Origin of the sequence: Bradyrhizobium macuxiense, assembly GCF_007993935.1 — a bacterium.
Lineage (GTDB): Bacteria > Pseudomonadota > Alphaproteobacteria > Rhizobiales > Xanthobacteraceae > Bradyrhizobium > Bradyrhizobium macuxiense_A.
On sequence record NZ_VITY01000003.1, the window covers coordinates 501,322 to 613,955 of the forward strand.

The following is a 112,634-nucleotide window of genomic DNA, read 5'->3' on the forward strand; positions in this document are numbered from 1 at the left end:
GGGAAACGACGGCCGAGCGTTCCTCCTCCTGTGCCGGGGCGCGCGACAGTGCCAAAGTCGGCATATCACCGCGAGGTTCGCAAAGGAGCATTGCGCCGCTAGCCGTCGACGCATGCTTGCGACGAATCAAAATCCCGGACCCGTCGCGCGAGCAGACACCGGCCATTGTTGTCAGAAGCACAGGTGGTGCCGTTCATTGTGAAGCCACCGAGCTGGTCGAACGCGCGGCGAGCGGGGACGTCAAATTGGGCCGCGTTCACTACGATTCCTACCATGACCGCCTTTATCCCAATCTGAAGGCGCCCAAGGGAATACCGAACAACAATCGGCTCCTCGTGCTTCTCAGCGAGGTGCTGCAGCAGGATCTCAGCGACGCGGCTCTCATGAGGCACGCCGTCGAAACAACAAAGTAAGTCCTGCGACCGGTGCCGATGTTATCGTCCGGACGAGCTTTTGGGTCTCCTTGTGATGTAACGCCCTGCTGCATGCCCAACGCTGCCATGTTGTCGCCCCTCAAGACAGTCTGGAAGGTGCCGGCTATAACCGCCGCACCATAATCTGGGAGGATCGCCAATGATCTACGAGACCCGCGTTTATCGTTGCATGCCGGGCCGGCTGCCGGCGTTGCTCAAGCGCTTCGAGACCATCACGCTGAAGCTCTGGGACAAGCACGGCATCAGGCAGGCCGGCTTCTTCACGACGCTGGTCGGCGAATCCAACCAGGACCTGACCTATCTGCTGGCCTGGGAATCGCTCGCCGAGCGCGAGAAGAAATGGACCGCGTTCACGACCGATCCGGAATGGATCGCCGCGCGCGCCAAGACCGAGGAGGACGGCCAGATCGTTCTCACCATCGAAAACCAGCTTCTGGTGCCGACGTCGTTCTCAGCGGTCAAGTAGTGCCGGCCGCCGTCGTTGCAAGCCAACGGGTCGCGCGAATACGCGCCCGATGACAGGCTCCGCGAAGCAATCCATGGCGCCGCATGCGCGCGTTGGATTGCTTCGTCGCTTCAAGGCAGACGTGATCGCGTACGCCATATGCGACAGCATTGCGGGCGAGCGGGGCTTGCACGATTTCGGAATATTGGAAATATATCCCTGATTTGCCCGACGGGTCAAGCTGCCTTGTCGAACGCCGTTACCGCCGGCTCCTTTGCATGGGGTTGTTTTCGATATTTTTGGCCGCTGGGGGGGGGGAAATGCCGCAGCGCTGCTATTGCGGGCAGCCTGAGGTCTGATCGCCCTGGGTCACCATCGGCTTGCCGTTGATGAAGACGCCGTGGCTGCTCGAGGTCGTCTTGCCGCCGCAATGGGTGCGATCGCCCATGACCACTGCCGGCTTGCCGTTGATCAGGACATTGGGCACGCCTTCGACCAGCGGGCCGCCATTGCTGGTGGTGTCGCCGCTACGCGCCGCCGGCTTGCCATTGACAGTGACGCCGTTGGCGCCGCTGGTGACGACCCCGGGCTGGCTGCTGGCCTGGCCGTAGGCCAGACCAGACATCGCCGAGGCGGCCGCGGCTACGATCACAAGCAAAAGGCGCATGTCGTTCCTCATGGGAATCTGTTCCGCCTCACTCTATAGGGGCGGTTGGGGCAGGATTGTGATAGCACGGCGCACCCACGGCGTCAGCGCAACCCCCTCATCGTGCCGCATGGCTTGATCCCCCCGGCGCGGGATTGCATGGTCGTAGGCCAAAAGGATGCAGCATTTTGACCAATCAGGTTTCCGCGCAAGCCGCGCCGATCGTTGCCGTCGGATCGGCCAAATTCGGCAACGCCTTGCCCTTACAGATCATCGCCGGTCCCTGCCAGCTCGAGAGCCGCGCGCATGCGCTTGAAGTGGCCTCCGCGCTGAAGGAGATTTCGGCCCGGCTCAAGATCGGCCTGGTGTACAAGACCTCGTTCGACAAGGCGAACCGCACCAGCGCGTCGGCCGCGCGCGGCATCGGGCTGAAGCAGGCGCTGCCGATCTTCGCCGAGATCCGTTCCTCGCTCGAGCTGCCGGTGCTGACGGACGTGCATGAGCCCGACCAGTGCGCCGAGGCGGCGCAGGCGGTGGACGTACTGCAGATTCCGGCCTTCCTGTGCCGGCAGACGGATCTTTTGCTGGCCGCGGCTGCGACCGGCAAGGTCGTCAACGTCAAGAAGGGCCAGTTCCTGGCGCCGTGGGACATGGCCAATGTGGTCAACAAGATCACAGGCGCCGGCAATGCCAATGTGCTGGTCACCGAGCGCGGCGCGTCGTTCGGCTACAACACGCTGGTGTCCGACATGCGCGCGCTGCCGATCCTTGCGCGCACCACCGGTGCGCCCGTGATCTTCGACGCCACCCATTCGGTGCAGCAGCCCGGCGGCAAGGGCACGTCCTCGGGCGGCGAACGCGAATTCGTGCCGGTGCTGGCGCGCGCGGCGGTCGCGGTCGGCGTCGCTGGTGTCTTCATCGAGACCCATCCCGATCCGGATCACGCGCCGTCCGACGGCCCCAACATGGTGCCGCTGCGCGACTTCGAATCTCTCGTCAAGCGGCTGATGCAGTTCGACGCGCTGGCCAAGACCGCAGCCTGACGGGGTGACGACGACATGACCGCAACCAGCGGCATGCCGCCGGCCCTCAACGTCATCACGCTGGCGACCTTCGCGGCGAGCCTGTCGGTGCGTGCGCTCGATCCGGTGCTGCCGCATGTTGCGGAGGATTTCGGCGTCAGCATCGCGACCGCGGCGAGCTTTGCCGCGGTGTTTGCCTTCACCTTTGCCGCGGTGCAGCCGGCGATCGGTGCTGCCGCCGATTTGTTCGGCAAGGCGCGGCTGATGACGATCTGCCTCGGGCTGCTCGGCGTCGCCAATATCCTCGGCGCGCTCTCGACCTCGTTCCCGATGCTGTTCGTGACCCGCATCCTGGCCGGCGTCGGCTCGGGCGGGGTGTTTCCGGTGGCGCTGTCGCTGACCAGCGATCTGGTCGGGCCGGACAAGCGCCAGCTCGCGATCGGCCGTACGCTCGCGGGCTCGATGACCGGCAATCTGCTCGGCGCGACGGCCTCCGGCTTGATCGGCGATCTGCTCGGCTGGCGCGGCGTGCTCGCGGTGCTCGGCGGTCTCGTGATCATCGTCGCGCTGGCGGTTGCGGCCGGCTTCCGCGGCGCTGCGCTGAACCGTCCGCCGCGAACCAGCCTGAAGGCGTTGCGCCACGGCTATCGCACCATCTTCACCAACCCGAACGCGCGGATCTGCTATTCGGCGGTTTTCATCGAAGGCTGCTGCGTGCTTGGGCTGTTTCCCTTCATTGCCTCGTTCCTGTTCGAGCTCGGCGAGACTTCGCTGTCGATCGCCGGCATCGTGATCGCAGGCTTTGCGATCGGCGGGCTGCTCTACACGCTAACGGTGGCGCGCCTGCTGCCGTTGATCGGGGTGAGGGGGATGATGATCGTCGGCGCGACGCTGGTCGCGATTCAACTGGTCGGCGTCGCCTTCGGGCCGCACTGGAAATTGCAGATGGCGGGCCTCCTGGTGATGGGCCTCGGCTTCTACATGATCCACGGCTGCCTGCAGGTGTTCGCCAGCGAGCTATCGGTCGAAGCGCGCGCCACCGCGCTGTCGCTGCACTCGTTCTTCTTCTTCATGGGCCAGACCGTCGGCCCGATCGCCTACGGCTTCGGCCTGCAACATGCCGGCAAGACGACGACGCTGGTCTCGGCCGCCGCCGTGATGGTCGTGCTCGGTTTTATTTGCGCGAGATTTTTGAAGCAGACGCGGCCGGCGGATGCCGCGGCGCGATCGGATGTGGAGGCGTAGGCCGCTACTCTAACCCCGCCCGCGATACGTCGCGACGCCCTGGTCGGGGACCCAGATGCCCTTCGGCAGACGGCCGGTCTGGAAGAACACGTCGATCGGGATGCCGCCGCGCGGATACCAGTAGCCGCCGATGCGCAGCCATTTCGGCTTGATCTCGTCTGAGATCCGCTTGCCGATCATGACGGTGCAGTCCTCGTGGAATGCGCCATGGTTGCGGAAGCTCGCGGCGAACAGCTTTAGCGATTTGGATTCCAGCAGCCAGCGGCTGGGCACGTAGTCGATCACCAGATGCGCGAAATCCGGTTGGCCCGTTACCGGGCAGATCGAGGTGAATTCCGGCACCGTGAAGCGTACCAGATAATCGGTACCAGCCTGCGGGTTGGGCACGCGGTCGAGCTGCGCCTTTTCCGGCGCGTCGGGCCATTCCACCGCGCGGCCGAGTTGCAGGCCGGGGGAGATCGTTGATTTGCTGGATTTCTTTGCCATTCGGGTCTCCGTGGGGTCCTCTTAGCCAATGATCGGGCGCCCGTCACCCGGCCTTTTCCCCCTCGATGCATTGCGGTAGAAGCACCGCCATCCGACCCCCTCACTGCCACAAGAGGTACTTCATGACTGACATCGTCGACATCATCGGCCGCGAAATCCTGGACAGCCGCGGCAACCCCACGGTCGAGGTCGATGTGGTGCTGGAGGATGGGTCGATCGGTCGCGCGGCGGTGCCGTCGGGCGCCTCCACCGGCGCCCATGAGGCGGTGGAACTGCGCGACGGCGACAAGTCGCGTTATCTCGGCAAGGGCGTCGAGAAGGCGGTTGCTGCCATCAACGGCGAGATCTTCGAGGCGCTCAGCGACCAGGCCGTCGAGGAGCAGGTTGCGATCGACCAGATCATGATCGAGCTCGACGGCACGCCGAACAAGAGCCGGCTTGGCGCCAACGCAATCCTCGGCGTGTCGCTGGCCTGCGCCAAGGCCGCTGCCGAATCCTTCGACATGCCGCTGTATCGCTATGTCGGCGGCACCTCGGCGCGGACGCTGCCGGTGCCGATGATGAACATCATCAATGGCGGCGTGCATGCCGACAACCCGATCGACTTCCAGGAGTTCATGATCCTGCCGGTCGGTGCCACCTCGTTCGCCGAAGCGCTGCGTTGCGGTTCGGAAATCTTCCACACGCTGCGCGGCGAACTGAAGAAGGCCGGCCACAACACCAATGTCGGCGACGAGGGCGGCTTCGCGCCGAACCTGCCGTCGGCCGACGCCGCGCTCGAATTCGTCATGAACGCGATCGGCAAGGCCGGCTACAAGGCGGGCGACGACGTCGTGCTCGGCCTCGACTGCGCCTCCACCGAATTCTTCAAGGACGGCGCCTACGTCTATGGCGGCGAGAACAAGACCCGCTCGCGCTCGGAGCAGGTGAAGTATCTCGCCGACCTCGTCGGCCGCTATCCGATCGTGACGATCGAGGACGGCATGTCGGAGGACGACATGGACGGCTGGAAGGAGCTGACGGATGCGATCGGCAACAAGTGCCAGCTGGTCGGTGACGATTTGTTCGTCACCAACGTCACCCGGCTTGCCGACGGCATCAAGCACGGCCGCGCCAACTCGATCCTGGTCAAGGTCAACCAGATCGGCACGCTGACCGAGACGCTGGCGGCGATCGAGATGGCCTACAAGGCCGGCTACACCGCCGTGATGTCGCACCGTTCCGGCGAGACCGAGGACTCCACGATCGCCGACCTCGCGGTCGCCACCAATTGCGGGCAGATCAAGACCGGCTCGCTGGCGCGCTCCGACCGTACCGCCAAGTACAACCAGCTGCTGCGGATCGAGCAGCAGCTCGGCACCCAGGCGAAATACGCCGGCAGGGCGGCCTTGAAGGCGCTGGCCTAGCGCCCCAATTGATCGGGACTGAATAAAACGCAAAAAGGGAGGTCGGGATGAGTGACGGCAAGAGCGGTCTGCAACTGCGTTCGCTGCTCAAGAAGGATGGCGAACTGGAATTGTCGTTGGTCAATATCCCGACCCCCGAGCCCGGTCCCGACGAGGTCGTGGTCCGGGTCGAGGCGACCCCGATCAATCCGTCCGACCTCGGGCTCTTGATCGGCCCGGCCGACATGGCCGCCGCCAAGGTCTCCGGCAGCAAGGAATTGCCAGTGGTGACCGCGCGCGTGCCGGAAGGGGCATTGGCCGGCCTCGCCGCCCGGCTCGACGAGTCGATGCCGGTCGGCAATGAAGGCGCCGGCGTTGTGATCAGGACCGGCTCGTCGGACGCGGCAAAAGCGCTGATGGGCCGGACGGTCGCGATGATCGGCGGTGCGATGTATGCGCAATACCGCACGCTGCGCGTCACCGAATGCCTGCCGCTTCCCGAGGGCACTACGCCGGCGGAAGGCGCGTCCTGTTTCGTCAATCCGCTGACCGCGCTCGGCATGACCGAGACGATGCGGCGCGAGGGCCACAAGGCGCTGGTACACACGGCGGCGGCGTCGAACCTCGGCCAGATGCTGAACAGGATCTGTCTCAAGGACGGCATCGGCCTCGTCAACATCGTGCGCAACAAGGAGCAGGCCGACATCCTGCACAAGATCGGCGCCAAGCATATCGTCGATTCCAGCGCGCCCGATTTCATGGACAAACTCACCGGCGCGCTGGTCGAGACCGGCGCGACCATCGCCTTCGATGCGATCGGCGGCGGCAAGCTCGCAGGCCAGATCCTGGTCGCGATGGAGACCGCGATCAACAAGACCGCCAAGGCCTACAGCCGCTACGGCTCGAATGTGCACAAGCAGGTCTACGTCTACGGCAGCCTCGACAACCGTTCGATCGAGCTGCCGCGCGGCTTCGGCATGGCCTGGGGCGTCGGCGGCTGGCTCTTGTTCCCGTTCCTGATGAAGATCGGTCCGGAGGCGGGCAACAAGCTGCGTCAGCGCGTGGTCGCGGAGTTGAAGACCACCTTCGCCAGCCACTACACCAAGGTGGTGTCGTTGCAGGAAACCCTGCAGCTCGACAACATCGCCGTCTACGGCAAGCGCGCGACCGGCGAGAAATTCCTGATCAATCCGAACAAGGGCGCGTAACCGCGCGAAAGGTTACTCGCGCTCGAATGCCAGCGCCCTGGAGCGCTTGTGACGCTCCAGGGCATGGTCGATCAGGACGTCCATCAGCTCGGATTGCGGCAGGCCGCTGGCTTCCCACAGCCGCGGATACATGCTGATGTTGGTGAAGCCGGGCAGGGTATTCGCCTCGTTCACGAACGCCTGCTCGCCGTGCAGGAAGAAGTCGATGCGCGCCATGCCTTCGCAACCCAGCACTCCGAACGTTTTGATCGCGAGCTCCCTGATGCGATCGGCCACGGCAGGCGGGACGTCGGCGGGCACCTGCAGCAGGGCGCCGTCCGCATCGAGATACTTCGCGTCGTAGGAGTAGAAGCCGTGCTTGTCGGACGGCACGATCTCGCCGAGCTGCGAGGCACGCACGCGGCCCTCGGCATCCTCGAGCACGGAGCACTCGACCTCGCGGATCGGCGCGATGCAGCGCTCGATCAGGATCTTGGTGTCGAAGCGGAACGCCAACTTGCAGCCGGTCTCGAACTCCTCCGCGTTGCGCGCCTTCGACACGCCGACCGATGATCCCATGTTGGCCGGCTTGACGAACAGCTCCTGCGAGCCGAGGGCGCTGACCGCGTCGTGATAGCTGACGGGAGCTAGAGCCGACATCGCGACAAAGGGGACGATCGGCAATCCCGCCTCGCGCAGCAGGCGCTTGGCGATGTCCTTGTCCATTCCGGCCGCCGAGCCCATCACGCGCGAGCCGACATAGGCTACGTCAGATAGCTCCAGCGCGCCCTGCACGGTGCCATCCTCACCATTGGGGCCATGCAGGACCGGGAAGACGACATCGAATGCCGGCAATTCCGCCGGCACTGCCCCAGGTCCCGCAAGCACCACGACGCGACCCTGTCCGCCCGGCAGCAGCGCGAGTTGTGGCCCATGGTCCGGAATGGTCAGCGCGCCGCCACCCGCGCCGGCGCCGTTTCCGGCATCGGCAACGATCCAGCGGCCATCCCGGGTGATGCCGATCGCCGTGGCCTCATAGCGATCCGGGTCGAGCGAGCGAAGCACGTTCGCCGCCGACGCCCGCGACACGTCATGTTCGGCCGATCGTCCGCCGAACAGGATTGCAATCCGTATCTTGCGCTCTGCCATTGTCCGCTCTTCGGTCGGCTTGAATGTGCATGGAATCCAGCCACAGTATGGTTGGAAGAACGTGTCGATATTTGGCCCAGGAATACGGCCCGGTTCACTTCTGCAAAAGCAGGCGCACCAGTTCGGCCTGTCGTTTCGACCCGGTCTTGTCGAAGATGTTCGATAGATGCGTTCGTGCCGTTCCGACGGTGATGCCGAGCCTGTCGGCGGCGGCCTGACGGCCATCGCCCTTGGTGATTTCCAGCGCGAACGCGGCTTCCGCGGGCGTCAGGCCAAAACGCTGTTGCAGGCTGTCGAGGCTGGCCTGCATTTCCGTCTCGGGATCGATAACCAATACGATCGCGACCGGGCGCCGCGAAACGGTCCAGGGCAGCGCGGCCATCGCTGTTTCCAGCGACACCGGCGCCACGAGAACACCAAGCGGCGATCGGCCGGTTTTCCGCCGCAGCGAAAGTTCGCCGCCGGCTCCGATGCCGGCCAGTGCGAGGCAGGACGACACCAGTTTCCGTAACAGGCGTCCGCAGTCGGCGTCGGACGCGGACAGCATGCCGCCTTCGAGCCGTAGCCCATCATCGGCGTCGAGCAAGGCTTGCGCGATGCGGTTGGTGAACAGCGGCCTTGCCTCGGCATCGACGAGGAGAAAGCCTTGCTGCAATCGATCAAAACCCGCGAGCGCGCTCTCGCTGGCGAAGGTCAGATGATACACGCGGCGTTGCAACGCGACTGCGCGGACCAGATGCTGCGCGAGGATAGCAAACAGCCGCTTCTGATCGGTGCCGAATGGCGACCGGTTCAGCGATCCGTGGATGGTGAAGATTCCCGTCGCGCTATCGTCGACCAATAGATTGGTGGTCAGCGGCTCGGTGTCGTAGCCGGCCGGGCGCCACCACTCCTGATAAAAATCCGTGCTCGTGAACTGGTCCTGCGTGATGAAGTTGCCGACGGTGAAAACCTTGCCCGGGGCCTGACCGATGCCGAGCGGCAGCAGCGGATTGCGTGGCGCCCAGTCCAGCAGCCGGTTGACCAGCACGGGATCGATCCGCGGCGCGAGCAGGTTCGAGAGCCCGGTCGCCGGATCGTAGACGCCGAAGATCACTTCCGGTCCGCCGACGGCATCGCCGATCCGGTTCAGGACATCAGGCCAGCGCGCGGCGTCGAGGGCCGCGTCGTAGATGGCGGCGACGAGATCGTGCACGCCGTCTTCGCCGGTCAATGTGCCGCCAAGCATCGATCAGCCCCTGCCTGGTTGCAATCTGGCCCGGATGCCATTCGCACCGCAAGGCTGGATTGTGTGCAACTGTTTCGATGTTGCTGCAAAGTCTCACTCGCTGCCGTTCGGGTTGAAACCGCCGCTTTCCATCCGGGCCTCCGACGAACGTCAGATGCGAGCACCGGGCGACTTGGGGAAGGTGCCGGAACGGCAGGTCAATCGGCTGACTCGGTCCGTCCGTTTGAGGGGGCTCGCATGTACGGTGATCGGCGTCACAGAACCATCATCCCGGCAGTCGGGAGCAGGGCGGGCTTGTCAGCGAGCGGCATGCTTGCCCGCGGAGCCGTCTGTGTGCTCGGCGCCACTGCGATGCTCTGCCCGTCGGCCGCGCGCTCGGCGGACTATGCGGCCGGCGGCGGCGTCAACAATGCACCGTCGGGGTTTGCGACGGCGGTTGGCTCCGGCGCGAGCACGACCGGCATAGCTGCAACGGCCTACGGCTCAAACAGTGCAGCGACCGGCGCCGATGCGACCGCGATCGGCCACGAGAGCTTTGCCACCGGCGACGCTGCAAGCGCCTTCGGCACTTTTAGCACCGCCACCGGAGCCGCCGCGACGGCGATCGGCGGGGGCAGCTTCGCGAACGGCACGCAGGCAACCGCGACCGGCAACAACACCCTGGCCGTCGGCACCAATGCAAGCGCCTTCGGCACTCTCAGCACCGCCGTCGGTGATGCCGCGACGGCGATCGGAGCTGGCAGCTTCGCGAACGGCACGCAGGCGACCGCGACCGGCAAGGACAGTTTGGCGAACGGAGCCAACGCGACGGCGACGGGACAAGGCAGCAATGCAACTGGCACTTTCGCAACCGCGACAGGACAGAGCAGTGTCGCTAACGGCACCTTGGCGACAGCGACCGGCATGCTCAGCAATGCGACCGGTATCAATGCGACCGCGACCGGCGCAAGGAGCAGCGCCAACGGCATGGGAGCGACCGCGACCGGGGTCGCCAGCAGGGCCATCGGCGACTTTGCGACCGCGACCGGCCAATTCAGTCTGGCAAACGGCTTGACGGCGACGGCGACCGGCGAATTCAGCAGTGCCACCGGAGCCGCCGCGACGGCGACCGGTCAGCAAAGCATCGCCAATGGCGCAACCGCCAGCGCCTATGGCCAAAACAGCAACGCCACCGGCGAGGCGACGACCGCGATCGGCCAGGCCAGCACCGCCAGCGCCACCGGCGCGACGGCGGTCGGCGCCAACTCGCAGGCCACCGCGGCAGGCGCGGTCGCGGTCGGGCAAAACTCCGCCGCAACCGGCGTCAATGCGATCGCGATCGGCAATGGCGCGGTCGCGACCGGCTCGATCGCTGTCGGTGCCGGCGCATCGGCGTCCAATGGCGGTGCGGCCTATGGCGACGGCGCGGTGGCGACGGGGAGCAATTCGGCGGCCTTCGGCACCAATGCCACGGCGACTTTTGCAAACTCTACCGCGATCGGCACTGGCGCGACGACATCGGCGCCGAACGAGGTCTCGATCGGCACCAGCACGAACACCTACCGCATGTCCGGCATCACCTCGGCGGCAAGCCTCGCCGCGCAATCCGGCCCGACCCAGGTGGTGACGACGGATGCCGCCGGCCATCTCGCGTCGGCCAACTTCAGTCCGCAGGACATATCCGCGCTCCAAACCAACGTCTCGACGCTGCAGGGCAACGTCGCGACATTGCAGACGCAGATGCGACAGGCGTTCGAGGGAACCGCGATCGCCATTGCCATGGGCGGCGCGGCGCTGCCATCGGACAAGAGATTTGCGATCTCGACCAATTGGGGCACCTTCCGCGGGCAGAATGCGATGAGCCTCGGGGCCCAGATGCGGCTCAACCAATATGTCGTGCTCAATGGCGGCGTCGCCGCCGGCTTTGCGCAAGGTGGCGTCGGTGGACGCGCCGGGGTGACCGTTGCGTGGTGACCCGGAAAGCATCCTGGCTGCGGGCTCTGGTCGCTGCGGGCGCGTTGCTGGCGGCCGCCGCCTGTCGTGCGGAGACGCCGCCGCCGGCTGCCAAGCCGGCCCAGATCGATCGCAACGGCGTGCTCATGCTGGTGCGCTCCGCGCTGCTCGCGCTCGATCACGCCAACAAGACGGGTAACTACACGGTGCTGCGCGACATCGGCGCGCCGGGCTTTCAAGTCAACTCGGCGGCCCGCCTGGGGGAGATCTTTGCCAAGCTGCGCAACGACAATCTGGATCTTTCCGGCGTCGCGGTGATCGATCCCCAACTCAATCTGCTGCCGCAGATCGAGGCCAACGGATTGATGCATATGGCCGGCTTCTTTCCGTCGGTTCCGAACCAGGTGAATTTCGACCTGGCGTTCGTGCCGGTGAACGGGCAGTGGCGGCTGTTCGGGATCTCGGTATCGATTGGACAGAGCGGGCCCGCCGCGCCCGAGCCGCCGGCCGCGGCGCCCGCAAACGGCGCCAAACCGGCCGCAAAGCCGCTGCCTGGAAGCAAGCACGGGCCTGCGGATAAACCGGCCGATGCCCCCGCGCCGAAATAGCGCCTTGAAGCTGATGTTTGACAGCCGTGCTGCATGACGTCAGCGGGGCGGTTTCATAAACGTTGCGTTTCCAAAATTGCACGATCCATGCACTTGCATCTTTCTCGGCGCGCCGGTAGGTGAGATGCGCGAGCTTCACGCACAACCCGAAGGAATTTGCTATGGCCTATAACATCGTCACCATCGTCGGCAGCATCCGCAAACAGAGCTTTTCGCTCAAGATCGCCAATGCGCTGGCCAAGCTCGCACCGGCGTCGCTGAAGCTCGACGTGACGACGCTTGAGGGCATCTCCTTCTTCAACCAGGACCTCGAGGCCGCCCCGCCGGCGGACTGGCTGGCCTTCCGCGAGAAGCTGCAGAAGTCGAACGGCGTGCTGTTCGTGACCCCGGAGTACAACCGCTCGATCCCGGGCGTGCTGAAGAACGCGATCGACGTCGCCTCGCGGCCTTACGGCAAGAGCTCGTTTATCGGCAAGCCGATCGGCATCATCGGCAATTCGCCGGGACCGCTCGGCGGCGTCAGCGCGGTGAAGCATCTGCAGAACATCCTGCCGGGCATTTCCGGTCCGATCCTCGGGCAGCCGGAAGCCTATCTCAACGGTGTCGGCGATGCCTTCGACGACAACGGCGAGCTGACCAAGGAGTCGCTCAAGGGCGTGCTGCAGCAGTACCTCGGCGCCTTCGCGGCCTTCATCGAAAAGCAGAACGGCTGACCTTGTTTGACGCGTTTTCTTCACGCGAACCGGCATCCACTTCGCTCGAAAACGCTTTGGCTTAGCATTCCGTTAACCCCATGGCCGCATCTTCGCGGCCATGGTCTCCCGCACACGCCTCAAATCGATTCTGACCGGGCTCGCGCTCTACACGCTGGCGGCGCTGATGGTCGGCTATTTCGGCGTCAACGCCTATACCGGCAAATACGGGCTGAACGCGCGGCAGGAGCTCGACCAGGAAATCATCGCGTTGACCTCGGAGCTTGCGCGGTTGAAGAAGGAGCGGGCCGAGGGCGAGCAGCGGGTGTCGCTGCTGCGGTCGGATCGGGTCGATCCCGACATGCTGGACGAGCGCGCGCGCTTCCAGCTCGACTACGCCAACCCGCGTGATCTGGTTCGGATCAACAAGTCGAACTGACGCGTTCTCAAATTTCAAAAACAATCCCGCGCTATCACAAAAGTGTCGCGCCGCGCTGCAGTGCGGCATAGCAAAATTCCATCGGGCGAACGCAATCCTTCCAAGGTGATTTGAGTTGGGTTAGAGAGGGTTCTTCGACTTCTCTCACCCGGAATTGCCATGGCCGCACCCAAGAAAAGCGTCGCGAAGGAATCAGGTCAGGAGAAGGCTGGTTCTCCCCCCGAATTCTCCAAGGAGCAGGAGTTCAAGGCACTGCGGGACATGCTCCTGATCCGGCGCTTCGAGGAGAAGGCCGGTCAGCTCTACGGCATGGGTGCGATCGGCGGATTCTGCCATCTCTATATCGGCCAGGAAGCGGTCGTCGTCGGCATGCAGATGGCGCTGAAGCAGGGCGACGAGGTCATAACGGGCTACCGCGACCACGGCCACATGCTGGCCTGCGACATGGAAGCCAAGGGCGTGATGGCCGAACTGACCGGACGCCGCGGCGGCTATTCCCGCGGCAAGGGCGGCTCCATGCACATGTTCAGCAAGGAGAAGCATTTCTACGGCGGTCACGGAATCGTGGGCGCGCAGGTGTCGCTCGGCACCGGCCTTGCCTTCGCCAACCACTATCGCGGCAACGATAACGTCAGCGTGACTTATTTCGGTGACGGCGCGGCCAACCAGGGCCAGGTCTACGAAAGCTTCAACATGGCCGAGCTGTGGAAGCTGCCGGTGATCTACGTCATCGAGAACAATCGCTACGCGATGGGCACCTCGGTGTCGCGCGCTTCGGCGCAGCAGGATTTCTCCAAGCGCGGCGCCTCCTTCAACATTCCCGGCAGGCAGGTCGACGGCATGGACGTGCGCGCGGTCAAGGCCGCCGCCGACGAGGCCACAGCCTGGTGCCGCGGCGGCAATGGTCCGATGATCCTCGAGATGCAGACCTACCGGTATCGCGGCCACTCGATGTCCGATCCCGCGAAGTACCGTACCCGCGAGGAAGTCGAGAAGGTTCGTCACGACCAGGACCCGATCGAGCAAGTGCGCAACCGCTTGCTGGCGTCGGGCGTGAGCGAGCAGGACCTGAAGGCGATCGACGCCGAGGTGCGCGAGATCGTCAACGAAGCCGCCGACTTCGCGCAGCACGATCCGGAGCCGGATGCATCCGAGCTCTACACCGACATCTACCGCTGACCCCACCCGCGCAGAAGAATTTCAAGACCGATTTCGGGAGCCGATATGCCCATTCAAGTGCTGATGCCTGCGCTGTCGCCCACCATGGAGAAGGGCAACCTCGCCAAATGGCTGAAAAAGGAAGGCGAGACCATTAAGTCCGGTGACGTGATCGCCGAGATCGAGACCGACAAGGCGACGATGGAGGTCGAGGCAACCGACGAGGGCACGCTTGGCAAGATCCTGATTCCGGAAGGCACCGCCGATGTCGCGGTGAACACGCCGATCGCCACCATCCTGGCCGACGGCGAAAGCGCCGCCGACCTCGCCAAGGTGCCCGCGGCTCCTCCGCCGAAGGCCGCGGAAGCGCCTGCTGCCGAAGCCAAGGCGGAAGCGCCGCAGCCGGCGGCGAAGGCGCCGGCCGCGCCGGTCAGCGAGGCGCGGCCCGATCCGGAAATCCCCGCGGGCACCGAGATGGTCACGCAGACAATCCGCGAGGCGCTGCGCGATGCGATGGCCGAGGAGATGCGCCGCGACGGCGACGTCTTCATCATGGGCGAGGAGGTCGCCGAGTATCAGGGCGCCTACAAGGTGACGCAGGGCCTGTTGCAGGAATTCGGCGCGCGGCGCGTGATCGACACGCCGATCACCGAGCACGGTTTTGCCGGCGTCGGCGTCGGCGCGGCGATGGCCGGGCTGAAGCCGATCGTCGAGTTCATGACCTGGAATTTCGCCATGCAGGCGATCGACCAGATCATCAATTCGGCCGCCAAGACGCTCTATATGTCCGGCGGCCAGATGGGCTGCTCGATCGTGTTCCGCGGCCCGAACGGTGCCGCCGCGCGCGTCGCGGCCCAGCACAGCCAGGACTACGCCGCCTGGTACTCGCAGATACCGGGCCTCAAGGTGATCGCGCCGTACTCGGCCGCCGATTACAAGGGCCTTCTGAAGGCCGCGATCCGCGATCCCAATCCGGTGATCTTCCTCGAGAACGAGGTGCTGTACGGCCACACCGGCGAGGTGCCGAAGCTGCCCGATTTCATCGTGCCGATCGGCAAGGCGCGGATTGCGCGCGCCGGCAAGGACGTCACCCTCGTCTCCTGGGCGATGGGGATGTCGTATGCGCTGAAGGCCGCGGACGAGCTCGCCAAGGAAGGCATCGACGCCGAAGTGATCGATCTGCGCACCATCCGCCCGATGGACACCGAGACCATCATCAACTCGGTGAAGAAGACCGGCCGTGCGGTCACGGTGGAGGAGGGCTGGCAGCAGAGCGGCGTCGGCTCCGAAGTCGTCGCGCGCATCATGGAGCATGCGTTCGACTATCTCGATGCACCGGTCACGCGCGTCTCCGGCAAGGATGTGCCGATGCCCTATGCCGCCAATCTTGAAAAGCTTGCTCTGCCTTCCGTCGCCGAGGTGGTCGCGGCCGCCAAGGCCGTGTCCTACCGGTAACGCCGATGGCCGGTCCCAAGGAGCAGCCGCTGCCGCCTGACGTGATGGGCCGCGACGACGCCGTCGAGGTGTTGCGCGCCTTTGTGGTCGACGGCGGCCTGTCGATCGCGTTCCAGCGCGCCTTCGAGGAGCCGGACATGTGGGGGCTGATGCTCGTCGACATCGCCCGCCACGCCGCGCGCGCCTATTCCCGCGAGAGCGAATACACCGAGGACGAGGCGCTCGCGCGCATCGTCGAGATGTTCGAAGCCGAAATCGCCCGGCCGACCGACATGGGCCAAACCAAACCGCGGTCGCAACAAGGTCACTGACAATGCCGATCAATATTCTCATGCCCGCGCTGTCGCCGACGATGGAAAAGGGCAATCTCGCCAAGTGGCTCAAGAAAGAGGGCGACAAGGTCAAGTCCGGCGACGTGATCGCGGAGATCGAGACCGACAAGGCGACGATGGAAGTCGAGGCGGTCGACGAGGGCACGATCGCCAAGATCCTGGTGCCCGAGGGCACGCAGGATGTGCCGGTCAACGACGTCATCGCTGTCATGGCCGGCGACGGCGAGGATGTGAAGGCGGCAGCCAGCGCCGGCGCCGGTGCTGCTCCGGCTGCCAAACCCGCCGAAGCCCCGAAGCCCGCCGCCCAGGCCGCGCCTGCCGCTGCACCCGCGCCAGCGGCGGCACCTGCACCGACGCCGGCCGCAGCGCCGGCGCCGCAGCCTGCTGCGGCACCCGCCGCGCAAGCCAACGGCCACGCCCGCGTCTTCTCTTCGCCCCTGGCGCGCCGGCTCGCTAAGGAAGCCGGCATCGATCTTTCCCGCATCACCGGCACCGGGCCGCACGGCCGCGTCATCGCGCGCGACGTCGACGACGCCAAGTCCGGCAAGGGCCTGAAGGCGCCGGCGGCTGCGCCCGCCGCGGCGGGGCCGAGCATCGCGCCGTCGATGTCGGACAAGCAGATCCTGGCGCTGTTCGAGCCGGGCTCCTACGAGGTCGTGCCGCATGACGGCATGCGCCGCACCATCGCGCAGCGTCTCACCGCCTCGGTGCAGAACGTCCCGCACTTCTATCTCACCATCGACTGCGACATCGGCAAGCTGCTCGCCGCGCGCGAGGAGATCAACGCCGCCGCGCCGAAGGACAAGGAGAAGAAGCCGCTCTACAAGATCTCGGTCAACGACTTCGTCATCAAGGCGATGGCGGTCGCGCTGCAGAAGATTCCGAACTGCAACGTCAGCTGGACCGAGGGCGGCATGCTCAAGCACAAGCATTCCGACGTCGGCGTCGCGGTGGCGATGCCGGGCGGCCTGATCACGCCGATCATCCGCAAGGCCGAGACCAAGACGCTGTCGACCATCTCGAACGAGATGAAGGATTTTGCCGCGCGCGCCCGCGCCCGCAAGCTGAAGCCGGAAGAATACCAGGGCGGCACCACCGCGGTCTCCAACCTCGGCATGTACGGCATCAACCACTTCACCGCCGTGATCAACCCGCCGCACGCCTCGATTCTCGCGGTCGGCACCTCGGAGGAGCGCCCCGTCGTGCGCGGCGGCAAGATCGAGATCGCGAACATCATGAGCGTGACCTTGTCGTGCGATCACCGCGCGATCGACGGCGCGCTCGGCGCCGAGCTGATCGGCGCCTTCAAGCAGCTGATCGAAAATCCCGTGATGATGATGGTGTGACGGGCATCCGCCATGTACGCGATGTCAGGTCCGTACGTTCTGCTCGCCGCCATCGCCGTTGCGCTGCTCGTCGCGGTCAACCGCGACCTGATATCGACGTTCCAGTTCCGGTTGATGATGATCAGCACGGGCGTGCTGGCGCTGGTGTGGACCATATTTCTCGGTTCGGTATGGCAGGAGTACCGATGAATGGCCGGCTTGGCCCGCACGCGCTGGCCCTGGATCTCGCTGCTGCTGTCGGCCGTGCTGGTGCTCAACCCGGTCGGGTTGGATTTTCTGCACTCCGCGTTCTTCGCCGGCGAACAGCTGGCACGGAACATCGCCCAGCCGATCGTGCTGACGGCCCTGGCCATCATGGTCGTGCTGATCGGGCTCGAATGGCTGGTCAGGTCGTTGATCGCAAGAAGCCGCGCCCGCGGCGTCACACGTTGAGTTGAACGGGAGCCGCCATGGCCGACACATCCTTTGACGTCATCATAATCGGCTCCGGCCCCGGCGGCTACGTGACCGCGATCCGCGCCGCGCAGCTCGGCTTCAAGACCGCGATCGTCGAGAAGTCCTATCTCGGCGGCATCTGCCTGAACTGGGGCTGCATTCCGACCAAGGCGCTGCTGCGCTCGGCCGAGATCTACCACTACATGCAGCACGCCAAGGATTACGGGCTGTTGGCGGACAATGTCAGCTTCGATCCGAAGGCGGTGGTGCAGCGCTCGCGCGGCGTCTCGAAGCGCCTCAACGACGGCGTCGGCTTCCTGATGAAGAAGAACAAGGTCACGGTGATCTGGGGCGACGCCACGATCGACGCGCCCGGCAAGATCACGGTGAAGAAATCCGCGGTCGAGGCGCCGAAGGGCGCGAGCGGCGAGGGCAGCTATCAGGCCAAGCACATCATCGTCGCGACCGGCGCGCGGCCGCGCGTGCTGCCCGGGCTCGAGCCCGACAAGAAGCTGATCTGGACCTATTTCGAGGCGATGGTGCCGGAGCGCATGCCGAAATCGCTGCTGGTGGTCGGCTCCGGCGCGATCGGCATCGAGTTCGCTTCGTTCTTCCACACCATGGGCGCCGACGTCACCGTCGTCGAGGTGCTGCCGCAGATCCTACCCGTGGAAGACGCGGAGATCGCCGGCCTCGCGCGAAAACGGTTCGAGAAGATGGGCATCAAGATTATGTCCTCGACCAAGGTGACCAAGCTCGAGAAGAAGGCCGACAGCGTGGTCGCGACCATCGACGACGGCAAGGGTCAGCCGCAGACCAAGGAATTCGAGCGGGTGATCTCGGCGGTCGGCGTTGTCGGCAACATCGAGGGCCTCGGGCTGGAAAAGCTCGGCGTCAAAACCGACCGCGGCTGTATCGTGATCGACGGCCTCGGCAAGACCAACGTCCCCGGGATCTACGCGATCGGCGATGTCGCGGGTCCCCCGATGCTCGCGCACAAGGCCGAGCATGAGGGCGTGATCTGCATCGAGGCGATCAAGGGCCTGCATCCGCATCCGATGGACAAGCTGATGATCCCGGGCTGCACCTACTGCAACCCGCAGGTCGCTTCCGTCGGGCTCACCGAGGCCAAGGCCAAGGAAGGCGGCCGCGAGATCCGCGTCGGCCGCTTCCCGTTCGTCGGCAACGGCAAGGCGATCGCGCTCGGCGAGGACCAGGGCCTCGTCAAGGTGGTGTTCGACAAGAAGACCGGACAGCTGCTCGGTGCGCACATGATCGGCGCCGAGGTGACCGAACTGATCCAGGGCTATGTCGTGGCGATGAATCTGGAGACCACCGAAGAGGAGTTGATGCACACCGTGTTCCCGCATCCGACCCTGTCGGAAATGATGAAGGAAGCGGTGCTCGACGCCTACGGGCGCGTGCTGAATATTTGAGCCGCAGGACGGCGGCCACGGTCCCGTCATCCTGAGGAGCGCGTCTCGAAGGATGTACGGCCCGGATCGATCAGCGGGCCGTTCGCCCTTCGAGACGGCCGCTTCGCGGCCTCCTCAGGGTGACGGGTCTAACAGCAATAGAGCAGAACAAGAAAGGCGATGAAGCCAGTGAAAGACAACGACAACCTCACCATCGAACGCCCGACCTTCGTGACCCATCTCGAATGCGCGATGGAGGGCGATCATTATGCAGCCGACCAGGTGCACAACCTCTCCAAGGCCGGCAAGCCGCTCTTGGTGCGCTACGATCTCGCCGGGGTGAAGAAGGCGCTCACAAAGGATGCGCTGGCCGAACGTCCGGCCGACCTGTGGCGCTACCGCGAGCTGCTGCCGGTGCGCAAGTGCAAGGACATCGTCAGCCTCGGCGAAGTCGCGACGCCGCTGATCCGGTTGCCGCGGCTCGGCGCCAGGCTCGGCGGCGGCGAGATCATCGTCAAGGACGAGGGGCGGCTGCCGACCGGCTCGTTCAAGGCACGCGGCCTCGTGATGGCGGTGTCGATGGGCAAGGCGCTCGGCATCAAGCACATGGCGATGCCGACCAACGGCAATGCCGGCGCGGCGCTCGCCGCCTACGCAACCTCCTGCGGCATCAAGACCACGATCTTCTGCCCGGCGGATACGCCGGAGGTGAATGTCAGCGAGATCGGGCTGCAGGGCGCCACCGTCTATCGCGTCAACGGCTATATCGACGACTGCGGCAAGATTGTCGGCGAGGGCAAGGCAAAAGTTGGCTGGTTCGATACCTCGACCCTGAAGGAGCCGTACCGGATCGAGGGCAAGAAGACGATGGGCCTCGAGCTCGCCGAGCAGCTCGGCTGGGACGTGCCCGACGTGATCTTCTATCCGACCGGCGGCGGCACCGGCCTGATCGGGATGTGGAAGGCGTTCGACGAGCTCGAGAAGATCGGTTTCATCGGCTCGAAGCGTCCGCGGATGGTCGCGGTGCAGGCCGCCGGCTGCGCGCCGATGGTGCGCGCCTACGAGGCTGGCACCGAGCACGCGGCGCGCTGGGAGGACGCCCACACCATCGCCTCCGGCATCCGCGTGCCGCAGGCGATCGGCGACTTCCTCATCCTGCGCGCGGTGCGCGAGAGCAAGGGGTTTGCGATCGCGGTCGACGACGACAAGATCAGCGCCGCGCTCAACGAGGTCGCACGTGAGGAGGGGCTCTTGCTGTGCCCCGAGGGCGCTGCGACCTACGCTGCCTACAAGCAGAGCCTTGCCGACGGCCGCGTCAGCAAGACCGACCGCGTGATGCTGTTCAATTGCGCCAGCGGCCTGAAATACCCGCTGCCGCCGGTGACCTGCGCGCTCGACCGGCACAAGCCGATCGACTTCTCACAGTTCTGACCTGCTGTTGCAGTCGTCATTGCGAGCGCAGCGAAGCAATCCATCTCACCGCTTGCTGAACCATGGATTGCTTCGTCGCTTCGCTCCTCGCAATGACGGTGTCATTTGATGGAGTGAATGATGCGTAGAATCCTGTGGGCTGTTTTGGCCGCGTTTGTGACGCTCGTCGGCCCTGCACACGCGGAAACCTGGCCCGCGCACCCGATCACCATCGTCGTGCCGTTCGCCGCCGGCGGTCCGTCGGATGCCATGGCGCGCATCCTCGCCGAGCGGATGAAGCAGTCGCTCGGTGAGGTGATCCTGATCGAGAACGTGACCGGAGCGGGCGGTTCGATCGGCGTCGGCCGTGCGGTGCGCGCGGCGCCGGACGGCTACACCGTCTCGTTCGGCCATCTCGGCACCCACGTCGCAAACGGCGCGATCTACAAGCTCGGCTACGACCTCGTCGAGGATCTCGAGCCGGTGGTGCTGCTGCCGAGCAATCCGATGATCATCGTCAGCAAGAACGCGGTGCCGGCGAAATCGCTGAAGGAGCTGCTGGAGTGGCTGAAGTCGCGGCCGGCGCCGCCGACCGCAGGCACCGCCGGCGCCGGCAGCGGCAGCCATATCGCAGGGCTCTATTTCGAGAATGTCTCCGGCATCAAGCTGCAATACGTGCCGTATCGTGGCACCGGGCCGGCACTGAACGACCTCGTAGCCGGCCAGATCGACATCATCGTCGACCAGACCTCGAACTCGATCAACCAGGTCCGTGCCGGCAACATCCGCGCCTATGCCGTCACCGATTCCAAGCGGGTCGCGAATGCGCCCGAAGTCCCGACGGTCGATGAGGCCGGCCTGCCCGGCTTCCACATGACGCTGTGGTCCGGCCTCTGGGTGCCGAAGGGCACGCCACAGGAGATCGTGGCCAAGCTCAACACGGCTGCGATCCAGGCGCTGCGTGATCCCGCCGTGAAGAAGCAGCTCGAAAATCTCGGCTTGCAGATGCCGCCGCAGGACCAGCTGAAGCCGGAAGCACTCGGCGCCTGGCAGAAGGCGGAAATCGCGAAGTGGTGGCCGATGATCAAGGCCGCCAATGTGAAGGTCGAGTGAGGGCGGTCGATCTTCCGGAGCAGGAGGATTGCGCATGAAGAATCTTGCGCTTGCGTGGCTTGTGTCCAGCGCCGCCTTCGCGATCGCCTTTGGCGGATGGATGCTGCCTTGGTCTACGCCGGATGGTGTGCATGTTTTGCACTGGGCCGATCATCTTCGCATGTTCCTGATCGTCCTGGCCGCCGCGCTGACGTGCCAATTCGTTTACGGCGGCCTGGTCTATTTCGTTCTGACCCGAACTGGGCTCTGGAGCATTTGGACCGTCATGGCCGCGTATCTGATTCCGGTCCTTATCATCGACCATTACGGAATCGACATTCCGGGAGTGGCGCGCGCGATCATTGCCTGGATCGCATTCGCCTGCCTTGTCGCAGGTGTATCGTGGCTTTTTGCACGCAAGGAGGTTCGCGTATCGGCGGATATGCCTTAGACGGGCAGCGGAATAGACCTCACGCGCCGCAATCTCACTGTGCCGGCGCCGCGTTCGTCTCCTGCCTCACGACGCGCTCGCCGCTCTCTGCCGCTACCGCCGTGCCGGCGTCCTCGAACCGCGCCTGATAGACGGCGAAATTCTCCATCACGCGCTGCACGTAGTTGCGCGTCTCCGAGATCGGAATCCGCTCCACCCAGTCGACCGGATCGACCTTGGGATCGCGCGGGTCGCCATAGGCCTTGATCCAGTCGCGGACGCGGCCGCGGCCGGCGTTGTAGCCGGCAAACGTCATGATGTGGCAGCCGTGATATTCCGCCAGCAGCGCGCTGAGCTCGGCCGCGCCCATCTGGGTGTTGTAGACTGGGTCGGAAACCATCTTGTCCCAGTCATAGCTCACCTTGAAGCGCTTGGCGGTATCGCGGCCGGCTTCGGGCGTCACCTGCATCAGGCCGACGGCGTTGGCCGCCGACTTGTCGCGCTGATCGAATGCGCTCTCGGTGCGCGCGATCGAGTAGGTCATGCTGCGTCCGATGTCGGGCGCGATCGGGGTGTGCTTGGGGATGCCGATGACCGGGAAGGCGTAATGGTCGAAGGCAAAGCCCCGCGCGAGCGCGATCTTGCCGATCTGCAGCATGGCGCGGGCATCGTTGTGGCGGCCGGTGAGCTCGCCGAGCGCCTCGAGCATGCCGACGTCAGTGCTTTCCTCGGCAAGGTCGGCTGCGAAATAGAGCACGATGTCGGGCTCGCCGATCGCATAGAGCATGTCGGCGGCACGAACGCGTTCGTCGGCCGCCATGCTGCCGGCGCTCGCAGCAGGCGAGGGCGCGCGTAGCTCGACGCCGCCATCGCGGCCGAGCCTGGCCAGTGCCAGCTGACCGTAATAGGCGGTTGGATAGCGCGCGGCGGCCTGGTAGTCGGCGCGCATCGCCGCGGAATTGCCGAGCGCTTCGGCGGCGCGGCCGCGCCAATAGGCGGCGCGCGCCAGCACGGTCGGGTTGGTCTGGCCTTCGTCGATGTGGGCGAAATGCGCCGCCGCGGTCTTGGCATCATCGAGATAGCGCAGCGCGATCCAGCCGCGCATGAAGTGCATGTCGGAGCGGTAGTAGGGATTGTCCGGCGTCGCCGCTCCCCGGATCACGTCATAGGCCGCCTGGTACTCGCCCTGGTCCAGCAGCTTGCGCGAGAGGATGCGGCGCTCGCGCCACCATTGGTCGGTGTCCTGCTGCGCCATCGTCTCGGGCGCCGCCGCGATCGTCACGCGCGCCGCATCATCGATCCTGTTCTTCGCGAGCAGCCACTGGATGCGGCAAAGCGTGTAGCCGAGGTCGCTGCGGGCATCGGCCGGCACGTCGTTGAGCGTGTCCTCTGCCTTGCTGGATTGCCCACGGACCGCGCCGCAAGCCTTCACGATCGCGAGCTCATCGCTGCCGAGGTGCTGGGCCGCACGCCTGGCGCCGGCGAGATCCTTGGCGCCGATCCGCTTGTCCATGCGTGCGCGATGATCGTCTGATGTCAGCAGGTCCTTGAATGCGTCGTAGGCGTCGCTCTCGGTACGGTCGAGCAGTTCCTCCGAGCGCCAGGCCTCGCGCACCAGCCGCGTGGCGCCGTCGCGGTCGCCCTCAGTGAGCAGCGTACGGGCGAGGGCGAACTTGCCTTTGGCGCTGATCGGCTGATCGAGCGTGAAACCGTGCACCGTCGCCGGATCGCTGCGCTCCTGCCACATCCGCGCTTCGGCCCGTTTGCGCAGCAGTGTGACGCTCGGCCAATCCGGGTTGGCCGAGACGAATGCCGCATAGCGGCTGAACGGCGCATTCGACTCCGAATGGCGCAGCAGGTACCACTCGACGAGCTTGCGCCCGACCGGGTCGGTGATCTTGGCCTGGATATCGGTCGCGTCGCCGGTCTTGCCCCGGCGCGCCGCGAGGATGGCATCCCTGACATTGGCGAGATCGCCCGACAATTGCGGTCCGGCAGGCTTCTCCGGCTCCGTTGCCTTGGTGGTCTCGGCCGATTTGGACGGAGCTGATTTGGCCTTTGCGGATTTTCGTTTGTCGGTGCCGTGCCTGGCGTGCCGGCGCTTGCCGGAGCCGCCCTCGCGCGCGGCCTTGGTGCTATGCGCCTTCTTGTCGCCGTGGCCGCTCTTGGCGCCGCTCTTGGCCTGATGCTGGTGATGCGGCTTGGCGGTCGCCTGGACCGGAAGCAGCGCGAGCGCGGCGGCTGTGGCGAAACACGCCAGCGGACGTAGGCAACGGTTCATTCCCTGGTCCCCCCTGAGAAACCATGAGGCACAAACAGAACGCGTCATACGGCGGCACAACCGCCGCAGATTATCATTACCCTCGATTCTCGAGTGTTAATGCTGCCGCAACTCAACAGGGAAAACGCGGCGAAATCTGGAATGTGACGAGCGGAACCGGCGGGAACCGGGGTTTTTACGGGCAACCCCTGAGGAACGGTTCCAGGCCCGGTCTATCGATTAGGGCTTCGCGGGCGCAACTTTCGGCGTCACCACCTGTCGTGAGACAGCTTTAGGGTTTGGTGCCTGCGGCTTCTGTTCCTGGTCGACGGCCTTTGCCGTCTGCGCGGGGGTGGTCGAGATATTGATGTTGAGCAGCTTCCACTGCCGCGACGAGGACTCGTAGGCGAGATCGAATTTGACCTGCTGTGGACTGGTCGGCACGTAGCCGGAGATGCGCAGGCGCCCCTCGGCGTCGATCTCCGGCGCAGCGGCGAGCTGCGGAGACAGCAGCATCACGCTGAACAGGCTCAAATTGCTCCGCCGCATTTCGGCGAAGACCAGCGCCAGATCGGCGGAGCTGTTACGGGCCTGGAAATCCTGTGACGCGAGGTCACGCAGGACGCCGTAGTTGCCGGAGCGGTTGGCATCATTCAGCGTCAGCAGTGTCGCGCGCACCAGCAGCAGCGCCTGATCGAGCGGCACCCGGACCTTGGCCGGCGTGCGCTCAGCGGAAGCCTTGTCCGGCACTGGCTTGATCGGCGCCGCCTGTTGCGTGGGAGCCGGGGCAGGCGGATCTCCTTGGGCGATGGTACCGGTTGGCATCATCGCAGCCAGCACCAGCCCGGTGCCGAGCGCGGCGACGCCCGCGACCGGCCAGACCGTACCGAGCCTCACCATCCGACGCGCAGGCCGGCACGCGCACCCACAAGGCTTTGCTCGGTCGAATAGCCGACGCCGCCGGTGAGCTGGAAGTTGTCGTTGAGCCGTACCGCCCCGTTGATGGCGAGGCCGTTCTGGCCCTGGAAGTTGCCGTAGTTCATCGTGAAGGCAACACGCTCGGTCGGCAGCACGGTCGGGACGCCGGCCATCGCAAACGCCATCGCGACGCCGGCAGTAGCCTTGGTGGTGCGGCTCGCAATATCATCGAGCCGCGTATTGACGCCGCTCAGCGCCTGCTCGACCTGGCCGCCGAGCGAGGCGACGCTGGCATCGACATAGCTCTTGTTCGCTGCATCGCTTCCGCTGATCGGCGTCGCGACATTCTGGACCCTGTTGCCGCCCATGTTGACGGCGGCGCCACTGGCGACCTGCAGTGCGCTGGCCACGTTGGCCGTGCCGATGTTTGATGTGGTCGCGTTGACGGTCGATGCATTCACCGTCGTAGCGGCGACCGTCGTCGCCTTCACGTTGGTTGCGTTGACGTCGGTCGCATTGACGGTGGTCGCGGCTATCGTGGCCGCGTTAACCGTCGTCGCGTTCAACGTCGTCGCGTTCACGGTCGTCGCATTGACGATCGGTGCCGCAATCAGCGTGGTGGCCGTCAGCGTATCGGTTGCGACGTTGCCGTGATTGACGACACCATTGAAGGTCGCAAGTCCGGCTACGTTGAGAGTGCCGCCGATGCTGGCGTTGTTGGTTACGCTGAGCGAGTTGAGCGTGGCGAGCCCGCTCGTGCTCAGGGTATCGGTGGAGATGTTGCCTGTGTTGTTGATTCCCGACGTGCTCAGTGTGCTGGCCAGCTTCACTCCGCCGTTAAACACTGCGGCACCGTTGAAGGTGGCTGTCGTGCCGGCTGCGAACGTGCTGTTGCCGTTGATGTTGCTCGCGCCGCCCAGTGTGGTGGTGCCGTCGACCGTCACGTCTTTCACCGCGTGAACGGGATTTATGAGAGCCAGCGGTCCGCCAGAGAACGGATCGAATGGACTGGAACAGTCGTCGCCCTGGACGACGACGACGTCTTGCTCGCCTCCGTCCACGAAAGAGCAGACTGCGTGGATCGCATGGGCGGGACGCGACGCCACCATCGCACTGGCCGCACATAGCACTGTCGTGGCGGCTATCGCCGTCATCGTCTTTGATGATTCCCTGTTCGCCATTCCGCGGGCAATATTGTTCTGTCTTTTGAATGCCATTGTCCCATTCCGACCAAGCTTGTGAGCATTATGGTGGAGACGGACTGCAGATGACGCATCAACCGTTCGATTGAAATCGGATCGCATCTACGGAGTCGCCTGCCAGGTGTTGCCTGATTGCACTCATCGTCTACACGCAATGGTTGCGGGCTGTGCTGCGCCGAACAATGCAAGGGCTGCTGCGCAAATGGACTCGCAACCGTCTTCGTCGTCGCGCTATAAGCCCCTTGAAGGCGCGAATGCCCGCATGCTTGTTTTGAAAGTCATAAGAGCCACGCCGTGACGTCTGAAGCAGCAGTTCTTTCAGAGGTGATCGGCATCATTTACGACGCCGCATTGGATCCCGGCCTCTGGCCGCGTGCCCTTGAGAGGGCCTGCCTGTTCGTTGGCGGTTCCTCGGGAGCCCTGTTCTGGCATGATACCGCCACGGAGCGCACGGCGGTGCTCCATCTGTTCAACGAAGAGGCGCACTACACCAAGCTGTATCTAGAGACGTATTTGTCGCTCAATCCCTGTTTTCCAGCGGCGGCATTCTTCGATGTGGGCGAGGTGTACCGATCCAACGATATGGTCCCGTTCGACGAGATGGTTGAGACCCGCTTCTATGACGAATGGATGAAGCCGCAGGGGATGATCGACGCCCTCGGGGCGAACCTCGAAAAGGGAGCGACCAATTCTTCGATCGTCTCGGTCCGTCTGCATGATCAGGACGGCTTCGCCGATGCCGCAGTACAGCGCAAGTTCGCATTGGTGGTGCCACACTTCCAGCGGGCGGTTTCGATCGCCAGGTTGTTCGACACGGCGAAGGCGTCCAGCGCCGTCCTCACGGAAACGCTCGACACGATCGACTCCGCTGTGTTCCTTGTCGGCGCCGGTGGAAGGATCGTTTTTGCCAACGACGCCGGCCGATCGGCGTTGGCGGAGAAGACGCTGCTCCGCGAGCGCAACGGCGGGCTGGCTGCGACGGACGCGGATGCCGACAGGCGGCTTCGATATCTGTTCGGGGCGGCCGAGGTCGGCGACAACTTGCAAGGCGATCGGGCACAGGCAATCCCGCTGCTGCCGGATCCGCCTGGCCGATGGTTTGCGCATGTGCTGCCACTGACGTCGGGCGACCGCCAACGTAGCGCAGCGGTTCACTCCGCGATCGCCGCCGTGTTCGTCCGCAGCAGCTCGCCGGCGTCGCTGCCACCGCTCGAGGCCCTGGCAAAGCTCTACAAGCTCACCGCGAGCGAGGTTCGCCTGCTCGATGCCATGATGAAGGCGAGCGGCGTGCGTGCGCTCGCCGAGTTGCTGGGATTGACGGAGGCGACGGTGAAGACGCATCTTCAAAACGTGTTCCGCAAGACCGGAACATCGCGACAGAGTGAGCTGGTAAGGTTGCTCGCCGGATACGAACCGCCGCAGTGATCGGGCCGTCGGGATCAGGTTCTGAACGAGGAAGACTCATGAATCGACGTGCGGCAACAACCATCCTCGATGGCGGCCGCTATTTCGAAGGCCCGCGCTGGCATCACGGGCGGCTCTGGTTCGTCGACTGCATGGCGCGCACGCTGCTCAGCATCAGCCCGTCCGGCGAACGGCAGGAGCATGCGGTGGTGGCCGACGACACGCCGTGTGGGCTCGGCGTGCTGCCTGATGGCGACATCGTCGTGCTGACGATGTTCAAGAAGCGGCTGCTGCGGTTCTCCGATGGGGCGCTCTCGCTGTATGCCGACCTCTCCGAGGTCGCGATCGGCACGATCGACGACATGATCATCGACGGGCAGGGGCGTGCCTATGTCGGCGATCTCGGCTTCAATCTACCGCCGCCGGAGGGGCGCGGCGCGGTCGGCCGGATCATCCTGGTGATGCCGGACGGCAGCGCCCGCGTCGTCGCCGACGGCTTGCGCTTTCCTAACGGCATTGCCGTCTCCTCCGATCACCGCCGGCTCGTCGTCGCGGAAATGGATGGCGCTGCTCTTGCCGATTACGACATCGACGCGGATGGCGGGTTGAGCCTTCGCGGGCGGTTCGGTCGCGTCAACGATCCCGACGGTATCTGCCTCGATCGCGACGGGGCGGTCTGGGTCGCCTCGTTCACGGAGGACGCCTTTGTCCGGATCGGCCGCAACGGCGCGGAGCTTGAGCGTATTGAGCTCCGCGGTCGCCGCGCGCTCGCCTGTGCACTCGGCGGCGCGGACCGCAGGACGTTGTTCTGCCTCAGCGCGGAGACGTCCTACGAGGAGCTGCGGAAGGGCAAATCGGTATCGCGGATCGATGTGGTCGAGGTCGCGGCGCCGGGGGACGGTTATCCCTAGCCGGGGCGAGACGGTTTCTTCTTTTTCTTCTCTTTCTTCTTCAGGATCTCGGCCTGGCTCCTGAAGGCGCGCGCAAGGGAGCGCATCTCATCGGCGACAATGGTATCCGCCGTCGCGGATGCGACCCGTTCCGCGGTCTGCGCCTGCTTGCGAATTGCCTTGGCCAATTTCATGAAGAAGCCAATCGCGCTGCGTCGCCCTGGTTCCAGCACCAGCGACCGCATGTTGCGGCCTTGAGTTTCGTTCTTGTTTCGTTCATATTGGGTATTCCGGGAGAATGCCGCTATGGACGCCGAGCGAGACCGCGAAATCATCAGGCTCTGGAATGAACTCCGACGGCTGCAGCGCGAGGGACGTCCGACGGCGTTGATCGTCCGCCGGATCGAGAAGGCGCTGGCGGCGAGGGAGCAGGAGGCGGCCTGAAGCTCCGGTTTGACACGTTTGCTTCAGGCGAACCGTTACCTTCTTCGTCCGAAACGGCTTTACCTCCCGCCGTCCGGCCCCATCACCAGGTTCGGCAGCCAGGTCGAGATCTCCGGGAAGACGCAGAGCATCAGCACTGCGAACATCATCAGCAGCACGAACGGCAGCGTGCCCCAGATCACCTCGCTCAGGGGGATGTCGGGCGCGACGTTGCGGATGACGAAGATGTTGAGGCCGACCGGCGGATGGATCAGGCCCATCTCCATCACGATGGTCATGACGACTCCGAACCAGATGATGTCGAACTCGGCGGCGCGGAGCGGCGGCAGGATGATCGGGGCGGTCATCAGGATGATCGAGACCGGCGGCAGGAAGAAGCCGAGCACGATCACCATCACGAGGATCGCAAACAAGAGCTCCCAGCGCGGCAGGTGCATCGCGACGATCGCCTCCGCCGCCGACTGCGAGATGTGCAGGTAGCTCATCACATAGGAATAGAGCAGCGACATGCCGATGATCAGCATCAGCATTGTCGACTCGCGGATGGTCGATTTCAGGATCGGCGACAGGTCGCTGGGTTTCCACACGCTGTAGATCACGGCGATCAGCCCGAGCGCCAGCAGGCCGCCGAGGCCTGCGGTTTCCGATGGCGTCGCGTAGCCGCCATAGAGCGCGATCATCACGCCGGTCAGCAGCAGCACGAACGGGATCACGCGCGGCAGCGCGCTGAAGCGCTCGGCCATGGTGAACTCGTCGCGCTGCAGGATCGCCGCGTCCTTGCCGGTCGCGTCATAGGCGGCCTTGGCCATCGCGTATTCCTTGCGGAAGCGGAACACGGCGTAGAAGCCGAACAACGACACCAGCAGCAGTCCCGGGCCGATGCCGGCGAGGAACAGCCGCCCAAGTGATTTCTCGGCGGCGACGGCGAACAGGATCATGGTGATCGAGGGCGGCAGCAGGATGCCGAGCGTGCCGCCGGCGGCGATGATCCCCGCGGCAAAGCCGCCGGAATAGCCGCGCTTGCGCATCTCCGGAATGCCGGCCGAACCGATCGCCGAGCAGGTCGCGGGCGAAGAGCCGGCCATCGCCGCAAACAGCGCGCAGGCGAACACGTTGGCGACGCCGAGGCCGCCGGGCACGCGGTGCAGCCAGGCGTGCAGCGCCGAGTAGAGATCCTGGCCGGCGCGCGACTTGCCGATCGCCGCGCCCTTCAGGATGAACAGCGGGATCGACAGCAGCGTGATCGAGGCCATCTCCTCGTAGACGTTCTGCGTCACCGTATCGAGCGAGGCCGCCGGCATATAGATTGCCATGAACACGACGGCGACCGCGCCGAGCGCGAATGCGATCGGCATGCCGGAGAACATCGCAAACAGGGTGGCAAGCCCGTAGGAGATGCCAATACCAAACACGGTCATCGACGCGCGCCACCAGTCAGCGGAATGAGGATTTGCAAGAGCAGCTGCACGCAGAGCAGCGTCATGCCAAGCGCCATCAGCCCATAGGGGATGGCGAGCGGCAGCGACCACATCGAATTGGAGACCTGGCCGTCGACATAGGCCTCGTGCGCCAGGGTCCAGGACTTCCAGGCGAAGAAGGTGCAGAACGCGAAGCTCGCGACATCGACCAGCCACAGCCTGATGCTGTTGGCCCGGGATGAGAGCAGGCCGACGAACGCCTCGATGCTGACATGACCGCGCTGGCTCTGCACATAGGCCGAGGTCATGAAGGTCGCCCCGACCAACAGGAACACGGCGGCCTCGTCCTGCCAGTAGTTCGGGCTGTGGAACAGGGCGCGGCCGAGCACGCTATAGCTCAGGATCACGCAGGCCGCGATCAAGGCGAGTGCGGCGAACACCACGATGATGTTGTTGCAGACGGACAGCGCGCGCCCGAGCAGAGCCACGGGCGTATTGCCCGTGGCGACGCTCGAAGGTTCGGCCTGATCCGCGACCGGACCATGCATCATGCGGCGACGTCGCTTGCGAGCTTCAGCAGGTTGGCGGCGGTCGCCGTCTTGGCGCCGTAGTCCTTCCAGGCGGTGTCGCGCGCGATGTCGCGCCACTTGCCGACGGTGGCGGCATCGAGCGCGCTGACCTTGGCGCCGGCCTTCTCGTAGACCTTGGCCACTTCGGCATCGTCGTCCTGCGCGCCCTTGCGGCCGAACGCCTCGAGCTCGGCGCCGACGGCGAGGATGATGTCCTGCTGGTTCTTCGGCAGCTTGTCGAAGATCGCCTTCGACATCATCAGCGGTTCCAGCATGAACCAGTAGGAGGCGCCGGCGCCCGAGGTCAGCGACTTCGCGACCTCCTCGAGGCGGAACGAGATCAGGCTGGTGGAGGAGGTGATGCCGGCATCGCAGGCGCCGGTCTGCATCGCGGCGTAGATCTCGTTTGAGGGCACCGACAGCACGGCGGCACCCGCGGTTTGCAGCACCATGTCCATCTCGCGCGAGCCGCCGCGCACCTTGAGGCCCTTGGCGTCCTCGGGCGCCACGATCGCCTTGGAGCGGCTGGCGACGCCGCCGGCCTGCCAGACCCAGGAGATCAAGAGAATGCCCTTGTCGGCGAGGAAGTCGGTCAATGCCTTGCCGACTGGCTCCTTCTTCCAGCGCAGGCCCTGATCGTAGGTCGTGACCAGACCCGGCATCAGGCCGATATTGGTCTCCGGCAGTTCGCCGCCGGCATAGGGCATCGGATAAAGGCTGAGATCGAGCGCGCCCTTGCGCATCGCCGAGAACTGCGCGTTGGTCTTGATCAGCGAGGAGTTCGGATAGACCTCCGCGGTGAGGTCGCCGCCCGAGCGCTTGGCGACCTCGGCCGCGAACATCCGGCACAGCCGGTCGCGGAAGTCGCCCTTGTCGATGGTGCCGCCGGGGAATTGGTGCGAAATCTTCAGCGTGGTCGCGGCATGCGCGGTCCCGACGCCCATCCGTAAGGCTGCGGGTGCGGCGAGGGCGGAAGCGAGGACATGGCGGCGTGTGAGCATGGTTGTTTCCCTGAAGGGCTTCTTGAGTGGCTGTTAGGTCGGCGCGGAGCTTCAGCTTAGCCGGTCTTCACGTGAATTTTCTCTAGTCTGATAGTTCGAGCCGCCCTGATAGTGCGGGCCGATACGCGGCTGCAAGTCCTGGCTCGCCGATGTTGCGGCGCACACCGCGCGCCAGCCACGCAACCCTCGCGGGTGCGCGCCGCGGCGGCTCAAGAATTTGTTATTGGAGGTAACAACGGGCGGCGCAAGTGCGTCGAGTAGAGAGCGGCAAGTCGTCGCGCTCACATTCGACCACACAAGGGATCATCATCATGACCACCAAGACCCGCCTCGGCCTTTCCGCCGCGCTGCTCTCGTTCAGCCTCGCGCTCGCGCCCGCCGCCTTCGCTCAGGACAAGATGGGCAAGGACGACGCGATGAAAAAGGAAGACACGATGTCCAAGGATGCCATGAAGAAGGACGGTGGCATGATGAAGAAGGACGACGGCATGAAGAAGGACGGCGGCGCGATGATGAAGAAAGACGACGGCATGAAGAAGAACTGACCGCCGCCGTCGCTCATCCTTCGCAGGCCCGCCATCCTGGCGGGCCTGCCTGGTTGCGCGTTAGCGCTTCTTCTTGCCGCGCTCCTTGCGCGCCGCATAGCGCGCGTCGCGCTTGGCCTTCTGCTCGGCGAGCAGCGCCTCCTCGCGGGCGGCCGCCTCTTCCTTCTCGCGCGCGACGCGGGCAGCCTCGGCTGCGACGGCCTCTTCCTCGAGGCGCTTCTGCTCGGCCTTCTCGGCCTCACGGGCTTCCTTGGCCTTGGTGCGGCGTTCGGCGATTGCCGCGCGCTCGTCGGCACGTGCCTTCACAGCGGGATCGTCAGCTCCCGGCTGGGCGCGAAACTTGTTGAGGAGGTTTTGCCGCGCCTGCAGGGCCGCCTTTTGGCGGTCGGCAAAACCCGGTTCCTTGAAGCCACTCATAGAGGAAGCCTTGCTGCTTTCTGTTCGGGTGATGGATGGGGTTGGGTTCGGCGCTTCAATAAGTGAACGGCGCAGAAATTGCCAGTGGCGAACGGAGGGCTGTGGAGCAAGGGAGATATGAGCGGACAGCAAATGGCCGATGGCGGAGATTACGCCCGCCTGACCGCCGGCGTGGTGAGTGGTTGGTCACCGAATCTGCCGACAAGTCTGGATCTGCCGAAAGGTCTAGCCGCGCTGAATCTGCTCGCGCCGGCCGTTGCCCAGTACCTTGGCGACCGTCTCGGCGGTCATCGCGCTGCGGTCCGAGGCGCGCTGGACTTCCAGCCTGTCGCGGGCCTTTTCGCTGATCAGCAGGCTGATCAGTCGCAGCCTGCTGGTTTCATCGACAGCCTCCGAAAGCAGCTGCCTGTAACGCTGGTAATCGTAAGTCGCTTCTTGTTCGCTCACCGGCACGCCCCGCACACGCGCTCCACTTCAGCGGGTAGTGTTTCGCGAGTCGCCGCTGCCCGCAATCGAATTGCAGCACCGGTAGCCGCGGCTTGCGCATTTCGCTGTGCCACTGTTGCAGAATTGATCGCACGCAACCGTGCAAACCGTCATGATGCGCGCGTTGCAACCGGGAACCGAAACAAGGATGAGCGAACCCGAAGATGGAGGCAGCCGCCGGGGCGCGCTGATCGGACTGGTGGTGGCCGCGGTCATGCTCGCGGTCGGTCTCTGGCTTGCGCACAGCCTGACGGCGGCGAGCAAGATGCAGGACTGCGTGATGTCGGGCCGCTCCAACTGTAATGTGATCGAGCCGGCACGCTGACCCGCCTTGCGGCAGTGCAATATCACTCCCACATCCAACCCAAAGACTCGGGCTGAACTGTTTGGTCCCGGCTGTGATTCCGGTCACACGCGGACAGGCGGGCTGCCTCGTTTCGTCCCAGAGATCGGCGGGAACCAAGGCCATGATATCCAAGCTGTGGTCCGGAAAGGGCGCGGCGCTGGCTGCCGCAGGCGCGGCGGGTGCCGTTTTGGTAGCGTATGCGTGCCTCAGCCTGGCGTCGCCCGAACAGGTGTCGAGCGCGGGGCTGGGCCCCGGATGGCAATGCAGCAGAGTGGCTTTCGTGCTGACCACCTGCACCCGGGCGGACGAGGCCGAGCGCGAGGCCAAGGCCGACGGCGAGGTCAAGGCCGACGGCGAGGTCAAGGCGATCCCGGTGCGGGCCAAGGACGATTGTCCGCCGGAGCCCTAGGTTTCGCTTGCTGACGCGTCGTCGTCACGCGAACCGGTATCCACTTCGCTCGAAGGGGCTCCGGACGGCCGGGGCGGGGTTGCCTCGGCGGCCGCATTTCAAATCATTTCTTGGTGGCGCCACGCGGCTTGATGGAGAGGCCGAGGCGCATCGCCATCTTCTTGATTCGCTCCGGCGAACGGCCGGTCGCCTTCACGACCTCCTCCAGCGTCTTGGAGGAGCGCGCCAATTCCATCAGTCGTCGGTCCTCCTTGAACGACCACCGCGGCTTTCGGGCCATCTTGTTGGTATCCTTGTGCATTGCTGGGCAACAAAGCCGCCAGGCGGGGTCGCCTGACGGCTTTGCCGGTGTGGGCCCGGACCTTGGGGAAATGTCCGGTGGATAAGCAATACTGCTTCCGAATAAGGTCGCAATTGAAACCGGATCTTAACCTAACCCATCAAGGTTACTTGGATAGAGCGTGGCAGGAGGCCTTATGCGCAAGGTCGCCATTTTGAGTGCCGCAGCGTTTTTACTGTCCGGTTGCTGGAACGACCCGGAGGTCACGGGATCGACCAACAGCTGCGCGGCCAATCTTTATAGTCAGTACAATCCCAAGGTCATGGATCAGTGCGTCAACGCCTGCATCAAGTGTGACCATGGCAACGTCACCACCTGCACGACCTCCTGTACGTTGAGGGGCGCGCGGTAATCGAACCGGGCATGCGTCGCCGCGAACGGAGCCTCGAGGCATCACGGCAACGGGCCGCCTTGCGCGGCGCGAGGAAGGCCTTTATCGCGTCTCAGGTAGCGGCGCTGGTGCCGCTGCGGAAACTGAGAGCGTGGAACAGAGCGGGTGAGCGGGCCTTCCTATGTCGCGGTCGATTGGGGCACCAGCAGCTTCCGGCTCTGGCTGATGAATGCCGGCGGCCAGGTGTTCGGCGAACGTCGCAGCGACGAGGGCATGACGACGGCCGCCAGGACCGGCTTTGCTTCCGTGCTGCAATCGCATCTCGACGCGTTGGGTGCGGCGGCCAATCTGCCGGTGGTCATTTGCGGCATGGCCGGTGCGCGGCAGGGCTGGGTCGAGGCCGGCTATATCGACACGCCGGCGCATCTCTCCGACGTCCTCAAAGGCGCCGCTATGGTCAGCGGGCAGGCGCGTGACATTCGTATCCTGCCAGGGATCGCACAGCGCAATGTCGCGGCTCCCGACGTGATGCGTGGCGAGGAAACCCAGTTGCTCGGCGCGCTCGGCCTCGACGTGTCGGGCAAGGCGCTCGTATGCCTGCCGGGAACGCATTCCAAATGGGTGCATCTGCACGGCGGCACGGTCGAACGCTTTGCGACCTTCATGACCGGCGAATTGTTCAGTGCGGTCGCGCGCGACACCATCCTGTCACACGCCATCGCGGGCGCAGATGAGGCTGTCGATGCCGATGCGTTTTGCTCGGCCGTCATGGAGGCGTTCGCTGCGCCAGCGTTATCGGCCAATCTGCTGTTTCGGGTGCGATCGCGGCAATTGCTGTTCGGCGGCGGCGCGCAGGCCGCGCGCGAGACGATCTCGGGCACTTTGATCGGCGCCGAACTGGCGGCCGGCCTTGCGGAGCGGGAGCAGGCAACGCCGGTGACGCTGATTGCGTCGGGCCGCCTGCAGCGGCTCTATCAGATCGCGCTGCAACGCCTTTCGATTCCGCTCAACGTCATGGATGCGGAGGAGGCGGTTCGCCGTGGCCTCGCCGGCGCAGCGGCGGCGATCTGGCATAATTGAGGGATCAACGCATGAGCATTCCATTTCCGCCGATGAAGCGTCCGCTAGTCGCGATCCTACGTGGCGTCAGGCCGGACGAAACCTCCGCCATCGTCAGCACCCTGATCGAGGCGGGCATGACCGCGATCGAGATTCCGCTGAACTCGCCCGAGCCGTTCCGTTCGATCGAGATCGCGGTGAAGCGGGCGCCTGCCGATGTCCTGATCGGTGCCGGCACGGTGCTATCCGTCGCTGACGTCGATCGTCTCCACGACGCCGGCGGGCGCCTCATGGTGTCGCCGAACGTCGATGTCGACGTGCTTGCGCGCGCGCGGGATCACGCGATGGTCACGATGCCCGGCGTGTTCTCGCCGACGGAAGCGCTGCTCGGCGCGCGTGCCGGTGCCTCGGGCCTGAAGTTCTTTCCGGCGAGCGTGCTCGGCGTCTCCGGCATCTCGGCGATCCGCGCCGTGCTGCCGGCGGATGCGATGATCGCCGCCGTCGGCGGCGTCTCGGACCAGAATTTCGCGGAATATGTGAAGGCCGGCATTCGCGCCTTCGGCCTCGGCAGCAGCCTCTACAAGCCGGGCATGACGGCGGCGGATGTTGCGGTCCGAGCGAAGATGACGATCGAGGCGTATGACAAGGCCGTGCAGGGCGCGAGCTGAGCCCGGTCCGTAACTTGTGATCGCGGACTAGTCGTCGCGCCTGCCGCCGTCGATCACCCTGAACAGCGGCGCCGCCTCGCGAGGGTTCTCGAGCAGCTCGTCGACCATGGCGATGGCGGCCGCGACGTATTTCTCGGTCGCCGCGTCCAGTGGCCGCTCGGCTTCGTCTGACAGCGCGAGCTTGGCGCCCTCGAGCAGTTTGCGGGTGCGGACGGCGGATTCGTCGCCGGCGGTGAGGGCGGCGCGGGCGATTGATCGCAGCACGAACAGCTCGCCCTCCAGCCGCAGCAGGCGGTCGTTCAACTTGCTCAGCACGGTATTCAGGTTCTGCATGACGTCCTCTCCGGGCGTTGGACCCGTCTTCCATACACGGTCATTCCTGACGAAATTCTTGTGCCGGCCACGAACCATTTTGGTTCGTTGAACGGTATCCGTGCCGCCTGATGTCCTGGGCGGCCCGGCCAGGCGCTGTCCGCCGGTGGATCATCGCGGATGGCCCTAGTAGAGTGACCGCGATCCGCCGCCCCGGCCGGGCGCCGGGGGCGCACCCATTTCATCCAATCACCGACGAAGGAACGCATATGAGGATTGTCGTCGAAACCATCGTTGCCGCGCCGATCGCGGATGTCTGGCGCGCCTACACCACGCCCGACGACATCAAGCAATGGAATGCGGCTTCCGACGATTGGCACACCACGGCTGCGACCGTGGACCTGCGCGCCGGTGGCGCCTTCTCGTCGCGGATGGAAGCCAAGGACGGCAGCATGGGGTTCGATTTCGCCGGCACCTACACCAGGGTCGAGGCGCAGCGGCTGCTCGAATATTCGTTCGGCGATCGCACCGCGCAGGTTGCATTCACGCCCGAGGCCGGCGGCGTCAAGGTGCAGGTCTCCTTCGACAGCGAGGATACCCACTCGGTCGAGCAGCAGCGCGGCGGCTGGCAGGCGATCCTGGATAATTTCAAGCGCTACGTCGAGACAAAGCGGGCGAGGTAAGAGCGCTCTCGGCGCGATCGCGATGGTGGTCAGGAGCAAATGCGATGCGCTTTGTTTTGGCACTTGGTCTGTTGGTCATGCTGTGCGCGTCCGCGGACGCCGCACCACGGCGTCACCCTCACGCACGGCAACCTGCAACCGTTCGCGCGCCCGCGGATGTGACGCCGCCGGGGCGTTTCGCTGTTCCTGGTTGGAGTGACGAGTCGACCCGCCAATGGCTTGACCGCGCATCGGAGAATGCCGGCCGCGGCGGCTAGTCCGATAGCCCGCGGCGCAATTCAATCGTCGCCGTCGTCGTCTTCAGTTCCGCGCGAGCTCGATGCCGAGCGGCCGCCATATCGCCGCGAGGCGGCGGTGGTCTGTCTCGTACTCACACCTTCGCTCTCGCGCAGCTCCTTCCGTGCGCGCCGCGCGCTGCGCATCGCGCGCTTGATGTTTGCATCGTGCGAGTCCTCGTCGAAGAACAGGACGATCTCGCAGCTTGGACATTGGCGCGAGTAACCGTTCTGCAGCCGCTTGGCGCGATCGCGAAAGACGTTCTTGCAGCGTGTGCAACGGATCTGGACGGAATCTTCCATGACGGCCCTGACGTATCGGCGAACGGCGCGCGCTCACAACAGCTTTGCGGAGGCAATTCCGGATCAAGAAATCACGAGGCGAAGCGCGCCGCAAATCATTGCCGCAGCATGTAACGTTGCGAACCGAATGCGTCGGGCAGGGCAGCGCTGCTGGAACTTTGTTCACGCACGGAGAACTACGGAAGCATTCGTGCGCTGAATGATAAGGAACAAGACACGACTTCGGAGCAGACGGTGAACATCAAAGAGAAAAGGCCTCAGCGCGTGGGCCACGCCGAGGCCAAGTTGACACTTTGGTCGTGAGGCACCGTCACCAGCGCCTCGATGCTTACCCTACCTTCGTTTCTCTGCAGCAAAATAGCCCAAATGGGCCATGATGCCTGGCACGGAACGTGCAGACTTGGAGCCGTCAGGATTTTGCATCACCTTCCTGGGGCTAGGAGCAGCGCCGTCCGCCTATATTTCAAGCGGACGGCGCTGTGCATTTGGGCCGCCGGCACGCGGCTCAAGCCGCGATCAGTGATCCATCGGCCGAATCTCCAGGCTCTCGATTTTCACCGGCGGAATTGCGTGATCCTTGTCATCGGGCGGATGCAACGCGATCGTCGCATGCGTGCCGCCGGCGAGAACATTGTCGCCCGCGCCGCTGGCGTGCGCGTAACTGCCGGCGAGATCGTCGAGCCCGAGCCACGGCACCGGCGCCATCACCTTCCAGGTCAGCGCGACGTCCTGATCGCCGATGAAAACACCAAGGTTGGGAATGGCTGCGACGTAGCGGCGGTCCGGCGCGCTCTCGACGTGCAGTACGCAGTCGAGATTGGTCACCGGGCCCAGGATGAAACCGGTATCAGGGCCGCCGCGGCACGCGAGCGTTCCGGCCTGCACCTGTTGTGCCTCGGCGGTTGCGATGGGCGCGGCGAGAGCGGCCACGCCGCAGATCGCAAGCAGCACCCGATGACCCGTCGTACGCATGGTGCTGTACAACGCCGATCGATGCGCATCGCTCCGCGATCTCGGCCGCGGCCTTCGCTTGTGGTTAAGAGAGTTTTAGAGCCGGGGTCTTGTTGGCGCCGATGCGGCAGGACTTTGCGGCCGATCCGGCTGAGTTACCGGAAACATCCGCCAGTTAAGGCGCAGCCGATCATCCGCCGCAAAAATGCGCCGGCCACGACCACGTTGCTCAGTCTGAAAAAAACTACGCCGCCGGGCTCGAAATGGATTGTCCCGGCGGCGCCCTGTTTCAATCTGGGCCCGCAATCCCAGTTATGGTCTGTCTGCAAGACCGGCGCCAAGGTTCGAATGCCCCGGAGTCTTACGGGGATTAGCGTCTGGCGACCGTCTCGTGCTGGCCGCTGACCTTCTTGTGCCCGGGCGGAGGTCCGATGGTGGCCCAGACCACTGCCGCAATCACCATCGCCGTGAGGATGGCGCCGGCCAAGGGCTGATCGTTGTCCATGCTCCGCGCCCGTTCAGATATGATGCTCGAGCTTCCGCATCTCCTGCAGGCGAGCCAGGCAAAAATCCCGATACAATTCGTTGATGAAATCCCACATGACCGAATCCCCTTTGGTCCAATGCTGGGACGCTACGCCGGGTTTGTTTCCGCCCGGCTTCGTGGCTTCCGGAAAATGGCTTCATAGGGAGGCGGTACGGAGGATCCGAACCTATCGGGCGACACGGCGGCTTCTGCATGGGGTGGATGCTACCCTCAAACGCTCGCCGGCTCTCGCAATGGTACGCCCGTGGCTGTCTCGCTCGCCGTGCGCTGCCGGTAACTCATCAGGATCACCGCGATCACGGTCGCGCACATGAACGGGCCGACCGGCCACAACACCAGCGGGAATACGTATCCCAACACGAATACGATGCCGACACCGATCCGGAAGACACGACGATTGGAGCGCGGCGCGATCCGCTCGTCCGTGCTCGCATTCATGAGAAAGACCAGCGCGATCGCCAGTATCGGCATATCGTAGATGGCGAAATAAGGAGAGACGAGTGGCGTTGCCGCAAGCAGACTCGCGGCCTGCACCGAGAAGCTGATGCGGCGGCGCCACATGATCAGCACCCAAATCGCGCAGGCCGACGCGATTGCGACGTGCAACGACATCGCCGATCCGTAGTCCAGGCCGGCAAACCGAAATAGGCCATAGTTGCTTTGCAATTTGTACCATGGCAGCGCGCCGCTGAGGTGAAACTGCGTCGCCGCGTAAGTTGCCGCCTCACGAAATCCCTTGAAAGTATCCCAGCCGAATATGATCCCCGTGAGCAGGATGAGGGTGGGCGCCACGAGGCTGGCCGTGACGACGACACGCCAGCGCTTGGTTGCGATCAGCACGAAAGGAAGCAGAACGCCGTATTGAGGCTTGAAGATGAGCAGCGCGAGCAGGAAGCCGCTCAGCAGCGGGCGCCTGTCCAACGTCAACAGGATGCCACCCAGCAGCGACGCAGCGAGCAGCGCACTTTGGCCGGCAATGAAATCAAAGAAGACAGGCGGCGCGGCGAGCGCAAGCAGCATTGCGGCGGAACGTGGCCGGATCGCATGAACGACGAGCAGCCAGCATAGCAGCTTTGCCGCGCTCCAAACCCAGAACGCGATCCAAAACGGCAGCAGTGCCAGCGGTGCCAGAACCAGGAAGAATACCGGCGGATAGAAAAACGGAACCGGCATCCGATCGTAGGGATATGTGGCGTGAGTGATCGGCTGCATCTGGATGAGCAGCTCACGCAGTTGCTGCCAATCGTAGGCGGTCGCCGCGTGGCCCTTGAGCGCCATCGTGCCCGCGCCCCAGAAACACGAAAAGTCGATCCCGGGATGGCTGCCACCACTGACAAATACCATCACTGCGGCAAGGATCGTGAGGCACAACAGGACGGCGCAGGCGACTGCTTGCGCTGGGTCGTCTCCCGCGGAAGCATCCCAGCTCAGCATCTTTTTCGACGAACCGGTCATGATCACGGCTGCTTCTGAAAAATAGAACTGTTCGCGCGACTTGGAGAAATCGGTGTCGCCGTCCGGCAATGTTCAAAATATTCAAACGCCACGCTCAGGTTTATCCCGGCAATCCGCGATGCGGCAACGATGTTTTGTTCTTAACCTAACCGGCCGAGGCCAGCCGCCTTGGTCCTGTCGATCGTGATTTTACGGGACTTGGGTGTTGATTGCGCGCGACGGAGCGTAGCTCATGTCCGGAACGGGCATTGGCTGGCCCGGTGATTCTGACCCGGTGAGCCAAAACCAATTGCAACCTCCTGGGAAGACTGGAGCGGGGAATGAACTGGCGATCCCGGCAGGATTCGAACCTGCAACCCGGGGATCGACCGATAAGCCGCCTTGGATTTGAGATTGCCAAGACGGTGTGAGGCGTCTGCCCGCTGGGCCACTCTGATCTGCTTGCCCTCAAAGTCGACATCAATCCATCTGAGGCCGCGGAGCTCCCGCTAATTGGTCAATTCGCCAAACGCTGTGTGAGCGCTCCAACTGACGAGCATCCGAAAAAGATATGGCGTGTCCAAACTCCACCCGAATGGGGTGTACCGGCTCGTTGACCTCTAGACCCGGAGAGGGGAGAAGCCACTAACGAACCGCGTCCTTGCATGTCGGGTTGTCTGGTTGCTGTTTGCATCGGCGCGCTACCTCTGCCTTAACCTGTGCGGGCGGGGGAGGCTGGGCCAGGCAGGCCAATGCTCCGTGATCTTGCGGTGGAGACCCCGGACGATCATCCCTCGATAATGAGGCGCCCCAGGAACGCATTGCAGGCCCGTTCGGCTTCAGCGAACGTGCTGAAGGGCGATCCGGATACTTGAAGCGCTGGCATATTCAGAAAGTCTGGACGGTATGACGCAACAAAGCCAGGCTCTCCATGCAGACCTGGTCCACTCCGGCTTTCGTTGCTGATAACGAACGAATAGTCGTCACTGCTGGCGATCCACATCTCCAGATCGCCAGTCTCGACGCGGCTGAAGTGCAGGGCCATCTCACCCTCCACATTTGCCGGCGGAGCCTAGGACGCAATTTCTTTCGACTTCGGTCCGAATCGCCGTTGAACGTTCAAACGGCGAAGGGCCGCCGGCTCGCAGCTAATAGCAAGCATACGCTTGCTGGCTTGCCGCTGCGACGCAGTAGCCATAGCTGGCTCGGTACGGATAGCCGTAGCCATAGGGGTACCCGTAGCCGTAGTCGTAACCGTAGTCATACGGGTAGCTGTATCCGTAGGGGTAACCGTAGGCACCCGCCAAGCCGAGACCTATCCCAAGTCCAAGAGCGGCTGCTCCAAACCCGGCTCCGCGCCAACCGCCGCCACGCCAGCCGCCTCCGCCAAATCCGCCGTGGAACCCGCCACCATGAAAGCCACCACCGCCGAAGCCTCCGCGCGCAGAAGCAGCAGTCGGTGCAAACGCCACGGCAATTACCGCGAATAATATGATCAGGGTTTTCCTAAGCAGCATCGGACTCTCCCAATTGAAAGTCGCCCGATTTGGAAACACTTCACGTCCGTTTTAGTTGCTGACCGTCGTGTCCAAAGACACCCCGACAGGAGCGCGCCCTGGCGCGCTCAGCTTATGGCCTTACTTCTTCGCCTTTAGCCCGAGTTCGACCACCCGGCGGATCGCGGCCGGTCAGGTCGGCCTGCTGACGGCGCCATTCGTCCAACGACCTCAGGGCGTCGGACGTCATCCGCACATTGACGGCTTCGTATTGAGATGGTTGGCGATCCCGGCAGGATTCGAACCTGCAACCCGCGGAGTAGAAATCCGCTACTCTATCCAGTTGAGCTACGGGACCGTGGCCGCCTTGTAGCATCGCCATTATGAAAAATCCGCCTTTCCGCCAAGTCCGTCCGAACCGATTTCTGGGGGCGGACGACAAAGGCGAGCAGGGGTCCCGCCCTGCGTTGACCTGACCAGTCCGCCGGGCCGGCTTGACACTGCCGCCGGGGCTTGTCGAAGGATGTCGGCAATGCGATCTGCGACGTTTTCGTTCGTTCATGTCCGCGCCTTCACTCCGTCACCTTTTCGCGCATTTTTAGCCCCAACGCGGCGCTCGACCGCGGGGCGTTCAGGAGCTCCATCATGATCGGATTGGTTCGTGCCGCCGCATTTTGCGCCGCGCTGGCGCTCGGCATGGTCAGCGCCCAGGCTGCGGACAAGGCCTTCAAACGCGACGATCTCGCCGATTCCGCGATCAAGCTGGAAGCCCAGATCAAGAGCGAGGCAGGCGCCGTCAACAAGTCGGCCGCGACCTTGCGCACCGACGCGGACGCGGCTTTCAAGCGCAACGATTTCCGCGGTGGGCTCACGATCCTCGGTCAGATCGCGGCGACCGCGCCCGAGGACGGCGCCAACTGGCTGCGGCTCGCCAAGACCGTCTTCCAGATCCGGTCGGCGAGCTCCAGCGAACAGACCTTCCTGATGGAACGCGCCTCCACCGCCGCCTACATCGCCTATCAGCGCGCCGGAAACGCGGGCGAGGAGGCCGACTCGCTGGCGGTCCTCGGCAAGGCGCTCGCCGAGCGCAAGCTGTGGCGGCCGGCGCTCGACGCGCTGCGGCTGTCGCTCGACCTGCGCGAGGTGGCCGATGTCAGAGGCCAGTATGAGAAGATGCGCGACGAGCACGGCTTCCGGCTGCTCGACTATACCGTCGATTCCGATGCGGCCTCGCCGCGGGCCTGCTTCCAGTTTTCGGAGGAACTCGCCAAGCGCGTCGACTTCGCGCCGTACCTGGCGCTGGCCGGCACCGACAAGCCGGCCTTGTCCGCGGAAGGCCAGCAGCTCTGCGTCGACGGGCTGAAGCACGGCGAGCGCTACAACATCAATCTGCGCGCCGGCCTGCCGTCGACGGTCAGGGAGACCCTGTCGAAATCGGCCGAATTCAACATCTATGTCCGCGACCGCAAGCCGTTCGTGCGGTTCACAGGGCGCGCCTATGTGCTGCCGCGAACCGGCCAGCGCGGTATCCCGGTGGTCAGCGTCAACACGCCGGCGGTCACGGTCGACGTGTTCAGGATCGGCGACCGCAACCTGATCAACACCGTGATCGACAGCGACTTCCAGAGCACGCTGAGCCGCTACCAGCTCTCCGATCTCGGCGGCCAGCGCGGCGTCAAGGTGTGGTCCGGTGAGCTTGCGACCGCCACTACGCTGAACCAGGACGTGGTCACGGCATTTCCGGTCGACCAGGCGCTCGGCGATCTGCAGCCGGGCGTCTATGTGATGACCGCCGCCGCCAAGGGGCCGGGCACCGACGACGACGGCACGCTGGCGACGCAGTGGTTCATCGTCTCGGACATGGGCCTGTCGGCCTTCTCCGGCAATGACGGTATCCACGTCTTCGTCAACTCGCTGGCCTCGACCGAAGCGGTCGCCAATGCGGAAGTGAAACTGGTCGCCCGCAACAACGAGATCCTGGCCACCCGGAAGACCGACGCCGCCGGTCACGTGCTGTTCGAGCAGGGGCTGGCGCGCGGCGAGGGCGGACTGTCGCCGGCATTGCTCACGGTGATGGGAGAGAAGGCCGACTACGCCTTCCTGAGCCTGAAGACCAACGCCTTCGACCTCACCGACCGCGGTGTCGCCGGCCGGGCGATCCCCGCCGGCGCGGACGCCTTCGTCTACGCCGAGCGCGGTGTCTACCGCTCCAACGAGACCGTCTATCTGACCGCGCTGCTGCGTGACGGGCAGGGCAACGCCCTGACGGGGACGCCGCTGACCACGGTGATCGAGCGCCCCGATGGCGTCGAATTCCGCCGCGCTGTGCTGCCCGACCAGGGTGCCGGCGGCCGGATGCTGGCAGTGGCGCTGAACTCGGCGGTGCCGACCGGCACCTGGCGGGCTCGCGTCTTCACCGACCCCAAGGGCTCGTCGGTCGGCGAGACCACCTTCATGGTCGAGGATTACATCCCCGAGCGGATCGAATTCGATCTGACCAGCAAGGAGAAGGTGATCAAAGCTGAAGTTCCAGTGGAACTTCAGGTCTCGGGCCATTTCCTCTATGGCGCGCCGGCCTCGGGCCTGCAGCTCGAGGGCGACATGCTGGTGGCGCCCGCGGCAAACGGCCGGCCCGGCTATGCCGGCTACCAGTTCGGTGTCGATGACGAACAGACCGCAAGCAACGAGCGGACCCCGATCGAGGACCTGCCGGAGGCCGATGCCAACGGCGCCGCCAGCTTCCCGGTCAAGCTCGACAAGGTCCCGGCCTCGACCCGACCGCAGGAGGCCCAGATATTCATCCGCATGGCGGAGAGCGGCGGCCGCTCGGTCGAGCGCAAGATCGTGCTGCCGGTGGCCCCCAGCGCCTCGCTGATCGGCGTCAAGCCGCTGTTCGGCGACAAGAGCGTGGCCGAGGGCGACAAGGCCGAGTTCGATGTCGTGTTCGTCGCGCCCGACGGCAAGCAGCTGCCGCGCAACGGACTGCGCTATGAGCTGTTGAAGCTGGAGTCGCGCTACCAATGGTACCGGCAGAACTCGTCCTGGCAGTATGAGCCGGTCAAGTCGACCCGCCGCGTGTCCGATGGTGACGTCAACCTCGCGGCCGACAAGCCGATGCGCCTGACCTTCCAGCCGCAGCCGGGCCGCTACCGGCTCGACGTCAAATCGACCGACGCCGACGGCCCGGTGACCTCGGTGCAGTTCGACGTCGGCTGGTATTCCGACGGCAGCGCCGACACGCCGGACCTGCTGGAAACCTCGATCGACAAGCCGGAATATGCCTCGGGCGATACCATGACGGTGTCGGTCAATGCGCGCACCGCCGGCAAGCTCACCGTCTATGTGCTCGGTGACCGCCTGCTGACCACGGAGAGCGTCGACGTCAAGGAAGGCACCCAGCAGGTCAAGCTGCAGGTCGGCAAGGACTGGGGTACCGGAGCGTATGTGATGACGACGCTGCGCCGTCCGCTCGATGCCGCCGCCGGGCGCATGCCGGGCCGTGCGATCGGGTTGAAATGGTTCGGTATCGACAAGAAGACGCGTACGCTTGCGGTCGAGCTGTCGCCGCCCGCCTTGGTGCGGCCCGGGACAGCGCTGAAGATCCCGGTCAAGCTCGGCGGGCTCAATCCCGGCGAGGATGCCAAGGTGGTGCTGGCGGCGGTCGACGTCGGCATTCTCAATTTGACCAACTACAAGCCGCCGGCGCCGGATGATTACTATCTCGGCCAGCGCCGCCTGACCGCCGAGATCCGCGACCTCTACGGCCAGCTGATCGACGGCATGCAGGGCACCCGCGGCCAGATCCGCAGCGGCGGCGACGCCGCCGGCGCCGAGCTGCAGGGCTCGCCGCCGACGCAGAAGCCGCTCGCGCTGTATTCCGGCATCGTCACGGTCGGCCCTGACGGCACCGCCGAGGTGAGCTTCGACATCCCCGAATTCGCCGGCACCGCGCGGGTGATGGCGGTGGCGTGGAGCGCCACCAAGCTCGGTCGCGCCAATGTCGACGTGACCGTGCGCGATCCCGTGGTGGTGACCGCGACCTTGCCGCGCTTCCTGCTGACTGGTGACAAGGGCACCATCAGCATGGATATCGACAATGTCGAAGGCGCCGCTGGCGATTATGCTGTCAGCGTCAAGGCGAGTGGCCCGATTAAGGCCTCGGGTAACCCGACCACGACCGTGAGGCTCGCCGCCAAGCAGCGCAGCTCGCTGTCGCTCGGCCTCGAGGCCGGCGGCGCCGGGCGCGCCGAATTCGACGTTGACATCTCCGGGCCGAACGGGCTGACGCTGGCGCGGCACTATGCGCTCGACGTCAAGCCGGCGACGCAAGTGCTGGCGCGGCGCTCGATCCGCACGCTGGCGAAGGGCGAGAGCCTGACGCTGACGTCGGACATGTTCTCCGACCTCGTGCCAGGCACCGGCAGCGTCTCGGTCTCGGCGAGCCTGTCGACTGCGCTCGATGCGGCGAGCATCCTGAAGGCGCTCGACCGCTACCCCTATGGCTGCTCCGAGCAGATCACCAGCCGCGCGCTGCCGCTGCTCTATGTCAACGATCTTGCCGCCGGCGCCCATCTTGCGATGGATACTGCGGTCGACCAGCGCATCCGCGACGCGATCGAGCGGCTCCTCGCTCGACAAGGGTCCAATGGCTCGTTCGGCCTGTGGTCCGCGGGCGGCGACGATGCTTGGCTCGATGCCTATGTCACTGATTTCCTGACCCGGGCCCGCGAAAAGGGCTTTGCGGTGCCGGACGTGCTGTTCAAGAGCGCGCTCGACCGCGTCAGGAATTCGGTGGTGAACGCGAACGAGCCGGAGAAGGACGGCGGCCGCGATCTGGCCTACGGCCTCTACGTGCTCGCGCGCAACGGTGCCGCGCCGATCGGTGATCTGCGCTATCTCGCCGACACCAAGCTGAACAATTTGGCGACGCCGATCTCCAAGGCGCAGCTCGCCGCGGCGCTGGCGCTGGTCGGCGACAGAGCGCGGGCCGAGCGGGTCTATGGTGCCGCGCTCGACGCGCTGAACCCGAAACCGGTGATCGAGTTCGGCCGGGTCGATTACGGCTCGGCGCTGCGCGATGCCGCAGCGCTGGTCTCGCTCGCGGGCGAGGGCAACGCACCGCGCACCACGCTGACGCAGGCCGTGCTGCGGGTGGAAGCGGCGCGGGGGCTGTCGCCCTACACCTCGACGCAGGAGAATGCGTGGATGGTGCTGGCGACACGCGCGCTCGCCAAGGAGACGCTGGCGCTCGACATCAACGGCCAGTCGGTCAAGACCGCAGTCTATCGCAGCTACAAGGCCGAGGAGATGACGGGCCAGCCGCTGAAGATCACCAACACTGGCGACGCACCGGTGCAGGCGGTGGTCTCGGTGTCGGGCTCGCCGGTCACGCCGGAACCCGCGGCCTCCAACGGCTTCAAGATCGAGCGCAGCTATTTCACGCTCGACGGCAAGCCGGCCGATGTCACCAAGGCGAAACAGAACGACCGCTTTGCGGTTGTCCTGAAGGTGACGGAAGCCAAACCGGAATTCGGCCACATCATGGTCGCCGACTATCTGCCGGCCGGGCTCGAGATCGACAACCCGAACCTGGTGTCATCAGGCGATTCCGGCACGCTCGAATGGATCGAGGATGGTGTCGAGCCGAAGAACACCGAGTTCCGCGATGACCGCTTCACCGCGGCGATCGACCGCGGCGCCAACGACAAATCGGTGTTCACGGTTGCCTACGTCGTGCGCGCGGTGTCGCCGGGCAAATACGTGCTGCCGCAGGCCTATGTCGAGGACATGTACAACCCCTCGCGCTACGGCCGCAGCGGCACCGGTGCTGTTGAGGTGAAGCCGGCGAAATGAGTGGAACGTTGAAGGTAGCCCTCGAACGCGGATCGCGCTGGCCCCGGATCAAGTCCGTGCTGGCGATCGGCGCCGTCGCGACGCTGGTCGCAGCCGGCGCCTTCGCAGCCTGGGTCGTTTCGCTCGGTCCGCTGCCGCTCACGCAGGCGCAGCAGGTCTCGACAACCGTCGTCGATCGCAACGGCAAGCTGTTGCGCGCCTATGCGATGGCGGATGGGCGCTGGCGGCTGCCGGTCGATGCGAAGACGTCAGTCGATCCCGGCTATCTGAAGCTGTTGTTCGCCTATGAGGACAAGCGCTTCTACGAGCATCACGGCATCGATCCGCTGGCGCTGTCGCGCGCCGCATTCCAGCTGCTCACCAGCGGCCATATCGTCTCGGGCGGTTCGACCATCACCATGCAGCTGGCGCGGTTGATCGAGCCGCGGCACCAGCGCTCGGTCTACGCCAAGCTGCGGCAGATGGTGCGGGCGGTCGAGCTGGAACGGCAGCTCTCGAAGGACCAGATCCTCGATCTCTACCTTGCATTGGCGCCGTTCGGCGGCAATCTCGAGGGCGTCCGCGCCGCCTCGATCGCCTATTTCGGCAAGGAGCCGAAGCGGCTCTCGCTGGCGGAGGCCGCGCTGCTGGTGGCTTTGCCGCAATCGCCGGAGCGGCGTCGGCTCGATCGTTACCCGGAAGCCGCCCATGCCGCGCGCGATCGTGTGCTCGATCGCATGGTCGAGGACGGCGTGGTGTCGAAAGAGGACGCTGCGCAGGCCACGGCGACGGCGGTGCCGAAGCTGCGCAAGCAGATCCCGATCCTGGCGCCGCATTCGTCCGATCAGGCGATCGCGACGATGAAGGATGCGCCCGTCATCAAGTTGACGCTGGACGCGACGCTGCAGCGGAACCTGGAGGCGCTGGCGCGCGATCGCGCCATCGCGCAGGGGCCAGACGTCTCGGTCGCGATCGTCGTGGTCGACAATGAGACGGGCGACGTGCTCGCGCGCGTCGGGTCTGCGGACTATTTCGACGAGCGGCGGGCCGGGCAGGTCGACATGACGCGCGCGGTGCGCTCGCCGGGATCGACCTTGAAGCCGTTCATCTATGGGCTCGCCTTCGAGGATGGTTTTGTCCATCCCGACAGCCTGATCGAGGATCGGCCGATCCGCTTCGGCACCTACGCGCCGGAAAATTTCGACATGACGTTCCAGGGCACGGTGCCGATCCGCAAGGCGCTGCAATTGTCGCTGAACGTGCCCGCGATCGCACTGCTCGACCGGGTCGGCGCCAGCCGGCTGTCGTCGCGGCTGAAGCAGGCCGGCACCAGTCTCGTGCTGCCGAAGGACGAGGCGCCGGGCCTTGCGATGGGTCTCGGCGGCGTCGGCATCACGCTGCAGGATCTCGCCCAGCTCTATTCCGGTCTGGCGCGGCTCGGCAGCACCAAGCCGCTGCGCGAGATCATGCGGGAGAATGACAGCCGCGACACGATGCGGCTGATGGATCAGGCCGCGGCCTGGCAGGTCGGCAACGTCCTGCTCGGCACGCCGCCACCGGAGAACGGCATGCATAACCGGATCGCGTTCAAGACCGGCACCAGTTACGGCTATCGCGATGCCTGGTCGGTCGGCTTCGATGGCCGCATCACGATCGGCGTCTGGGTCGGCCGCCCGGACGGCGCGCCGGTGCCGGGTCTGGTCGGCCGCACGGCGGCGGCGCCGATCCTGTTCGACGCCTTTGCGCGCACCGGGAAAATCCCGGCGGCGTTGCCGAAGCCGCCACGGGGCGTGCTGGTTGCCTCCAACGCGAAACTGCCGCCGCCGCTGCGCCGCTTCCGGCCGCTCGGCGAACTGGTTCGCGGCGGCAACGACCAGGTTCCGCATATCCAGTTTCCGCTGAACGGCTCGCGCATCGACGTCGATCAATCCGAGGGCGGCCGCAATGCGCCGCTGCCGGTGAAGGTTGCCGGCGGTGTGCTGCCGCTGACGGTCCTCGTCAATGGTGTCTCAGCCGGGGACATCGACAGCCGCCGCCAGCGCCTGATCGACCCGCCCGGACCGGGCTTCGCGCGGCTCACGGTCATCGACGCCACGGGTGCCGCGGATACCGTTGTGATCCGCGTGCAATGATCGCGCAGGAAAGCGGAGCGGCAGGGTCGGAAAGCGGAACAGCACGGTTGTTTGCGCTGCGGTTTCATCGTATGCGAAACCCATGGTGGACGGCCTCCAACCCCGGCGCTTCGGAGCAGGGCAACAGTTTGTAAAACCTGCGCATTCTAGCCGCAGGCTGTTCTTGGCGTTCGAGTTCGCAACGGCCAGCCAATGGCGTTCGATCCTGTTCCTGACGCTGACCTGCCTCGTACTGTTCCTGCCGGGCTTCTTCACCATCCCGCCGGTCGACCGCGACGAGGTGCGCTTTGCCCAGGCAACCAAGCAGATGGTCGAGAGCGGCGATTTCGTCGATATCCGCTTCCAGGACGACGTTCGCTACAAGAAGCCGGTCGGCATCTACTGGATGCAGGCGGCGGCTCTGAAAACCATCTCCGCGCTCGGGGTGCCGCGTGCCCAGGTCCGCATCTGGGTTTACCGCCTGCCGTCCCTGATTGGCGCCATCGGCGCCGTTTTGCTGACCTATTGGACGGCGCTTGCCTTCGTGACACGACAGGGGGCGGTGCTGGCCGCCTTGATGATGGCAAGCTGCGTGCTGCTCGGCGTCGAAGCGCGGCTCGCCAAGACCGACGCCATGCTGCTGTTGACGGTCACCGCGGCGATGGGCGCGATGGCGCGCGTGTATCTATCCTGGCAACGCGGTGAGGATCCGGCGCATCCATCATGGGCCCCGCCCGCGATCTTCTGGACGGCGCTGGCGATCGGGATCCTGCTCAAGGGACCGCTGATCCTGATGTTCGTCGGCCTTGCGATGGCCGCCCTTGCGATACTCGATCGATCGGCAGCGTGGTTCTGGCGGATGCGTCCGGTCTGGGGCCTGATGTGGACCCTGGTGCTGGTGCTGCCGTGGTTCGTGCTGATCTTCCTGCGTGCCGGAGAGACCTTCTTTGCCGACTCGGTCGGCGGCGACATGCTGAGCAAGCTCGGCGCCCAGGAATCCCACGGCGCGCCGCCCGGGCTCTATCTGCTGCTGTTCTGGATCACGTTCTGGCCCGGCGCGCCGCTCGCCGGCCTTGCGGCGCCGGCGGTCTGGCGTGCGCGACGCGAACCCGGCGCGCAATTTCTGCTGGCCTGGCTGATCCCGTCCTGGATCGTGTTTGAGGCGGTGCTGACCAAGCTGCCGCATTATGTGCTGCCGCTCTATCCCGCGATCGCGATCCTGACCGTGGGCGCACTGGAGCGGCGTGTGCTGTCGCGCTCCCCCTGGCTGTTGCGCGGCGCCGCCTGGTGGTTCGCGATTCCCGCGTTCGGCGCGGTGCTGGTGATCGTCGGCGCCATCAAGGCGATCCATCAGCCGGTGTTTCCGGCATGGCCGCTGTTTGCGGTCGCGATGGTGTTCGGCCTGATCGCGTGGTGGATGTTCGAGGACAGCCGCGCCGAGCGCTCGCTGCTCAACGCGGTGATCGCCGCGGCACTGATGGCGGGCGCCACCTATGGAGTGGTGCTGCCACGCCTCACCACCGTGTTTCCGAGCCAGGAGGTCGCGCGCGCCTTACGCAATGTGACTTGCGTTGGTCCGAAGGCCGCGGCCGCCGGCTTCCACGAGCCGAGCCTCGTGTTCATGACCGATACCTCGACGCTGCTCACCGATGGATCGGGAGCCGCCGATTTCCTGGGCCAGGGCTCCTGCCGCTTCGCACTGGTCGAACAGCGCTCGGAGCGCGCCTTCGTGCAGCGCGCCGAGGCGATCGGACTGCGCTACAACGCGCCGGTGCGGATCGAGGGTTACAACATCTCGCAGGGCAAGGCCGTCTCGATTGCGATCTTCCGTTCCGAAGGGACGGAGTGACATGCCGGCGCCGCCAGCCAAGTCGGAATCCGCCAACTATTTCGGACGATTGCTGACGCTGGTCTGGCTATCCCTCGCCCAGCTTGTCCGGGCACCGTCGCATTCGCGCCGGGCCGAGGCGGCGCGACGCTCCGCGCGCCACGTGCTTTTGCTCGTCGTCATCGTCGGCGCCGTGATCATCACGCTGATGTATGCGGTCGATGTTGCCGAGATCAGCCTGATGCCGCCACGCGGCACGCCTGGTCTCTGGTGGGTGAAGATACTCACCGATTTCGGCAAGGACGAGTACGTGCTGAGCGCGCTGGGTGTGCTGCTGATTGTCGTCGCATTGACGGCGCCTGCGCTGCGTGGTGTGCCGCGCGCGACCTTGCTCGGCCTGGGTACGAGGCTGCAATACCTGTTTCTCTCGGTCGCGCTGTCGGTGGCGGTGGGGGAAGTGATCAAGTGGATCGTCGGCCGCGGGCGGCCGTTCGTCGGCGGCAAGGCCAACGCCTTCAACTTCCAGCACTTCGCGGGCACGGAAGCTTATTCGAGCTTTCCGTCGGGACATTCGATCACGGCATTCGCGCTGGCCTTCGCCGTTTCGGCCGTCTGGCCGCGTGCGCGGGTCGCGATGCTGGTCTATGCGCTGATCATCATCGCGACGCGGCTGGTGCTGCTGGCCCATCATCCGAGCGACGTGGTGGCCGGCGCGCTGGTCGGCGTGATCGGCGCAATGGCCGTGCGCTACTGGTTCGCCGCCCGCCGCCTTGGTTTCGCCATTGATCGCGATGGCACGGTCGTGGCCCTGCCGGGACCGTCGGAAGAGCGCCTCAAAAGGGTTGCGGGGAGCGCCTTCGCCCCATAAAAGCGGTCGCCCGGCGGCCGGATCGGGCGGGTTCCAGCCGCGAACCCCACATCAACCACGAGTGTCGAATTGCCTGTTTCCGACCAGACGCCGGTCGCCGTTTCCATCGTCGTGCCTGTGCGCAACGAGGCGGATAATATCGCGCCGCTGATCGCCGAGATCGCGGCGGCGCTCGACGGACGCTGGGTCTACGAAATCGTCTACGTCAATGACGGCTCGACCGACGCCACCGGCGAACGGCTGAGCGCGATCATGACGCAGCGGCCCAACCTCCGGCAACTCCGCCACGCGGTCTCCTCGGGGCAGTCGGCTGCCGTGCGTAGTGGCGTTCGCGCCGCGCGCGGCGCGATCGTGGCAACGCTCGATGGGGACGGGCAGAACGATCCGGCCTTCCTGCCGAACCTGATCGCGGCGATCGAGGGCGGCAATGGTCGCGTCGGCCTCGCCGCGGGCCAGCGGGTCGGCCGCAAGGATACCGGTTTCAAGAAGCTGCAATCGCGCATCGCTAACGCCGTGCGCGGCATCATCCTGCGCGACGGCACCCGCGACACCGGCTGCGGCCTGAAGGCATTTCCGCGCGAGGTGTTTCTGACGATGCCCTATTTCGACGGGCTGCATCGTTTCCTTCCGGCGCTGGTCCGCCGCGAGGGGCTGGCGATTGCCTATGTCGACGTCGTCGACCGTCCGCGCCATTCCGGCGTGTCGAACTATGGATTCTTCGACCGGCTCTGGATCGGGATCATGGATCTGGCCGGCGTGTGGTGGCTGATCCGCCGCAAGAAACCGACGCCGCTGGTCACTGAAGTGCCTGATGTCACCGAGGTGAAGTGATGCTGATTCAGTACGGTCAGGCGCTGAGCGCCTATCTCTACGACGTGTTCATCGCCAAGTTCGATTTCTGGCTGGCGTTCGGCCTCATCGCGCAATTGTTCTTCACGGCGCGCTTTCTCGTGCAGTGGATCTCCAGCGAGCGCGCCGGCCAGAGCGTGGTGCCGATGGCGTTCTGGTTCTTCTCGATGGGCGGCGGTCTGATGACGCTGGTCTACGGGCTCGCCAAGCGCGAACCCGTCATCATTATCGGGCAGGGCCTCGCCACCCTGATCTACATCCGCAACATCATGCTGATCGTGAAGAACCGCGGCCAGGCGTCGAAGACGTTGGACCGCTGATCAACGTCCGGCCGCCGGGGCCGCAACGTCTGCTGCATCCACCGCATTCGCGCGATCGGCCGAGGTCTCGCCGGCGGCGTCGAGCACGGGATAGGCGACCGAGCAGATGTGCGAATGGATGCGGCGAAGGTCGCGCAGCACGTCGAGATGCAGCGACGTGGTCTCGATGGTCTCGGGCCGGCCTTCGCGCAGCCGCTCCAGATGGCGCTCGACGGCGGCGAGTTCCGCCGCGCGCAGCGCAGCCTTCTCGGTGAGCAACCGGCGCGCCTCGTTGGCATCGCCCGACATGAACACGCCGAAGGCGATCCGCAGCGAGTCGATCGTACGCTTATGGAACGCCGACAATTCCTCGGCGCCTTCAGCAGAGAATTGCAGGCGATGCTTGATCTTCTTGGTCGCGAGTTCGCTCAGGTTCTTGTCGATGATGTCGCCGATATGCTCGAGGTTGATCGCGAACGCGACGATCTCCATGGCGCGGTGACCCTCACGTTCATCGAGACTGCCGCGGGTGAGTTTCGTGACGTAGAGCTTGATCGCCTCGTTCAGCCGGTCGACGATGTTGTCCATCTTCGACACCTGGTCGACCAAAGCGCGATCATTGGTCAGCATCGCCGCCATCACCTTGCGCAACATCGCCTCGGTGTGGTCGCCCATATGCAGCACCTCGCGCGCGGCATCGGCCAGCGCGAGCGAAGGCGTCTCCAGCGCGCTTTCGTCGAGATAGCGCGGCCGTGACGGATCGGTCTCCTGTGCCCGCTTTGGCAGCAGGCGCTCGAGCAGACGCGCCATGTGGTCGAGCACGCCGATGAACAGCAGGGCGGTCGCAACGTTGAAGCCGATGTGGAACAGCGCGGTCGCCTTGGCGAGATCGGGCTGCCAGGTGTAGATGGTCTCCGTGATCGGGCGCAGGAACGGCGCCACCAGCAGGATGCCGACGACACGGTTGACGAGGTTGCCGACCGGCAGCCGGTAGCTCGCCGGATTGTCGCGCCGCGCGCCCTCCAGCAACGGATTGACGGCGCTGCCGAGGTTGGCGCCGAGCACCAGCGCGAACGCGGCATAGGGCGAGATGAACTGGGAATAGGCCAGCGACATCACCAAGAGGACGCTGGCGACGCTGGAATGGACCAGCCAGGTCACGACCGCGCCGATCAGGATGCAGAGAATGGGATCGCCGGTGATCGCGCCCAGGAACACGCGCACGCCCGGGGCATTCTCGGCGGGCGCCATCGTATCGAGCAGGATGTGCAGCGCGAGCAGCATCAGGCCGAGGCCAATCGAGACGCGGCCGAGATCCTTGATCCGGGAGCGCGGTCCGCTGCGGAACGCGACGAGACCCGTGATGAACAGCACCGGCGCCACCGCCGCGACGTTGAACGACAGCACCTGCACGATCAGCGTGGTGCCGATATTGGCACCGAGCATGATCGCGAGCGCCGGCACCAGGCTGACGATCTCCTCGGCGGCGAAGGAACTGGTGATCAGGGCGGTCGCGGTCGAGCTCTGGAGCAGGGCGGTCAGGCCGAAGCCGGCGCCGAGGGCGGTGAACCGGTTGCGCAGCGCTCGCGCCAGCAACAGCCGCAAATCGGGCCCGAAGGCCCGCAGGATCCCGCTATGGACCATGTGCAGGCCCCACAGCAGGAGCGCGACGCCCCCCATCAGATCAAGCAGAACAAGACTTCCCATACGTCGTGGATATCCCGGTAAATTCGAGTCGAAGGGTTCACGCTATAGAGCCAATTGACCCGCGATCAACCCCTTTGTTCCCGCTGGAACCGAAGAGAGGGAAGAGGTTGCCGGTCGAGCCCGGTAAACGAATCCTAGAGATGACCGTTCAATTGCGATGGGATCCGCTAGGCAGTTCCCAATCTTTCCCCGCTATGAAGGTGGAAACGAGAAGCTGACCAGCAAGGCTTGGGGATCAGGATGTTTGTCAATCGCCGCAAGAGCGAACGCCGTGAGTGCCGGAGCGTCGCCAAAATTCAATTGGGCACAGGGTCGTTGCCGCGTGACTGCATGATCACCGACATCTCGGCTGGTGGCGTCAAGGTGATCGCCGAATATCTCGAGATACCGCCGGAATTCACCATCATCCTGTCGAGCGGCAGTCCGCGTCAGTGCCGCTTGGCCTGGCGGATCGGGCACGAATTCGGCGCCCAGTTCGTCGACTGATCGGGCGGCAGGGCCGGTGGCCGGCCCGGCACGCCGGCCCCGCTTCGGGGCCGGATGACGGCGAGATGATGGCATCCTTAACCGGAACTTAGGGTTAAGCTGTGAGCATCCCGGAACCTTCGCTGTTCCGAGTCTCGTTGATGTCTGAGAAACTACCCCGACCTTCCGGCCGCATGCACCGTCTTGCCGGCTCGGTATCTGCCGCGATCCTGCTGATCGGGCTGTCCGCCTGTCAGACCTCGGGTCCGTCCGACATCACCGGGTCACTGGGCGAAACGGCGGAGGCCACGCCGGCTCCCGCCGATCCCCGGCGCGACATTGCGACCTATCACGAGCGCGTCCGCGCCAACCCGAAAGACGCCGACGCCGAGCTGAAATACGCCCGGGCGCTGCGCGCCACCGGCCAGCGGGCGCAGGCGGTCGCCGTCATGGAGCAGGCGGTGCTGGCGCAGCCCAGCAACAAGGCACTCCTCGCCGGCTACGGACGGGCGCTCGCCGACAACGGCAATTTCCAGCAGGCATTCGACGTGCTCGGACGCGCCCACACCCCGGAAGACCCGGACTGGCGGATCCTGTCGGCACAAGGCGCCGTGCTCGACCAGCTCGAGCGCCACGACGAGGCCCGCCAATATTATGCCAGCGCGCTGAAGATCGTGCCTGACGATGCCTCGGTGCTCTCCAATCTCGGCCTGTCCTACCTGCTGTCGAAAGACCTGCCGAAGGCCGAGGAGACGCTGCGCCGCGCCCGGCAGCGCGCGCCCGACGACATGCGGGTACGTACCAATCTCGCCGTCGTGGTCGGTCTGGAGGGCCGCCAGGCCGAGGCGGAAACCATCATGAAGGCCGACCTGCCGCCGGAGCAGGGCTCAGCCAATGTCGCCGCATTGAAGCGGCTGTTGGCGCGCAGGGACGCGAGCCGCACCGATACCGACAAGATCCCGGTCGCGGCCAGCCGCCACGACTAGACGAGTCAGCGTCTCGGATTGGAGCTAGCCCGCGGCGCGGCGTCCATCGCTGCGGCGCGGCTGCAGCTTCTTGAGGATCGGCGACAGGAACGATTCGCGGGTCTCGGCGAGATCGGGACGGCCGGTCAGGCGCTGCGCGATCTGCAGGAAGGTCCTTGTGGTACGGTGACGCGCGGAGACTTCCGCGATCATCTGGCCGTTGTTGGCGGCTTCACCGAACAGCCTGCAATCGAACGGGATGGTCGCGATCGGCTGGCTCTCGATCGTCTTGGCGAAGTCCTTGACCTCGATCTCGGGGCGCTTCGACATGCCGACCTGGTTCAGGCAGTAGAGCGGCGGCCGGTCGTTCGGACGCGCGGCCCGCAGCAGGTTCATCATGTTCTTGGTGTTGCGCATGTTGGCGAGATCGGGCTCGGCGACGATCAGGATATCGTCGGCGCCGACCAGCACGCGCTTGGTCCATGCGGTCCACTGATGCGGAACGTCGAGTACGATGCAGGATGTGGTCATGCGCATCGTGTCGAAGATGGCGTCGAACGCTTCGGCGCCGAAATCGTAGACCTGATCGAGGGTGGCCGGGGCCGCCAGCAGGCTGAGATGGTCGTTGCATCTTGCGAGCAGGCGTTCCATGAAGGCGCTGTCCGGACGTTCCGGCGCGAACACCGCGTTCGCGATGCCCTGCGTCGGGTCCTGGTTGTAGTCGAGCCCGGCGGTGCCGAAGGCGAGGTCGAGATCGACGACGACCGAATCCAGCCCGAGGTCGCGCGCGATGGTCCAGGCGACATTGTGGGCAATGGTCGAGGCGCCGACACCGCCCTTGGCGCCTGCGACCGCGATTAGGCGGCCGACCGAGACCGCTTCGGAGGACGAGAACAGGCCGCAGATCGAGCGCACGATGTCGAGCACCTTGACCGGCCCGACCACGTAATCGTTGACGCCGCGCCGCACCAATTCGCGATACGGCGCAGTCTCGCCGGGCGCGCCGAGCACGACGACGCGGGTGCCGGGATCGCAGACCGTCGCGAGCTCGTCGAGGGCGGCGAGCAGATCGGTGTCCGGCTCGGTCTCCAGCATGATGACATTGGGCGTCGGCGCCTTGTGATAGGCATCGATGGCCGCGGCGATGCCGCCCATATGGACGGAGAGGTGAGCCTTGGCGAGCCGGCGGTCGTCGGCGGCGGCGCGCGCCGTCGCGGCGGTCGCGACGCTGGCGCAGAATGCCTGCACGGAAATCCGCGGCGCCGGCGCGATGTGGTCGTTGGTGTGCTGTGGCTCGTCTTGTTGTTCGGTCATTTCCCGGCGTCGCTCAGCTTGGCTCTATCGGCTTCAGGGTAGGTGGTCGCGGTCGTCTCACCCTTGCTGTATTTCTGGAACGCGATCGACCGGCGCGGGGTGTAGGATGCGGTCTCGGTCCGCGGCTGTTCGAGGTCGGACGGATTGGCGACCATCGCAGCCAGATTGCGCTGGGTGGCGCAGCCGAAATTGTCCCACTGCTTGTTCTCGTTGTAGCTCGGATTGTAGATCGAGGGACCAAGGTCGGCCGGCCACACGCCGCAGGGCCCGGCGACCGCGGCCATCTTCGGATAGCTGAGGCGGATGGTCGGCAGCGCGCGCGGATCGTCGAGGCGGTAGGAGCGCCTGGTGATGGCATGGGCGGGCACGCCCATCGACGCCAGCACGCCGCGGATTTCCTGGTACACCGCCTGCGCCGAACGCGCGTTCGCGGTGTCGGCGGGCACGTCGACCGCGATCGCGCCGGTGCCTTCGCGGCGCCAGCTGCGGGCGAGCCCCATGACGTCGTCGCGCTGGGTTTCGGTGAGATTGCCACGGGCGCGGCCGACGAACACGACGATCGATTGTTCGCCCTCGGTGACCGCGATCGGATGCCGTTGCCGGTAGTCGTCAGGCACGGTGCCGGTAACGACATCGCCCGTCAGATTGCAGCCGCCGAGCGCGATCGCCGTGGTGACGAGCGCGCCGAACAGCGAGAACGTTCTCGCGTGACCTGCTTGTGTGTTGCGTGTCATCATAGGATCCCCCAACCCCTTCAGGTCCGCGCCTTAATCGATGATGAAGCCGAAATTGACCGGCGTGGCGCCGATCGGCTCGGCACGGGCGGCAACGCCGTAGATGCGATTGACGCGCGCCAGCAGCGCCGACTGCGCGTCGGAGGCCGGGGCGAAGCCGTCATCGGGACGCGACAATTCCTTCTGCGCAACGGCGCGCACCACATAGGGCGTCACGATGACCATCAGCTCGGTCTCGTTGTTGACGAAGTCCTGGCTCCTGAACAGCTGTCCGAGGACCGGAATCTGATCGACGCCGGGCATGCCGTTGATGGCCTGCTTGGTCTGCTCCTGGATCAGGCCGGCCATCGCGATCGAGCCGCCGGAGGGCACTTCCAGCGTGGTGTCGGCGCGGCGGGTCTTGATCGAGGGAATGGTCGTGCCGCCTTGGCCGCCGGTCAGCGCGTTGTCCATCGAGACTTCGGAGACCTCGGTCATCACCTTCAGGCTGATGCGTCCCTCGGACAGCACCACCGGGGTGAAGTTGAGCGAGATGCCGAACTTCTTGAAGCTGACGGTCTGAACGCAATTGCCGATCGTGCCCGTGCTCGAGGTCTGGCAGGTCACGCCGGTCGGAATTGGAAACTCGCCGCCTGAGACGAAGGTCGCGGACTCGCCGGAGATTGCCGTGAGGTTCGGCTCGGCCAGCGTCTTGACCACGCCCGCGCTTTCCATCGCGCGCAGCGTCGCGGTGACGGTCGGCACACCGAGCTTGTTCAGGGCCGCGCCGGTCAGCACGTTGCTGGTGAGCGGCCCGTTGTTGGCGGTGAAGGGGTTGGCGTTGTTGAAGACCACCGCAGCGGTGCCGTAGTTCATGTTGGCGGTGAGATCGACGCCGAGCTGCTTGACGACGTCGCGCCGCACTTCGGCGACGGTGACTTTCAGCATCACCTGGTCGCGGCCGCGCACCACGATGGAGTTGACGACCTTGTCGGGGCTGCCGACGAGCTTGGCGGCGATATCGCCGGCCTGCTGGGCCTCGACCGGGCTTGCCACCGTGCCGGTCAGCACCACGCTCTCGCCGACGCCCTCGATCTGCACGCCCGGCAGCATCTGCTTCAGCGCGGCGCGCATGCCGTTGAGGTCGCGCTTGATCGCGATGTCGTAGGAGGCGACCTGGTTGCCGTCGGCGTCGAAGAACACCACGTTGGTCTGGCCGACCGCCGCGCCGATGATGTAGGCGCGCTGGGCCGAGCGGATCACCGCGTTGGCGATCTTGGGATCGGCGACCAGAACGTCCTTCGCCTCGCGCGGCAGGTCGACCACGACAGACTTGCCGACGCCGAGCGAGACGAACCGCGTCTTGGCGGCAATGCTGCTCGTCACCGCGACATCCGCGTTCTTGTCCGGATCGGTCGCGCTGGCGAGGGCAGGGATCAGCATCAGGGCGGTGACCGCCGAGATCGACAGCGAACGGACCAGCGTGGTCCGCATCGCCGGTTGTTTTGCATCCGTGTTCATATCGAAGCCCCCATCACTTCTGTGTCGTCTGAGAGCTCGGGATGCCGAAGCGCACCACCCTGATGCTCTCGCCCCGCTTCGGGGCATGATCGCTGGTCTCGTCGGTCTTCTCGTTGACGTCGGCGATGCTGCGCAGCGCCAGCGCCAGCGTGCCGCTCTGCCGGGCGCGCGCGAGCGTCTCGGCCTGTTCGGGCTTGAGCTCGAGGGTCACGGTCTTGCCGACGAGGGAGTTGTTGCCGTCCTTCTCTTTCGGTGCCTGGTCGATCGCCAGCACGCGGACGTTGGACAACAAGATTTCGGTGGTGATGATGTCGCGGCTACCCTGCATCTGATCGGGATTCTTGTCGCGCCGCGACAGGATCACATCGACGCGGTCGTTCGGCAGGATGAAGCCGCCGGCGCCGGTCTCCGGCGAGATTTCCGTGGAGATCGCGCGCATGCCGGAGGGCAGGATCGCGGCCATGAAACCGCTGCCGTTGGCCTTGACCAGTTTCTGGTCGCGGATCGGCTCACCGACGATGAAGGGAGCCCGTGCGATCGAGCCTATGACGTCCTTCATGGCGTCGGCATTGGTGTCCTGGCGGATGAATGCGCTGCTGGCGGTCTCGGCCGGCCAGCGCTGCCATTGCACGTCTTCAGCCTTGACCGACTGACCAAGTCCGATGTCGGACTTCGCCACCAGCACCTCGACGGTCGGCAGTTGTACCACTGGCGGCGCGACCGGCGCCGGTTTGCGATCGCCGGAGCTCGCGAGATACATGGCCGCGAGGCCTGCGACGCCGGCGATGCCGAGGACCACGATGCGTGCCGTCTTCATGCGATTGTCTGAATGCCCTTAACGCCGGGCAGTCACGTCCTTACGGCACTGACAGCCCTTCCCGGGAGCATCACTACGGCCGCAAAAGTATAAGGGAACTTGATGCAAGGTCCGGACAATTAAGGGATTGGTGGGGATGGTGAACGGCGGGTTATCGGCATTCGTCGCATCTCCGCAGAATCCCGGAGATCGTACGCGCCCAACGTGTGCGACGCTGCTCCCACACGGCGTCACGGCCGCTCGGCCGTGGTTAATGTCGTCTAACGCGCGAGGTCGCGTGGCACGATCAGTGCGCGGCCTTCAACGCGGCAAATCCGCGATCGAGATCGGCCTTGAGGTCGTCGAGATTTTCGAGCCCGATATGCAGCCGCAGCGTCGGCCCGCCCGGCGACCATTTGGTCGCGGTGCGATAGTCGCTGCAGTCGAACGGGATGGCGAGGCTCTCGAAGCCGCCCCAGGAAAAGCCCATGCCGAACAGCTGGAACGCGTCGAGCATCGCATCGACCGCGGCCTGCGGCACCGGCTTCAGCACGACGCTGAACAATCCGGAGGCGCCGGTGAAGTCGCGTTTCCAGATCGCGTGCCCCGGATCGGTCTCGAGGGCAGGGTGCAGCACCCGATCGACCTCGGGCCGCGCGCCAAGCCAGCGCGCGATCTCGAGCCCGGAGCGATGGTGCTGCGCAAGCCGCACCGACAGCGTGCGGACCCCGCGCAGCGCGAGATAAACGTCGTCGGGACCGGCACAGACGCCGAGCAGGCGGATCGCCTCCTGAATCAGCGGCCAGGCCTTCGCATTGGCCGCGATGGTGCCGAACATGATGTCGGAGTGGCCGCCGATATATTTCGTGCCGGCCTGCATGCTGATGTCGACGCCCTGTTCGAGCGAGCGGTGATAGAGCGCCGTCGCCCAGGTGTTGTCGTCGATGACGAGCGCGCCGCGGGCATGCGCCACGGCCGATATGGCGCGGACATCGGGCATCTCGAAGGATTGCGAACCGGGCGCCTCGAGCAGCACCGCGCGGGTATTCGGCTTGAACAGCGCCTCGATGCCGGCGCCGATCAGCGGATCGAAATAGCTGGTCTCGATGCCGTAGCGCTTCAGCATGTTGTCGCAGAAATTGCGGGTTGGCCGATAGGCGTTGTCGCAGACCAGCAGGTGGTCGCCGGCCTTCAGCACGGCGAGCAGCGTGGTGCTGATCGCTGCCAGTCCCGACGGGGCGAGGCCGACGCCGGCGCATTGCGGGCCTTCCAGCGCCATCAGCACGTCCTGCAGCGCCCGCGTAGTCGGGCTGCCGTGACGGCCATAGGTAAATTCGGCGCGATGGGCGTGCAGCGCCTCGGCGGTCGGATAGAGCACGGTCGAGCCGTGAAACACCGGCGGATTGACGAAGCCCTTCTGGGCCTTGGTGTCGCGGCCGGCCGTGACCAGGCGGGTCGCGGCGTCTTGCGGGCGGGAAGGCGTGGAGCCGTCGGAGGAGGTCATGGTTCGCTGCCGTTTTAGACTTTTTGCCACAGCGCACCGCGTCGGAAGACGGGGCACACCGGGAGTTGCTACTAACAAGAGGTAGAAGACATGCGTCAACCCCTTGACCCGGCTCGCCAGTCGCTATGTGATGCGGCGCAACTACCCGTCGCCGCACGTTGAGGGGCCTGCCGCGACCTACGATCCGTTGCCTGACCGGTTTGCACGCCAAACTGCCGGTTCGATCAGCATTATTTGCTGCAGGGGATCATTGGGATGGCCCGTTAGCGCGAGGCGATCACAAAGCAAACGTCCAACGGACGACCCTGAAAGGCCCCGCCCATGAAACGCGTATCCCTGGCTGTCATACTTGCCGCTGCCGCCGCCCTGTCGGTCCAGGCGGCCTCGGCACAAACCCTCAAGACGGTCAAGGATCGCGGCCAGCTGTCCTGCGGCGTCAGCCAGGGCCTGCCTGGTTTTTCGGCACCCGACGACAAGGGGAACTGGACCGGGATCGACGTCGACGTCTGCCGGGCCATCGCCGCCGTGGTGCTCGACGATCCGACCAAGATCAAGTTCGTGCCGCTGTCGGCCAAGGATCGCTTCACTGCGCTGCAGTCGGGCGAGATCGACGTGCTGTCGCGCAATACCACCTGGACGGTGTCGCGTGACACCTCGCTCGGCGCCAATTTCACCGGCGTGACCTATTATGACGGGCAGGGCTTCATGGTGAAGAAGTCGCTCAAGGTCAATTCGGCGCTCGAACTGAACAGCGCGTCGGTCTGCGTGCAGACCGGAACCACCACGGAGCAGAACCTCGCCGACTTCTTCAAGGGTAACAACATGAAGTATGAGGTGATCGCGTTCGGCAGCATCGACGAGGCCGTCAAGGCCTATGAATCCGGACGCTGCGACGTCTTCACCGACGACGCCTCAGGGCTCTATGCCAGCCGTCTGAAGCTTGCGAACCCTGCCGATCACATCGTGCTCCCGGAAATCATTTCCAAGGAGCCGCTCGGGCCGATGGTGCGCCACGGCGACGACCAGTGGTTCGACATCGTGAAGTGGACACTGTTTGCGATGATCAATGCCGAGGAACTCGGCATCACCCAGAAGAATGTCGACACCATGCTCAAATCCGACAAGCCGGAGATGAAGCGGGTGCTCGGCACCGACGGCAATCTCGGCGAACAGCTCGGCCTCACCAAGGACTGGGTGGTGCGGATCGTGAAGGCGGTCGGCAATTACGGCGAGACTTTCGAGCGCAATGTCGGCACCGGCTCGCCGCTCGGCATCGCCCGCGGCGTCAACAACCTCTGGAACAAGGGCGGTATCCAGTACGCGCCGCCGATCCGCTGATCGATCCCGGCCAACGGCTGCCGCGATGAGCATCGCGCCCCGCAAACCACCGCTGCAATTTGCCCTCAGGCTGAAGCGAGCGCTTGGCGGCAAGGCCGGCTGGAACGGGTTGGCCGCCCAGATTGCCTTCGCCGCGATCCTGGCCTGGATCGCCTATGAGATCGTGGCGAATGCGCGCGCGAACCTTGAGACCCAGCACATCGCGTCGGGCTTCGGCTTTCTCAATTACAATGCGGGCTTTGACGTCAATCAGAGCCTGATCGCCTACAACAATTCCGACACCTACTGGCGGGTGTTCTTTGTCGGCTTGTTGAATACGATCCTGGTCTCGGTGATCGGCATTGTCTTCGCCACGGTGATCGGCTTCATCGTGGCGCTGTGCCGCCTGTCGCCCAATCTGCTGTTGTCGCGGATCGGCGGCATCTATGTCGAGATCATCAGGAATCTGCCGGTCCTGTTCCAGATCCTGTTCTGGTATCTCGCGGTGCTCGCGGCTCTCCCGGCGCCGAGGCAGAGCATCTCGATCTTCAATACCTTCTTCCTCAACAATCGCGGCCTGGTCGTGCCGCAGCCGGTCACCGAGCCGGGGCTCTATCCGTTCATCGCTGCGCTCGCGGTCGGCATCGCCTTGGCGCTGGGATTGCGACGCTACGCGCGACGTGCGCTATTCCAGCGCGGACAGATGATCCGGATCTGGCCCTACGTGCTGGGTTGTCTGGTCGGTCTGCCGCTGGTCTCGATGCTGATGTTCGGCGGGCCGTTGAAGTTCGAGCTGCCGCAGCTGAAAGGTTTCAACTTCGCCGGCGGCGCGCGGATCATTCCCGAATTCGTGGCGCTGACGGTCGCGTTGTCGACCTACACGGGGGCTTTCATCGCCGAGATCGTCCGCGCCGGCGTCATGTCGGTGCACAAGGGACAGATGGAGGCGGGCTCGTCGCTCGGCCTCAGCCGCGCGGCGACGCTGCGGCTGATCGTGGTGCCGCAGGCAATGCGCGTGATCGTGCCGCCGCTGACCAGCCAGTACCTCAATCTCACCAAGAATTCGTCGCTCGCGGTGGCCATCGGCTATCCGGATCTGGTCTCGGTATTCGCCGGCACCGCGGTGAGCCAGACCGGGCAGGCGATCGAGATCATCGCCATGACGATGGGCGTCTACCTGCTGCTCTCGCTGACGACGAGCGCGCTGATGAGCGTCTATGGCTGGCGCATCAACCGGAGCATGGCGGCATGACGGATATCTCCGCCCCGTCTTTCGTCCGGCAGGACCTGGTCGCCGAGCGCGCGGCGCCGGCAAAGACCACCGGTTTCATCGGCTTCCTCCGCATGCGGCTGTTGAATTCGCCGGGCAACATCCTGCTCACGATCCTCGGGCTCTTGCTGGCCTGGTACATCGTGATCCCGGCAATCAAGTTCCTGCTGGTCGACGCGATCTGGACCGGCAAGGATCGCACCGCCTGCCTCGCGGACAAGGCGGGGCACGAGGTCGGCGCCTGCTGGCCCTATATTCAAGCCAAGCTGACGCAGTTGATCTACGGCTTCTATCCGGAAGCCCAGCGCTGGCGCGTCAATCTGACTTATGGGCTCGGCGCGGCGCTGCTGCTGCCGCTGCTGATGCCGCGCCTGCCGGCGAAGGGACTGAACTCCGGCCTGTTCTTCTTCGCGTTTCCTGTGGTGGCGTTTTTCCTGCTGCATGGCGGCGGCATCGCGGGCTTCGGCGTAAGCTGGACCGCCGGTCTCTTGCAGCTGTTCGAGCAGAGCATTGGCGGCGCCGGCGACCTGCTGGTCAATCTCAGCAAGAGTTCGGCGCTCGGTCCGCTGCCGTGGGTCCTGGGCAAGCTGCTCGTCCTCGTGGGGCTCCTAATCCATTGGCTGATCTTTCCGCTGACCTGGCTGCGCGACCAGCTGCAGCTCTCGTCGGTACCGGTCTGGGGCGATTTTCTCCTGACTGCCGTGATCGTCTCCGCCGTGCTGTTTGTGCTCGGCGGCGGCCTGCGCACCGGCGGCAGGGCACTGATCGGCAGCCTGCTGACGTTTGCCGGGATCGCCGCCGGCATCAAGCTGATGGGGCTCGATCGCGGCGGCTTTCCGATCGTCGACACGCGGCTGTGGGGCGGCCTTCTGGTGACGCTGGTGATCGCGATCACCGGCATCGTTGCCTCGATGCCGATCGGGATTGCGCTCGCGCTCGGCCGCCGCTCGACCATCCCGCTGATCCGGATATTCTCGATCGCCTTCATCGAATTCTGGCGCGGCGTGCCGTTGATCACGGTGCTGTTCTTCGCGACCTACATGCTGCCGCTGTTCGTGCCGGGCAATTTCGCCGTCGACGGCCTGCTGCGCGCCCTGATCGGCGTCGCGATCTTCACCGGCGCCTACATGGCCGAGGTGATCAGGGGCGGGCTCGCTGCGGTGGCGCGCGGGCAGGCGGAAGCCGCATCGGCGCTCGGCCTGTCCTGGTGGAAGACGACGTCGCTGATCGTGCTGCCGCAGGCGCTGCGCTATGTCATTCCCGGCATCGTCAACAGCTTCATCTCGCTGTTCAAGGATACTTCGCTGGTGTCGATCGTGGCGCTGTTCGATCTGTTGGGTTCGCTGCGGGCGTCGTTCTCGGACCCGAACTGGTCGACGCCGACCACGGCCTTTACCGGCTTCGCGTTTGCCGGAATGATCTATTTCGTGTTCTGCTTCGGAATGTCGCGCTACTCGCTGTTTGTCGAAAATCGGCTCAACGCTCATCGCCGCCACTGAACAAGGTCACCATGTCCACAAACCCGATCGTCAACATTTCCACGCTCAACAAATGGTACGGCGACTTCCACGTGTTGCGCGACATCAACCTTGAGGTCGGCAAGGGCGAGCGCATCGTGATCTGCGGCCCGTCCGGCTCGGGCAAGTCGACCCTGATCCGCTGCATCAACGCGCTGGAGGAGTTCCAGGAGGGCGAGATCACGGTCGACGGCATCGAGCTCGGCCCGAACCTGCGCCGGGTCGACGAGGTGCGGCGGGAGGTCGGCATGGTGTTCCAGAGCTTCAACCTGTTCCCGCATCTGACCGTGCTCGACAATTGCACGCTGGCGCCGATCTGGGTGCGCAACATCCCGAAGAAGGATGCCGAGGCGATGGCGATGAAATTCCTCGAGCGGGTCAAGATTCCGCATCAGGCCAACAAGTTTCCCGGCCAGATGTCCGGCGGCCAGCAGCAGCGCGTCGCGATCGCCCGCGCGCTGACCATGAACCCGAAGGTGATGCTGTTCGACGAGCCGACCTCGGCGCTCGACCCGGAAATGGTCAAGGAGGTGCTCGACACCATGGTCGATCTCGCCAGGGAAGGCATGACCATGCTGGTCGTGACCCACGAAATGGGCTTTGCCCGCGAGGTCGCCAACCGCGTCGTGTTCATGGACGCCGGTCAGATCATCGAGTCGAACACGCCGCAGGAATTCTTCGCCAACCCGCAGCACGCGCGGTCGAAGCTGTTCCTGAGCCAGATCCTGCGGTGACGGTCGTGGTCATTCCGGGTTCGCCCTTCGGGCGCCCCGGAACGACCACTTCGCTTAGACGAACGGCAGCTCGATCTTGCTGCGCTTTTCCAGCCATTCCGGGACCGGCAGATTCTTCGAACGCATGAAGGCCGGGTTGAACAGCTTGGACTGATAGCGGTTGCCGGAATCGGCGAGGATGGTGACGATGGTCTTGCCGGGGCCGAGCTGCTTGGCGAGCTGGATCGCGCCGGCGATGTTGACGCCGGTCGAGCCGCCGAGGCACAGGCCCTCGTGCTCCAGCAGCTCATAGATGATGGTCACGGCGTCCTCGTCGGAGACCAGGAACGCATCGTCGACATTCGCCGTCTCGACGACCGGCGTTTTGCGTCCGAGGCCGATGCCTTCCGTGATCGAGTCGCCCGGCGTCGATTTGACCTGGCCGTTCTTGAACAGTTCGTACATCGCAAAGCCGTGCGGATCGGCGCAGGCGGTGACGATGTCCTTGTTCCTTTCCTTTAGATAGCGGCTGATGCCGGCGAGCGTGCCGCCGGTACCGACCGAGCAGATGAAGCCATCGACCTTGCCGTTGGTCTGCTGCCAGATCTCGGGCCCGGTCGAGTCGTAATGCGCCTTGGGATTGTCGAGGTTGTTCCACTGGTCCGCGAACAGCACGCCGTTCGGCTCGGTCTTGCGCAGCTGATCGGCGAGACGCCGGCCGAGATGCTGGTAGTTGTTCTGATTGGAGTAGGGCAGCGCCGGCGCCTCGACCAGTTCGGCCCCGCACAGCCGCAGCATGTCCTTCTTTTCCTGGCTCTGCGTCTCCGGAATGACGATCAGGGTGCGGTAGCCGCGCGCACTCGCCACGACCGCGAGCCCGATGCCGGTATTGCCCGCGGTCGATTCGACCACGAGGCCGCCGGGCTTCAGATCGCCGCGCTTTTCGGCCTCCAGGATCATCCCCTTGCCGGCGCGATCCTTGACCGACTGGCCGGGATTCATGAATTCGGCCTTGCCGAGAATGGTGCAGCCGGTCAGTTCGGATGCACGTTTCAGCTTGATGAGGGGGGTGTTGCCGATCGCTTCAATGACGTCTTTGTTGAATGCCATGTCGGGGAATTTCTTTGCCGGTCTGTGTCTTGCTTGCCGCGAACCTAGTGTGCTGATCGAAAAAGGGAAGGGCTTTTGCACTGCGGCAAATGGCGGGTTCACCACGCATCACCGCGTGCTCATGGCCATCACGGGCATGCGGAGAACGGCGTTTTTCGGCGGTCAGGGCGTCCGGCAGAATCGTTCCGCTGCGGGTGATTTTGCGTCAGTCGCCGCGACGGCGTCGCTGCGTCGGCGCATCTTGCGGATTCGGCGCAACAGGGCCGAGAAATCCCCATGAAATCTTTGTTAGAATCGAGACTTCCGGCACGGGTCTGAAACGCGCGCAAATGCCGTAAAAATAGGGAAAAGCCCGCAATCAGGGTGGCCTCGAATCGCTTGCGATGCGACGTCGCGCATTCGTGACAGGGGCTGTCCGCCCTATTGTCCCAAGGGTAGGATGGGACAGTCAGGTTCCATTGAAAGCATTACCCCGTGTACGTCACCCAGACCACCGCTGAACGCGTCACTCGTGCGCCATGGGCGAAGTCTGGCTCCGGCGGAGAATGGGTGTGACCCAGCAAGCATCCGCGATGGTGCCTGGAGGCCGGTTCGGCCTCGCCGTCCGCGTGCGGCGGCTGGCGGGACGCTCGCTCGTCGCGCTCGGGCTGGTCGCGGGCTCGGCCGGGTGCATTCTGACCCGGGACATCCCTGATCCTGCGCTCGACGTGCCGCAGGGCTATAAGGCCGCGCGGCTTGGCCGATCGGGCGACGCGCTTCCGACGCTCGACTGGTGGCGCGGCTTCCGCTCCAAGGAGCTGACGCAGCTGATGGAGGAGGCGCAGACCGTCAACCTCGACATCGCGGCGGCGGTGGCGCGCTTCCGCCAGGCCGATGCTCTGGCGCGGCAGGCCGGTGCGGCGCTGCTGCCGACCCTCAATCTCAATGGATCGGAAACCTACTCGCGCACCTCCGGCTCCAGTGCCAGCGGCCTCACCAATGGCGGGCGCGAGGTGGTGAACTACAATGCCTCGCTCAGCGCCAGCTACCAGCTCGACTTCTGGGGCCAGAATCGCGACGCCGCGCAGGCGGCGGAGGAGACCGCCGTCGCCAACCGGTTCGACCGTGAGGTGGTGGCGCTGACCACGCTCACCAGCGTCGCCAACGCCTATTTCACGGTGCTTGCCACCCAGGACAGGCTGCGCACCGCGCAGCGCAACATCGCCAGCGCCGAGCGCATCCTCAACGCGATCAAGGACCGCTTCAAGGCCGGCACCGGCTCCGATCTCGACGTCGCGCAGCAGGAGAGCGTGCTGGCGAACCAGCGTGCGCTGGTGCCGCCGCTGCGGCAGACGCTCGACCAGAATATCAACGCGCTCGCGGTGCTGGTGTCGCGGCCGCCCGAGAGCGTGCGCGTCGCCGGCGGTTCGCTCAACTCGGTTGCCATCCCGCGCGTCACGCCGGGTCTGCCGTCCGAATTGCTCACCCAGCGTCCCGATATCCGCCGGCAGGAGGCACAGCTCGCTTCCGCCACCGCCAATGTCGGCAGCGCGCGGGCGCAGTTCTTCCCGAGCATCCAGCTGACTGGAACGGGCGGCTACCAGAGCCAGGCGCTGGTCTCGCTGTTCCAGCCGCACGCGGCCTTCTTCAACCTGGTCGGCAGCATGACCCAGCCGATCTTCGACGGCGGCCGGATCCTCGGCAATTTCGAAAACGCGAAGGCGAAACAGGACGAGCTGCTGCAGACCTATCGCAAGGCGGTCGTGCAGTCGTTCACCGATGTCGACAACGCGCTGGTCGCGATCCGCGAGACGACGCGGCGGCTGCAGCTGCAGCGCGACGTGCTGTCGTCGTCGCGGCGCGCCTTCGATCTGGCCGAGCAGCAGCTCAAGGCCGGCACCGCCGACATCGTAACTGTGCTAAACACGCAGCTGACCCTGTTCCAGGCGGAAGACGCTTATTCGCAGGCCCAACTGGCCCGGCTTTTGGCGATCGTAAGCCTGTATCAGGCCTTGGGGGGCGGCTGGGAACCGAAGATGGAAAGACCGGTCGATGCTCTTTAAGCCCGACTCCAAGGAAAACGACAAGGACGACGCGAAAAGCACTGCGCCGCGCAAGCGGAGCCTGATCTCGCGCCTGCTTGGGCGCATGGTGTCGCTGCTCATCACGCTCGTGATCCTTGGCGGGCTGGGCTATCTCGGCTGGCTCGCCTTCCAGCCCAAGCCAAATGGGGGCGGCGGGCGCGGCGCGGGCGCGCGGCCCGATCTGCCGGTACCGGTGCTTGCGGCCACGCCACAGGTGCATGACGTGCCGGTCTATCTCGACGGCGTCGGCTCGGTGAAGGCGTTGAACACGGTCACCGTTCGCTCGCAGGTCGACGGCAAGCTGCTCAAGGTCAATTTCGTCGAAGGCCAGGACGTCAAGAAGGACGAGGTGCTCGGCGAGATCGATCCCGCGATCTATCAGGCGCAATACGATCAGGCCGTGGCCACGAAGGCCAAGGACGAGGCGCTGCTCGCCAACCAGAAGATCGACCTTGCCCGCTATGAGCAACTCGCTGCCACCAATGCGGGCTCCAAGCAGCAGGCCGACACGCAGCGTGCGCTGGTCGCGCAGCAGGAGGCCATCATCAAGGCCGACCAGGCCCAGATCGACAATGCGCGCACCACGCTCGGCTATACCAAGATCGTCGCACCGATCGCGGGGCGCGCCGGCCTGCGCCAGGTCGACCAGGGCAATATCATCCACGCCTCCGACACCACCGGGCTCGTGATCCTGACCCAGCTGCAGCCGATCGCGGTGTGGTTCAGCCTGCCGCAGCAGCAGATCATGCGGGTCAACGCCGCGGCCGCAAAGGGCAAGCTCGCGGTCGACGTATTCGGCAATGACGGCGTCACCGTGATTGATACCGGCAAGCTCACCGGCATCGACAACCAGGTCGATCCGACCACCGGCACGCTGAAGCTGAAGGCAGAGCTCCCGAATGCCAGCTATCAGCTCTGGCCCGGGCAGTTCGTCAATGTGCGGCTCAAGGTCGAGACCCTGCCGCAGGCGATCGTGGTGCCGACCTCGGCGGTGCAGCGCGGTCCGGCCGGCACGTTCAGCTATGTGATCGGCGCCGACAACGTCGTCACCGCCAAGCCGGTCACGGTCACGCAGCAGAACGAGCATGAAGCCGTCATCGCCAGCGGCCTGACCACGTCCGACCGCGTCGTCACGACGGGCTTCGCCAATCTCGCCGACGGCGCCAAGGTCATCGTCGGCAAGGACGACGGGCCACCGGCAGCCGATCTCGCGCCGCGCAAGCGCAGCCGCAGTCCCGACGGCAAAGCCGGGGGCCAGAGCAAGGACGGCAAGCAGGACGGGCAGGGCAAGAACGGCGAGCACCGCGGCCGGCCCGAGCACAGCGAAGGCGACCAGAAGGGGCAGACCGGACCGGCGCCCGCGCCGGCGGCGGGGGGCGAACAGTCGGGTGGCGCGCCGAAGGGGCAGCCATGACCGGCATCCCGACCTCGTAATGTCCGACGCTAAAGCGAGAGCGCAACCATGAGCGTCTCCGAACCGTTCATCCGCCGGCCGATCGCCACCTCGCTGCTCGGCATCGCCCTGATGATCGGCGGCGCGCTCGGCTATTGGGCGCTGCCGGTCTCGGCGCTGCCGCAGGTCGACTTTCCGACCGTGCAGGTGACGACGCAGCTGCCCGGCGCGAGCCCGGACGTGGTGGCCTCGTTGATCACGGCGCCGCTGGAGCGGCAGCTCGGGCAGATCCCGTCACTGTCGTCGATGAACTCGACCAGCTCGTTCGGCGTCAGCCAGATCTCGCTGCAGTTCGACCTCAACCGCGACATCGACGGCGCCACGCAGGACGTGCAGGCCGCGATCAATGCCGCCGCCGGCATCCTGCCGAAGACGCTGCCGTACCCGCCTGTCTACGCCAAGGTGAACCCGGCGGACGCGCCGGTCATGACCCTGGCGCTGACCTCGGACACGATCTCGCTGCGGGCGATGAGCGATCTCGCCGACACCATCCTGGGCCAACGGCTGAGCCAGATTTCCGGCGTCGGCCGGGTCTCGATCCTTGGCGGCCTCAAGCCGGCCGTGCGCGTGCAGGCCGACCTCGCGCGGCTTGCAGCCTACGGCATCGCGATGGAGGATTTGCGCAGCGCGATCGCCGGCGCCAATGTGTCGGGACCGAAGGGCTCGCTCGACGGCGCCCAGCAATCCTACACCATCGCCGCTAACGACCAGATCGCAGCGGCCGACGCCTACCGGCCGATCATCATCGCCTACCGCAACGGCTCGCCGGTCACGATCGGCGACGTCGCGCAGATCGTGGACGGGCTGGAGAACGACCGCACCGGCGGCTGGTACCAGGGCACACCGGCGGTCATCATCGATATCCAGCGTCAGCCCGGCGCCAACGTCATCGACGTCGTCAAGCAGATCCGCGGCGAAATCCCGCGGCTGCAGCGCTCGGTGCCGGCCGGCGTCAAGCTGACCATCGTCTCCGACCGCACGGTGACGATCCGCGCCTCGGTCCGCGATGTGCAGTTCACGCTGATCCTGAGCGTCGTGCTGGTGACCTTGGTGGTGCTGTTGTTCCTGCGGTCGCTGCGCGCGACCTTGATCGCCGGCGTCGCGCTGCCGCTGTCGCTGATCACGAGCTTCGGCATCATGTATTTCGCGGGCTTCAGCCTCGACAATCTGTCGCTGATGGCGCTGACCATCGGAACCGGTTTCGTGGTCGACGACGCCATCGTCATGATCGAGAACATCGTCCGCCACATGGAAGACGGCGAGACTGTCATGGAAGCCTCGCTCAAGGGCGCCAGCGAAATCGGCTTCACCGTGATCTCGCTGACGGTGTCGCTGATCGCGGTGTTCATCCCGCTGCTGTTCATGTCCGGCCTGGTCGGCCGCATGTTCCGCGAGTTCGCGCTGACCTTGACGATTGCGGTCGTGACCTCGGCGATCGTCTCGTTGACGCTGACGCCGATGATGTGCTCGCGGTTGCTCAAGAACATCCACGAGGAGATGGCGGTCCCGGGCCTGGCCGCAGTCAGCCGCTTCATCGACCGCATGGTGGAGTTCTATCATCGGACGCTGCTCTGGGTGCTGCAGCGCCAGCGCGCGACGCTCTTCGTCACGTTCGCGACCATTGCGCTGACGCTCGTCATGTATGTGCTGGCGCCGAAGGGCTTTCTGCCGTTGCAGGACACCTCCTCGATCACGGCGGTGACCGAAGCCGGTCCCGACGTCTCTTTCGCCGAGATGCAGCGGCGGCAGGGCGCGGTCTCCGACATCATCAAGGCCGACCCCGACGTGGTCGGCGTCGTCTCGGTGATCGGCTCGGGTTCGGTCAATCCGACCACCAATGTCGGCCGTCTGGTGATGACCCTGAAGCCGCTCGACCAGCGGCGCGACGGCGTCGTCAACGTGATCGAGCGGCTGAAGCAGAAGATATCGACGGTCCCCGGCATGACCGTCTATTTCCAGCCGGTGCAGGACGTGCAGATTTCGACCCAGTCGAGCCGCTCGCAATACCAGTACACGCTGACCGCGACCGATGCTGCCGAAGTCTCGCAATGGGCCCAGAAGCTGGTCGCCGAGATGCGGCGCGACCCGATCTTCCGCGACGTCTCCTCGGAGGCGCAGGAGGGCGGCTTGCGCGCGGCGCTCGACATCAACCGCCAGCGCGCCGGCCAGCTCGGCGTCAATCTGCAGGGCGTCACCGACACGCTGAACGACGCCTTCGCGCAGCGCCAGATCTCGACGATCTACGGCCAGGCCAACCAGTACCGCGTGGTGCTCGAGGCGCTGCCGATGTATCAGCGCGACCCGTCGATCCTCGACAAGCTCTATCTGCCCGGCGCGAGCGGCGCGCAGGTGCCGCTGTCGGCGGTGGCGACGCTGGTCCGCACCACGGCGCCGCTCGCGATCTCGCATCAGGCCCAATTCCCGTCGGTTTCGCTCAGCTTCAACCTGGCGCCCGGGGAGGCGCTGGGCGATGCGGTCGTCGCGGTCAAGGCGATCGAGAGCAGGATCGGGATGCCCGGCAGCATCGTCGGCATCTATTCCGGCGACGCCGCCGAGTTTGCGCGCTCGCTGGCCGGGCAGCCCTGGCTGATCCTGGCCGCGATCATCACGATCTACATCGTGCTTGGCGTGCTCTACGAAAGTTACATCCACCCGATCACGATTCTCTCGACGCTGCCCTCGGCCGGCGTCGGCGCCATCCTCGCCTTGATGCTGTGCGGGCAGGACCTTTCGGTGATCGGCCTGATCGGCATCATCCTGTTGATGGGCATCGTCAAGAAGAACGCCATCATGATGATCGACTTCGCGCTGGAGGCCGAGCGGCATCAGGGCATGTCGTCCTATGACGCGATCGTGCAGGCCTGCCTGTTGCGATTCCGGCCGATCATGATGACGACGCTGGCGGCACTGTTCGGCGCGCTGCCGCTCGCGATCGAAAGCGGCACCGGCGCCGAGCTGCGCTTCCCGCTCGGCATCTCGATCATCGGCGGCCTGCTGCTGAGCCAGCTGCTTACGCTGTACACCACGCCGGTGATCTATCTCGCGCTCGACAGGCTCAACCGGCGGATCGAGCGGGCGGTGCCGGAGCCAGGTCCCAGCGGCCCGCCGATCGCGGGCGCCACCGAGGGCATGCAGTGATCTCGATCTCGGAGCCCTTCATCCGCCGGCCGGTGGGCACCACCTTGCTGGCGATTGGGCTGTTCCTGGTCGGGATCGTCGCCTACGAATTCCTGCCGGTGTCGTCGGTTCCGAACGTCGACTTCCCGACCATCCGGGTGTCGGCGTCACGGCCCGGCGCCGATCCCTCCGTGATGGCTTCGACCGTCGCCGCGCCGCTGGAGCGCAAGCTCGGTACTATCTCGGGCGTCGACCAGATCACCTCGACGAGCTCGCTCGGCGTCACCAGCATCCAGGTGCAGTTCTCGATCGGCCGCGACATCGACCGCGCCGCACGCGACGTGCAGGCCGCGATCAATGCTTCGCTCGCCGATCTGCCGAGCGACCTGCCGTCGCTGCCCAAGTTCCGCAAGGCCAATCCGGCCGCCGCACCGGTGTTCGTGCTGGCGCTGACCTCGAAGACGATCTCGACCAGCGCGATGTACGACGTCGCCGACACCGTGCTGGCGCAGCGCATCTCGCAAGTGCCGGGCGTCGGCGAGGTCACCGTCAGCGGCGCCGATCAGCCGGCAGTGCGCATCGCGCTCAATCCGGTGTCGCTGGCCAATGCCGGGATCTCGACCGATGACGTCCGGCTTGCGATCATCAATGCCAATCCGCTCGGCCCCGTCGGCATCTTCAACGGCGACCGGCTGAGCGAGACGCTGTCGATCAACAAGCAGATGCGCACTGCGGCCGAGTTCCGCGACATCCTCATCAAGAGCTCGAACGGCAATTTCGTCCGCCTCTCCGACGTCGCCGAGGTTGAGGACTCCGTCCGCAACTCGCGCTCGATCGCCTGGTTCAACAAGCAGCCGGCGGTGTTGATCCAGATCACCAAGCAGGGCGACGCCAACGTCATCGACACCGTCGACAACGTCCGCCGGCTGCTGCCGGACTTGAGGAAGTGGATCCCGGCCGGCGTCGAGATCTCGACCCTGGTCGATCGCACCGGTACGATCCGCGCCAGCGTCGAGGACATGCAGTTCACGCTGCTGGCGACCGCCATGCTCGTGATGGTCGTGGTGTTCGTGTTCCTGCGCCGCGTGGTGCCGACGATCGCCGCCGGCGTCTCGGTGCCGCTGGCGCTGGCCGGCACCTGCGCCGGGATGTGGCTCGCCGGCTTCTCGATCGACAATCTGTCGCTGATGGCGCTCGCGATCTCGGTTGGCTTCGTGGTCGACGACGCCATCGTGATGATCGAGAACATGTACCGCAATCTCGAGCAGGGCATGGCGCCGTATCCGGCGGCGGTCGAGGGCGCCAAGCAGATCGGCTTCACCGTGCTGTCGATCTCGCTGTCGCTGATCGCGGCCTTTACGCCGTTGATCTTCATGGACGGCATTGTCGGCCGGTTGCTGCGGGAATTCTCGCTGACCCTGACCTTTGCCATCATCGTGTCGACCCTGGTGTCGGTGACGATCACGCCGATGATCTGCGCGCACTACATCAAGGAGGCGACTTCCGATCGCGCCACCTGGTACGACCGCGCCATCGAGGGTGCGCTGTCGCGGGTCGTGGCGTTCTATACGTCGACCCTGCGGATCGTGCTCGGCTATCCCTTCCTGACGCTGATTGTGTTCTTCGCCACCGTCGCACTGACGGTGACGCTCTATATCAAGACGCCGAAGGGCTATTTCCCGACCGACGACAGCGGATTCGTGATCGGTTCGACACGGGCCTCGGCCGATATCTCGTTCCAGTCGATGCTTCAGCTGCAGCAGCGGCTCGCCGACATCGTGATGGCCGATCCCGCGGTCGCCGGCATCGGCTCGTCGGTCGGCTCCGGCGGCGGTCCGGGCGGCGCCACCTCCAACCGCGGCACCATGTTCATCAGCCTGAAACCGCCGGAGGAGCGGGCAGGCCTATCGACCGCCCAGGTGATCGACCGGCTGCGCCGCAACCTGTTCATGGTGCCCGGCATCCGCCTGTTCATGTTCGCCGCGCAGGACATCCGCACCGGCGGCCGGCAGAGCGATTCGGACTACCAGTACACGCTCGCCTCGACCGATCTCGATCTGTTGCAGAAATGGGCGCCGCTCGTCGCCAAGCGGATGGAGACGGTGGAGGGCATCACCGACGTGTCCTCCGACCGCGATCCCGGCGGCCTGCAGCTCAACCTCGTGATCGACCGCAAGATTGCCTCGAGCCTCGGTGTCCGGGTGCAGGACATCGACAACGCACTGAACAACGCCTTCTCGCAGCGGCAGATCTCCTACATCTACACCCAGCGCAACCAGTACGTGGTGGTGCTCGAGATCGATCCGAAGTTCCAGAACGATCCCTCGAACCTCGAGCGAATCTATGTCGCCGGCGCCAATGACGTGCAGGTGCCGCTGTCGGCGCTGGTGCACTACCAGCGCGGACTGTCGGCGCTGGCGGTCTATCACTCCGGCGGCTTCCCCTCGACCACGGTGTCGTTCAACCTGTTGCCGGACGTGCCGCTGGAGGTCGCGACCACCAACATCCAGCAGGCGGTCAACGAACTGCACATGCCGGAGGGCATTCGCGGCAGCTTCGACGGCAATGCCGGCGACTTCAACAAGACCAGCGGGCGGCAGCCGCTGCTGATCCTCGGCGCGCTGGTCGCGATGTATATCGTACTCGGCGTGCTCTATGAGAGCCTCGCGCATCCGATCACGATCATCTCGACGCTGCCGTCGGCCGGCCTCGGCGCCTTGCTGGCGCTGCAGGTGACCAACACGCCGCTGACCGTGATCGCCTTCGTCGGCATCATCCTCTTGATCGGCATCGTCAAGAAGAACGGCATCATGATGGTCGACTTCGCGCTCGAGGCCGAACGGCATCAGGGCCTGTCGTCGCGGGACGCGATCTTCGAGGCCTGCCGCGCGCGCTTCCGCCCGATCCTGATGACGACGATGGCGGCGCTGTTCGCCGGCATTCCGCTGGTCATTGCGACCGGCCCGGGCACCGAGCTGCGGCGGCCGCTCGGCATCACCATCATCGGCGGCCTGTTCGTGTCGCAGATCCTGACGCTCTACACGACGCCGGTGATCTATCTGTTGATCGACCGGCTGCGGCAGCGCCGCGAGCCGTCAGGTGTGCACGCGCCGGCGGAATAGTTTGAATTGCGCCGTCGTGAGCGTATAGCGGTGCCATGTCCGAACCGACCGAAGTCAAATCCGACGTTATCGCCGAGATCGAGGATTGCGCGAATTGCGGCAAGCCGCTGCCGCTGTGCATCTGCGACAGCGTCACGCCGATCGAAAGCCGCATCCAGCTGCTGATCCTGATCCATCCGCAGGAGCAGGACAGGGCGCTCGGCACCGCGCGACTGTTGGCGCGGCATTTCGAGAACGCGGTGGTGCGGATCGGATTATCCTGGCCGAGCCTTGCCAAGGCGCTCGGCCGGCCGGTGCCCGATCCGTCGCGCTGGGCGGTGCTCTACCTGGGCTCGGCCAAGGTCGAGGACCTCGAGACTGACGCCGAGATCGTCGCGATCAACCGCAAGGGCGAGCTCGAGCCGCATCAGCGCGCGATCCTGTCCGACATCGAGGGCATCGTGCTGCTCGATGGCACCTGGAGCCAGGCCAAGGCGCTGTGGTGGCGCAATGCCTGGATGCTGAAGTGCCAGCGGGTGATTCTCGGGCCGAAACGCCCCTCGCTGTACGGCAAGCTGCGCCGGGAACCGCGGCGCGACGGCCTGTCCACCATCGAGGCGGCCGCGATCCTGCTGGCCGGGCTGCAGAAGCGTCCCGATATCGCCGCGACGTTGTCAGACAGTTTCGAGCGGATGCTGGCGAGATTCCGCGAAGTCCAGGCCAAATTGCCGGAATTGGCGCCAAAACCCAGGAAACGGGACTACCGGAGGCGCCGGCGTTAGCTGTTGGGCTCGGTTGCCTATCTGAGAGAGGGCGTATATGAAGTGCGCCGCAAGGGGCCACGTGGCGGAGTGGTTACGCAACGGTCTGCAAAACCGTGTACACCAGTTCAATTCTGGTCGTGGCCTCCACTCATCTCATCAATGGCTTGCAGCCAACCAATGAGAAGCCGCATTAGCTCGCGGCGTACCAACCTTCGGGAAACGGAATCAGCGGCCACGGCGCCTGGTTGTCATTGGCAGCGCGCGGCGGCGGCTGAATGCGGGGCGAGGGTTGGGCCACGAAATCCTCCTGAGCAATGGGCGCGATCGCCGTACGCACGGCGTCCAGCAGCAGATCAAATTCGACTTCGCTCATCGCGCTCTCCGAGGTTCGAGAGCGCAATGGTCGCAAAACTGTCTTCGGTCCGGATTGAGCGATTCGTTCGAATTTTATGAAAAGAACGATGGTGCCCGGTTTGGTTAATAAATTGCTGATGACCCCTTCGGGAACCTAGGTCGGCACCGCCGCACCTCGTGTGAGACAAATCACATCTTGCGAAAAACTCTTCCGGGAATTCCCGGCAGTATTCATAGCCGTCAAATATCGCAGGAATTTTAGGAAGACGTGACAATGAAGGCAAGCAGGCGGAAGTGCAGCCAATAGTAACGTTGCATCGATCCTCGGCTCTTGCTGACTCCGTTCGCCAGAGCCGAACAGCTCCGCGCCCGCTGTTGATCGCCTCGGCGAAGGGGAAATTCCCGAGGTCGGTGCGGTCAAGCCAGCCCGGCGAGGTCATCCGGCAGCATGGTCTTGAACTGCGTCAGCACCTGCCGCGCCTTTTTCGGCGGCAGCGTGATCGCGTGGCGTACGGCGGCCGCGATCAGCGTCATCGTCAGTGCTGAGAAGGTGGCGAGGGTGGTTGCCGGCACGCCCGGCGCAACCCGCCTGATCGCGTCGGATAACAGGCCGGAAAGCACGTCCATGTCGTCGGCATCGAGCTTCTGCAGGGCGCGGTCAGCCTGCGTCGCCTGCCAGATGTCGCGCATGACCGGCTCGCGCATGAACATCTCGTAGTAGCTGTCGACGATCCGGCAAAGCGCGGGATGCAGGTCGCGCGGGGTCGTGACAGCAGCCAGATCGCGCCTGACGCATTCGCGCCCGACGGCGTTGTGCCGTTCCGCCAGCGTGCCGATGATCGCGGCCTTGTCCGGGAAATATTGATAGAGCGAGCCGAATGCGACGCCGCTGCGTTCGACGATGTCGCTCATCCGGAAGGCCTCGCTGCCTTTCTCCGCCATGATCTCGGTCGCGCAGGCGAGGATGCGCTCGAACCGCTCGCGGCTGCGCTGCTGCGTCGGGGCAAGCCGCGCCAGCCCGGGCAGGGGAGCTTCCACGGGCGCGGCCTTTCGTCTCGCCACCTTCTGTCTCCTTCGAAATCGGGTTGACGGCTCTAATACGAGAGTTTATCGCATTTTACAAATACGAGCATTTCTCGCATTCGGAGGTGGAGCGATGCGCAATATCCTGACCTCGGGCTTGCTGTGGTTTTCCGCGCTCGGCTGCGGCCTGCTCGCCGGGCTCTATTTTGCGTTCTCGACATTCGTGATGACCGCGCTCGGCCGCATCGATCAGGCCGCCGGTATCTCGGCGATGAACGCAATCAATACCGACATTGTGCGTTCGCTGTTCATGCCGGTGTTCCTCGGCACCACGCTGTCCTGCGCCGTGCTGGTCGTGCTCGGTGCGCTCAGATGGCAGGAGCCGGGCGCCATTGCGATGATTTGCGGCGGCGGCCTCTATGTCCTCGGGATGTTCGTCGTCACCGCCGTCTTCAACGTGCCGCTGAACGACCAGCTTGCGGCCGCAGATCCCGCCAGCACCGCGACCGCGCCGCTCTGGGCGCGCTTTCTGACCGACTGGACCTTCTGGAACCACGTGCGGACCGTCGCTTCGCTCGCGGCGACCGCGCTGTTGATCGTTGCCATCGCCGCGCGCTGATCGGAACAGAGAAGCCTCTGGCGGCGCGCTTCGCATTTTAAAGAACGTCAACCTCGGCAAGCTCAACGTGCTGAGGCTCCGCTACGACCCCGGCACCAAGACCACCTCATTCATCCCGGAATGACATCGTGGGGGCGGGGCCCTGGCCGGGAATCACGGTGCGGCGGTAATGCCGCGCCATTGGTTCATCGCGGCCGCCCGGCGCCGGGAACGGGACAGCCGGGACAGCCCTGCGTTACCCTGGGACGCCGGCAAACCCTTGCATTGCAGCGGTTTACCGTGCTGCGCTAAAGTTTCGCCGAAGCCCCATTTGGTTCTTTGCAAGCCCGAAAGGCTTTGTTATACGCTGCCCGCTCGCGAACACTTGTTCGCCTGTTCCTCGGTAGCTCAGCGGTAGAGCATTCGACTGTTAATCGAATGGTCGCTGGTTCGAATCCAGCCCGGGGAGCCAGCTTTGCTGGCCCACCAACGTCGCCATCGACAATCACAAGCACGTGGTCCGCAACACGGCGAACCAAAAACGTCGTCAAATCGACTCAATAACTGTCGACACTTCGCCGTGCCGGGTCTTGAGAGGTGATTTTGATGGCCATTAACCTGATCGACCTGTCGATGCCGCAGCCGACGCTTGTTCCGCATGATGCTCCCGTCATCAGCGACGATGAGTGTGTCCGCCGGCTCGCAAGGGCCGTCGAGGAGCATGATTCCGAACATCTCGATGAAGTGGCCCGCCTGATCGGCCGGCTTGCGGTCACGATCGAATAGAGCGCGCCCCGGAGCATCGCGCACGCCAACGGCGTGTTGCGTTTTGGCGGAGCTTGTTCCAAAAGATGGCCCTGTTCTAGCTTCTCCAGCGGCAATGCCGCGACTTGCAGGGTCCCCGCCAATGACCGGTTTTTCGACCGCGCGCCAGTACATGGTCGATGGTCAGGTGCGTCCGAGCGACGTGACCGATGATCGTATTCTCGAAGCCATGCTGACCGTGCCGCGCGAAGTGTTCGTGCCGGCCAGCAAGCAGGCGCTCGCCTATCTGGACCTCGATCTCGACGTCGCCGAGGGCGGCGCGGCCAAGCGCTGCCTGATCACGCCGGCGCTGCTCGCCAGGATGCTGCAGGCCGCCGAGATCAAGGCCACCGACCGCGTCCTGGTCGTCGGCTGTGCAACCGGCTACGCCGCCGCGATCGTGGCGCGCTTTGCGGCACAGGTCAGCGCCACCGAGAGCGATTCGGCGCTTGCCGCGAAAGCGACCACCGCGTTCGCCCAGCTCGGGATCCAGAATGTGACCGTCAAGACCGCAGGTTCCGCGGACGGCGATGCCGCGGGTGCGCCATATGACGTCATCGTCCTCAATGGTGCGACCGAGATCCTCCCGACCGGGCTGTTTGGCCAGCTCAAGGAGGGAGGACGGCTGGTCGGGGTGTTTGGCCTGACGCCGCCGCCGCGCGCCACCCTCGTGACGCATTCCCACGGGGATTTCGGACATCGCGAGCTGTTTGACGCCGCCGCCCCGGTGCTGCCCGGACTGGAACGGCTACCCGCCTTCGTCTTTTGACCGACCGCTACCGCGCTGCGCCACCTTATAAAATCCCGTTCTGAATCAGAAGTGTGGCCCGTTTGCCCCATGTGAAGAGTTTCCGCCGTGTTCCGTTGCGGGGTAGTTCCGTTACCCTTAGCTGCGGACTAAGGTGAGGCGGGACTCACTTCGTCTGAAGCGACCGCCGGAACTGACTTGCGTGTGGAGACGGCGACTACAATGATTGGATTACCGGGGATGCGAGGGGTGAAGGCTATCACCGCGGCTGCGACTGCCGCCCTTCTGTTGGCGGAGCTGGGCCCCGTGCCCGCGCTCGCCGAAACTATCGAGTCCGCGCTGGTGCGGTCCTACCAGAACAATCCCCAGCTGAACGCGCAACGTGCGTTGGTGCGGTCGACAGACGAAAACGTTCCGCAGGCACTCTCGGGTTACCGTCCGAAGGTCTCGCTGACCGCAACGGCCGGCGGACAATACACCGATGAGCAGTTGGCGGCGGGAAGCGCGGCTGTGTCCGGCGTGAGCCGGCAGCGCAGCGTCGGCATCACCGCCAACCAGTCGCTGTTCAACGCGCAGAACGCTCCCAGAGTACGCCAGGCCGAAAGCCAGGTGTCGTCGGCACGTGAAGGTTTGCGAGCGCTTGAGCAGTCGGTGCTCCTGAGCGCGGCCACGATCTACATGGACTACCTCCGCGATGCGGCGATCGTCGAGGTCCAGCGCAGCAATACACGCGTGCTGGAACAGACGCTGAAGCAGACCCAGGATCGCTTCAACGTCGGCGAGGTGACGCGCACGGACGTTGCGCAATCCGAGGCCCAGCTCGCGGCCGGCAGAACCCAGCAGCTCACCGCGGAATCGAATCTGACGACGACGCGATCGAACTACCGCCGCATCATCGGCGTCGAGCCGCAGAATCCCGCGCCGGGTTCGCCGGTCGACCGGTTCCTGCCGTCGTCGCTATCGGCTGCTGTCGAACTCAGTCTGACCCAGAATCCGAACGTCACCGCCGCGATGTACGGCGTCGACGTCAACTTCCTGCAGACCAAGGTTGCCGAAGGCGCGCTGCTGCCGACGGTTGCGCTGCAGGCGTCGGTCAGCCAGGGCTACGAAACGCAGTTGACCGTATACCGCCTCTTCAACGCCTCGGTCGGCGTTCAACTGTCGCTGCCGATCTACCAGGGCGGCGCTGAATACTCGCTGATCCGCCAGTCCAAGGAATCGTTGGCGCAGCAGCGCCTGGTGCTGGACCAGACCAGGGATCAGGCGCGTGCCAACGTCGTCACTGCCTGGGGTCAGCTGGTCGCCGGCAAGTCGCAGGTGGCATCGGCGCAGGCGCAGGTGACCGCGTCGGAAATCGCGCTGAACGGCGTGCGCGAAGAGGCCAAGGCCGGCCAGCGCACCACGCTCGACGTGCTCAACGCGCAGCAGGCGCTCGTCAACGCGCGCAATGCGCTCGTCACAGCGCAGCATGACCGCGTCGTCGCTTCCTACAACGTGCTGAACTATATCGGCCGCTTGTCGCCGCAGGTGATGGGCCTTTCGACCAACATCTATGATCCGAGCGTGCACTACCAGCAGGTTCGTGACAATTGGGCCGGCGTTCGCACGCCCGACGGCCGCTAAACACCTTCACTTCATCATCGCTTGTCGCGCCATGTTTGTGGTTCTGAGTTAATCAGGACCACAAACGGGCGCGTTTGCTTGCAATCGATAATTGGCCTGACATACCGTTTTGTCGGGCAGCAAGGCGATTCGCGGCGAGCCGGCGTAGCGTGATGACAGGTGCGACGCCACCTGTGATCACGCTGCATTGGGCGACACGAAGCTTGCAGAAGGGCCTCGGGCGGGCGTGATCTGGGGACAAGTCGGGCGAGAGCAATGAAAATCTCCGCCCGCATCATCGGAACCGGCGAATCCTCTCGGGCTTGATGTAAAATAGTTTCGATGTGGAGTCGGAGATGACGCAACCTGCGAAGGTCCAAGAACCCTCGATGGAGGAGATCCTGGCGTCGATCCGTCGCATCATTGCCGACGACGAGGCAAAGCCGGGTGCGGGCGAGAAGCCGGCCGCTGCTGCTCCACCGCCGCCGAAGGCCGAGCCCGCGCCGCCACCGGCAGCCAAGCCGGTGATGAAGAGCCCGCCGCCCGCAGCGCCTCCGGCTGCAAAGGCCGCTGCGCCAGCGCCGAAATCACCGCCGCCCGCGCCAGCAGGCAACAGCCAGGACGACATCGATTCGCTCCTGGCCAGCCTCGACGAGGCGACGCCCGCGGCCGAGATCAGGCCGTCGCCTCAGCCGGAACCCCAGCCCGAGGCCGACGTGTTCGAGCTCACCGACGACATGGCGCTGCCGGAGCCGGCCCCCGCGCCATCGTTCCGCAAGGTCGAACCGCAGGACGACGTCGAATTCACGGAGGCCCGCACCCGGGCGCCTGCTCAGGAATCCGTTCGCGAGCCAGTCCGAGAACCGCCGGCGATCGAAACCGCGCCGATGCAGCAGATTATCTCCGGAACCACGATGCGGGCGGTCGAATCCGCCTTCAACTCGCTGGCCAACACCGTGCTGAGCAACAATGCTCGGACGCTGGAGGATCTGGTCAAGGAGATGCTGCGGCCGATGCTGAAGTCCTGGCTGGACGACAATCTGCCGGGCCTGGTCGAGCGGATCGTCAAGGCCGAGATCGAGCGGGTATCCCGCGGTCGATAGCCCACCCCGCTGGGGCTTGGCAGCCCTCATTCAGTCCCCAAATGCCCAAAACGCCGTTTTGACGTGCTAGAGCGTCTTCGAGCGAAGCGGCTGCCGGTTCGCGTGAAGAAAACGCGTCAAAACAAGAGCCTGGAGCTTCGGTTCTGATCCAATCAGAACCGAAATTGCGCAAGTCCGGTTGACTTGGTGCGTTCCGGCGGCTTTCTAACCTTTTCCCATGGTCCACAGCGCATTGTCATGATCGAGAAAAACTACCAGCCCGCCGATATCGAGCACCGCATGGCCCGGATCTGGGAGGAGAGCGGTGCGTTCAAGGCCGGCCGGCCCGATCGTAAGGACGCAGCGCCCTTCACCATCGTGATCCCGCCGCCGAACGTGACCGGCTCGCTGCACATGGGCCACGCGCTCAACAACACGCTGCAGGACATCCTGTGCCGGTTCGAGCGGATGCGCGGCCGCGACGTGCTGTGGCAGCCCGGCACCGACCATGCCGGCATTGCCACCCAGATGGTGGTCGAGCGCCAGCTGATGGAACGGCAGGAGCCGGGACGGCGCGACATGGGCCGCGCCAAGTTCCTCGAGCGGGTCTGGCAGTGGAAGGCCGAGAGCGGCGGCACCATCGTCAACCAGCTCAAGCGGCTCGGCGCGTCCTGCGACTGGTCGCGCGAGCGTTTCACCATGGACGAGGGGCTGTCGCGCGCCGTCGTCAAGGTGTTCGTCGAGCTGCATCGCGATGGCCTGATCTACAAGGACAAGCGCCTGGTCAATTGGGACCCGAAGCTGCTCACCGCGATCTCCGATCTCGAGGTGCAGCAGGTCGAGGTCAAAGGCCATCTCTGGTATCTGCGCTACCCGATCGAGGGCCGCAGCTTCAGCCCCGACGATCCGAAGTCGTTTATCGTGGTCGCGACCACGCGCCCCGAGACGATGCTGGGCGACACCGCGGTCGCGGTGCACCCGGACGACGAGCGCTATATCGATCTGGTCGGCCATCACGTCATCCTGCCGTTGGTTGGCCGCAAGATTCCGATCGTCGCCGACGATTATTCCGATCCGGAGAAGGGCTCGGGTGCCGTCAAGGTGACGCCGGCGCATGACTTCAACGACTTCGAGATCGGCAAGCGCCACGGCCTGCCGCAGATCAGCGTGCTCGACCAGGAAGGCTGCCTCAATCTGGTCGACAACGAGGACTATCTGCGCGGCCTGCCTGTTGGCGCCGACGAGTTCGCCGCCGAGTTCGACAAGATCGAGCGGTTCGCCGCGCGAAAGAAGATCGTCGCAAGGCTGGAGGAGTTCGGCTTCCTCGAGCGGATCGAGCCCAACATCCACATGGTGCCGCATGGCGACCGCTCCGGCGTCGTGATCGAGCCGTATTTGACCGACCAGTGGTATGTCGACGCCAAGACGCTGGCGCAGCCGGCGATGGCAGCCGTGCGCTCGGGCGAAACCACGTTCGTGCCGAAGAACTGGGAAAAGACCTATTTCGAGTGGATGGAGAACATCCAGCCCTGGTGCATCTCGCGCCAACTGTGGTGGGGCCATCAGATCCCGGCCTGGTACGGCCCGGACGGCAAGGTGTTCGTCGCCGAGACCGAGGAAGAGGCGGTCGGCAACGCGCTCGGCTATTACGTCGAGCAGGAGGTCATCACGCCGGAGCAGGGCCATGACATGGCCACCGATCCCGCCAAGCGCGAAGGCTTCATCACCCGCGACGAGGACGTGCTCGACACCTGGTTCTCGTCGGCGCTGTGGCCGTTCTCGACGCTGGGCTGGCCGGACGACACGCCGGAGGTCGCGCGCTACTACCCGACCAACACGCTGGTCACAGGCTTCGACATCATCTTCTTCTGGGTCGCCCGCATGATGATGATGGGCCTCCATTTCATGAAGCAGGCGCCGTTCTCGACCGTCTACATCCACCGCCTCGTCCGCGACGAGAAGGGCGCGAAGATGTCGAAGTCGAAGGGCAATGTCATCGATCCGCTCGGCGTGATCGATGAATACGGCGCCGACGCGCTGCGCTTCGCGCTGACCCGCGAGGCGGCGCAGGGCCATGACATCCGCCTGTCGCCGCACCTGGTCGAGACCAACCGCAACTTTGCGACCAAGTTCTGGAACGCCTGCCGCTTCGCCGAGATGAACGAGTGCGTGAAGCCGGACGGTTTCGATCCGAAGGCCGCCAAGGAAACCTTGAACCGCTGGATCGCGCACGAGACCTCGCGCGTCACCCGCGAGGTGACCGAGACGATCGAGGATCATCGCTTCAACGATGCAGCCGGCGCGATCTACCGCTTCGTCTGGAACGTGTTCTGCGACTGGTATCTCGAGCTCGCCAAGCCCGTGCTGATGGGCGAGGAGGGCGCGGCCAAGGCCGAGACCCGCGCCATGATCGCCTGGGCGCGCGACGAGATCCTCAAGCTGCTGCATCCGTTCATGCCCTTCATCACCGAGGAGCTGTGGGCCGTGACCGCAAAGCGCGACGGCCTCCTGGTGCTGGCGTCCTGGCCGCGCAAGTCGGGCGTTACTAGCGAGCAGCTGGCGGCGATCGCGACCGCAGGTCCGGTGGTCGATCCGATCATTCCGCCGGTGATTGCCGCGCTCGACGCGGATGAGTTCAGCGATCCCGCGGCTGAAGCGGAGATTGGCTGGGTGGTCGATCTCGTCACCGCGATGCGGTCCGTGAAGGCGGAGATGAACATCCCGCCGTCGACGCTGACGCCGCTGGTGATCGTGACGACTTCCGACGAGACGCGGGACCGCGCACAGCGCTGGAACGACACCATCAAGCGCCTGGCGCGACTGTCGGAGATCTCGTTCGCGGATACCGCGCCGGAAGGCGCGATGCAGCTGCTCGTGCGCGGTGAAGTCGTCGCACTGCCGCTCAAGGGCGTGATCGATCTCGCGGCCGAGCGGGCGCGGCTAGAGAAGGAGCTCGGCAAGGCCGACGCCGACATCAAGCGGGTCGACGCCAAGCTCTCCAACGAGAAGTTCGTCGCCAACGCGCCGGAAGAGCTCGTCGAGGAAGAGAAGGAAAAGCGCGCCGCAGCAACGGAGCGCCGGACCAAGATCCTCGAGGCGATCGAGCGGTTGAAGAAGGCGTCATAGCGAGCGCCTTGATAGTAGACGCTTTGACGCTCAAAACCGCTTGCTGAGGAATTTCGATCCCTTCAGGCCGTAGCGCCACGGCAGCTCGATGGCCTTGGTGATGCCGATCCGGATCCCGGTGACGATGTCGGGCGTCTCCAGCCGCGCGTGGAGCGCGATCGGCGGCCGGTCGAGCGGCAACTCGCTGTGGGCGATGGTGATGCCCATCGCCTCGCACAGCTTGCCCGGTCCCGAGCACAGCGCACGCTCGTCTTCCAGCCCGCGCCGCCGCCGCATCGCGGCGAGCCCATGGGTCGGCTCGATCGCACGGATCAGGACGGCGCTGGCCGAGCCCGCTTCCTCGCACACGAAGTTGACGCACCAGTGGATGCCGTAGGAGCGGTAGACATAGGAGAACCCCGGCGGGCCGAACATCACCTGGTTGCGCGGGGTCGGGCCATTGAACGAGTGGGCCGCCGGCTCGGTGTGATGGTAGGCCTCGACCTCGGTGATGATGCCGCCGACGCCGCCGACCAGGAAGGTCGCACCGATCAGGTCGGGTGCGACCTCATGGACGCTGCGATCGAAGAAGGCGCGTTTCAGCGCCTTGCCGAGGCGCGGCGCGGTCGCACGGGTCGATCGGGGATTTTGAGCCATTTTGAGGTGGGAATCGGCATGGAACGGACCGCAACACTGCCAATATCTGGGCTGATCTGCTAGGGTCGCAGCGCGGGTTGCGAGCCGCGCCAACACCGATTAGCTATGGTTTCTCGCGACTTGCAGGCACCTATGGTCACCATCGTCGACACCATCTCCACCACTCAGCTCCGCCCGCGTCACCCCGAAAAGGTGAACCGGCCGGACGCCGTGTCGCCGCCGAAGCCGGACTGGATCCGGGTTCGCGCGCCGAACACGCGCGGCTATGCGGATACGCGCCGGATCGTGAAGGAGAACGGCCTCGTCACGGTGTGCGAGGAGGCGGGCTGCCCCAACATCGGTGAGTGCTGGGACAAGAAGCACGCCACCTTCATGATCATGGGCGACACCTGCACGCGCGCGTGTGCGTTCTGCAACGTCAAGACCGGTATGCCCGGCGCGCTCGAGGCGAGCGAGCCGGACTACGTCGCGGAGGCCACCGCCAAGCTCGGGCTCAGCCATGTCGTGGTGACCTCGGTCGATCGCGACGATCTCGCCGACGGCGGCGCCGAGCATTTTGCGCAAGTGATCCGTGCGATCCGCGCGCGCTGCCCGACCACCACGATCGAGATCCTGACGCCGGACTTCCTGCGCAAGGACGGCGCGCTCGAGCGCGTGGTCGCGGCCAAGCCCGACGTCTTCAACCACAATCTGGAAACCGTGCCGTCGCGCTATCTGACCGTCCGTCCCGGCGCCCGCTATTTCCATTCGATCCGGCTGCTGCAGCGGGTCAAGGAGATGGACCCGACCATCTTCACCAAGTCGGGCATCATGGTCGGCCTCGGCGAGGAGCGGCACGAGGTGCTTCAGGTGATGGACGATCTGCGCTCGGCCGAGGTCGATTTCCTGACCATCGGCCAGTATCTGCAACCGACGCGCAAGCATCACGCCGTGATGCGCTACGTGACCCCTGACGAATTCGCGGGCTACGAGCGCGTTGCTTATACCAAGGGTTTTCTGATGGTGTCGGCGAGTCCGCTGACACGCTCGTCGCATCATGCCGGCGAGGATTTTGCGAAACTGCAGGCGGCACGCACAGCACGCGGCCGCTAGATTTTGATGAACAGAGGGAAGCCGGCGCCATCATGCGCCGTTGCCGGATCGAGCCTTGATCGAGCCTCGAGCGAACCTTGACCGAACCTTGGACGGGACCAATGCAGCGCGTTCTGGTGATGGGATCGTCGGGATCCGGCAAGTCGACCTTTGCGCGGCGGCTGTCCGCCCTGACAGGCATCCCGACCGTGTCGATCGACGCGCTGTTCTGGAAACCGGGCTGGGTCGAGTCCGACAAGGACGAATTCACCCGCCGCATGACCGCAGCCGCGCGAAAGCCGCGCTGGATCATGGATGGGAACTACACCAAGAGTGGTGCAGGTGAGTTGCGCAGAGAACTCTCCGATACGATCATCTGGTTCGACCTGCCGCGATCGACCTGCATGCTCGGAATCCTCGGCCGCATTGCCGCGAGCTATGGCCAGGTGCGGCCGGAGATGGCGGAAGGCTGCCCGGAGAAGATCGATCTGGAATTCTTCCGCTACGTCTGGACCTATCGCCGTCAGCAACGGCCGAAGCTGATCGAATATTTCGAGGGATTGCGTGCCGATCAATCGCTGGTCTGCTTTACCAACCGGGGGCAGGCCGAGGATTATCTGAACAACCTCGCACTCCAGCAAAACCGTGCGAGTATCCACTGATGCCACGATTCTCCAGCAAGCGGCGGGTCCGCCACACCGCACCTCAAATGTTCGACCTGGTCGCCGACGTCGAGCGCTATCCGGAATTCGTGCCGCTGTGCCAGGCGCTCAAGATTCGTCAGCGGACACCGAAGGACGACGGCACCGAGGTGGTGGTCGCCGACATGACGGTTTCCTTCAAGCTGGTGCGGGAAACCTTCACCAGCAAGGTGACCCTCGACCGGCCCAACCTGAAGATCCTGGTCGAATATCTGCGCGGCCCGTTCAGCAATCTGGAGAACCGCTGGAGCTTCGAGCCGAAGTCGGAGACCGAATGCGATGTCGGCTTCTTCCTGAACTACGAGTTCAAGAGCCGGGTGCTGGCGATGCTGATGGGCTCGATGTTCGACGCCGCATTCGGGCGGTTTGCCCACGCGTTCGAGAAGCGCGCGGACCAGGTCTACGGCAAGCCGCAGCTCTCGACCTAGAGAAGCCGTCTCGTCTTCCTCCCGAAACGCAAATGCCCGGCACAAGGCCGGGCACGACGGGTGATGCTGTGGGTTCGTTCGCCGCCGTCACGGGCAGGAACGCCGCACGCCGCCGGAGGCGGTGTAGGTGCCGGAAGCCGGGTCGTAGGAGCGGAAACGCTGCGCGCAATAGGCGTCGTTGTTGGCCTTCGCCTGGCTCGCCGCAATCGCGCCGCCGATGATCGCGCCGGCCGCAAGCCCGCCGATGACCGCAGCGCCGTTTCCGCCACCGTGGTGGTGGTGATATCCGCCACGGTAGCCGTACCCACCCCGGTAGCCGTAACGCGGGCCGCCGTGCCAGTGGCGATACTGCACGTGCTCGACGGAGGTAGGCTGGTCCTGCAAGCGGGCGGCCGGCGCGAGCGGCGCGGCAAACGAAGAGGCAATAGTCGACAGCGTCATGGCGCGAGCGGTGACTGCGGCCACGACCAAAGTTCCCAACTTCATCATTTTCTCCTTGTTGTGGGATTTTGCTGTTCGAAGAACCGTTGAAACAGCAGAGTTGGATCAGGAGAAAACGGCGAGGCGACGTCAACGTTCCACCTGAGGTAGGCGGCACTGGGTCGCAGTTGACTCGAAGATATCGCGGGGCGTCGCGTACGACTCGACTTGGGCAGGCCTATCCGCGCGGCGGCCGCCGACGTTTCGCGGCGTGGCTGCGCTGCGAACGGGCCACTCTCGGCCGCAACCGGCTGGCGGCCTCGCGGCGCGGCTTGGCGGCCTGCGGCGGGCGCGCAAGCTCCATCAGCATGCGCAGCGCCTCGACCACCGAACGTTGCCGCACGGTGCTGCGGCCGATCGCGCCGAAGCGCTGCTCGCGATGCAGGATGCGGCCGTCGCGCGCGGCGACGGCAAAATGCACGAGGCCCACCGGCTTGCCCGGGGTCGCACCGCCAGGGCCCGCGATGCCGGTGATCGAGACCGCGAGGTCGACGCCGGCTTTCTCCAGCGCGCCGATCGCCATCGCGGTCGCGGTTTCCTTGCTGACCGCGCCGAACGTCTCCAGCGTCGCCGCCTTGACACCGAGCATCACCCGCTTGGCCTCGTTCGAATAGGTGACGAAGCCGCGGTCGATCACGTCGGACGAGCCGGGGATGTCGGTGAGCGCGCCCGCGACAAGGCCGCCGGTGCAGGATTCGGCGGTCGCGATGGTCAACTTGCGCATCCGGCACAGGTCGAGCAGCGAGCGGGAGAGGGCACGAGCGTCGCTGCCGCCCATGTCAGGCACTCCAGCTCTTGTCGTCCCAGGGCAGACGGATCGTCGCGCTCGCGGTCGCCGCGATGCCTTCCTCGCGGCCGGTGAAGCCGAGCCGCTCGCTGGTGGTGGCCTTGACCGCGACGCGCGAGATGTGGACGCCGGAGATCTCCGCGATCTTCGCCCGCATGGTGTCGCGCAGCGGGCCGATCTTCGGCCGCTCGCAGATCATCGTCACTTCGAGATTGGCGATCCGTCCGCCGCGCGCGGTGACGCGCTCGACGGCATATTTCAGGAACTGGTCGGAGGAGGCGCCCTTCCACTTGGCATCGCTCGGCGGGAAATGCGAGCCGATGTCGCCGTCGGCCAGTGCGCCGAGAATCGCGTCGACCAGCGCATGCAGCCCGACATCGCCGTCGGAATGGGCCAGGAATCCCTTGGTGTGCGGCACGCGCACGCCGCAGATCATGACATGGTCGCCGTCGCCAAACGCATGCACGTCGTAGCCGGTGCCGGTCCTGATGTCGCCGAGCTGGCTTGCGAGCCGCGCTTCCTCGCGCACGAAGTCTTCGGGTGTGGTGAGTTTCATGTTGGCAGCATCGCCTTCAAACGTCGCAACGGTCAATCCCGCCCATTCAGCAAGCGCGGAATCATCGGTGAAATCGCTGCGGCCCTCGCGCGCGGCACGACGATGCGCCTCCAATATTACGTCGAAACGAAACGCCTGTGGCGTCTGCGCGATCCGCAGGCGCGCGCGCTCCGGCGTGGCCTCGACGTCGCCGGCATCGCTGGTGAGCTTGATCGTGTCGGTGACGGGAATCACCGGGATCGCTGCACCGGTCCGGCCAGCCGCGGCGATTGCGCGCGAGATCACGGCCGCGGTGACGAAGGGGCGCGCGGCATCGTGGATCAGGACGATGTCCGGCTTCTCGCCGGCGAGCGCCTCGAGCCCCGCATGGACCGAGGCCTGCCGGGTCGCGCCGCCCGGCGTTGGCGGTTGATGGCGCAGGTCAGCCACCGCTTCATCGAACAGCGCGGCATCGTCAGGATTGACCACCGGCTGCACCGCAAACACGTCCGGATGTCCGGAGAACGCCTCCATGGCGCGGTAGATCACCGTCTGCCCGCCGATCGTCCGGTATTGCTTCGGTCCGCCTGCGCCGGCGCGCAGTCCACGGCCGGCTGCGACAAGGATGGCTGCGGTACGCTCAGGCTTCGGCATTTTGAACCAGTGACAGACGAATCAGGGATGAGGGGAGCGGCGGGGATCGCCCGCCGCGCACAGCCCTTAGCATGACCGCTGCGCAAAAACAGAGCGTTTGCCGCTGACTGTGGGAAAAGCAGATTTTGTTGCAGTGCACTTGCGTCGGTGGTAGAAATGTCTAAACCGTAGGCATGAGCCTTGACTGCACAAGAATTGTGCGCAGAATAAACGATGTCAGCTGCAATGGCGTGGCTGCGAAACGACGAGACGGCTGTGACCGGCGTGCAAAGTACTCCTCGTAACCCATTGAAGATAGGCGATATTGCTGTCGCCAACCGGGTTCTCCTCGCGCCTATGTCCGGCATCACTGACGCGCCCTTCCGGCGACTCGCTGCCACTTTGGGCGCCGGCCTGGTGGTCTCCGAGATGACCGCCAGCGACGATCTGGTGAACGGCAAGCCGATGTCGAAGCTGCGTTGTGAGGCAGCCGGGATCGGGCCGCATGTGGTCCAGCTTGCCGGCTGCGAGACGCACTGGATGGCGGAGGGCGCACGGATCGCCGAGGGCGCCGGCGCCGACATCATCGACATCAACATGGGCTGCCCGGCACGGCACGTCACCGGCGGCCAGTCCGGCTCGGCCCTGATGCGCGACCTCAACCACGCGGTCACGCTGATCGAGGCGACGCTGTCGGCGGTCAAGGTGCCGGTGACGCTGAAGATGCGGCTCGGCTGGGACGATCGCTCGCTCAACGCGCCTGAACTGGCGCGCCGCGCCGAGGCGGCTGGCGTGCAGATGATCACCGTGCATGGCCGCACCCGCTGCCAGTTCTACAAGGGCGAGGCGAACTGGAACGCGGTGCGCCCGGTCAAGGACGCCGTCACCATCCCGGTCGTGGTCAATGGCGACATCACCTCATTCGATAAGGCCGTCGGCGCCCTGGAAATGTCCGGCGCCGACGCCGTCATGATCGGCCGCGGCGCGCAGGGCCAGCCCTGGTTGCCCGGCCAGATCGGCCGCCGCCTCGAGACCGGGATCGCCGAGGCCGCGCCGTCGCTGGCCGAGCAGCTCAAGCATGTTCGCGCGCTCTACGACGAGGTCTGCAGCCACTATGGCCTGCGGATCGGGCTCAAGCATGCGCGCAAGCATCTCGGCTGGGCGCTGGAGACCGCTGCGGCCTACAGCTGCGCGCCGGCGGCGACGTTGAAGACCTGGCGGCAGGCGATCCTGACCTCGGAAGAGCCGTCCAGCGTGCATCGCGCGCTCGAGGACGCCTACGACGATTTTGCCTGGAGTGCTGCCGCATGACGTCAGCCATGGAATTCCGCCGGCCCGTGCCGACCGACGGTGAGGCCATCCTCAATGCGCTGCCAAACCCGGTGCTGCTGGTCGCACCCGACGGCCGGATCGTCGATGCCAACATCGCCGCCGAATCCTTCTTCGAGATCTCGACCCAGTTCCTGCGCCGGCAGTCGCTGAAGGAGCTGGTGCCGTTCGGCAGCCCGCTGCTCGCGCTGATCGAGCAGGTGCGCGCGAGCGGCTCGCCGGTCAACGAGTACAAGGTCGATCTCGGCACGCCGCGGATCGGCGGCGATCGCCAGGTCGATCTGCACGTCGCGCCGCTGACCGAGCGACCCGGCCACATCGTGGTGATGCTGCAGGAGCGCACCATCGCCGACAAGATGGACCGCCAGCTCACCCATCGCAGCGCGGCGCGCTCGGTGATCGCGCTGGCCGCGATGCTTGCGCACGAGATCAAGAACCCGCTGTCGGGCATCCGCGGTGCCGCGCAGCTGCTGGAGCAGCAGGCGTCCTCCGAGGACCGCCTGCTGACGCGGCTGATCTGCGACGAGGCGGACCGCATCGTGACACTGGTCGATCGCATGGAAGTGTTCGGCGACGACCGTCCGGTGGCGCGCGGTCCGGTCAACATCCATTCCGTGCTCGACCACGTGAAGCGGCTCGCGCAGTCCGGCTTTGCCCGCAACGTCCGCTTCATCGAGGACTACGATCCGTCGCTGCCGCCGGTGCTGGCCAACCAGGACCAGCTGATCCAGGTCTTCCTCAACCTCGTGAAGAACGCGGCCGAAGCGGTCGCCGATCTCGGCACCGATGCGGAAATCCACCTCACCACGGCGTTCCGGCCGGGCGTGCGGCTGTCGGTGCCCGGCAAGAAATCGCGGGTTTCGCTGCCGCTGGAATTCTGCGTCAAGGACAATGGCTCGGGCGTGCCGGAAGACCTGCTGCCGAACCTGTTCGATCCCTTCGTCACCACCAAGCAGACCGGCAGCGGGCTCGGCCTCGCGCTGGTCGCCAAGATCATCGGCGATCACGGCGGCATCATCGAATGCGAGTCGCAGCCGCGCAAAACCACTTTCCGCGTGCTGATGCCGATGTACAGCGCCGCCAAGCAACTCGACCAAAGCAACCGCGATGACGTTCCGGGTACGTCCTCGCCTGCCTCTCAGGATGCACGATGAGGAACACCAATGCCTGCAGGTAGCATACTTGTCGCTGACGACGACACAGCCATCCGGACCGTCCTGAACCAGGCGCTGTCGCGCGCCGGCTATGAGGTGCGCCTGACCGGCAACGCCGCAACGTTGTGGCGCTGGGTCAGCCAGGGCGAGGGCGATCTCGTCATCACCGACGTGGTGATGCCGGACGAAAACGCATTCGATCTGTTGCCGCGGATCAAGAAGATGCGGCCGAACCTGCCGGTCATCGTGATGAGCGCGCAGAACACCTTCATGACCGCGATCCGCGCCTCCGAGCGCGGCGCCTATGAATACCTGCCGAAGCCGTTCGACCTGAAGGAGCTGATCACCATCGTCGGCCGCGCGCTGGCCGAGCCGAAGGAACGGGTCTCCAGTCCGGCCGATGACGGCGAGTTCGACTCGATCCCGTTGGTCGGGCGCTCGCCGGCGATGCAGGAAATCTACCGCGTGCTGGCGCGGCTGATGCAGACCGATCTCACCGTGATGATCTCCGGCGAGTCCGGCACCGGCAAAGAGCTCGTCGCCCGTGCGCTGCACGATTACGGCCGCCGCCGCAACGGCCCGTTCGTCGCGGTCAACATGGCGGCGATCCCGCGCGACCTGATCGAATCCGAATTGTTCGGTCACGAGCGCGGCGCGTTCACCGGCGCCAACACCCGCGCCTCCGGCCGCTTCGAGCAGGCCGAGGGTGGCACGCTGTTCCTCGACGAGATCGGCGACATGCCGATGGAGGCGCAGACCCGGCTGCTGCGCGTGCTGCAGCAGGGCGAATACACCACCGTCGGCGGCCGTACCCCGATCAAGACCGACGTCCGCATCGTCGCGGCCTCCAACAAGGACCTGCGCATCCTGATCCAGCAGGGCCTGTTCCGCGAGGACCTGTTCTTCCGCCTCAACGTGGTGCCGCTGCGGCTGCCGCCGCTGCGCGAGCGCATCGAGGATCTGCCCGACCTGATCCGGCACTTCTTTTCGCTAGCCGAGAAGGACGGCCTGCCGCCGAAGAAGCTCGACGCCCAGGCGCTGGAGCGGCTGAAGCAGCACCGCTGGCCGGGCAATGTCCGCGAGCTGGAAAACCTCGCCCGGCGGCTCGCCGCGCTCTATCCGCAGGACGTCATCACGTCCTCGGTGATCGACGGCGAACTGGCGCCGCCCGCGGTCACGTCGGGCAGCACCGCGACGGTCGGCGTCGACAATCTCGGCGGCGCGGTCGAGGCCTATCTGTCCTCGCACTTCTCCGGCTTCCCGAATGGCGTGCCGCCGCCGGGCCTCTATCACCGGATCCTCAAGGAGATCGAGATCCCGCTGTTGACCGCCGCGCTGGCGGCGACCCGCGGCAACCAGATCCGGGCCGCCGACCTGCTCGGATTGAACCGCAATACGCTGCGCAAGAAGATCCGCGACCTCGATATCCAGGTCTACCGGAGCGGCGGATAGGGCGTTTTCGAGCAAGGCGGACGCCGGTTCGCGTGAAGAAAACGCGACGGAACAAAGGACTTGAGCTTCGGTTCTGACTTGATCAGACCCGAAGCTCCAGTGAATCCGGGCTGTGCAGTCACCGTTATTGAGTAGTCACAAATGGTTTTGAGGACACGGCGCCGCGCTGTGGTTTGCGCCGCGGAAATGTCGCAATTCGGCAACATTGTGATATGATTGCATCAGTTCGCAATTCCAGCGGGCGATCGCACTCAGCTCAATTGCCGGTATGACCAGCGCAGACACCACCGCTTCAACGTTACACGCGCCACCGGCCGAGCCCCATGCAGAGGCGCGGGGCTTTCCGCTGCGCCGCTGGCTGGCGCCGTTCGCCGTGGCCATCGCACTGCTGTCCGCGTTCCTGACCTTCGTGGTCCTGACCGGCCTGACCCCGATCGAGCCGACCTCCGAGGTGGTCCGCTCCTTCCTGATGATCAATGCCGCCACGATCCTGCTGCTGGTCGGCATCATCGTCCGGGAAGTCTGGCAAATGGTGCAGGCGAGGCGGCGCGGCCGGGCGGCGGCACGGCTGCACGTCCAGATCGTCGGCCTGTTCTCGGTGATCGCGGTCTTGCCCGCCGTGCTGGTGTCGATCGTCGCCAACGTCACCATCGAGCGCGGCCTCGACCGGCTGTTCTCGGGCCCCACCAAGCAGGTGATCCAGAACTCGCTGACGATCGCCAGCGCCTACATGCAGGAGCACGCCCAGCTCATCAACGGCGACACGCTGGCGATGGCCAACGACCTCGCCCATGCGCGGCCGCTCTACGACCAGGACCGCATGACGTTCCTGCAGCTGATGACGGCCGGCGCCGAGTCGCGCAACCTGCCGGTCGCCGTTCTGATGGACAAGGACGGCAAGATCGTCGCCAGCGCCGAAACCGGCGTTCGCCTGAACTACGAGGCGCCGCCGCCCGACATCCTGAAGGACATCAACGAAACCGAGCCGAAAATCTCGGTCTTCCCAGAAAACTACGTCGCCTCGGTGGTCCGCCTGCGAGCCTATGACGACATGTTCCTGTACGTCGCGCGGCTGCTCGATCCGGCTGTGGTCGCCCAGCTCAAGCAGACCCAGACCAGCGCCGCCGAATATGCCCAGCTCGAGACCCGAAGGCTTGGCATCCAGGTCGCGTTCGCGCTGATGTTCGCGGTGATCGCGCTGACCATCCTGATGGCCTCGGTGCTGATCGGGCTGAATTTCGCCAACGGGCTGGTGTCGCCGATCCGCCAGCTGATGGGCGCGGCGAGCGAGGTCTCGACCGGCAACCTCAACGTCCAGGTGCCGGTCCACAGATCGGCCAGCGACCTCGCGCTGCTCGGTGAAACCTTCAACAAGATGACCCAGGAGCTGCGGACCCAGCGCAACGAGCTGGTCGACGCCAGCGAGACGATCGACAGCCGCCGCCGGTTCATCGAAGCGGTGCTGTCCTCGGCCTCTGCCGGCATTATCGGCGTCGATGCCTCCGGCAGCGTCGGCATCCTCAATCGCTCGGCGGAGAAGCTGATCGGGCACGCCGAGTCGGAAACGCTCGGCCATCCGCTCTCCGACGTGCTGCCCGAGCTCGACGAGATGATGAAGACCGCGCGCGAGGGCACGCAGCGCCTGGTGCAGGGGCAGGTCACGATCCTGCGCGACGGCCACGAGCGCAATCTGTCGGTTCGCGTCTCGGCCGAGCAGACCAGCCAGTCCCGCGACAGCTACATCATCACGCTCGACGACATTACCGAATTGGTCTCCGCGCAGCGCACCTCGGCCTGGGGCGACGTCGCCCGCCGCATCGCGCACGAGATCAAGAACCCACTGACCCCGATCCAGCTTTCCGCCGAGCGCATCCGCCGCAAGTTCGGCAAGACCATCACCGAAGAGAAGGACAAGTCGATCTTCGAGCAGTGCACCGACACCATCGTGCGCCAGGTCGACGACATCAGGCGCATGGTCGACGAGTTTTCGCGCTTTGCGCGGATGCCGAAGCCGGTGATGGAAGGCGAGGACGTCGCCGACGTGGTGCGCCAGGCGGTGTTCCTGATGAAGGTTGCGCATCCCGATCTCGCCATCGAGGCCGACATCAAGCAGTCGCCGCTGCCGGCGCAGTTCGACCGCCGGCTGATCTCGCAGGCGCTGACCAACATCATCAAGAACGCGACCGAGGCGATCGAGCAGGTGCCGCCCGAGGAACTCGGCAAGGGCCGCATCGACGTCGTGGCGCAGCGCGAGAACGACGACATCCTGATCGACGTCGTCGACAACGGCATCGGCCTGCCCAAGGTCGCGCGCGCGCGGCTGCTCGAGCCCTATGTCACGACGCGGGCGAAGGGCACCGGCCTTGGACTTGCGATCGTCGGCCGCGTTCTGGAGGACCATGGCGGCCGCATCGAGCTCAAGGACGCCTCAGATTTCCGCGAGGGCCAGCGCGGCGCCTGGATGCGGCTGCGTTTTTCGGTCACCGGCCAGGCGGCCAAGCCCGAGAACAAGCCCGAGAGCAAGGACCAAAAGCCGGACGTGAAACCGGAAGCAAGCGACCCCGACAGTGAAAAAAATCCGCCGGAAGAGCCGACCAACGGCCCGGCACAGGCGACCAACAATGAACCAAAAATCCAAGAAGCAAATAGCCAAGAGCCAAATGCGCAAGAGCCAAGAAGCCAAGAGCCAAAAATCAAAGCCGCGACGGGCGACTGACAAGGCAGGTGTAACCCATGGCAAGTGACATTCTGATTGTCGACGACGAAGCTGACATTCGTGACCTCGTCGCGGGTATCCTGGACGATGAGGGGTTCTCCACGCGCACCGCGCGCGACAGCGATTCGGCGCTGGCCGAAATCGCGAACCGCCGCCCGAACCTGATCTTCCTCGACATCTGGCTGCAGGGCTCCAAGCTCGACGGCCTGCAACTGCTCGAGCAGATCAAGAAGGACAATGCCGATCTGCCGGTCGTGATGATCTCCGGCCACGGCAACATCGAGACCGCGGTCGCCGCGATCAAGCGCGGCGCCTACGACTTCATCGAGAAGCCGTTCAAGTCGGATCGGCTGATCCTGGTCGCGACCCGCGCGCTCGAGACCTCGCGGCTGAAGCGCGAGGTGAAGGAGCTCAAGCAACTGGCGCCTGCGGCGAGCGTGCTGACCGGCCGCTCGGCCTGCATGAACCAGCTGCGCCAGACCATCGACCGCGCCGCCAAGGCCAACAGCCGTATCCTGATCGTCGGTCCCTCCGGTGCCGGCAAGGAGCTCGCCGCACGCACGCTGCACCATGCGTCGGGTCGCGCTGAAGGGCCGTTCGTGGTGATCAATGCGGCCGCGATCACCCCGGAGCGCATGGAGATCGAGCTGTTCGGGATCGAAGGATCGAACGGCGAACAGCAGCGCAAGGCCGGCGCGCTCGAGGAAGCGCATGGCGGTACGCTGTTCATCGACGAGATCGCGGACATGCCGCGCGAGACCCAGAACAAGATCCTGCGCGTGCTGGTCGATCAGACCTTCCAGCGCCAGGGCGGTACCAGCAAGGTGCATGTCGACGTCCGCATCATCTCCTCGACCGCACGCAATCTCGAGGAGGAGATCGCCGGCGGCCGTTTCCGCGAGGACCTCTATCACCGCCTCTCGGTGGTGCCGATCCGGGTGCCGCCGCTGTCGGAGCGCCGCGAGGACATTCCCGAGTTGATCGACTATTTCATGGACCAGATCTCGGCGGCCACCGGCCTGCCGAAGCGGCAGATCGGACAGGACGCGATGGCCGTGCTGCAGTCCCATGTCTGGCCGGGCAACGTCCGCCAGCTGCGCAACAACGTCGAGCGGGTGATGATCCTGGCCGGCGGCGGCCCGGAGGCGATCATCACCGCCGACATGCTGCCGCAGGACGTCGGCTCGATGGTGCCGGCGATGCCGACCTCCAACAATGGCGAGCACATCATGGGCCTGCCGCTGCGCGAGGCGCGCGAGGTGTTCGAGCGCGACTATCTCATCGCCCAGATCAGCCGCTTCTCCGGCAATATCTCGCGCACCGCGGAGTTCGTCGGCATGGAGCGCTCGGCGCTGCATCGCAAGCTGAAGGCGCTCGGGGTCGGTTGACCCCGCGCTCTGCATCGGCAACCGCTGGCGACTTGGAGCGCACGCGACTTGGCGTTAAGCCTCGGCGATCACCCGCCGGGGTGGCAGGACCAGGTCAGGGCCGGTGGGCCGGCGAGCGAGGCGAGGGTGGGGCCGGTACAACCGGGGGATTTATCCACTCTCCACGAGAATATTCGTCTCTTTCCTCGCCCTTTCTTAGAATTGCCACCGTGTTCCTACCGACTGCACCGCGAACCGGCTTGCCTAAAAACCGCGCGTGGCCTCTAATCCTACCGCTACGCCTGCCAGAGGGGGATCTCAGGGCAGGTGGGCAGCCGGAGGAGGCTCCGTCAGAGAGCCGCAACCGGTTCAATAAAAAGAAGCACAAGCTTGCGGGACAAAAACAATGGCGGCAGACCGCGCACAAAATCTACAAGACACCTTCCTTAATCACGTTCGTAAAACCAAGACGCCACTGACGATATTTCTGGTCAACGGAGTAAAGCTGCAGGGCATTGTCACATGGTTCGACAATTTCTGTTTGCTGCTGCGGCGCGACGGTCACTCGCAGCTTGTCTACAAGCACGCGATCTCGACCATCATGCCCGGAGCCCCGATTCAGCTGTTCGAAGGTGGTGAGGACGCACCGGCTTGAGAGTGAACTGATTGGAACCCTTCAATCGTGAAGGGGGCGCCGACCGGACCAAGTCTAGGCCCGGGTCGGCGGGGAACGGCAGCAGCGGGCGGGTGATCGTCATCGGCCCGTACCTGCGCGTGCGCCGTGGCGACGGCGACGCGCAAACGGAGTCCTCTGTCCGCGACTACGAAGCGCGGATCGAGGAGGCCGCCGGCCTTGCTGGAGCGATCGACCTCACCGTGGTGGAATCCGTCATCGCGCCGATCAGCCAGATTCGGCCCGCGACCTATCTCGGCAAGGGTAAGGTCGAGGAGATCAACGGCCTCGTCGCCAGCAACCATGTCGAGCTCGTGGTGATGGATTGCGCGTTGTCGCCGATCCAGCAGCGCAACCTCGAGAAGGCCTGGAGCACCAAGGTGCTCGACCGCACCGGTTTGATCCTGGAGATCTTCGGCCGCCGCGCCAAGACCAAGGAAGGTGCGCTGCAGGTCGAGCTCGCCCATCTCAACTACCAGCGCAGCCGACTGGTGCGGTCCTGGACCCATCTCGAGCGTCAGCGCGGCGGCTTCGGCTTCATGGGCGGCCCCGGCGAAACCCAGATCGAGGCCGACCGCCGCTTGATCTCAGAGCGCATCACCAAACTCGAGGGCGAATTGAAGAAGGTGCAGGCGACGCGGCGGCTGCATCGCGCCGGCCGCCAGCGGGTGCCGTACCGTGTGGTGGCGCTGGTCGGCTACACCAACGCCGGCAAGTCGACCCTGTTCAACCGCCTGACGCGCGCCGATGTGCAGGCCGCCGACATGCTGTTTGCGACGCTCGACCCGACGCTCCGCGCGCTCAACCTGCCGCATGGCGGCAAGGCGATGCTGTCGGACACGGTCGGTTTCATCTCCAACCTGCCGACCCAGTTGGTGGCCGCCTTCCGTGCCACGCTGGAGGAGGTGCTGGAAGCCGACATCATCCTGCACGTCCGCGACATCTCGCATGAGGATGCCGAGGCGCAGGAGCGCGACGTCGAGGGCGTGCTGCGCCAGCTCGGCATCGATCCCGACGCCGACGGCGGCCAGCGCATCATCGAGGTCTGGAACAAGATCGACCGCTTCGATCCCGAGGAGCGGGACAATCTACGCAACATCGCTGCGCGCCGGCCGCCGGAGCGGCCATGCTTCCTGGTCTCGGCCGTATCTGGCGAGGGGATCGACGCGCTGCTGTCAGCGATCGAGGATCGCCTGGCAGCCAAGCGCATGACGCTGCAGCTGTCGATCGACGCCTCCGACGGCGCCGGCATCAGCTGGCTGCACCGCAACGCCGAGGTCCTGAACAAGGAGCTGCATGGCGAGCGCTTCGACATGACGGTGCGGGTCGACGAGACCAAGCGCGACATCGTGGTGAGCCGGTTCGCGGCGGTGCCCCTCGAGGCGTAAGCCTCCAGCACTGCGCGCCGCAATCCGCCGAAATATGACGGAGCGGTGACGCGGGCCTCACTCGACCGCGCCTGCGGCGTGGCGCCGCACTTTCTGTTTGAAATCTCCGTCGCCTTGGTTCATTGCGCTGCAGAACGCAAAGGCGAGGGCGATCGATGCAAGACTCCGAAACCATGACCAAAGAGACGCTCAGCCTGAACGGGGACCTTGCCCATGTGCGGGCACCCGAGATCGTCGATGCCTTGAACGCCCGGGAGCCGGCGGATGCTGCAAGACTGCTGCAATCGCTGCCGGCGGAGAAGGCGATCGAGGTGCTCGACCTGCCCGGGCTCGACAACACCTGCGAGATCCTGGCCGAGCTGCCGCAGGACACCGCGGTGTCGCTGCTCTCAGGCGTCTCCGACGACCGCGCCGCCGACATCGTCAAGGAACTGGTCGAGCCTCTGCGCACCACGCTGCTGAACGGGCTCAATCCGGAGACCCGCAGCGTCATCTCGGGGCTGCTGGCCTATCCCGAGCGCAGCGCCGGCAGCATCATGACGACCGAATTCGTCAGCGTGCCCTCGAATTGGACCATCGCCGAAGTCCTGCATCACATCCGGATGGTGGAGCGCACCCGCGAGACCGTGTACTCGATCTTCGTGATCGATCCGGTCAAGAAGACCCTGATCCAGGCCGTGCCGCTGCGCCGCCTGATCTCGGCCGATCCGCACGCCAACGTGCTCACGGCCGCTCCGGCGCGAAAGCCGCTGATGATCGCCCCGGAAGCGGACCGCATGGAGGCGGCGCGGCTGATCTCGCGCTACGATCTGCTCGCAGTCGCGGTCGTCGACGGCCCTGGCCACATCCTCGGCATCGTCACGGTCGACGACGTCATCGACGCCATCGTCGAGGAATCGACCGAGGACGCCCAGAAGTTCGGCGGCATGGAAGCGATCGACGAGCCATACTTGCGGATCGGTTTCGGCGAGATGATCAAGAAGCGCGCCGGCTGGCTGTGCGCGTTGTTCCTGTCGGAAATGCTGACCGCGACCGCGATGCAGTCGTACCAGAGCGAGCTCGAGAAAGCGATCGTGCTGACGCTGTTCATCCCGCTGATCATGAGCTCCGGCGGTAACTCCGGCTCGCAGGCGACGTCGCTGCTGATCCGCTCGCTGGCGCTGCACGAGGTGCGGCTGCGCGACTGGTGGCGCGTCGCCGTGCGCGAACTGCCGACCGGCATCGTGCTCGGCGCCATCCTCGGCCTGATCGGCATTATCAGGATCACGCTCTGGCAGACGCTCGGCCTGTTCGACTACGGCCCGCATTGGGTGCTGGTGGCCGCGACCGTCGGCGCTGCGCTGGTCGGCATCGTCACCTTCGGCTCGCTGTGCGGCTCGATGCTGCCGTTCATCCTCAAGCGCATCGGCTTCGATCCAGCCAGCGCGTCCGCGCCATTCGTCGCAACGCTGGTCGACGTGACCGGCCTCGTGATCTATTTCGGCGTTGCCGCCGTGATCTTGCGCGGGACGCTGTTGTGAGGTGAGGGGGACGCGGGCCGCGCCCACACACTCAACGTCGTCCCTGCGAAAGCAGGGACCCATAACCACCGGCCAACGTTGCTGAGCACGGTCGAAGTTCCGAATTGCGACCGCGCCCGTTGATCACTCGCGTGGTACTGATACCGTCACTCTATCGATAGATCACGCGGTATGGGTCCCTGCTTTCGCAGGGACGACAGCGTCTTTTGCCGTCTTCGCCTCGTTCCACAACGCATCCATCTCCTCGAGCGATGCCCCCTCCAGCGAGCGGCCCTTCGCCGCCAGCGCCTTCTCGATATAGGCGAACCTCCGCTCGAACTTGGCGTTGGTCGCACGCAGCGCGGTTTCCGGATCGGCGTCGACGTGGCGGGCGAGGTTGACCAACGCGAACATCAGGTCGCCGGTCTCTTCCGCGATCTCCTGCTTGTCGTTGCGGTCGAGCGCGGCCTCGATCTCGTCGGCCTCTTCGCGGATCTTGGCGAGCACCGCACGCGGGTCGTTCCAGTCGAAGCCGACGGTCGACGCCTTGCGCTGCAATTCCATCGCCCGCGTCAGGGCAGGCAGGCCCGCCTTTACGCTTGCGAGCAAGGATTTGTGCGCGGTGTCCTCCGGCGGCCGGCGCGCCGCGCGCTCGGCCTTCTCCTCGGCCTTGATGCGCTCCCAGGCGCTCTTGACACCGGCCGGCTGGATGTTGCCGTCCTTGTCGGCAAAGACATGTGGATGACGGCGGATCATCTTCCTCGTGATCGCCTCGACCACGTCGCCGAACGCGAACGCGTTCTGCTCCTCTGCCATGCGGGCGTGATAGACCACCTGCAGCAGCAGATCGCCGAGCTCCTCGCGCAGATCGTCGAGATCGCCGCGCGTGATCGCATCCGCGACCTCATAGGCCTCCTCGATCGTGTAGGGCGCAATCGTCTCGAAGTTCTGAATGAGATCCCACGGGCACCCGGTCACCGGCGTGCGCAGCGCGGCCATGATCTCGATCAGGCGGGAAACGTCGCGGGAAGGGGTCATGGGACACCGGACTGTGAAGGGTAGACGCGTTATGCCAAATCGGCCCAGCCGATCCCAGAAGAACGCGCCGGAATCAGGGCGCTGTCCACCGATTGGCCTCGGGCGTCGTCAGATGCTAAATCGCGTTCCATGACCGATCAGAACACCTCCGACACCGCGCTGGTGCTGTTTTCCGGCGGCCAGGATTCCACCACCTGCCTGGCCTGGGCCTTGTCGCGGTTTGCGCGCGTCGAGATGCTCGGCTTTTCCTACGGCCAGCGCCACGCCGTCGAACTCGATTGCCGCGACCGGCTGCTGGCCGGGATCAAGCAGATGCGGCCCGATTGGGCGGCGAAGCTCGGCGACAGCCACACGCTTGCGATCCCGACGCTGTCTGAGATCTCGGACACCGCGCTGACCCGCGACGTCGCCATCGAAATGGGCGCGGACGGCTTGCCCAACACCTTCGTGCCCGGCCGCAACCTCGTGTTCCTCACCTTCGCCGCGGCGCTGGCCTACCGGCGCGGCATCCGCCACATCATCGGCGGGATGTGCGAGACCGACTATTCCGGCTACCCGGATTGCCGCGACGAGACCATCAAGGCCTTGCAGTCCGCGCTCAACCTCGGCATGGCCAAGGATTTCGAGCTGCACACCCCGCTGATGTGGCTCGACAAGGCCGCGACCTGGCGGCTCGCGCACGAGCTTGGCGGGGCAGGGCTGGTCGATCTGATCCGCGAGCACTCGCACACCTGCTATCTCGGCGAACGCGGCGCGCAGCACGATTGGGGCTATGGCTGCGGCGAATGCCCGGCCTGTAGCCTGCGCGCCAAGGGCTGGCGGGAATATGTCGCGCAGGGCGGTGACGACAATCATTGAGTTGCCCGACGGCGCAAGCTACCGCGACGATCGCATCCAATGCCACGTCGCTGGGGCACTCTGCAAAAATACCGGAAAACAACCCCATGCAAAGGAGTCGTCGGTCGCCGGGGTTCGACACGGCCCTCTTGACACGTCGGGCAAATCAGCCGTATTTTTCCATTATTCCGAAATCGCGCGACTGTGTCCCCAACTACGGCTGTCATCGCCCGGCTCGACCGGGCGATCCAATACGCCGCGGCCTCTCGGCTCAAACGCTGCTGCCTCTGGAATACTGGATCACCCGCTTTCGCTTTCGCGGGTGATGACACCAACGTCCCGTCATCGCGAGGAGCGAAGCGACGAAGCGATCCATCGTCCCACATCTGCTGAGCGATGGATTGCTTCGCTTCGCTCGCAATGACGGTGAAAGTAGGAGTCCGCCGCTACTCGAAATCCGCCGCCGTCAGTATGATCGGTTGGCCGTGCGGGGTGCGGTCGGCGGCGTGATCCCAGGCGTCGCGATAGCGATGCAGCGTCTCGTGCGTCGTAACGCCCTTGGCGGCCACGAGGTGTTCGAGCGTCGCCAGCCAATGCTGGTAATAAGTCTCGCCGGTGTCGGGATCGCCGGCCGCCTGCGCGCGCTTGATCTGGTCGGCAAGTGCAGCCGCCCATTCGGGCCAGGTGAACACGCCACGGTCATGCAGCGTCAACGCCATCGCGAACGCCTGCGCTTCCCAAGGCGCACGGAACACCGGACCGTCCTGGTCGCGGGGAATGCTGGACACGGCGCTGGTGGCGCGCGCGGCGGCGCCGGCATCCATCACACCGCCTCCAGATACGGCTCGAACGCGTCGATCGAGACCTTGATGGTCGGATCGGAGTCGGGTCCCCACAATTGGCGTCCGTCGAACACGACGGTGTACAGCCATTGCGGGTGCTCGCCGGCGTCGTTCGCCGCGGTATCGGGGAAAACATGACAGCCATGATCGCGCTCGACCACGCCGACATGACCACGCACGTAGCGCGGCAGCCGCGTGTGCGTGGCCGGATGGATGTTCTTCGCCCGCACCCGATCGCCGGCCTTGAATTTCGCAGCCGCCGGCGCGGTGCGGCCGAACTTGCCGCGCACCATGATGCGCTCGACATCGGCGGTCGAGAATTTGCCGTGCTTGAGCGCTTTCGCCGGCGCGACGGAATGTCCGGCGGCGACGTCGTCCTTGGAGATATAGCCCTTGTCGAGCAACAGCGCTTCGAGCCCGAGCAGCCATTTCCGGTAATAGGAGCTCGACAGATAGACCTGCGGGGGCAGGGTCTCGCGATAGAAGCGCGAGGCATCGATGTTGAAGGCACCGGCCGCGCCCATCGCGCGAACCATGGCGAGAACCCGCGATTCCCATTCCTGATGGAACATCGGCTCGTTCGGCTCGGGCTCGACCTTGCCGAACCCGTCCATGCCGCCCATGTCGTGGACGCCGTTCATGACGGCGCTCCCGGGGTTTTCGGGAAGCCGGTGCCGATCATGGAATCGCGCGTCACGAGCTCGGCGAGCTGTTCCTCGCTCCAGCCCTCGGTGCCTGCGGGCCGCATCGGCAACACCAGGAAGCGCGTCTCCGCCGTCGAATCCCAGACCCGGATTTCCGTCTCCTTCGGCAGGCTGACGCCGAAATCGGCGAGCACGCTGCGCGGGTCCTTGACCGCGCGCGAGCGGTACGGCGAGGCCTTGTACCAGACCGGCGGCAGGCCGAGCATTTCCCAGGGGTAACAGGAGCACAATGTGCAGACGACCATGTTGTGACGGCCAGGCGTGTTCTCGATCGCGACCAGATGGTCGCCCACGCGGCTGACATGGCCGAGGGTGCCGACTGCCTTGCTGGCGTCCTCGAGCAGCGCCTGCTTGAAGGCGGGATCGCTCCAGGCCTTGGCGACGACCCGGGCGCCGTTATGCGGGCCGATCTTGGTCTCATAGGCCTGCACGATGGCGTCGAGCGCGGCGGGCTCGACATAGCCTTTCTCGGTCAGGATCGATTCCAGCGCGCGGACGCGCAGTTCGGTCTCCGACAGTTCGGAATGGTCGTGATCGTGGTGGTGGTGATCATGTTCGCTCATGCCTGCAGAATAGGCGAAACCGCCGTGTTATGTCGAGGCAAGCCGTACACAACAATGCGAGCTGGGAGGTATGCGTGGTTGACTATGTGACGATCGAGAAAGGCCTTGGGCCGGAGGGACGCATCGCCGTGGTACGGTTCGACCGCGGCGATGGTATCAACGCGCTGTCGCCGGAGGCGCTGCGGCAGCTGACGGATGCGGCGCGCGGCTTCGAGGACGACGCCGAGACCTCGGTGGTGGTGCTGACCGGCGGCGCCAAATCATTCAGCGCCGGCTTCGACCTGAAGGATGCCGAAGGGCGTTCGCGCGCGACCATGGACATCGGCACGCTGCGCCGGCACCTGAAGCTCGGGCCGCGGCTGACGCGCGCCTGGCAGGAGATGGAGCAGGTCACGATCGGCGCCATCGAGGGGTTCTGCGTCGGCGGCGGCGTTGCGCTCGCGGTCGCGCTGGATTTCCGCGTGATGGCGCGCGATGCCCACTTGCGGGTGCCGGAGATTGCGCTCGGCATGAACATGAGCTGGCAGAGCGTGCCGCGCATGCTGCATTTGATGGGCCCGGCGCGCACCAAGCAGGCCGTGATCCTGGCCGACGACCGGATCTCGGCCGACGAGGCCTATCAATGGGGCCTGGTGGAGCAGGTGGCTGATCCCGGCAAGTCGTACGAGGCCGCGATGGCGCTCGCGGTCAAGGTCGCCGCCCAGCCGCCGATCTCGGTCGCGATGACCAAGCTGACGGTCAACCGCCTGGCGCATGCGCTCGACGACCTCGCCAGCCACATGGATCTCGACCAGTTCGCGCTGGCGAGCCTGACCGACGATCACAAGGAAGGCGTCGCGGCGTTCCTCGGACGGCGCAAGCCGCGCTTCAGGGGGCGCTGACGCGGATTATGGCCGTGAGGGGTAGCCCATCCATACATCCAAATAGCCACCCGCCGCTCCTTGCTTTCGTGGCTTCCCGATCGCTTAATCGACGAAATCTGCACGAACGGCGCTGTCGTTCGTCGGAGGCCATTGACTTGCGCGTGAGCGCGCTCTCGCGATCGGAATGCAGGTATGACGTCTGACTGCCGCCCCGAGCCCGACTTTTGCCAAGCTTCCGTCGCGGGCAGAGACGATCGCGACGGCGCATTGGGTGCGGGCCGGGGAACAGCGTCGCGCGGCCTGAGCTCCTTCGATGAAATCGTCGAGCTGAGACCCGGGATGATCGTGCCAGTTCTTGAGAATGACGGCTTAGAGGTCCTGGCATTCGCGCTCGATGCGGAACTGGACATCATTGGCGTCATGGATGTCGGCCTGAACGAGGACGAACGCCGGCGCGCCGAGCGGGTGAGGCTGGAGCGGGACCGCCGCCGCTTTGTTGTTGGACGCGGCCAGTTGCGCCGGATCCTCGCTTCCAAACTGGGAATTTCGCCGTCCGACGTCGAACTGGACTACGGACCGCTCGGCAAACCCTATTTGTCGCACCGCATGCCCGCGCGCGATCTGCACTTCAGCTTCTCCCGATCCGGCGATGTGGCGGTCGTCGCCCTCTCGACGGGGCAAGAGGTCGGCGTGGACATCGAGGCGGTCCTTCCCGTGCCCGAAGCGGACGAGATCGCAGCGCTCTGTTTTTCCGCCTCCGAGGGCGGGTCCTACGCCACCCTTGGCGCGGAAGACCGCCTGGAAGGGTTCTTCCGGCGCTGGACGGAGTTGGAGGCTGTCTCCAAGGCCTTGGGGTGCGGCCTGGGACAGTCCATGTTCTGGAATGAAAGGGACTGGGTTGTCCGGAGGTTCATACCTCGAAGTGGGTATATCGGGAGCGTGGTCATCCCGAACTGGCATTCGCGCGATGTCACTACGCATTGAACGAGCAGGCTCATCGAAGTCCATTAGACTGCACGGGGGCTCATTCGCGCCGCGCTTCGCTCCCGCACATGGCGGTCGCAGACGAGAACACGGGCCAGCCCCATGTCAGCGCAGTTGATACAGTTTTCCGAGCTCCTCGCAGCCCTCGCGGTCAGGGACATCAGGCTCTGGGTGGAGGGCGACCGGCTGCGGTGCAACGCGCCGGCTGGCGCACTCACGTCGGAGCTTCGCGACCAGCTGCAGGACCGGAAAAGCGAAATCATCGCGTTTCTGAACAGGGCCACGGCGGCCACGCGTCAGCCTGCAATTATACCCCTGCAGTCCGGCGGAACACGTCCGCCGATTTACGCCGTTCCCGGGCATGTCGGGGCGCCGTTCACATTCTCTGACCTGTCGAAGCACCTGGGCGGCGATCAGCCATTCTACGCACTGCAGCCGACCGGCTACGATGGGCAGAGCGAGCCGATGGACCGCGTCGAAGATATCGCCGAGTATTTCGCCCGTCAGATCGTCGAGCATCAGCCCAGCGGTCCCTACATCATCGCCGGATATTGCTCCGGCGCTCCAACTGCTTTCGAACTCGCGAAAATCCTGGGACACCGCGGAGCGGAGGTCCCATGCATCGCGCTCTTTGGCCCTCTTCACCCGACCACCTATCAGGAACTGCCGCGTCTGCTTTATTTCTCCGCCAGGAACAGACGCGAAGCTATCCAGCGCGAGATGGCGAAGCGGCCGACATTC

Annotated in this window: 108 protein-coding genes and 3 tRNA genes (2 of these 111 only partly in view); 71 read left to right on the plus strand and 40 right to left on the minus strand. The window is 65.1% G+C overall.

Annotated elements, in window-relative coordinates:
- Both FBZ93_RS10325 and FBZ93_RS10330 read left to right on the plus strand, forming a co-directional pair.
- Positions 1 to 413: the 3' portion of a hypothetical protein gene (locus tag FBZ93_RS10325; RefSeq protein ID WP_146985777.1), read on the plus strand. Its footprint begins 514 nt before the window's first position; 413 of the gene's 927 nt are visible here — the last part of the coding sequence; its start codon lies beyond the left edge, outside the window; the stop codon is at positions 411 to 413.
- A gap of 160 nt (positions 414 to 573) precedes the next feature.
- Positions 574 to 900, plus strand: coding sequence for an NIPSNAP family protein (locus FBZ93_RS10330; RefSeq protein WP_146985778.1), 327 nt, complete (start codon positions 574 to 576; stop codon positions 898 to 900).
- Between the two features lie 313 nt (positions 901 to 1,213).
- Here the strand turns inward: FBZ93_RS10330 and FBZ93_RS10335 are convergent, their stop codons facing one another.
- Positions 1,214 to 1,546 (minus strand): PAAR domain-containing protein, encoded by a 333-nt coding sequence (locus FBZ93_RS10335; RefSeq protein ID WP_146985779.1) that lies wholly within the window; start codon positions 1,544 to 1,546, stop codon positions 1,214 to 1,216.
- Positions 1,547 to 1,713: 167 nt separating this feature from the next.
- Between FBZ93_RS10335 and kdsA the strand changes: the two genes are divergently transcribed.
- Entirely contained in the window at positions 1,714 to 2,568 is an 855-nt protein-coding gene (kdsA, locus tag FBZ93_RS10340) for a 3-deoxy-8-phosphooctulonate synthase (RefSeq protein WP_146985780.1), read from the plus strand.
- A 15-nt stretch (positions 2,569 to 2,583) separates the two neighbouring features.
- Positions 2,584 to 3,792, plus strand: a complete 1,209-nt coding sequence (locus FBZ93_RS10345; RefSeq protein ID WP_146985781.1) for an MFS transporter — start codon at positions 2,584 to 2,586, stop codon at positions 3,790 to 3,792.
- Positions 3,793 to 3,801: 9 nt separating this feature from the next.
- On the opposite strand, the gene queF is transcribed toward FBZ93_RS10345, so the two are convergent.
- Positions 3,802 to 4,278, minus strand: a complete 477-nt coding sequence (gene queF / locus FBZ93_RS10350; RefSeq protein ID WP_146985782.1) for a preQ(1) synthase — start codon at positions 4,276 to 4,278, stop codon at positions 3,802 to 3,804.
- 122 nt (positions 4,279 to 4,400) lie between these two features.
- On the opposite strand from queF, the gene eno reads away from it, so the two are divergent.
- Positions 4,401 to 5,684, plus strand: coding sequence for a phosphopyruvate hydratase (gene eno / locus FBZ93_RS10355; RefSeq protein WP_146985783.1), 1,284 nt, complete (start codon positions 4,401 to 4,403; stop codon positions 5,682 to 5,684).
- Between the two features lie 47 nt (positions 5,685 to 5,731).
- A complete protein-coding gene (locus FBZ93_RS10360) occupies positions 5,732 to 6,871 on the plus strand; it encodes a zinc-binding dehydrogenase (protein ID WP_146985784.1) in 1,140 nt (379 codons plus the stop codon).
- 12 nt (positions 6,872 to 6,883) lie between these two features.
- On the opposite strand, the gene FBZ93_RS10365 is transcribed toward FBZ93_RS10360, so the two are convergent.
- Together FBZ93_RS10365 and FBZ93_RS10370 are read right to left on the minus strand one after the other, a co-directional pair.
- Positions 6,884 to 7,999, minus strand: coding sequence for a D-alanine--D-alanine ligase family protein (locus tag FBZ93_RS10365; RefSeq protein ID WP_146985785.1), 1,116 nt, complete (start codon positions 7,997 to 7,999; stop codon positions 6,884 to 6,886).
- 94 nt (positions 8,000 to 8,093) lie between these two features.
- Positions 8,094 to 9,227: a helix-turn-helix transcriptional regulator gene (locus FBZ93_RS10370; protein ID WP_146985786.1), complete on the minus strand. Its 1,134-nt coding sequence runs from the start codon at positions 9,225 to 9,227 to the stop codon at positions 8,094 to 8,096.
- Between the two features lie 309 nt (positions 9,228 to 9,536).
- On the opposite strand from FBZ93_RS10370, the gene FBZ93_RS10375 reads away from it, so the two are divergent.
- From FBZ93_RS10375 to FBZ93_RS10435, 14 genes are all read left to right on the plus strand, one after another.
- A complete protein-coding gene (locus FBZ93_RS10375) occupies positions 9,537 to 11,180 on the plus strand; it encodes a YadA-like family protein (RefSeq protein ID WP_167528984.1) in 1,644 nt (547 codons plus the stop codon).
- Positions 11,177 to 11,767 (plus strand): hypothetical protein, encoded by a 591-nt coding sequence (locus tag FBZ93_RS10380; protein WP_433995394.1) that lies wholly within the window; start codon positions 11,177 to 11,179, stop codon positions 11,765 to 11,767. The genes FBZ93_RS10375 and FBZ93_RS10380 overlap by 4 nt, the downstream gene beginning before the upstream one ends.
- Positions 11,768 to 11,928: 161 nt before the next feature.
- Positions 11,929 to 12,480, plus strand: coding sequence for an NADPH-dependent FMN reductase (locus FBZ93_RS10385; RefSeq protein ID WP_146985788.1), 552 nt, complete (start codon positions 11,929 to 11,931; stop codon positions 12,478 to 12,480).
- 100 nt (positions 12,481 to 12,580) lie between these two features.
- Positions 12,581 to 12,898, plus strand: a complete 318-nt coding sequence (locus tag FBZ93_RS10390) for an FtsB family cell division protein (protein WP_021079258.1) — start codon at positions 12,581 to 12,583, stop codon at positions 12,896 to 12,898.
- 159 nt (positions 12,899 to 13,057) lie between these two features.
- Positions 13,058 to 14,077, plus strand: a complete 1,020-nt coding sequence (gene pdhA / locus FBZ93_RS10395) for a pyruvate dehydrogenase (acetyl-transferring) E1 component subunit alpha (protein ID WP_146985789.1) — start codon at positions 13,058 to 13,060, stop codon at positions 14,075 to 14,077.
- A gap of 45 nt (positions 14,078 to 14,122) precedes the next feature.
- On the plus strand, positions 14,123 to 15,511 hold the full coding sequence (locus FBZ93_RS10400; protein ID WP_146985790.1) for a pyruvate dehydrogenase complex E1 component subunit beta: 1,389 nt from the start codon (positions 14,123 to 14,125) through the stop codon (positions 15,509 to 15,511).
- Positions 15,512 to 15,516: 5 nt separating this feature from the next.
- Entirely contained in the window at positions 15,517 to 15,822 is a 306-nt protein-coding gene (locus FBZ93_RS10405; protein ID WP_021079261.1) for a DUF5076 domain-containing protein, read from the plus strand.
- A gap of 2 nt (positions 15,823 to 15,824) precedes the next feature.
- The gene (locus FBZ93_RS10410) at positions 15,825 to 17,189 is read left to right on the plus strand and encodes a pyruvate dehydrogenase complex dihydrolipoamide acetyltransferase (RefSeq protein ID WP_146985791.1); all 1,365 of its coding nucleotides are present in this window, start codon (positions 15,825 to 15,827) and stop codon (positions 17,187 to 17,189) included.
- Between the two features lie 12 nt (positions 17,190 to 17,201).
- Positions 17,202 to 17,378 (plus strand): hypothetical protein, encoded by a 177-nt coding sequence (locus FBZ93_RS40550; protein WP_167528985.1) that lies wholly within the window; start codon positions 17,202 to 17,204, stop codon positions 17,376 to 17,378.
- Positions 17,379 to 17,621 carry a hypothetical protein gene (locus FBZ93_RS10415; RefSeq protein WP_146985792.1) on the plus strand — a complete coding sequence of 81 codons (243 nt, stop codon included), beginning with the start codon at positions 17,379 to 17,381 and terminating at the stop codon, positions 17,619 to 17,621.
- 17 nt (positions 17,622 to 17,638) lie between these two features.
- Positions 17,639 to 19,060: a dihydrolipoyl dehydrogenase gene (gene lpdA, locus FBZ93_RS10420; RefSeq protein WP_146985793.1), complete on the plus strand. Its 1,422-nt coding sequence runs from the start codon at positions 17,639 to 17,641 to the stop codon at positions 19,058 to 19,060.
- 168 nt (positions 19,061 to 19,228) lie between these two features.
- Positions 19,229 to 20,470 (plus strand): threonine synthase, encoded by a 1,242-nt coding sequence (locus FBZ93_RS10425; protein WP_146986024.1) that lies wholly within the window; start codon positions 19,229 to 19,231, stop codon positions 20,468 to 20,470.
- 120 nt (positions 20,471 to 20,590) lie between these two features.
- On the plus strand, positions 20,591 to 21,562 hold the full coding sequence (locus FBZ93_RS10430; RefSeq protein WP_146985794.1) for a tripartite tricarboxylate transporter substrate binding protein BugD: 972 nt from the start codon (positions 20,591 to 20,593) through the stop codon (positions 21,560 to 21,562).
- Positions 21,563 to 21,596: 34 nt separating this feature from the next.
- Positions 21,597 to 21,992 (plus strand): hypothetical protein, encoded by a 396-nt coding sequence (locus tag FBZ93_RS10435; protein ID WP_146985795.1) that lies wholly within the window; start codon positions 21,597 to 21,599, stop codon positions 21,990 to 21,992.
- Between the two features lie 34 nt (positions 21,993 to 22,026).
- On the opposite strand, the gene FBZ93_RS10440 is transcribed toward FBZ93_RS10435, so the two are convergent.
- The 3 genes from FBZ93_RS10440 to FBZ93_RS10450 form a co-directional block, all read right to left on the minus strand.
- Positions 22,027 to 24,252, minus strand: coding sequence for a lytic transglycosylase domain-containing protein (locus tag FBZ93_RS10440; protein ID WP_146985796.1), 2,226 nt, complete (start codon positions 24,250 to 24,252; stop codon positions 22,027 to 22,029).
- A 219-nt stretch (positions 24,253 to 24,471) separates the two neighbouring features.
- Positions 24,472 to 25,131 carry a hypothetical protein gene (locus tag FBZ93_RS41070; protein ID WP_208763984.1) on the minus strand — a complete coding sequence of 220 codons (660 nt, stop codon included), beginning with the start codon at positions 25,129 to 25,131 and terminating at the stop codon, positions 24,472 to 24,474.
- Entirely contained in the window at positions 25,125 to 26,453 is a 1,329-nt protein-coding gene (locus FBZ93_RS10450; RefSeq protein ID WP_146985797.1) for a YadA-like family protein, read from the minus strand. Before FBZ93_RS10450 ends, FBZ93_RS41070 begins: the two co-directional genes overlap by 7 nt.
- A gap of 192 nt (positions 26,454 to 26,645) precedes the next feature.
- Here FBZ93_RS10450 and FBZ93_RS10455 point away from each other — a divergent pair, with 192 nt between their 5' ends.
- A complete protein-coding gene (locus tag FBZ93_RS10455) occupies positions 26,646 to 27,776 on the plus strand; it encodes a helix-turn-helix transcriptional regulator (RefSeq protein ID WP_146985798.1) in 1,131 nt (376 codons plus the stop codon).
- Between the two features lie 38 nt (positions 27,777 to 27,814).
- A complete protein-coding gene (locus FBZ93_RS10460) occupies positions 27,815 to 28,666 on the plus strand; it encodes an SMP-30/gluconolactonase/LRE family protein (RefSeq protein WP_146985799.1) in 852 nt (283 codons plus the stop codon).
- On the opposite strand, the gene FBZ93_RS10465 is transcribed toward FBZ93_RS10460, so the two are convergent.
- Complete coding sequence (locus tag FBZ93_RS10465) at positions 28,663 to 28,890, minus strand: hypothetical protein (protein WP_146985800.1); 228 nt, start codon at positions 28,888 to 28,890, stop codon at positions 28,663 to 28,665. The genes FBZ93_RS10460 and FBZ93_RS10465 overlap by 4 nt on opposite strands.
- Positions 28,891 to 28,951: 61 nt before the next feature.
- On the opposite strand from FBZ93_RS10465, the gene FBZ93_RS40555 reads away from it, so the two are divergent.
- Positions 28,952 to 29,089 (plus strand): hypothetical protein, encoded by a 138-nt coding sequence (locus FBZ93_RS40555; RefSeq protein WP_167528986.1) that lies wholly within the window; start codon positions 28,952 to 28,954, stop codon positions 29,087 to 29,089.
- Positions 29,090 to 29,148: 59 nt separating this feature from the next.
- Here FBZ93_RS40555 and FBZ93_RS10470 read toward each other — a convergent pair whose 3' ends face one another.
- The 3 genes from FBZ93_RS10470 to dctP are packed head-to-tail and all read right to left on the minus strand — an operon-like array spanning position 29,149 to position 32,077.
- Positions 29,149 to 30,507 carry a TRAP transporter large permease gene (locus FBZ93_RS10470; protein ID WP_146985801.1) on the minus strand — a complete coding sequence of 453 codons (1,359 nt, stop codon included), beginning with the start codon at positions 30,505 to 30,507 and terminating at the stop codon, positions 29,149 to 29,151.
- The gene (locus FBZ93_RS10475) at positions 30,504 to 31,058 is read right to left on the minus strand and encodes a TRAP transporter small permease (protein WP_146985802.1); all 555 of its coding nucleotides are present in this window, start codon (positions 31,056 to 31,058) and stop codon (positions 30,504 to 30,506) included. Before FBZ93_RS10475 ends, FBZ93_RS10470 begins: the two co-directional genes overlap by 4 nt.
- Entirely contained in the window at positions 31,055 to 32,077 is a 1,023-nt protein-coding gene (gene dctP, locus FBZ93_RS10480; protein ID WP_146985803.1) for a TRAP transporter substrate-binding protein, read from the minus strand. Before dctP ends, FBZ93_RS10475 begins: the two co-directional genes overlap by 4 nt.
- 311 nt (positions 32,078 to 32,388) lie before the next feature.
- On the opposite strand from dctP, the gene FBZ93_RS10485 reads away from it, so the two are divergent.
- Positions 32,389 to 32,622, plus strand: a complete 234-nt coding sequence (locus FBZ93_RS10485; protein ID WP_050626439.1) for a pentapeptide MXKDX repeat protein — start codon at positions 32,389 to 32,391, stop codon at positions 32,620 to 32,622.
- Between the two features lie 60 nt (positions 32,623 to 32,682).
- On the opposite strand, the gene FBZ93_RS10490 is transcribed toward FBZ93_RS10485, so the two are convergent.
- Positions 32,683 to 33,039, minus strand: coding sequence for a DUF6481 family protein (locus FBZ93_RS10490; protein WP_146985804.1), 357 nt, complete (start codon positions 33,037 to 33,039; stop codon positions 32,683 to 32,685).
- A gap of 225 nt (positions 33,040 to 33,264) precedes the next feature.
- A complete protein-coding gene (locus FBZ93_RS10495) occupies positions 33,265 to 33,486 on the minus strand; it encodes a hypothetical protein (RefSeq protein ID WP_146985805.1) in 222 nt (73 codons plus the stop codon).
- Positions 33,487 to 33,673: 187 nt separating this feature from the next.
- Here FBZ93_RS10495 and FBZ93_RS40560 point away from each other — a divergent pair, with 187 nt between their 5' ends.
- Together FBZ93_RS40560 and FBZ93_RS41075 are read left to right on the plus strand one after the other, a co-directional pair.
- Positions 33,674 to 33,850 carry a hypothetical protein gene (locus FBZ93_RS40560; RefSeq protein WP_167528987.1) on the plus strand — a complete coding sequence of 59 codons (177 nt, stop codon included), beginning with the start codon at positions 33,674 to 33,676 and terminating at the stop codon, positions 33,848 to 33,850.
- 292 nt (positions 33,851 to 34,142) lie between these two features.
- Entirely contained in the window at positions 34,143 to 34,280 is a 138-nt protein-coding gene (locus FBZ93_RS41075) for a hypothetical protein (protein ID WP_208763985.1), read from the plus strand.
- Between the two features lie 103 nt (positions 34,281 to 34,383).
- Here FBZ93_RS41075 and FBZ93_RS10500 read toward each other — a convergent pair whose 3' ends face one another.
- Complete coding sequence (locus FBZ93_RS10500) at positions 34,384 to 34,560, minus strand: hypothetical protein (protein ID WP_021079279.1); 177 nt, start codon at positions 34,558 to 34,560, stop codon at positions 34,384 to 34,386.
- Between the two features lie 196 nt (positions 34,561 to 34,756).
- Here FBZ93_RS10500 and FBZ93_RS10505 point away from each other — a divergent pair, with 196 nt between their 5' ends.
- From FBZ93_RS10505 to FBZ93_RS10515, 3 genes are all read left to right on the plus strand, one after another.
- Entirely contained in the window at positions 34,757 to 34,972 is a 216-nt protein-coding gene (locus FBZ93_RS10505) for a hypothetical protein (RefSeq protein ID WP_074129127.1), read from the plus strand.
- 144 nt (positions 34,973 to 35,116) lie between these two features.
- Positions 35,117 to 36,031, plus strand: a complete 915-nt coding sequence (locus tag FBZ93_RS10510; RefSeq protein ID WP_146985806.1) for a 2-dehydro-3-deoxygalactonokinase — start codon at positions 35,117 to 35,119, stop codon at positions 36,029 to 36,031.
- 11 nt (positions 36,032 to 36,042) lie between these two features.
- Entirely contained in the window at positions 36,043 to 36,678 is a 636-nt protein-coding gene (locus FBZ93_RS10515) for a 2-dehydro-3-deoxy-6-phosphogalactonate aldolase (protein WP_146985807.1), read from the plus strand.
- A gap of 27 nt (positions 36,679 to 36,705) precedes the next feature.
- On the opposite strand, the gene FBZ93_RS10520 is transcribed toward FBZ93_RS10515, so the two are convergent.
- Positions 36,706 to 37,011 carry a hypothetical protein gene (locus tag FBZ93_RS10520; RefSeq protein ID WP_146985808.1) on the minus strand — a complete coding sequence of 102 codons (306 nt, stop codon included), beginning with the start codon at positions 37,009 to 37,011 and terminating at the stop codon, positions 36,706 to 36,708.
- A 248-nt stretch (positions 37,012 to 37,259) separates the two neighbouring features.
- Here FBZ93_RS10520 and FBZ93_RS10525 point away from each other — a divergent pair, with 248 nt between their 5' ends.
- Positions 37,260 to 37,673 (plus strand): SRPBCC family protein, encoded by a 414-nt coding sequence (locus tag FBZ93_RS10525; protein ID WP_146985809.1) that lies wholly within the window; start codon positions 37,260 to 37,262, stop codon positions 37,671 to 37,673.
- 278 nt (positions 37,674 to 37,951) lie between these two features.
- On the opposite strand, the gene FBZ93_RS10535 is transcribed toward FBZ93_RS10525, so the two are convergent.
- The 7 genes from FBZ93_RS10535 to FBZ93_RS10560 form a co-directional block, all read right to left on the minus strand.
- Positions 37,952 to 38,251, minus strand: coding sequence for an OapC/ArvC family zinc-ribbon domain-containing protein (locus tag FBZ93_RS10535; RefSeq protein WP_146985811.1), 300 nt, complete (start codon positions 38,249 to 38,251; stop codon positions 37,952 to 37,954).
- A gap of 516 nt (positions 38,252 to 38,767) precedes the next feature.
- The gene (locus FBZ93_RS10540; protein WP_167528988.1) at positions 38,768 to 39,202 is read right to left on the minus strand and encodes a DUF992 domain-containing protein; all 435 of its coding nucleotides are present in this window, start codon (positions 39,200 to 39,202) and stop codon (positions 38,768 to 38,770) included.
- A gap of 370 nt (positions 39,203 to 39,572) precedes the next feature.
- Positions 39,573 to 39,707 carry a hypothetical protein gene (locus FBZ93_RS41735; protein WP_283810818.1) on the minus strand — a complete coding sequence of 45 codons (135 nt, stop codon included), beginning with the start codon at positions 39,705 to 39,707 and terminating at the stop codon, positions 39,573 to 39,575.
- A 252-nt stretch (positions 39,708 to 39,959) separates the two neighbouring features.
- Complete coding sequence (locus tag FBZ93_RS10545; protein ID WP_246667431.1) at positions 39,960 to 41,273, minus strand: glycosyltransferase family 87 protein; 1,314 nt, start codon at positions 41,271 to 41,273, stop codon at positions 39,960 to 39,962.
- Between the two features lie 697 nt (positions 41,274 to 41,970).
- Positions 41,971 to 42,228, minus strand: coding sequence for a hypothetical protein (locus tag FBZ93_RS10550; RefSeq protein WP_076859458.1), 258 nt, complete (start codon positions 42,226 to 42,228; stop codon positions 41,971 to 41,973).
- 103 nt (positions 42,229 to 42,331) lie between these two features.
- Positions 42,332 to 42,700 (minus strand): hypothetical protein, encoded by a 369-nt coding sequence (locus tag FBZ93_RS10555; protein WP_146985813.1) that lies wholly within the window; start codon positions 42,698 to 42,700, stop codon positions 42,332 to 42,334.
- Between the two features lie 260 nt (positions 42,701 to 42,960).
- Positions 42,961 to 43,037: transfer RNA gene (locus FBZ93_RS10560), tRNA-Arg, on the minus strand.
- A gap of 287 nt (positions 43,038 to 43,324) precedes the next feature.
- On the opposite strand from FBZ93_RS10560, the gene FBZ93_RS10565 reads away from it, so the two are divergent.
- The 6 genes from FBZ93_RS10565 (at position 43,325) to FBZ93_RS10590 (ending at position 54,487) form a co-directional block, all read left to right on the plus strand.
- Entirely contained in the window at positions 43,325 to 48,532 is a 5,208-nt protein-coding gene (locus tag FBZ93_RS10565; protein ID WP_146985814.1) for an alpha-2-macroglobulin family protein, read from the plus strand.
- Positions 48,529 to 50,643, plus strand: a complete 2,115-nt coding sequence (gene pbpC, locus FBZ93_RS10570) for a penicillin-binding protein 1C (protein ID WP_146985815.1) — start codon at positions 48,529 to 48,531, stop codon at positions 50,641 to 50,643. The genes FBZ93_RS10565 and pbpC overlap by 4 nt, the downstream gene beginning before the upstream one ends.
- Positions 50,644 to 50,725: 82 nt before the next feature.
- On the plus strand, positions 50,726 to 52,471 hold the full coding sequence (locus FBZ93_RS10575; protein ID WP_246667432.1) for an ArnT family glycosyltransferase: 1,746 nt from the start codon (positions 50,726 to 50,728) through the stop codon (positions 52,469 to 52,471).
- A 1-nt stretch (position 52,472) separates the two neighbouring features.
- On the plus strand, positions 52,473 to 53,318 hold the full coding sequence (locus FBZ93_RS10580; protein ID WP_146985817.1) for a phosphatase PAP2 family protein: 846 nt from the start codon (positions 52,473 to 52,475) through the stop codon (positions 53,316 to 53,318).
- A gap of 69 nt (positions 53,319 to 53,387) precedes the next feature.
- Positions 53,388 to 54,149 (plus strand): glycosyltransferase family 2 protein, encoded by a 762-nt coding sequence (locus FBZ93_RS10585; RefSeq protein ID WP_146985818.1) that lies wholly within the window; start codon positions 53,388 to 53,390, stop codon positions 54,147 to 54,149.
- Complete coding sequence (locus tag FBZ93_RS10590; RefSeq protein ID WP_146985819.1) at positions 54,149 to 54,487, plus strand: lipid-A-disaccharide synthase N-terminal domain-containing protein; 339 nt, start codon at positions 54,149 to 54,151, stop codon at positions 54,485 to 54,487. Before FBZ93_RS10585 ends, FBZ93_RS10590 begins: the two co-directional genes overlap by 1 nt.
- Here FBZ93_RS10590 and FBZ93_RS10595 read toward each other — a convergent pair whose 3' ends face one another.
- Positions 54,488 to 56,173, minus strand: coding sequence for a Na/Pi cotransporter family protein (locus FBZ93_RS10595; RefSeq protein ID WP_146985820.1), 1,686 nt, complete (start codon positions 56,171 to 56,173; stop codon positions 54,488 to 54,490).
- 240 nt (positions 56,174 to 56,413) lie between these two features.
- Between FBZ93_RS10595 and FBZ93_RS10600 the strand changes: the two genes are divergently transcribed.
- Together FBZ93_RS10600 and FBZ93_RS10605 are read left to right on the plus strand one after the other, a co-directional pair.
- A complete protein-coding gene (locus tag FBZ93_RS10600) occupies positions 56,414 to 56,659 on the plus strand; it encodes a PilZ domain-containing protein (RefSeq protein WP_021079298.1) in 246 nt (81 codons plus the stop codon).
- 140 nt (positions 56,660 to 56,799) lie between these two features.
- Positions 56,800 to 57,624 carry a tetratricopeptide repeat protein gene (locus FBZ93_RS10605; protein ID WP_208763986.1) on the plus strand — a complete coding sequence of 275 codons (825 nt, stop codon included), beginning with the start codon at positions 56,800 to 56,802 and terminating at the stop codon, positions 57,622 to 57,624.
- Positions 57,625 to 57,648: 24 nt separating this feature from the next.
- On the opposite strand, the gene FBZ93_RS10610 is transcribed toward FBZ93_RS10605, so the two are convergent.
- From FBZ93_RS10610 to metC, 5 genes are all read right to left on the minus strand, one after another.
- Positions 57,649 to 58,917 carry an AAA family ATPase gene (locus FBZ93_RS10610; RefSeq protein WP_146985821.1) on the minus strand — a complete coding sequence of 423 codons (1,269 nt, stop codon included), beginning with the start codon at positions 58,915 to 58,917 and terminating at the stop codon, positions 57,649 to 57,651.
- A complete protein-coding gene (locus FBZ93_RS10615) occupies positions 58,914 to 59,651 on the minus strand; it encodes a CpaD family pilus assembly protein (protein WP_167528989.1) in 738 nt (245 codons plus the stop codon). The genes FBZ93_RS10610 and FBZ93_RS10615 overlap by 4 nt, the downstream gene beginning before the upstream one ends.
- A 33-nt stretch (positions 59,652 to 59,684) precedes the next feature.
- Positions 59,685 to 61,151, minus strand: a complete 1,467-nt coding sequence (locus FBZ93_RS10620) for a type II and III secretion system protein family protein (protein WP_433995395.1) — start codon at positions 61,149 to 61,151, stop codon at positions 59,685 to 59,687.
- Positions 61,152 to 61,164: 13 nt separating this feature from the next.
- Positions 61,165 to 61,968 carry a Flp pilus assembly protein CpaB gene (gene cpaB, locus FBZ93_RS10625; RefSeq protein WP_146985823.1) on the minus strand — a complete coding sequence of 268 codons (804 nt, stop codon included), beginning with the start codon at positions 61,966 to 61,968 and terminating at the stop codon, positions 61,165 to 61,167.
- A gap of 286 nt (positions 61,969 to 62,254) precedes the next feature.
- Entirely contained in the window at positions 62,255 to 63,451 is a 1,197-nt protein-coding gene (gene metC / locus FBZ93_RS10630) for a cystathionine beta-lyase (protein ID WP_146985824.1), read from the minus strand.
- A 321-nt stretch (positions 63,452 to 63,772) separates the two neighbouring features.
- On the opposite strand from metC, the gene FBZ93_RS10635 reads away from it, so the two are divergent.
- Genes FBZ93_RS10635 through FBZ93_RS10650 form a run of 4 tightly spaced genes read left to right on the plus strand, consistent with a single transcriptional unit; the run spans position 63,773 to position 68,289 of the window.
- On the plus strand, positions 63,773 to 64,789 hold the full coding sequence (locus tag FBZ93_RS10635; protein WP_146985825.1) for an amino acid ABC transporter substrate-binding protein: 1,017 nt from the start codon (positions 63,773 to 63,775) through the stop codon (positions 64,787 to 64,789).
- Positions 64,790 to 64,814: 25 nt separating this feature from the next.
- A complete protein-coding gene (locus FBZ93_RS10640; protein ID WP_146985826.1) occupies positions 64,815 to 66,020 on the plus strand; it encodes an amino acid ABC transporter permease in 1,206 nt (401 codons plus the stop codon).
- Positions 66,017 to 67,537, plus strand: coding sequence for an amino acid ABC transporter permease (locus tag FBZ93_RS10645; protein WP_146985827.1), 1,521 nt, complete (start codon positions 66,017 to 66,019; stop codon positions 67,535 to 67,537). Before FBZ93_RS10640 ends, FBZ93_RS10645 begins: the two co-directional genes overlap by 4 nt.
- Positions 67,538 to 67,548: 11 nt before the next feature.
- Positions 67,549 to 68,289 carry an amino acid ABC transporter ATP-binding protein gene (locus FBZ93_RS10650; RefSeq protein WP_146985828.1) on the plus strand — a complete coding sequence of 247 codons (741 nt, stop codon included), beginning with the start codon at positions 67,549 to 67,551 and terminating at the stop codon, positions 68,287 to 68,289.
- A gap of 54 nt (positions 68,290 to 68,343) precedes the next feature.
- On the opposite strand, the gene FBZ93_RS10655 is transcribed toward FBZ93_RS10650, so the two are convergent.
- A complete protein-coding gene (locus FBZ93_RS10655; RefSeq protein WP_146985829.1) occupies positions 68,344 to 69,378 on the minus strand; it encodes a cysteine synthase A in 1,035 nt (344 codons plus the stop codon).
- On the opposite strand from FBZ93_RS10655, the gene FBZ93_RS10660 reads away from it, so the two are divergent.
- The 7 genes from FBZ93_RS10660 to FBZ93_RS10690 all read left to right on the plus strand — a co-directional run bounded on the left by FBZ93_RS10660 (position 69,356) and on the right by FBZ93_RS10690 (position 80,023).
- Complete coding sequence (locus tag FBZ93_RS10660) at positions 69,356 to 69,658, plus strand: hypothetical protein (protein ID WP_146985830.1); 303 nt, start codon at positions 69,356 to 69,358, stop codon at positions 69,656 to 69,658. The two genes, FBZ93_RS10655 and FBZ93_RS10660, sit on opposite strands and share 23 nt — an antisense overlap.
- 265 nt (positions 69,659 to 69,923) lie before the next feature.
- Positions 69,924 to 71,420: an efflux transporter outer membrane subunit gene (locus FBZ93_RS10665; RefSeq protein ID WP_146985831.1), complete on the plus strand. Its 1,497-nt coding sequence runs from the start codon at positions 69,924 to 69,926 to the stop codon at positions 71,418 to 71,420.
- A complete protein-coding gene (locus FBZ93_RS10670; RefSeq protein ID WP_146985832.1) occupies positions 71,410 to 72,855 on the plus strand; it encodes an efflux RND transporter periplasmic adaptor subunit in 1,446 nt (481 codons plus the stop codon). Before FBZ93_RS10665 ends, FBZ93_RS10670 begins: the two co-directional genes overlap by 11 nt.
- Before the next feature lie 48 nt (positions 72,856 to 72,903).
- Entirely contained in the window at positions 72,904 to 76,032 is a 3,129-nt protein-coding gene (locus FBZ93_RS10675) for an efflux RND transporter permease subunit (RefSeq protein ID WP_146985833.1), read from the plus strand.
- On the plus strand, positions 76,029 to 79,133 hold the full coding sequence (locus FBZ93_RS10680; RefSeq protein WP_146985834.1) for an efflux RND transporter permease subunit: 3,105 nt from the start codon (positions 76,029 to 76,031) through the stop codon (positions 79,131 to 79,133). Before FBZ93_RS10675 ends, FBZ93_RS10680 begins: the two co-directional genes overlap by 4 nt.
- A 35-nt stretch (positions 79,134 to 79,168) precedes the next feature.
- Positions 79,169 to 79,894: a tRNA-uridine aminocarboxypropyltransferase gene (locus tag FBZ93_RS10685; protein ID WP_146985835.1), complete on the plus strand. Its 726-nt coding sequence runs from the start codon at positions 79,169 to 79,171 to the stop codon at positions 79,892 to 79,894.
- 55 nt (positions 79,895 to 79,949) lie between these two features.
- A tRNA-Cys gene (locus tag FBZ93_RS10690) sits at positions 79,950 to 80,023 on the plus strand.
- A gap of 43 nt (positions 80,024 to 80,066) precedes the next feature.
- Here the strand turns inward: FBZ93_RS10690 and FBZ93_RS10695 are convergent.
- Together FBZ93_RS10695 and FBZ93_RS10700 are read right to left on the minus strand one after the other, a co-directional pair.
- Positions 80,067 to 80,249 (minus strand): hypothetical protein, encoded by a 183-nt coding sequence (locus FBZ93_RS10695; RefSeq protein WP_024584196.1) that lies wholly within the window; start codon positions 80,247 to 80,249, stop codon positions 80,067 to 80,069.
- 398 nt (positions 80,250 to 80,647) lie between these two features.
- Positions 80,648 to 81,292 carry a TetR/AcrR family transcriptional regulator gene (locus FBZ93_RS10700; protein WP_146985836.1) on the minus strand — a complete coding sequence of 215 codons (645 nt, stop codon included), beginning with the start codon at positions 81,290 to 81,292 and terminating at the stop codon, positions 80,648 to 80,650.
- Positions 81,293 to 81,386: 94 nt separating this feature from the next.
- Here FBZ93_RS10700 and FBZ93_RS10705 point away from each other — a divergent pair, with 94 nt between their 5' ends.
- The 7 genes from FBZ93_RS10705 to FBZ93_RS10735 all read left to right on the plus strand — a co-directional run bounded on the left by FBZ93_RS10705 (position 81,387) and on the right by FBZ93_RS10735 (position 89,213).
- On the plus strand, positions 81,387 to 81,872 hold the full coding sequence (locus FBZ93_RS10705; protein WP_146985837.1) for a DUF1772 domain-containing protein: 486 nt from the start codon (positions 81,387 to 81,389) through the stop codon (positions 81,870 to 81,872).
- Positions 81,873 to 82,248: 376 nt separating this feature from the next.
- A tRNA-Asn gene (locus tag FBZ93_RS10710) sits at positions 82,249 to 82,323 on the plus strand.
- A gap of 134 nt (positions 82,324 to 82,457) precedes the next feature.
- Positions 82,458 to 82,637 carry a hypothetical protein gene (locus FBZ93_RS10715; RefSeq protein WP_050419688.1) on the plus strand — a complete coding sequence of 60 codons (180 nt, stop codon included), beginning with the start codon at positions 82,458 to 82,460 and terminating at the stop codon, positions 82,635 to 82,637.
- Between the two features lie 121 nt (positions 82,638 to 82,758).
- Positions 82,759 to 83,424, plus strand: a complete 666-nt coding sequence (locus FBZ93_RS10720) for a protein-L-isoaspartate O-methyltransferase family protein (protein ID WP_146985838.1) — start codon at positions 82,759 to 82,761, stop codon at positions 83,422 to 83,424.
- A gap of 219 nt (positions 83,425 to 83,643) precedes the next feature.
- Complete coding sequence (locus tag FBZ93_RS10725; protein WP_146985839.1) at positions 83,644 to 85,026, plus strand: TolC family outer membrane protein; 1,383 nt, start codon at positions 83,644 to 83,646, stop codon at positions 85,024 to 85,026.
- Between the two features lie 335 nt (positions 85,027 to 85,361).
- Complete coding sequence (locus FBZ93_RS10730; protein ID WP_146985840.1) at positions 85,362 to 86,108, plus strand: PopZ family protein; 747 nt, start codon at positions 85,362 to 85,364, stop codon at positions 86,106 to 86,108.
- A 237-nt stretch (positions 86,109 to 86,345) separates the two neighbouring features.
- The gene (locus tag FBZ93_RS10735) at positions 86,346 to 89,213 is read left to right on the plus strand and encodes a valine--tRNA ligase (RefSeq protein WP_146985841.1); all 2,868 of its coding nucleotides are present in this window, start codon (positions 86,346 to 86,348) and stop codon (positions 89,211 to 89,213) included.
- A gap of 30 nt (positions 89,214 to 89,243) precedes the next feature.
- On the opposite strand, the gene FBZ93_RS10740 is transcribed toward FBZ93_RS10735, so the two are convergent.
- Entirely contained in the window at positions 89,244 to 89,849 is a 606-nt protein-coding gene (locus tag FBZ93_RS10740; protein WP_146985842.1) for a DNA-3-methyladenine glycosylase, read from the minus strand.
- Between the two features lie 132 nt (positions 89,850 to 89,981).
- On the opposite strand from FBZ93_RS10740, the gene lipA reads away from it, so the two are divergent.
- The 3 genes from lipA to FBZ93_RS10755 all read left to right on the plus strand — a co-directional run bounded on the left by lipA (position 89,982) and on the right by FBZ93_RS10755 (position 92,049).
- The gene (gene lipA, locus FBZ93_RS10745; RefSeq protein WP_146985843.1) at positions 89,982 to 90,941 is read left to right on the plus strand and encodes a lipoyl synthase; all 960 of its coding nucleotides are present in this window, start codon (positions 89,982 to 89,984) and stop codon (positions 90,939 to 90,941) included.
- 101 nt (positions 90,942 to 91,042) lie between these two features.
- Complete coding sequence (locus tag FBZ93_RS10750; RefSeq protein ID WP_146985844.1) at positions 91,043 to 91,582, plus strand: DNA topology modulation protein; 540 nt, start codon at positions 91,043 to 91,045, stop codon at positions 91,580 to 91,582.
- Positions 91,582 to 92,049 carry a type II toxin-antitoxin system RatA family toxin gene (locus FBZ93_RS10755; protein ID WP_146985845.1) on the plus strand — a complete coding sequence of 156 codons (468 nt, stop codon included), beginning with the start codon at positions 91,582 to 91,584 and terminating at the stop codon, positions 92,047 to 92,049. The genes FBZ93_RS10750 and FBZ93_RS10755 overlap by 1 nt, the downstream gene beginning before the upstream one ends.
- An 87-nt stretch (positions 92,050 to 92,136) precedes the next feature.
- Here FBZ93_RS10755 and FBZ93_RS10760 read toward each other — a convergent pair whose 3' ends face one another.
- The 3 genes from FBZ93_RS10760 to FBZ93_RS10770 all read right to left on the minus strand — a co-directional run bounded on the left by FBZ93_RS10760 (position 92,137) and on the right by FBZ93_RS10770 (position 94,505).
- A complete protein-coding gene (locus FBZ93_RS10760; protein WP_146985846.1) occupies positions 92,137 to 92,538 on the minus strand; it encodes a BA14K family protein in 402 nt (133 codons plus the stop codon).
- A gap of 169 nt (positions 92,539 to 92,707) precedes the next feature.
- Positions 92,708 to 93,307, minus strand: a complete 600-nt coding sequence (locus FBZ93_RS10765; protein ID WP_146985847.1) for a CinA family protein — start codon at positions 93,305 to 93,307, stop codon at positions 92,708 to 92,710.
- A 1-nt stretch (position 93,308) separates the two neighbouring features.
- Complete coding sequence (locus FBZ93_RS10770; protein WP_146985848.1) at positions 93,309 to 94,505, minus strand: bifunctional 2-C-methyl-D-erythritol 4-phosphate cytidylyltransferase/2-C-methyl-D-erythritol 2,4-cyclodiphosphate synthase; 1,197 nt, start codon at positions 94,503 to 94,505, stop codon at positions 93,309 to 93,311.
- 288 nt (positions 94,506 to 94,793) lie between these two features.
- On the opposite strand from FBZ93_RS10770, the gene dusB reads away from it, so the two are divergent.
- Genes dusB through ntrC form a run of 3 tightly spaced genes read left to right on the plus strand, consistent with a single transcriptional unit; the run spans position 94,794 to position 98,419 of the window.
- Positions 94,794 to 95,795: a tRNA dihydrouridine synthase DusB gene (gene dusB / locus FBZ93_RS10775; RefSeq protein ID WP_208763987.1), complete on the plus strand. Its 1,002-nt coding sequence runs from the start codon at positions 94,794 to 94,796 to the stop codon at positions 95,793 to 95,795.
- On the plus strand, positions 95,792 to 96,967 hold the full coding sequence (locus FBZ93_RS10780; RefSeq protein ID WP_146985849.1) for a two-component system sensor histidine kinase NtrB: 1,176 nt from the start codon (positions 95,792 to 95,794) through the stop codon (positions 96,965 to 96,967). Before dusB ends, FBZ93_RS10780 begins: the two co-directional genes overlap by 4 nt.
- Before the next feature lie 9 nt (positions 96,968 to 96,976).
- Positions 96,977 to 98,419 carry a nitrogen regulation protein NR(I) gene (gene ntrC, locus FBZ93_RS10785; RefSeq protein WP_050419700.1) on the plus strand — a complete coding sequence of 481 codons (1,443 nt, stop codon included), beginning with the start codon at positions 96,977 to 96,979 and terminating at the stop codon, positions 98,417 to 98,419.
- A gap of 135 nt (positions 98,420 to 98,554) precedes the next feature.
- Here the strand turns inward: ntrC and FBZ93_RS40565 are convergent, their stop codons facing one another.
- Positions 98,555 to 98,800: a hypothetical protein gene (locus FBZ93_RS40565; RefSeq protein WP_167528967.1), complete on the minus strand. Its 246-nt coding sequence runs from the start codon at positions 98,798 to 98,800 to the stop codon at positions 98,555 to 98,557.
- Here FBZ93_RS40565 and FBZ93_RS10790 point away from each other — a divergent pair.
- The 5 genes from FBZ93_RS10790 (at position 98,688) to mgtE (ending at position 106,083) form a co-directional block, all read left to right on the plus strand.
- Positions 98,688 to 101,135, plus strand: a complete 2,448-nt coding sequence (locus tag FBZ93_RS10790; RefSeq protein WP_146985850.1) for a sensor histidine kinase NtrY-like — start codon at positions 98,688 to 98,690, stop codon at positions 101,133 to 101,135. The two genes, FBZ93_RS40565 and FBZ93_RS10790, sit on opposite strands and share 113 nt — an antisense overlap.
- Before the next feature lie 17 nt (positions 101,136 to 101,152).
- Entirely contained in the window at positions 101,153 to 102,523 is a 1,371-nt protein-coding gene (locus FBZ93_RS10795; RefSeq protein WP_050419702.1) for a sigma-54-dependent transcriptional regulator, read from the plus strand.
- A 385-nt stretch (positions 102,524 to 102,908) separates the two neighbouring features.
- Positions 102,909 to 103,157 carry an RNA chaperone Hfq gene (gene hfq, locus FBZ93_RS10800; protein WP_006020546.1) on the plus strand — a complete coding sequence of 83 codons (249 nt, stop codon included), beginning with the start codon at positions 102,909 to 102,911 and terminating at the stop codon, positions 103,155 to 103,157.
- Between the two features lie 11 nt (positions 103,158 to 103,168).
- Positions 103,169 to 104,563: a GTPase HflX gene (gene hflX / locus FBZ93_RS10805; protein ID WP_146985852.1), complete on the plus strand. Its 1,395-nt coding sequence runs from the start codon at positions 103,169 to 103,171 to the stop codon at positions 104,561 to 104,563.
- Positions 104,564 to 104,718: 155 nt separating this feature from the next.
- Positions 104,719 to 106,083, plus strand: a complete 1,365-nt coding sequence (mgtE, locus tag FBZ93_RS10810; RefSeq protein WP_146985854.1) for a magnesium transporter — start codon at positions 104,719 to 104,721, stop codon at positions 106,081 to 106,083.
- Positions 106,084 to 106,245: 162 nt separating this feature from the next.
- Here mgtE and mazG read toward each other — a convergent pair whose 3' ends face one another.
- A complete protein-coding gene (gene mazG, locus FBZ93_RS10815; protein ID WP_146985856.1) occupies positions 106,246 to 107,100 on the minus strand; it encodes a nucleoside triphosphate pyrophosphohydrolase in 855 nt (284 codons plus the stop codon).
- Positions 107,101 to 107,229: 129 nt separating this feature from the next.
- Here mazG and queC point away from each other — a divergent pair, with 129 nt between their 5' ends.
- Positions 107,230 to 107,958 carry a 7-cyano-7-deazaguanine synthase QueC gene (gene queC / locus FBZ93_RS10820; RefSeq protein ID WP_146985858.1) on the plus strand — a complete coding sequence of 243 codons (729 nt, stop codon included), beginning with the start codon at positions 107,230 to 107,232 and terminating at the stop codon, positions 107,956 to 107,958.
- 425 nt (positions 107,959 to 108,383) lie between these two features.
- Here queC and FBZ93_RS10825 read toward each other — a convergent pair whose 3' ends face one another.
- From FBZ93_RS10825 to nthA, 3 genes are read right to left on the minus strand one after another with little or no spacing between them, the layout of a single operon-like run.
- Entirely contained in the window at positions 108,384 to 108,761 is a 378-nt protein-coding gene (locus FBZ93_RS10825) for a nitrile hydratase accessory protein (protein ID WP_167528990.1), read from the minus strand.
- On the minus strand, positions 108,761 to 109,420 hold the full coding sequence (gene nthB / locus FBZ93_RS10830; protein ID WP_146985862.1) for a nitrile hydratase subunit beta: 660 nt from the start codon (positions 109,418 to 109,420) through the stop codon (positions 108,761 to 108,763). The genes FBZ93_RS10825 and nthB overlap by 1 nt, the downstream gene beginning before the upstream one ends.
- Positions 109,417 to 110,046, minus strand: a complete 630-nt coding sequence (gene nthA / locus FBZ93_RS10835; protein WP_146985863.1) for a nitrile hydratase subunit alpha — start codon at positions 110,044 to 110,046, stop codon at positions 109,417 to 109,419. The genes nthB and nthA overlap by 4 nt, the downstream gene beginning before the upstream one ends.
- 74 nt (positions 110,047 to 110,120) lie before the next feature.
- Between nthA and FBZ93_RS10840 the strand changes: the two genes are divergently transcribed.
- The 3 genes from FBZ93_RS10840 to FBZ93_RS10850 all read left to right on the plus strand — a co-directional run.
- Positions 110,121 to 110,927 carry an enoyl-CoA hydratase/isomerase family protein gene (locus FBZ93_RS10840; RefSeq protein ID WP_146985865.1) on the plus strand — a complete coding sequence of 269 codons (807 nt, stop codon included), beginning with the start codon at positions 110,121 to 110,123 and terminating at the stop codon, positions 110,925 to 110,927.
- 174 nt (positions 110,928 to 111,101) lie between these two features.
- On the plus strand, positions 111,102 to 111,893 hold the full coding sequence (locus FBZ93_RS10845) for a 4'-phosphopantetheinyl transferase family protein (RefSeq protein ID WP_146985866.1): 792 nt from the start codon (positions 111,102 to 111,104) through the stop codon (positions 111,891 to 111,893).
- Between the two features lie 102 nt (positions 111,894 to 111,995).
- Positions 111,996 to 112,634: the 5' portion of a thioesterase domain-containing protein gene (locus FBZ93_RS10850; protein ID WP_146985867.1), read on the plus strand. 360 nt of this gene lie beyond the right edge of the window; only the first 639 of its 999 coding nucleotides appear in the window; it begins with the start codon at positions 111,996 to 111,998; its stop codon lies off the right edge, out of view.

Coding starts and splice junctions, on each gene's coding strand:
- FBZ93_RS10330 (WP_146985778.1), top strand. CDS start 574: ATGATCTACGAGACCCGCGTTTATCGTTGCATGCCGGGCCGGCTGCCG.
- FBZ93_RS10335 (WP_146985779.1), bottom strand. CDS start 1,546: ATGCGCCTTTTGCTTGTGATCGTAGCCGCGGCCGCCTCGGCGATGTCT.
- FBZ93_RS10345 (WP_146985781.1), top strand. CDS start 2,584: ATGACCGCAACCAGCGGCATGCCGCCGGCCCTCAACGTCATCACGCTG.
- queF (WP_146985782.1), bottom strand. CDS start 4,278: ATGGCAAAGAAATCCAGCAAATCAACGATCTCCCCCGGCCTGCAACTC.
- eno (WP_146985783.1), top strand. CDS start 4,401: ATGACTGACATCGTCGACATCATCGGCCGCGAAATCCTGGACAGCCGC.
- FBZ93_RS10360 (WP_146985784.1), top strand. CDS start 5,732: ATGAGTGACGGCAAGAGCGGTCTGCAACTGCGTTCGCTGCTCAAGAAG.
- FBZ93_RS10365 (WP_146985785.1), bottom strand. CDS start 7,999: ATGGCAGAGCGCAAGATACGGATTGCAATCCTGTTCGGCGGACGATCG.
- FBZ93_RS10370 (WP_146985786.1), bottom strand. CDS start 9,227: ATGCTTGGCGGCACATTGACCGGCGAAGACGGCGTGCACGATCTCGTC.
- FBZ93_RS10375 (WP_167528984.1), top strand. CDS start 9,537: ATGCTTGCCCGCGGAGCCGTCTGTGTGCTCGGCGCCACTGCGATGCTC.
- FBZ93_RS10385 (WP_146985788.1), top strand. CDS start 11,929: ATGGCCTATAACATCGTCACCATCGTCGGCAGCATCCGCAAACAGAGC.
- FBZ93_RS10390 (WP_021079258.1), top strand. CDS start 12,581: ATGGTCTCCCGCACACGCCTCAAATCGATTCTGACCGGGCTCGCGCTC.
- pdhA (WP_146985789.1), top strand. CDS start 13,058: ATGGCCGCACCCAAGAAAAGCGTCGCGAAGGAATCAGGTCAGGAGAAG.
- FBZ93_RS10400 (WP_146985790.1), top strand. CDS start 14,123: ATGCCCATTCAAGTGCTGATGCCTGCGCTGTCGCCCACCATGGAGAAG.
- FBZ93_RS10405 (WP_021079261.1), top strand. CDS start 15,517: ATGGCCGGTCCCAAGGAGCAGCCGCTGCCGCCTGACGTGATGGGCCGC.
- FBZ93_RS10410 (WP_146985791.1), top strand. CDS start 15,825: ATGCCGATCAATATTCTCATGCCCGCGCTGTCGCCGACGATGGAAAAG.
- FBZ93_RS40550 (WP_167528985.1), top strand. CDS start 17,202: ATGTACGCGATGTCAGGTCCGTACGTTCTGCTCGCCGCCATCGCCGTT.
- FBZ93_RS10415 (WP_146985792.1), top strand. CDS start 17,379: ATGGCCGGCTTGGCCCGCACGCGCTGGCCCTGGATCTCGCTGCTGCTG.
- lpdA (WP_146985793.1), top strand. CDS start 17,639: ATGGCCGACACATCCTTTGACGTCATCATAATCGGCTCCGGCCCCGGC.
- FBZ93_RS10430 (WP_146985794.1), top strand. CDS start 20,591: ATGCGTAGAATCCTGTGGGCTGTTTTGGCCGCGTTTGTGACGCTCGTC.
- FBZ93_RS10435 (WP_146985795.1), top strand. CDS start 21,597: ATGAAGAATCTTGCGCTTGCGTGGCTTGTGTCCAGCGCCGCCTTCGCG.
- FBZ93_RS10440 (WP_146985796.1), bottom strand. CDS start 24,252: ATGAACCGTTGCCTACGTCCGCTGGCGTGTTTCGCCACAGCCGCCGCG.
- FBZ93_RS41070 (WP_208763984.1), bottom strand. CDS start 25,131: ATGGTGAGGCTCGGTACGGTCTGGCCGGTCGCGGGCGTCGCCGCGCTC.
- FBZ93_RS10450 (WP_146985797.1), bottom strand. CDS start 26,453: ATGCGATCCGATTTCAATCGAACGGTTGATGCGTCATCTGCAGTCCGT.
- FBZ93_RS10460 (WP_146985799.1), top strand. CDS start 27,815: ATGAATCGACGTGCGGCAACAACCATCCTCGATGGCGGCCGCTATTTC.
- FBZ93_RS10465 (WP_146985800.1), bottom strand. CDS start 28,890: ATGCGGTCGCTGGTGCTGGAACCAGGGCGACGCAGCGCGATTGGCTTC.
- FBZ93_RS40555 (WP_167528986.1), top strand. CDS start 28,952: ATGGACGCCGAGCGAGACCGCGAAATCATCAGGCTCTGGAATGAACTC.
- FBZ93_RS10470 (WP_146985801.1), bottom strand. CDS start 30,507: ATGACCGTGTTTGGTATTGGCATCTCCTACGGGCTTGCCACCCTGTTT.
- FBZ93_RS10475 (WP_146985802.1), bottom strand. CDS start 31,058: ATGATGCATGGTCCGGTCGCGGATCAGGCCGAACCTTCGAGCGTCGCC.
- dctP (WP_146985803.1), bottom strand. CDS start 32,077: ATGCTCACACGCCGCCATGTCCTCGCTTCCGCCCTCGCCGCACCCGCA.
- FBZ93_RS10485 (WP_050626439.1), top strand. CDS start 32,389: ATGACCACCAAGACCCGCCTCGGCCTTTCCGCCGCGCTGCTCTCGTTC.
- FBZ93_RS10490 (WP_146985804.1), bottom strand. CDS start 33,039: ATGAGTGGCTTCAAGGAACCGGGTTTTGCCGACCGCCAAAAGGCGGCC.
- FBZ93_RS40560 (WP_167528987.1), top strand. CDS start 33,674: ATGAGCGAACCCGAAGATGGAGGCAGCCGCCGGGGCGCGCTGATCGGA.
- FBZ93_RS10500 (WP_021079279.1), bottom strand. CDS start 34,560: ATGGCCCGAAAGCCGCGGTGGTCGTTCAAGGAGGACCGACGACTGATG.
- FBZ93_RS10505 (WP_074129127.1), top strand. CDS start 34,757: ATGCGCAAGGTCGCCATTTTGAGTGCCGCAGCGTTTTTACTGTCCGGT.
- FBZ93_RS10515 (WP_146985807.1), top strand. CDS start 36,043: ATGAGCATTCCATTTCCGCCGATGAAGCGTCCGCTAGTCGCGATCCTA.
- FBZ93_RS10520 (WP_146985808.1), bottom strand. CDS start 37,011: ATGCAGAACCTGAATACCGTGCTGAGCAAGTTGAACGACCGCCTGCTG.
- FBZ93_RS10525 (WP_146985809.1), top strand. CDS start 37,260: ATGAGGATTGTCGTCGAAACCATCGTTGCCGCGCCGATCGCGGATGTC.
- FBZ93_RS10535 (WP_146985811.1), bottom strand. CDS start 38,251: ATGGAAGATTCCGTCCAGATCCGTTGCACACGCTGCAAGAACGTCTTT.
- FBZ93_RS41735 (WP_283810818.1), bottom strand. CDS start 39,707: ATGGACAACGATCAGCCCTTGGCCGGCGCCATCCTCACGGCGATGGTG.
- FBZ93_RS10550 (WP_076859458.1), bottom strand. CDS start 42,228: ATGGCCCTGCACTTCAGCCGCGTCGAGACTGGCGATCTGGAGATGTGG.
- FBZ93_RS10555 (WP_146985813.1), bottom strand. CDS start 42,700: ATGCTGCTTAGGAAAACCCTGATCATATTATTCGCGGTAATTGCCGTG.
- FBZ93_RS10565 (WP_146985814.1), top strand. CDS start 43,325: ATGATCGGATTGGTTCGTGCCGCCGCATTTTGCGCCGCGCTGGCGCTC.
- pbpC (WP_146985815.1), top strand. CDS start 48,529: ATGAGTGGAACGTTGAAGGTAGCCCTCGAACGCGGATCGCGCTGGCCC.
- FBZ93_RS10575 (WP_246667432.1), top strand. CDS start 50,726: ATGGTGGACGGCCTCCAACCCCGGCGCTTCGGAGCAGGGCAACAGTTT.
- FBZ93_RS10580 (WP_146985817.1), top strand. CDS start 52,473: ATGCCGGCGCCGCCAGCCAAGTCGGAATCCGCCAACTATTTCGGACGA.
- FBZ93_RS10590 (WP_146985819.1), top strand. CDS start 54,149: ATGCTGATTCAGTACGGTCAGGCGCTGAGCGCCTATCTCTACGACGTG.
- FBZ93_RS10595 (WP_146985820.1), bottom strand. CDS start 56,173: ATGGGAAGTCTTGTTCTGCTTGATCTGATGGGGGGCGTCGCGCTCCTG.
- FBZ93_RS10600 (WP_021079298.1), top strand. CDS start 56,414: ATGTTTGTCAATCGCCGCAAGAGCGAACGCCGTGAGTGCCGGAGCGTC.
- FBZ93_RS10605 (WP_208763986.1), top strand. CDS start 56,800: ATGTCTGAGAAACTACCCCGACCTTCCGGCCGCATGCACCGTCTTGCC.
- FBZ93_RS10610 (WP_146985821.1), bottom strand. CDS start 58,917: ATGACCGAACAACAAGACGAGCCACAGCACACCAACGACCACATCGCG.
- FBZ93_RS10615 (WP_167528989.1), bottom strand. CDS start 59,651: ATGACACGCAACACACAAGCAGGTCACGCGAGAACGTTCTCGCTGTTC.
- FBZ93_RS10620 (WP_433995395.1), bottom strand. CDS start 61,151: ATGAACACGGATGCAAAACAACCGGCGATGCGGACCACGCTGGTCCGT.
- cpaB (WP_146985823.1), bottom strand. CDS start 61,968: ATGAAGACGGCACGCATCGTGGTCCTCGGCATCGCCGGCGTCGCAGGC.
- metC (WP_146985824.1), bottom strand. CDS start 63,451: ATGACCTCCTCCGACGGCTCCACGCCTTCCCGCCCGCAAGACGCCGCG.
- FBZ93_RS10635 (WP_146985825.1), top strand. CDS start 63,773: ATGAAACGCGTATCCCTGGCTGTCATACTTGCCGCTGCCGCCGCCCTG.
- FBZ93_RS10640 (WP_146985826.1), top strand. CDS start 64,815: ATGAGCATCGCGCCCCGCAAACCACCGCTGCAATTTGCCCTCAGGCTG.
- FBZ93_RS10645 (WP_146985827.1), top strand. CDS start 66,017: ATGACGGATATCTCCGCCCCGTCTTTCGTCCGGCAGGACCTGGTCGCC.
- FBZ93_RS10650 (WP_146985828.1), top strand. CDS start 67,549: ATGTCCACAAACCCGATCGTCAACATTTCCACGCTCAACAAATGGTAC.
- FBZ93_RS10660 (WP_146985830.1), top strand. CDS start 69,356: ATGACGTCTTTGTTGAATGCCATGTCGGGGAATTTCTTTGCCGGTCTG.
- FBZ93_RS10655 (WP_146985829.1), bottom strand. CDS start 69,378: ATGGCATTCAACAAAGACGTCATTGAAGCGATCGGCAACACCCCCCTC.
- FBZ93_RS10665 (WP_146985831.1), top strand. CDS start 69,924: ATGGGTGTGACCCAGCAAGCATCCGCGATGGTGCCTGGAGGCCGGTTC.
- FBZ93_RS10670 (WP_146985832.1), top strand. CDS start 71,410: ATGCTCTTTAAGCCCGACTCCAAGGAAAACGACAAGGACGACGCGAAA.
- FBZ93_RS10675 (WP_146985833.1), top strand. CDS start 72,904: ATGAGCGTCTCCGAACCGTTCATCCGCCGGCCGATCGCCACCTCGCTG.
- FBZ93_RS10685 (WP_146985835.1), top strand. CDS start 79,169: ATGTCCGAACCGACCGAAGTCAAATCCGACGTTATCGCCGAGATCGAG.
- FBZ93_RS10695 (WP_024584196.1), bottom strand. CDS start 80,249: ATGAGCGAAGTCGAATTTGATCTGCTGCTGGACGCCGTGCGTACGGCG.
- FBZ93_RS10705 (WP_146985837.1), top strand. CDS start 81,387: ATGCGCAATATCCTGACCTCGGGCTTGCTGTGGTTTTCCGCGCTCGGC.
- FBZ93_RS10715 (WP_050419688.1), top strand. CDS start 82,458: ATGGCCATTAACCTGATCGACCTGTCGATGCCGCAGCCGACGCTTGTT.
- FBZ93_RS10720 (WP_146985838.1), top strand. CDS start 82,759: ATGACCGGTTTTTCGACCGCGCGCCAGTACATGGTCGATGGTCAGGTG.
- FBZ93_RS10725 (WP_146985839.1), top strand. CDS start 83,644: ATGCGAGGGGTGAAGGCTATCACCGCGGCTGCGACTGCCGCCCTTCTG.
- FBZ93_RS10730 (WP_146985840.1), top strand. CDS start 85,362: ATGACGCAACCTGCGAAGGTCCAAGAACCCTCGATGGAGGAGATCCTG.
- FBZ93_RS10735 (WP_146985841.1), top strand. CDS start 86,346: ATGATCGAGAAAAACTACCAGCCCGCCGATATCGAGCACCGCATGGCC.
- FBZ93_RS10740 (WP_146985842.1), bottom strand. CDS start 89,849: ATGGCTCAAAATCCCCGATCGACCCGTGCGACCGCGCCGCGCCTCGGC.
- lipA (WP_146985843.1), top strand. CDS start 89,982: ATGGTCACCATCGTCGACACCATCTCCACCACTCAGCTCCGCCCGCGT.
- FBZ93_RS10750 (WP_146985844.1), top strand. CDS start 91,043: ATGCAGCGCGTTCTGGTGATGGGATCGTCGGGATCCGGCAAGTCGACC.
- FBZ93_RS10755 (WP_146985845.1), top strand. CDS start 91,582: ATGCCACGATTCTCCAGCAAGCGGCGGGTCCGCCACACCGCACCTCAA.
- FBZ93_RS10760 (WP_146985846.1), bottom strand. CDS start 92,538: ATGATGAAGTTGGGAACTTTGGTCGTGGCCGCAGTCACCGCTCGCGCC.
- FBZ93_RS10765 (WP_146985847.1), bottom strand. CDS start 93,307: ATGGGCGGCAGCGACGCTCGTGCCCTCTCCCGCTCGCTGCTCGACCTG.
- FBZ93_RS10770 (WP_146985848.1), bottom strand. CDS start 94,505: ATGCCGAAGCCTGAGCGTACCGCAGCCATCCTTGTCGCAGCCGGCCGT.
- FBZ93_RS10780 (WP_146985849.1), top strand. CDS start 95,792: ATGACGTCAGCCATGGAATTCCGCCGGCCCGTGCCGACCGACGGTGAG.
- ntrC (WP_050419700.1), top strand. CDS start 96,977: ATGCCTGCAGGTAGCATACTTGTCGCTGACGACGACACAGCCATCCGG.
- FBZ93_RS10790 (WP_146985850.1), top strand. CDS start 98,688: ATGACCAGCGCAGACACCACCGCTTCAACGTTACACGCGCCACCGGCC.
- FBZ93_RS40565 (WP_167528967.1), bottom strand. CDS start 98,800: ATGGCCACGGCGAACGGCGCCAGCCAGCGGCGCAGCGGAAAGCCCCGC.
- FBZ93_RS10795 (WP_050419702.1), top strand. CDS start 101,153: ATGGCAAGTGACATTCTGATTGTCGACGACGAAGCTGACATTCGTGAC.
- hfq (WP_006020546.1), top strand. CDS start 102,909: ATGGCGGCAGACCGCGCACAAAATCTACAAGACACCTTCCTTAATCAC.
- mgtE (WP_146985854.1), top strand. CDS start 104,719: ATGCAAGACTCCGAAACCATGACCAAAGAGACGCTCAGCCTGAACGGG.
- mazG (WP_146985856.1), bottom strand. CDS start 107,100: ATGACCCCTTCCCGCGACGTTTCCCGCCTGATCGAGATCATGGCCGCG.
- queC (WP_146985858.1), top strand. CDS start 107,230: ATGACCGATCAGAACACCTCCGACACCGCGCTGGTGCTGTTTTCCGGC.
- FBZ93_RS10825 (WP_167528990.1), bottom strand. CDS start 108,761: ATGGATGCCGGCGCCGCCGCGCGCGCCACCAGCGCCGTGTCCAGCATT.
- nthB (WP_146985862.1), bottom strand. CDS start 109,420: ATGAACGGCGTCCACGACATGGGCGGCATGGACGGGTTCGGCAAGGTC.
- nthA (WP_146985863.1), bottom strand. CDS start 110,046: ATGAGCGAACATGATCACCACCACCACGATCACGACCATTCCGAACTG.
- FBZ93_RS10845 (WP_146985866.1), top strand. CDS start 111,102: ATGACGTCTGACTGCCGCCCCGAGCCCGACTTTTGCCAAGCTTCCGTC.